Consider the following 115,099-nt stretch of genomic DNA (forward strand, 5'->3'; position numbering starts at 1 on the left):
CGTGCGCGTGGCGATGCTGGGACCGAGCAGTCGGTCCACCAGTCGTAACCCCAATTCCGACCAGGCCATCAGCCCGGCCGTGGTAATCAGGTCCCCATCGTCGACGATGGGTTTGTCGGCGTTGAGCTTGATCTTCGGATAACGTGCAGCAAAGGTCTTGGCCGAGGTCCAGTGGGTCGTGGCGCTGCGCCCATCGAGCAGGCCGCTTTCGGCCAACAGAATCGAACCGACACACACACCACCCAGCACCGTCCCGTCGGCATGCCGCGCTCGCAACCAACTCACCAGCGCCTGCGACACCAGCCCCTCACTGAAACCGGCGATGGACGGTGGAATCAGCAGGGCGACCAGTCTGCCCTGGGGACCCGCGAAACTGTCGAACACCCGGGTCGGTACTTCACCCTCCTGCGCTCGCCAATGACTGACCCGCAGTCGCGGCAGCTGCGCGCTGGCTTGCTCGTCGGCAATCCGCTGCGCCACGGCGAACAGATCGGTCAAGCCATGCACCGCCGCCATCTGCGCGCCGGGGTAGATGAGCACCCCGAGCTCGGCGACTGCCCGTTCCTGCGTCATTAATCCATTCCTCCTCTTTTGTCGTTGCGCCCCATCCAGACAGGCACCCTCCTGATCGCAGGGTGCCATCGGGCCGGCTTTTAAAGCCCCAAAAAAAGTGTAATGATAATACCTATCATTAACACCCACTCCAACGAGCCCGTCATGTCAGCAGCTTCCAGTGGCAATGCTCAACTGCATCAACTCTACCGCGATCACCACGGGTGGCTGCACGCCTGGTTGCGTCGAAAGCTGGGCAACCATGACCACGCGGCGGACATCGCGCAAGATACATTTCTGCGTCTGCTGGTTTCCGGGCGTATCCCCGGGGTAGTGGAAGGGCGCAGTTACCTGACCCAGATCGCCCGTAACCTTGTGATTGATCAGTGGCGTCGGCAGCGAATCGAACGGGCCTATCTGGAAAGTATCGCCCATTTGCCCGAGCCCCAGACGCCTTGCCTGGAGACGCGAGCAATCATCCTGGAAACGCTTCAGAAGATCGACGCGATGCTCGACCGGATGCCCAGCAACGTGCGAACCGCCTTCCTGCTGTCGCAATTCGAGGGCCTTGGCTATGCGCAAATTGCCGAACGTCTGCAAGTCACGGTCAGCTCAGTACAAAAATACATGACCCGCGCCATCCTGGCCTGCTACCAGACGGTCTATGAAGAATGAAACACCGCGCCGAACCACCGGTTTCACCAGCCGTCGTCGAACAGGCCAGCGAGTGGCTGATGCTGCATTGGGGCGGTGAAATGAATGACGCTCAACAGCGAGCGTTTATCCTGTGGCAGCGCGCCGATGCCGAACACGTCAGGGCCTGGCAGCGCTTGCAAGACTTGCAGCGGACCTTGGGCAGCGTTCCTCGCGACTGTGCCCAGGCCGTGCTCAAGGATGCACCGCAGCGGTCGCGGCGCGACATGCTCAAGCTGCTTTCCCTGATGCTGGTCACGGGAGCAACCGGCTATTCGCTGCACAGCCAGAAACCCTGGCGCGCAGGATTGGCCGACCAGCACACGGCAGTGGGCGAAATCCGTCGGCTGACCCTGGAAGACGGCACGCGCCTGGACCTGGATACCGACAGCGCCGTGGACGTACTTTTTTCTGCCAGCCACCGGCGCATTCGTCTGGTCAAGGGGGCTATCCTGCTGGAGTCCGGGCATAAACCCGAGTACCTCCAGCGGCCATTGATCGTGCAGACCGCGGCTGGCGATATCCAAGCGTTGGGCACACGCTTCTGCGTGGCCGAGGCACAGCAAGGCATCCGGGTCGACCTTTACACAGGAATGCTGGAAGTACGGCCTACCGCGGCGGCGGCCCAAAGACTGGTGGAGGGCCAGAGCCTCTGGTTCGATCAGGACCGACTCGGCGTCATCACCGCCACCGATCCAAACGCCAGCGCCTGGAGCGAGGGCCACCTGATCGCCGAACGCCAGCTGCTGGGTCAGTTTCTATCGCAACTGAGCCGCTATCGGCCCGGCATGCTCCGCTGCGATCCGGCCGCCGCACCGTTGCTGATCACCGGTGTATTCCCTCTGACCGACACCGACGCCATCCTGGCTGCGCTGGCTCGCTCGCTGCCGGTGCGCGTCCACCAAACAACGCGGTATTGGGTCACGGTAAAGCGTCTCGCCTGATTTTTCCGTCGGGTGTTGTCGGTTTTTCCTGTTGATACGGGATAGCTCTGAAACCCTTCAATTGCTATCCGCCAGGGAGTATCGCAGTGCCCGTCCAAACCCCTTTCCATTTCTTGCGCAACGGTTTGTTCCTCGGCGCCCTGGCTGCAACGCCAATATTCTGCACAACCGCCCAGGCCGAGCCAGCCAGCATCGATGATGTTCGCCAGTACGATATCGCAGCAGGCCAGCTCGACCAGGCGTTGAACCAATTCGCCACGACAGCCGGTGTGTTGCTGTCGGTGGACGCGCAACTGACCACAGGCAAGAGCACGCAGGGGCTCCACGGGCAATTCAATATTCCCGGGGCGTTGCAGCGTTTATTGGCAGGTTCGGGCTTGCAGGCAGTCAACAGCGGCAACGCCTGGTCCCTGCAACTCGCACCCGACAGCGCAACCTTGCAACTGGACGCCACGCTGATCGGCGCCCGCAGCATCGGCGAAAACCCCTGGGGCCCGGTCGATGGCATCGTCGCCACGCGCAGCGCCACGGGCAGCAAGACCGATAGCGCCCTGGTGGAGGTGCCGCAAACCATTAACGTGGTTACCGCTGACGAGATCAAGGCCCGAGGCGCCCAAAGCGTCACTCAAGCGCTGCGCTACACGCCTGGCATCACTGGCGGCGGCTTCTCTGACCGGGTGAAGATTTTTGATGAGCCTACCTCCCGTGGCATAAGCCCCGTCCCGTTGTATCTGGACGGCTTGCATTTGCCATACGGCGGAGGCAGTACCGGCGGCGCGCTGCAAATCGAACCGTATTCGCTGGAACGCATTGAAGTGCTCAAAGGACCGGCCTCGGTGCTGTACGGTCAGAACCAGCCTGGCGGTATCGTCAACATGGTCAGCAAGCGGCCAACCCTCGAACCCATCCATGAAGTGGCATTGAAGGCGGGCAGTTACGACCAGATGGGGGTTGGCGTGGATGTCGGGGGCCCCTTGGATGAACAAGGCACGCTGCTGTATCGCTTGACCGGGCTGGTCAATGACAGCAATTCGAGCATCGACTATGCCCAGCAAAAACGCCAGTTTCTCGCGCCGAGCCTGACCTGGCTCCCCAACGAAGACACCAGCCTGACCCTGTTCGCCCAGTACCAGCGCGACGACGCGGTACCGGAGGCGCAAGGCTTGCCTGCCCTGGGCACGGTGTTCAACAACCCCAATGGCAAAATTTCGCGGGACCTTTTCCTGGGCGAACCCGGCGTCAATGACTACAAGCGCAACCAATATGCCCTGGGCTATGAGCTGAGCCATCGCCTGAATGATGTCTGGACCTTGAAGCAGAACGCCCGTTATGCCGTGGTGGATGACCATTACACCGCCCCGCTGCATGGTTATCGTTTCGTCAACAACCCCGTCACCGGCGCCAACGACAAACGCTATATGACCCGCTACGGCGTCGACTGGTCGCAGACCAACAAGGTCTTCGGTGTGGATAACATTGCCCAGGCCGAATTCGACAGCGGCCCCCTGAAACACACCCTGATCACCGGCTTGGACTACTACCGGTTCAATTCAAAATTCAAAGGGCTGTACGACTACAACCCACCGATTATCGACATTTTCAACCCGGTCCACGGCCAGCCCCTCAACTTCGGCAATCTGTATCGATGGGACAACACCATCACCCAGACCGGCCTGTACATGCAGGACCAGATCAAGCTTGACCAATGGGTACTGGTGCTCGGTGGCCGCTACGACTGGACCGAAGTGGACAACAAGGAACCGGTCAGCGGTGCCCATAGCAACGTCCGTGACAGTGCCTTCACCGGGCGTGCCGGCCTGGTGTACCTGTTCGACAACGGCCTGGCTCCGTTCATCAGCTATGCCGAGTCATTCCAGCCGGTCAGCGGCCGTGATGCATCCGGCAAACCATTCGAGGCCACCACCGGCAAGCAGTATGAAATAGGTCTCAAATTCCAACCGCCAGGACAGCAGAGCTTTGTGCAGCTATCGGTTTATCAACTGGACCAGGAGAACATGCTGACCACCGATCTGGACAACCCGGGCTTCAACGGCCAGACCGGCGCCGTCCGCTCGACAGGTATCGAACTGGAAGGCAAGGCAAGCCTGAACAAGTCACTGGACATCATCGCGGCCGTCTCGCGCAACGATATTGAATACACCAAGGACAATGATGGTCGTCAAGGCAACCATCTGGCCGGCAGCTCGCCGCTGACCGCCTCCGCCTGGGTCAACTACACGTTCTTGGGCGAGACCCCGCTGGCCGGATTCGGCGCCGGGCTCGGTGTTCGTTATGTGCGCAGCAGTCCCGGAACCGAGTACCCGGGCACAGCCACCGCGCCCTCCTTCGACGTGCCATCCTTTACCGTGTATGACGCTCGCCTGTCCTACGACCTCGGCCAATCACCGCTGGGCCTCAAGGGCGTGAAGGTCGACATGAACGTGGAAAACCTCGACGACAAAAAATACGTTGCGAACTGCACCAGCAATTGGGACTGCTACTACGGCGATGGCCGAACCATGACGACAAGCCTGACGTACAACTGGTGAGACCGAGCCTGACAATGCAGCGTTATCGCTGCGTTGTCAGTTTTCCCTCGCTTATTGTCGTTGCGGCCAATCCTCGATCCGGTGGTAAGCGCCAATACTGGCGCCCTACCCAACCTGATCAAGGAAGCCCTCATGTCCAAGCAAGCACTCATCGCAGTCGATATCCAGAACGACTACTTCCCCCAGGGAAAATGGCCGCTGGTCGGTGTCGATGCCGCCGCCGATAACGCCGTACGGTTGATCGATGCCTTTCGCCAGGCCGGGAACAGCGTGGTGCACATCCGCCACGAATTCACCTCCGATGACGCGCCCTTCTTCACCCCAGGCTCCGAAGGCGCACAGTTGCACCCCAAGGTGCTCAACCACGCCGACGAACCCGTGGTCCTCAAGCACTTCGTCAATTCGTTTCGCGAAACCGAACTGCAAGCCCTCCTCGACCAGCACGGCATCGAGCAACTGGTGATAGTCGGCAGTATGAGCCACATGTGCGTTGACGGCGTCGTGCGGGCTGCGGCGGACTTGGGTTATGGCGTCACGGTGATCCATGATGCCTGCGCCACCCTCGACCTGGAATTCAACGGGGTCGTCGTGCCAGCCGCCCACGTACACGCGGCGTTCATGGCGGCGCTGGGGTTTGCCTACGCGAGTGTGGTGAGCACCGAGCAATTCCTGGCCGGCAATCACTAAACATACCGCACATAAAAACCGCGCTTCGTCGCCCAAGCGCGGTTTTGTCTCGCGTATCAACCGTGTGCCTGGAAGCGATCATGCAACAACCTTGGCATCGTCGCCACGAACCCCATCTGCAGCGCTTCGCGCGCCACCCCTTTCAACTTCTCGCCACGAGCCTGGTCGGCACTGCGCAGCCACTGTTCGGTGTTGCCCGCCAACAGGCAGGTTTCAGCGGCGGCCACGCGAAAGCGCAAGGCGTTGTGGGTCAGGCAGGCCCGGGTCAGTTGGGCCTCACCCCTCGCCAACCCTTCCAGCAGGATCGCTTCGAAACGGCTGGCGCCGAGGCTGCGCGCCAAAGCCAGGGCTCAGGTCAGCTCTTGTTCCGCCAAGGCGTCCTGGCCGCCCGCCACCAGCACCCAGGCGGCAGTGAGCCGCGAGAAAACCTGTGCCCGATGATTGCCCAGCCGGGCGCTGCATTCGATGGCCTCCATGGCATCCTGCAAGGCCAGCTCCGGCTGGCCCAGGTACAACTGCGCCGATCCACGGGCGCTGCGATCGCCTGCTTCCACGTGTGCCAAGCCATTGCGCTCGCACAGGCATAGGCATTGATCAAAAACCTCGTAGGCGGTCTGCATGCGCCCTTGTGCGTAATAGGAGTCGCCAATGCCACTCAAGGCCTTGGCCTCGGTCTCCAAGTCCCGACCGATGCGGGCAAAGGACAGGGCCTCCTCATGAAGGCGGCGACACTCGGCGTAATCGCCCCGTGGAAAATAAATATTCCCGCGCAGGTGATTCAACCGTGCGAGCGCCGTATGGGCCTGCATGGACCGGGCGATGGGCAGCATGTCCTCGATCAGCCGCTCCTCCTCGTCCAGGCAATCAAGGGTATTGAGGACGGCTGCGAGCCCCAACGCGGCCTCGATCTGATCTTGCGGCTGTTCGGCCAGTGTCAACGTCCGCTGAAAATGCACCCGGGCCTCCACGGTCCGGCCCTGTCCCTGGGCACTCGGTACTCCGGCATCAGTTGAAGGGATCGCGAGGTTCCAACGAACACCGGTTCCTACTGGATCAAGACGTTCGATTTCCACGCCAGCAAAGTGCACTACGCACCGATCTGGGCAACCAAGAAAACGGCGCAAGCCTTCGGCATGCCCCTGCTTGGCAACGGCGAATGCCTGCGTTTCGAGTATGACCAACTGATCCTGGGTCAATACACCTACGGCAAATGGGCCGGTCATCAATCGCCCTACCTGGGCCCGGCGCGCCAGCGCGAGCTGCTGACCTACAGCCCGACCGACCTCGAATACCATAACTTTCCCCACGCGTTCTTTTCCCGCTATGGGCGCTTGCCGCTGGTGATCAGCGTCGCTCGCTGGCGGCCTGCGTCGAGGGAAATTCATTTGGCCGATCTGTGGCTGCGGCCCGGCGATGCACTGGTCCTGCCCCCCAAGCATTACCCCGACATTGCCCCCAGTGACGCCCACGACGTCGAAAACTGGCCGGCCGTCGTGGACATGCATGGCAATCGAAACTCGGCGCTGGCCTGCTGGTTCGGGGAGGGTGAGGACTGTTTGCTGACGGAGACGATCCTGGCCAACTCGACCTTGATGAGCTCCCCCCAAGGCAAACCGCACTATCACGAAGAAAAAGCGCCGACGCGGCATGAGTTACCGGCAAATTACCGACCGTGAAGGGACAGCACGGCAGGTGAGCATGACCGCGATAGCCCGGTGTACCCAAGACACGAACCTGGCCTGCGCCCAGCAAAAAGCCCCAAGAGCAGAGCGCTTGGGGCTTTTCGGGAAACTACCTGCGTTATGAGTTCAGGCAGGATCAGAACGGAATATCGTCATCAAAGCTGTCGAAATCCGGAGCCGGTTGCGGCGCGGCCTGTTGCGGAGCCGCTGGGCGCTCACGTTGTGGCTGTGGCGCCGACTGCGGACGCGGCGCCTGCTGACGCGGGGCCGGAGCCGACTGCTGGTAGTTGTTGCCACCTTGCTGCTGGTCACCCTGTGGACGACCGCCCAGCAGTTGCATGGTGCCTTGCATGTCGACCACGATTTCGGTGGTGTAGCGCTTGATGCCGTCTTTTTCCCACTCGCGGGTCTGCAGCTTGCCTTCGATGTACACCTGCGAACCTTTGCGCAGGTATTCACCGGCGATTTCAGCCACCTTGCCGAACATCGACACGCGGTGCCATTCGGTCTTCTCGACCTTCTGGCCTGTCTGCTTGTCGGTCCACTGTTCGCTGGTCGCCAGACTCAGGTTGGTCACGGCGTTGCCATTGGGCAGGTAGCGAACTTCGGGATCCTGGCCGCAAGTACCGACCAATATGACTTTGTTAACCCCACGGGCCATAACGTTCTCCTAGGCTTCGCACGCGGTCGGGGCCGGGTTGTTCACCAGGCGCTCGAGCGTCGCGCGATCCAATAATTCGGTGTCCAGTTTGATATAAACGGCCGCTTCGTCGGCGACCACCACTGCATCGGTTACTCCAACGACGGCCTTAAGGCGCTCGGTCAGGCCTGCTTCGCGGATGGCTTCGGGCGACAACGGCAAGCGCAGGCTCGTCACATACGGAGGTTCGCGCATGGTAACAGCAAAGGCTAGCCAAAGTGCAGCCAGCGCGGCGCATCCCAGGAACACAACCGACAAACCGCCATGCTGGAACAGCCAGCCGCCGAGGATGCCGCCCAACGCCGAGCCGAGGAACTGGCTGGTGGAGTAAACCCCCATCGCCGTGCCCTTGCCGCCCGCGGGTGAAACCTTGCTGATCAGCGACGGCAGCGACGCCTCCAGTAGATTGAACGCGGTGAAGAACACCACTGTGCCAATCACCAGGGCCCGCAGGCTGTCGCCGAACTGCCAGAAGAATAGCTCAGTGAGCATCAGCGTCACGACGGCGCCGAGCAAAACTCGTTTCATTTTGCGTCGCTTCTCGCCATAGATGATGAACGGGATCATCGCGAAAAACGAAATCAGCAGCGCAGTCAGGTAAACCCACCAGTGCTGCTCCTTGGGCAAGCCGGCCTTCTCCACCAGCGCCAGCGGCAAGGCAACGAAGCTGGACATCAACATGGCATGGAGCACGAAGATGCCCAAGTCCAGGCGCAGCAGGTCCGGGTGCTTGAGCGTCGGAATCAGCGCCTGGCGGGCCACACCCGATTCGCGGTGCTGCAACGGCCCGGTGGAACGCGGCACCATGAACGCCACGATCAGGATGCCCACCAGCGCCATGGCCCCCGTGACCAGAAACAGGCCCGACAAGCCAAAGGCGCGGGTCAGCAACGGCCCGACGACCATGGCGACGGCGAATGACAGCCCGATCGTCATGCCGATCATGGCCATGGCCTTGGTCCGATGTTGTTCGCGGGTCAGGTCCGACAGCAAAGCCATGACGGCCGCGGAAATCGCCCCGGCGCCTTGCAGGATGCGTCCGGCGATCACGCCCCAGATCGAATCGGCATTGGCCGCCAGCACACTGCCTAGGGCGAAGACAATCAAGCCCAGATAGATGACGGGACGCCGGCCGATGCGGTCGGAAATGACCCCGAACGGGATCTGGAAAATCGCCTGGGTCAGGCCGTACGCGCCAATCGCCAACCCGATGAGAGCCGGGGTCGCGCCTGCCAGATCCATCCCATAGGTCGCCAGCACCGGCAAACACCATGAACATGCCCAGCATACGGAAGGCGAACACCAGGGCCAGACCGCTTGCCGCGCGGGTCTCGCCGCTGCTCATGCGTTCGCTGTGGGGATCGTGCATGGAAAAACCTCGTGTGAACCGGCGGCGATTCTACCAGTCCCATCGATTGAGGGGGTATATCGCGACCGTTTGCCGCGCAGTCTTCATGTATGACTGTAAACTCACTTTCAATAGTGTGCATCCATCCAGTATTTGCCCGTATACTCCTACGTTTTCGACGCCCGCCGAGCGAGGCCACTTTGGACAAGATCCTGATTCGTGGGGCCCGTACCCACAACCTGAAGAACATCGACCTGACCCTGCCACGGGACAAGCTGATCGTCATCACCGGCCTGTCCGGATCCGGCAAATCATCCCTGGCCTTCGACACCCTGTACGCCGAAGGCCAGCGGCGCTATGTCGAATCGCTGTCGGCCTACGCCCGGCAGTTCCTGTCGATGATGGAAAAACCCGACGTCGACACCATCGAAGGCCTGTCGCCGGCAATTTCCATCGAACAGAAGTCGACTTCCCACAACCCGCGCTCAACCGTCGGCACCATCACCGAGATCTTCTACGACTATCTGCGCCTGCTGTATGCGCGAGTCGGTATTCCCCGGTGTCCCGACCACGACATCCCGCTGGAGGCCCAGACCGTCAGCCAGATGGTCGATCTGGTGCTGGCCCAGCCCGAAGGCAGCAAGTTGATGCTGCTGGCGCCGGTCATCCGCGAGCGCAAGGGCGAACACCTGATGGTCTTCGAAGAATTGCGCGCCCAAGGCTTCGTTCGGGCACGGGTCAACGGCAAACTGTGCGAGCTGGACGAACTGCCGAAGCTGGATAAACAGAAGAAGCATTCGATCGATGTGGTAGTCGACCGTTTCAAGGTCCGGGCCGACCTGCAGCAGCGGCTGGCCGAGTCCTTCGAGACGGCGCTGAAACTGGCCGACGGCATCGCCCTGGTAGCGCCGATGGACGACGAGCCCGGCGAAGAAATCATCTTCTCGGCGCGCTTCGCCTGCCCGATCTGCGGCCACGCCATCAGCGAGCTGGAACCCAAGCTGTTCTCCTTCAACAACCCGGCCGGCGCCTGTCCGACCTGCGATGGCCTGGGGGTCAAGCAGTTCTTTGACACCAAGCGCCTGGTCAATGGCGAACTGACCCTGGCCGAAGGCGCGATTCGCGGCTGGGACCGGCGTAACGTCTACTACTTCCAGATGCTCGGGTCGCTGGCGGCCCATTACAAGTTCAGCCTGGACAAACCCTTCAACGAACTGCCCGCCGACAAGCAGAAATTCATCCTGCACGGCAGCGGTTCGCAAAGTGTCGACTTCAAATACCTGAACGACCGTGGCGATATCGTCAAACGCTCGCACCCGTTCGAAGGCATCGTGCCGAACCTGGAGCGGCGCTATCGCGAGACCGAATCGGCCAGCGTGCGCGAAGAGCTGGCCAAGTTCCTCAGCACCCAGCCCTGCCCCGATTGTCGCGGTACCCGTTTGCGTCGGGAGGCGCGGCATGTGTGGGTCGGTGAGAAAACCCTGCCGGCGGTGACCAACCTGCCGATTGGGGACGCTACCGACTACTTTGGCGGCTTGAAGCTCACCGGGCGCCGGGGCGAAATTGCCGACAAGATCCTCAAGGAAATCCGCGAGCGCCTGCAATTCCTGGTGAACGTCGGCCTGGACTACCTGACCCTCGATCGCAGCGCAGATACCTTGTCCGGCGGCGAAGCCCAGCGTATTCGCCTGGCCAGCCAGATCGGTGCCGGCCTGGTGGGGGTGATGTACATCCTCGATGAACCGTCCATTGGCCTGCACCAGCGGGACAACGACCGATTGCTCGGGACGCTCAAGCACCTGCGGGACATCGGTAACACGGTGATCGTGGTCGAACACGACGAGGACGCGATCCGCCTGGCGGATTACGTCGTGGACATCGGCCCCGGTGCGGGCGTGCATGGTGGACATATCGTCGCCCAGGGCACGGCCGCCGAAGTCATGGCACACCCCGACTCCCTGACCGGCAAATACCTGTCGGGCCGGGTAAAGATCAAGGTCCCAGCCAAACGTACGCCGCGCAACAAGAAGCTGTCGCTGAGCCTCAAGGGCGCCCGTGGCAACAACTTGCGCAACGTCGACCTGGACATCCCGATTGGCCTGCTGACTTGCGTGACCGGCGTGTCCGGCTCCGGCAAATCGACGCTGATCAACAACACCCTGTTCCCCCTCAGCGCCACGGCCCTGAACGGCGCCACTACCCTGGAAGCCGCTGCCCACGACAGCATCAAGGGCCTGGAGCATCTGGACAAGGTCGTCGACATCGACCAGAGCCCCATCGGCCGCACACCGCGTTCCAACCCGGCGACTTATACCGGGCTGTTCACGCCGATCCGCGAACTGTTCGCCGGCGTGCCGGAGTCCCGTTCACGCGGCTATGGCCCGGGGCGCTTCTCGTTCAACGTCAAGGGCGGACGGTGCGAAGCCTGCCAGGGCGACGGTCTGATCAAGGTCGAAATGCACTTCTTGCCGGACATCTATGTGCCGTGCGACGTGTGCAAGAGCAAGCGCTACAACCGCGAAACGCTGGAGATCAAGTACAAGGGCAAGAACATCCACGAAACCCTCGAGATGACCATCGAAGAGGCCCGGGTGTTCTTTGACGCAGTGCCGGCATTGGCGCGCAAGCTGCAGACGCTGATGGATGTAGGGCTGTCGTACATCAAGCTTGGCCAATCGGCGACGACGTTGTCCGGCGGTGAGGCCCAGCGGGTCAAGCTGTCTCGCGAGCTGTCCAAGCGCGATACCGGCAAAACCCTGTATATCCTCGACGAGCCGACCACGGGCCTGCACTTCGCCGATATCCAGCAATTGCTCGACGTCCTGCATCGTCTTCGCGACCACGGCAACACCGTGGTGGTGATCGAGCACAACCTGGATGTGATCAAGACGGCGGACTGGCTGGTAGACCTGGGGCCGGAAGGCGGCTCCAAGGGCGGTCAAATCATCGCGGTGGGTACACCAGAGGAAGTCGCCGAGATGAAGCAGTCGCACACTGGCTACTACCTCAAGCCGTTGCTGGAGCGTGACCGGGATTGATGTAACCGGACACGAAAAAGCCCCTGTCATTTGATTGATGACAGGGGCTTTTTGTTTTTCTGTGGGAGCGAGCTTGCTCCCACAATGACCTCATCAGAACTGCGACTGCAGGTAATTCTCCAACCCGATCAGCTTGATCAAACCCAGCTGCTTCTCGAGCCAGTAGGTATGGTCTTCTTCGGTGTCGGCGAGTTGGATGCGCAGGATCTCGCGGGTCACGTAATCGTTGTGCTGCTCGCAGAGCTCGATGCCCTTGCACAGCGCGGCACGAACTTTATATTCCAGGCGCAGGTCGGCAGCGAGCATGTCTGGCACCGTGGTGCCGATGTCCAGATCATCCGGGCGCATGCGTGGCGTGCCTTCGAGCATCAGGATCCGACGCATCAACGCATCGGCATGCTGTGCCTCTTCTTCCATCTCATGGTTGATACGTTCGTAGAGCTCGGTAAAACCCCAGTCCTCGTACATCCGCGAGTGGATGAAATATTGATCACGGGCTGCCAGTTCACCTGTCAGCAGCGTGTTGAGGTAATCGATTACGTCTGGGTGACCTTGCATCGCCCTACATCTCCACAAGCTTTGAAGGCTCTAGTTTGACCCAAGCTGACCACAAGGTCACTCGCCTATCGCAATAAAAGCGAAGAAAATCCGAGAAAAACCGGTTAAATAACGCAAAAACCGCCCAATTGAGGGCGGTTCTGCTTCTCGTTTAGACTTAGTTAAGCTGTACGCCCAATGCTTTCGCGATGCCTTCACCATAAGCGACATCCGCCTTGAAGAAGTGCTGCAACTGACGATCGACGACATCCGCCGATACGCCGGCCATTGCACCCGCGATGTTGCTGATCAGCAGGGCTTTCTGCGCATCATTCATCAAGCGGAACAGCGCACCGGCGTGACTGTAGTAGTCGGTATCTTCGCGGTGATCGTAACGGTCTGCCGAACCACCGAGCACCAAGGCTGGCTCTGCATAACGCGGAGCCTGCTTAGGGGCCTCGGCGTAGCTGTTTGGCTCGTAGTTTGGGGCGGCACCACCATTGCTGCCGAACGCCATGGCACCGTCGCGCTGGTAAGTGTTGGCCGGGTTGCGCGGCGCGTTGACTGGCAATTGCTGATGATTGGTGCCCACACGGTAGCGGTGCGCATCAGCGTAAGCGAATACACGACCTTGCAGCATGCGATCCGGCGAAAGGCCAACCCCTGGAACCATATTGCTCGGCCCGAATGCCGCCTGCTCAACCTCAGCGAAGTAGTTCAGCGGGTTACGGTTGAGCTCCAGTTCGCCGACCTCAATCAACGGAAACTCTTTCTGCGACCAGGTCTTGGTCACGTCGAAAGGGTTCTCGTAGTGGGCCGCGGCTTGGGCCTCGCTCATGATCTGGATGCAGACGCTCCATTTCGGGAAATCACCACGCTCGATCGCATTGAACAGATCACGCTGAGCGTAATCCGGGTCGGTACCCGCCAGGCGTGCAGCTTCAGCCGGCGCCAGGTTCTTGATCCCTTGCTTGGTCTTGTAGTGCCATTTCACCCAGTGACGCTCACCTTGGGCGCTGATCAGGCTGTAGGTGTGACTGCCAAAGCCGTGCATGTGACGGTAGCCATCGGGGATGCCACGATCAGAGAACAGAATGGTGACCTGGTGCAACGCCTCCGGCGAATGCGACCAGAAATCCCACATCATTTGGGCGCTTTTCAGATTGCTTTGGGGCAGACGCTTCTGGGTGTGGATGAAGTCGGGGAATTTCAGCGGATCGCGGATGAAGAACACTGGGGTGTTGTTACCCACGATGTCCCAGTTACCTTCCTCGGTGTAGAACTTCAGGGCGAAACCACGTGGATCGCGCTCAGTATCAGCAGAGCCACGCTCACCGCCCACGGTGGAAAAGCGCAGGAACGTTGGGGTCTGCTTGCCAACCGACTCAAACAGCTTGGCGCTGGTGTACTGGGTGATATCCCGGGTTACGGTAAATGTGCCGTAAGCGCCCGATCCCTTGGCGTGTACACGGCGCTCGGGAATGTTCTCGCGATTGAAGTGAGCGAGCTTCTCGATAAGGTGGAAGTCGTCGAGCAACAGCGGGCCACGCGGGCCAGCGGAGCGAGAGTTCTGGTTATCGGCGACAGGAGCGCCGCTGGCGGTCGTAAGCGTTTTGGTCTGGCTCATGCTCAATCTTCCTAGGTCGGTCTTCGAACTGCCGGCTAATCGGCTGGAAAGGAGTATTGATCATGATAGTGACAGTATCCAAATTCATTAAATCATGGATATCGATAGTCATTATCTAATGACGCCTGTTGGCAGCGCGAAACCAGGCGAAGCGCACCTTCATTTTTTCGTAAGCGTCCGCCCAACACACCTTGTGTGATTAAACGGGCGCCCACCTGTGCGGCAACAGCTCGGTTATCTCACTCGCACGCTGCGTCGGCAGGCGTGTAAGAACATCCTTCAAGTAAGCATACGGATCATGTCCGTTGAGCCGCGCCGACTGGATCAAACTCATGATCGCCGCCGCACGTTTACCGCTGCGTAACGAGCCCGCGAACAGCCAGTTCGAGCGCCCAAGAGCCCACGGGCGGATTTGATTCTCGCACCAGTTATTATCGATGGGCACAGCACCGTCATCGAGATAGCGCGTCAGCGCTATCCAGCGTTTGAGGCTGTAATCCAGGGCCTTGGCGATGGCCGAACCCTCAGGCACAAGCTGTCTTTGGGCGGTCATCCAGGTATGAAGTGCGTCGGCGATTGGCGCTGCTTTTTCCTGCCGTATTCGCTGTCGATCACCCAGTTCCAGCTCGCGGACTTCTCGTTCAACTTCGTACAAGGCCGCGATGTAGTGCAGCGCTTTTTCGGCGATCTGGCTCTTGTTGGTCGCATGCAAGTCGAAGAACTTTCGGCGGGCATGGGCCATGCAGCCGATCTCCGTGACGCCCAGTTCAAAGCCTGCCTTGTAGCCGGCAAAGTCATCGCAGACCAGCTTGCCGTTCCAACTGCCCAGGAAGGCTCGGGCATGTTCGCCAGCGCGGCTTGGGCTGAAGTCGTAAACGACCGCCGCCAGGTCGGAGAACTGACTGGTGGCATAGGCCCAGACATAAGCGCGATGAGTTTTTTTAGCGCCAGGCGTCAGCATTTGTACCGGCGTCTCGTCGGCGTGAACGATGCCGTGCGTCAGCACGGCTTCGCGCAGCGCATCGACTAGTGGTTGGAGTTGCACGCCGCAGTTGCCCACCCACTGCGCCAAGGTCGAACGGGCGATGGGCAGCCCGGCGCGACCGAAGATTTTTTCCTGACGATACAGCGGCAAATGATCAGCGAACTTGGCCACCATGACATGGGCCAGCAGGCCTGCGGTCGGTATGCCTTTGTCGATGACGTGCGCCGGTACCGGCGCCTGGATTAGCGTTTCGCACTGCTCGCAGGCCCATTTCCCACGGATGTGACGCTCGACGGTGAACACGCCGGGCGTGTAGTCGAGTTTTTCACTGGCCTCTTCGCCGATGCGCTTGAGAGCACAGCCGCACTGGCAATGGCTGTTGTCCGGTTCGTGATGGATCAGCGTGCGAGGAAATTGCGGCGGCAGCGCTGCGCGCTTAGGTTGCTGGCGCACTTTGGCTTCGACGGGTGTCGGTTGCAGCGCCTCAAGCTCGGCTTCGATAGCGGCAATATCAGTATCGATCAAGTCGTCGAGCAAGCTGGCCTGATCTGGACTTAGTTGCTCGCTGCGTTTGGCAAACTTGAAGCGCTTGAGCAGCGCGATCTCGTGGGCCAGCTTCTCGTTGACCGACTTTTGATGATTGATCTGCTTGTCCATCGTCTCGACGCGCTGGATCAACTGCGCCGCCAAAGCACGCAGTTCTTCAGGGTTTAATTGATCGAGATTCGGATGCGAAGTCATGCCGCCGATTTTGCCAGAGAGGGCTATGGGCGGCGATAGACTGATGCGCCAATTGCGCTGGCAAGCAGGCCATGGCAGGCGAGTTAGAGCACCGTGATGGCTCCTCCGGAACCGACGCGTTGCCAAGGTAAGCCGAGCACCAAGGCTTGAAGTTGCTCTGCATCCAGCTCGACTTCAGAGCCGTGCCGCACGCCAGGCCAAAAGAAACGTCCTTGATTTAAGCGCCGGGCAGCAAGCCAAATCCCCAAGCCATCATGCACCAGCACTTTCATGCGATTGGCACGACGGTTGGCAAACAGATAAGCACAGTGCGGCTTCGCCGCACCGAACACCGCCACGACCCGCGCCAGCGCAGTTTCAGTGCCGGCGCGCATGTCCATGGGCTCGGTGGCGAGCCAGATGGAGTCGATGCGGATCATCGCAGCAGGTCTCGCAGGAAAGCAGAACACGCCGCTGCATTTTCTGCCGGCCAACTCACCACGACTACGCCTTTTGGATGCGGCACTTCGATTCGGATCGTGGCAGGAAGGGCCTGATGCATCGGCACCGGCGGCGATGTCTTGACCGGGATGAAGGCGGTTTGAAGTGTCAGGTTTTTCTGCGCATGCACGCGTATCCATTTATGGACGAGGTTGGCGTTGAGGTTGTGGGTCAACGCGACATTAGCGATCGAGGTGTCAGGCTGCGCGCATTCGGCGATGACCTGGGCCTTGAAGGACTTTGAATAGGAACGGCGTTCTTGTGGCATAGGCGTCCGCTTAAAAAGGCTAAAAATGGTGTCCACTTAAATTTAGGTGGACACCATCGCCTCAAGCGACGGTGTCAGGAAGGTGTGTTGCCCGGACGGTTACATTTTTTCGACCGCACACAAAAAACCGGGCACTAGGCCCGGTTTTTTGTATGTTGCCGTCTTACTCAGCGGATACAGCTTCACCGCTGGTAGCACGATCAACCAACTCGACGTACGCCATAGGCGCGTTGTCGCCAGCGCGGAAACCGCACTTGAGGATGCGCAGGTAGCCACCCTCACGGGTAGCATAACGCTTGCCCAGGTCGTTGAAGAGCTTACCAACGATAGCTTTCGAGCGAGTACGGTCGAAAGCCAGACGGCGGTTAGCCAGGCTGTCTGTCTTGGCCAAAGTGATCAGCGGCTCAGCAACGCGGCGCAGTTCTTTGGCTTTCGGCAGTGTAGTTTTGATCAGCTCGTGCTCGAACAGCGACACCGCCATGTTTTGGAACATGGCCTTGCGGTGCGAGCTGGTGCGGCTCAGGTGACGACCACTTTTACGATGACGCATGGTTCATTCCTTACCAAACACAACGTTCGGTGATTACGACGATCAGGCAGTCGCCTTGTCGTCCTTCTTAAGACTTGCAGGCGGCCAGTTGTCGAGGCGCATGCCGAGGGACAGACCGCGGGAGGCCAGAACGTCCTTGATTTCAGTCAAGGATTTCTTGCCAAGGTTCGGAGTCTTCAACAGCTCTACTTCGGTGCGCTGAATCAGGTCGCCGATGTAGTAGATGTTTTCCGCCTTAAGGCAGTTAGCCGAACGTACAGTCAGTTCCAGATCGTCAACCGGGCGAAGCAGGATCGGATCGATCTCGTCTTCCTGCTCGACAACCACTGGCTCACTGTCACCCTTGAGGTCGACGAACGCAGCCAACTGCTGTTGCAGGATGGTTGCAGCGCGGCGAATGGCCTCTTCAGGATCCAGGGTACCGTTGGTTTCCAGATCAATAACCAGCTTGTCCAGGTTAGTACGCTGTTCGACACGGGCGTTTTCCACCACGTATGCGATACGGCGAACCGGGCTGAACGAAGAGTCAAGCTGCAAGCGACCGATGCTGCGGCTTTCGTCTTCATCGCTCTGACGCGAGTCTGCCGGTTCATAACCACGACCACGAGCTACGGTGAGCTTCATGTTCAGGGCGCCGTTAGACGCCAGGTTAGCGATTACGTGATCGGGGTTAACGATCTCGACATCATGATCCAGCTGAATATCGGCAGCGGTAACCACCCCCGAACCCTTCTTCGACAAGGTCAGCGTAACTTCGTCACGACCGTGCAGCTTGATAGCCAGGCCTTTAAGGTTCAACAGGATTTCAATTACATCTTCCTGTACACCTTCGATGGCGCTGTACTCATGGAGCACACCGTCAATTTCGGCCTCGACTACTGCACAGCCAGGCATTGAGGACAACAGGATGCGGCGCAGCGCGTTGCCCAGGGTGTGGCCAAAACCACGCTCGAGAGGCTCGAGTGTGATCTTGGCGCGGGTTGGACTGACAACCTGCACATCAATATGGCGGGGTGTCAGGAACTCATTTACCGAAATCTGCATGGATGCACCTATTTTCTAGCCCTTACTTGGAGTAGAGCTCGACAATCAGGCTTTCGTTGATGTCGGCGGACAGATCACTGCGAGCAGGAACGTTCTTGAAAACGCCCGACTTCTTCTCAGTGTCTACTTCTACCCATTCTACGCGGCCACGTTGGGCACACAGATCGAGAGCTTGGACAATGCGAAGTTGGTTCTTTGCTTTCTCGCGAACAGCAACCACGTCACCAGCACGAACCTGGTAGGACGGAACGTTTACGGTCTGACCGTTAACGCTGATCGACTTGTGCGATACCAGCTGACGGGATTCGGCACGAGTAGAACCGAAACCCATACGGTATACAACGTTGTCCAGACGGCATTCGAGCAGTTGCAACAGGTTTTCGCCGGTTGCGCCCTTCTTGCCAGCAGCTTCTTTGTAGTAGCCGCTGAATTGACGCTCGAGAACGCCATAGATACGACGGACCTTCTGCTTTTCACGCAGTTGGGTGCCGTAATCGGACTGGCGGCCGCGGCGTTGGCCGTGGATACCAGGTGCTGCTTCAATGTTGCACTTCGATTCGATCGCGCGCACGCCGCTCTTCAGAAAGAGATCGGTGCCTTCGCGACGAGCGAGTTTGCATTTTGGACCAATGTAACGAGCCATTCTTTACAATCTCCTGGATTACACGCGGCGCTTCTTCGGCGGACGGCACCCGTTGTGCGGGATTGGCGTCACGTCGGTGATGCTGGCGATCTTGTAGCCACAGCCGTTCAAAGCGCGGACTGCGGATTCACGACCTGGACCTGGACCCTTGACGTTAACGTCGAGGTTTTTCAGGCCGTATTCCAGCGCAGCTTGACCAGCACGCTCAGCAGCTACCTGAGCAGCGAACGGGGTGGACTTGCGGGAACCGCGGAAACCCGAACCACCGGAGGTTGCCCAGGAAAGAGCGTTACCTTGACGGTCGGTAATGGTCACGATGGTGTTGTTAAAAGAAGCATGGATGTGGGCGATGCCATCAACCACTGTCTTTTTAACTTTTTTACGAGGACGAGCAGCAGGTTTTGCCATGATTAAATTCCTGTCGATTCGCTGGGGCGATTACTTGCGGATCGGCTTACGCGGACCTTTACGGGTACGCGCGTTGGTCTTGGTACGCTGACCGCGTACTGGAAGACCACGACGATGACGCAGACCGCGATAGCAACCGAGGTCCATCAAGCGCTTGATTTTCATGTTGATTTCGCGACGCAGGTCACCTTCAGTGGTGAACTTCGCCACTTCGCCACGCAGCTGTTCAATCTGCTCGTCGCTCAGATCTTTGATCTTTGCCGCTGGGTTGACCCCAGAGACTGCACAAATTTTCTGTGCAGTAGTGCGACCAACACCATAGATGTAGGTCAGCGAGATAACAGTATGCTTGTTATCTGGAATGTTAACGCCTGCAATACGGGCCATTCAGTGGGACTCCAATTGACAGCTACCTACGCCCCGGAAGCCAAGAAATAGGGCGCGAGATAATATCGCTGTAATAACAAATAATCAACCCGGCAGCGCACTAGCTGCCGGGCTTAAAGCACAATCACACTCAGCCTTGGCGCTGTTTGTGACGCGGTTCCGCGCTGCAAATTACCCGAACAACGCCTTCGCGGCGAATAATCTTGCAGTTACGGCACAGCTTTTTCACCGATGCACGAACTTTCATCACCAACTCCTCGAACCTTATGGACGCTACTCAGCGCAACATGCCGCTGCCGTAGCCCTTCAGGTTGGCTTTCTTCATCAGGGATTCGTACTGGTGCGAAACGAGGTGCGATTGTACTTGGGACATGAAGTCCATCACAACCACGACCACGATCAGCAACGAGGTCCCGCCAAGGTAGAACGGAACGTTTGCCGCAACCACCAGGAACTGGGGAAGCAAGCAGACGGCCGTCATATAGAGAGCACCGAACAAGGTCAAACGAGTCAAAACGCCATCAATGTAGCGCGCCGACTGCTCGCCTGGACGGATACCCGGAATAAAGGCACCGGACTTCTTCAGGTTTTCCGCTACGTCTTTCGGATTGAACATCAACGCCGTATAGAAGAAGCAGAAGAAAATAATCCCTGCACTAAACAGCAGAATATTCAACGGCTGACCAGGAGCGATCGACTGCGAGATGTCCTGCAGCCAGCCCATACCTTCAGACTGACCAAACCAGGCACCCAGCGAAGCCGGGAACAGCAAAATGCTGCTCGCAAAAATAGCCGGGATAACACCGGCCATATTCACCTTCAGCGGCAAGTGGCTAGTCTGCGCAGCAAATACCTTGCGGCCCTGCTGACGCTTGGCGTAGTGAACAGCAATGCGACGCTGACCACGCTCAATGAACACCACGAAACCGATAATCGCTACTGCCAGCAAACCGATAGCAACCAGGGCGAAAATGTTGATGTCACCCTGACGTGCAGACTCGAAAGACTGCCCGATCGCTCTCGGAAGACCGGCGACGATACCTGCGAAAATCAACATCGAGATACCGTTGCCAACACCACGCTCAGTAATCTGCTCACCCAGCCACATCATGAACATCGCACCCGCCACAAACGTGGTTACCGCGACGAAATGGAAGCCAAAGTCACCAGTGAACGCTACGCCCTGCCCCGCCAGACCGATGGACATGCCAACGGCCTGAACAAGAGCAAGGACGACGGTGAGGTAGCGGGTGTACTGGCTGATCTTGCGACGGCCAGCTTCACCTTCCTTCTTCAACTGTTCCAGCTGTGGGCTGACGGCGGTCATCAGTTGCATGATGATCGATGCCGAGATATACGGCATGATCCCCAGTGCAAAGATACTCATCCGCTCCAGCGCACCGCCGGAAAACATGTTGAACAAGCTAAGAATGGTCCCCTCATTCTGTCGAAACAGGTCCGCGAGTCGGTCCGGGTTGATACCTGGAACCGGGATGTGTGCGCCTATTCGGTAGACGATAATCGCCAGGAACAGAAAACGCAGACGAGCCCAGAGTTCAGACATACCGCCTTTGCCGAGCGCAGAGAGAGCACCTTGCTTAGCCATTTATTCCTCGAACTTGCCGCCAGCTGCTTCGATAGCCGCACGCGCACCTTTGGTGGCGCCGATTCCCTTTCCGATGGTGACAGCGCGAGCAACTTCGCCCGACAGCATGATTTTCACACGCTGTACGTTCTGGTTGATCACGTTGGCATCCTTCAGGGACTGCACGGTGACGATATCGCCATCCACTTTAGCCAGCTCGGACAGACGCACTTCTGCGCGGTCCATGGCCTTCAGGGAAACGAAACCGAACTTCGGCAGACGACGATGCAGCGGCTGTTGACCGCCTTCAAAGCCTGGAGCAATGGTGCCACCGGAGCGGGAGGTTTGACCTTTGTGGCCACGGCCACCGGTCTTGCCCAAACCACTACCAATACCACGGCCCGGACGATGCTTTTCGCGACGGGAACCCGGCGCTGGACTCAGATCATTGAGTTTCATCGATTAACCCTCTACACGCAGCATGTAGTAGGCCTTGTTGATCATCCCGCGATTCTCGGGAGTATCCAGGACCTCTACAGTGTGACCGATGCGACGCAGACCCAAACCCTTAACGCACAGTTTGTGGTTAGGGATGCGGCCGGTCATGCTTTTGATCAGCGTAACTTTTACGGTAGCCATGATCAGAAGATCTCCTTGACGCTTTTGCCACGCTTGGCGGCAATGGATTCAGGAGACTGCATTGCTTTCAAACCCTTGAAAGTGGCGTGAACCACGTTTACCGGGTTAGTCGAGCCGTAGCACTTGGCCAGAACGTTCTGAACGCCGGCAACTTCGAGGACAGCACGCATAGCGCCGCCAGCGATGATACCGGTACCTTCAGAAGCAGGCTGCATGTACACCTTCGAAGCGCCATGGGCAGACTTCATTGCGTACTGCAGAGTGGTGCCGTTCAGATCAACCTGGATCATGTTGCGGCGAGCAGCTTCCATTGCCTTCTGGATCGCAGCAGGCACTTCACGCGACTTGCCACGGCCGAAGCCAACACGCCCTTTACCATCACCTACCACGGTCAACGCGGTGAAAGTGAAGATACGGCCGCCTTTAACGGTTTTGGCTACGCGGTTAACTTGAACCAGCTTCTCGATGTAGCCTTCGTCGCGCTTTTGGTCGTTATTTGACATAACTTAGAACTCCAGCCCAGCTTCACGAGCAGCATCAGCCAGCGCCTTGACGCGGCCGTGGTACTTGAAGCCAGAGCGGTCGAAAGCCACCTGCGAGACGCCAGCGGCTTTAGCACGCGTAGCGACCAGCTGGCCAACCTTAGTGGCCGCGTCGATGTTGCCAGTGGCACCATCACGCAGTTCTTTATCCAAAGTCGAGGCACTTGCCAGGACTTTGTTGCCGTCGGCCGAAATGACCTGGGCGTAGATGTGCTGCGACGAGCGGAACACGCAGAGACGCACGACTTCGAGTTCGTGCATTTTCAGGCGTGCTTTGCGAGCGCGACGCAGTCGAGTAACTTTTTTGTCGGTCATTTGCTATGCCCTACTTCTTCTTGGCTTCTTTACGACGGACGACTTCGTCCGCGTAGCGCACACCTTTGCCTTTGTACGGCTCTGGTGGACGGAAGTCGCGGATCTCGGCGGCCACTTGACCTACCAGCTGCTTGTCGATGCCCTTGATCAGGATATCGGTCTGGCTAGGAGTCTCAGCGGTGATGCCTTCCGGCAGTTCATAATCCACTGGGTGCGAGAAGCCAAGAGCCAGGTTCAGCACTGTGCCTTTTGCTTGCGCCTTGTAACCAACACCGACCAGCTGGAGCTTGCGCTCGAAGCCTTGGCTTACGCCTTGGACCATGTTGTTTACCAACGCACGAGTGGTACCAGCCATTGCGCGAGTCTGTTGATCGCCATTGCGAGCAGCGAAACGCAGCTCACCAGCTTCTTCAACGATCTCAACGGACGAATGGATGTTCAGTTGCAGAGTGCCCTTGGCACCCTTCACCGAAAGCTGTTGGCCTGCGAATTTGACTTCGACACCGGCTGGCAGCTTAACGGGGTTCTTAGCGACGCGTGACATGCTTATCCCCCCTTAGAACACAGTGCAAAGAACTTCGCCGCCGACACCGGCAGCGCGCGCAGCACGATCCGTCATCACACCCTTGTTGGTGGAGACGATAGACACACCGAGACCGCCACGAACTTTTGGCAGATCCTCGACGGACTTGTACTGACGCAGGCCTGGACGGCTAACGCGCTTCACTTCCTCGATGACCGGACGGCCTTCGAAGTACTTCAGCTCGATGGACAGCAGTGGCTTGATTTCGCTGCTGATCTGATAACCCGCAATGTAACCTTCGTCCTTCAGGACTTTGGCAACAGCTACCTTCAAAGTAGAAGATGGCATGCTTACGACGGACTTTTCAGCCATCTGGGCATTACGGATACGAGTTAGCATGTCCGCTAACGGGTCCTGCATACTCATGGGCTAGACGCTCCTAATACACAAAAAATTAGCCTTTCGGCTACTACGTGTCGCCGAGCACATCCGCGCGATAAAAGCACGGGCTCAGGCGAGCCGGGTATTCTAGACACACCCCACAAATGAATCAAGCCCCAAAAGGGGCTTGATTCAAGTTCGAGGTCACCGGCGGTCAGGATCTTGCGACTCTGAACACCGAGACTCTGACATTGCTTACCAGCTGGCTTTAACCAGACCTGGAACGTCACCACGCATTGCAGCTTGACGCAGCATGTTACGGCCGAGGCCGAACTTGCGGTAAACGCCGTGCGGACGACCAGTCAGGCGGCAGCGGTTACGCATGCGCGAAGCGCTTGCGTCACGTGGCTGCTTCTGCAGCGCTACGGTAGCTTCCCAACGCGCTTCTGGACTTGCGTTCAGATCAACGATGATAGCTTTCAGCGCTGCACGCTTGGTGGCGTACTTGGCAACGGTGAGCTGACGCTTCAGCTCACGGTTCTTCATGCTCTTCTTGGCCATTTTCCTACTCCAATCAGTTGCGGAACGGGAATTTGAAAGCGCGCAGCAGTGCGCGACCTTCATCATCCGTCCGAGCAGTGGTGGTCAGGGTAATGTCCAGACCGCGGAGAGCATCGATCTTGTCGTAATCGATTTCCGGGAAAATGATCTGCTCTTTTACGCCCATGCTGTAGTTGCCACGACCATCGAAGGACTTGGCATTCAGGCCGCGGAAGTCGCGAACCCGAGGCAGGGAGATCGACAGCAGACGATCCAGGAACTCGTACATACGCTCACGACGCAGGGTCACTTTGACGCCGATCGGCCAACCTTCACGGACTTTAAAGCCAGCGATGGATTTCCGAGCGTAAGTCACAACGACTTTCTGACCGGTGATCTTTTCCAGGTCAGCAACAGCGTGTTCGATGACTTTTTTGTCGCCGATCGCTTCGCCCAGACCCATGTTCAGGGTGATTTTGGTAACGCGCGGAACTTCCATCACGTTCGAAAGCTTAAGTTCTTCCTTAAGCTTCGGTGCGATTTCCTTCCGGTAAATCTCTTTTAGTCGTGCCATGGTCTTCTACCTAGCAGTGTTCAAGCATCAACCGCTTTTTGGGTCGACTTGAAGACACGAATTTTCTTACCGTCTTCTACTTTGAAACCAACGCGGTCAGCCTTGTTGGTTTCGCCGTTGAAAATGGCGACGTTGGAAGCGTGCAGTGGCGCTTCTTTCTCGACGATACCGCCCTGTACGCCCGACATCGGGTTAGGCTTGGTATGACGCTTGACCAGGTTCAGACCACCAACAACCAGACGGTTGTCAGCGAGAACCTTCAGCACCTTACCGCGCTTACCCTTGTCCTTGCCGGCGATCACGATGATCTCGTCGTCACGACGAATCTTTTGCATGTCGGATCTCCTTACAGCACTTCTGGGGCGAGCGAGACGATCTTCATGAACTTCTCAGTACGAAGCTCACGGGTCACTGGCCCAAAGATACGGGTGCCAATTGGCTCTTGCTTGTTGTTCAACAGAACAGCAGCGTTGCCATCAAAGCGGATGATGGAGCCGTCAGCGCGACGAACACCGTGGCGAGTGCGGACTACAACAGCAGTCATCACTTGGCCTTTCTTCACCTTACCGCGAGGAATTGCTTCCTTGACGGTAACTTTGATGATGTCACCAATACCAGCGTAACGACGATGGGAGCCACCCAGCACCTTGATGCACATAACACGGCGAGCGCCGCTGTTATCGGCCACATCGAGCATGGATTGAGTCTGAATCATATAATTTCTCCGACCCCTAGCCCTTAGACTTCCACAGCGCGTTCGAGAACATCAACCAGCGCCCAAGACTTGGTCTTGGCCATCGGACGAGTTTCACGAATAGTGACTTTGTCGCCGATGTGGCACTGATTGGTTTCGTCGTGCGCGTGCAGCTTAGTCGAACGCTTAACGTATTTACCGTAGATCGGGTGCTTAACGCGACGCTCGATCAGAACGGTGATGGTTTTGTCCATCTTGTCGCTGACAACACGGCCAGTCAGCGTACGGACAGTTTTTTCGGCTTCAGCCATGATTACTTACCTGCCTGCTGGTTGAGCACAGTTTTCACGCGAGCGATGTCACGCTTAACTTGCGAGAGCAGATGAGACTGCCCCAACTGGCCAGTTGCTTTCTGCATACGCAGATTGAACTGGTCGCGCAGCAGGCCGAGCAGTTGCTCGTTCAGCTGCTGTGCTGATTTTTCACGAAGTTCATTCGCTTTCATCACATCACCGTCCGTTTAACAAAGGAGGTGGCGAGCGGCAGCTTTGCAGCAGCCAGGGCGAAAGCCTCACGCGCCAGCTCTTCAGAAACACCCTCGATTTCATACAGGACTTTGCCTGGCTGAATCTGGGCAACCCAGTACTCCACGTTACCCTTACCTTTACCCATCCGAACTTCGAGTGGCTTCTTGGTGACAGGCTTGTCCGGGAATACACGGATCCAGATCTTGCCGCCACGTTTTACGTGACGGGTCAGAGCACGACGCGCTGACTCGATCTGACGAGCGGTGAGACGACCACGAGCAACAGACTTCAGCGCGAACTCGCCGAAGCTGACTTTGCTACCGCGCAATGCCAGGCCACGGTTGTGACCGGTCATCTGCTTGCGGAACTTCGTACGCTTTGGTTGCAACATTTGGCGTACCCCTTACTTAGCAGCTTTTTTACGAGGCGCTGGTGCTTGTGGCTTCAGTTCTTCTTGGCGACCACCAATTACTTCGCCTTTGAAGATCCAAACCTTTACACCGATCACACCATAGGTGGTGTGAGCTTCGTAGTTGGCATAGTCGATGTCGGCACGCAGAGTGTGCAGTGGCACACGCCCTTCGCGATACCATTCAGTACGTGCAATTTCAGCACCGCCGAGACGACCGCTCACTTGGATTTTGATGCCTTTGGCACCAATGCGCATTGCGTTCTGTACAGCGCGCTTCATAGCGCGACGGAACATTACGCGACGCTCCAGCTGCTGAGCTACGCTCTGCGCAACCAGCATACCGTCGAGCTCCGGCTTGCGGATCTCTTCGATATTGATGTGCACAGGCACACCCATTTGCTTGGTCAGGTCCTGACGCAGCTTCTCAACATCTTCACCTTTCTTCCCGATAACGATACCTGGACGAGCGGTGTGGATGGTGATGCGTGCAGTCTGCGCCGGACGATGGATATCGATACGGCTTACGGACGCGCTTTTTAGTTTGTCTTGGAGATACTCACGCACCTTCAGATCAGCGAACAAGTAGTCCGCATAAGTCCGACCGTCTGCGTACCAGACGGAGGTGTGCTCCTTGACGATTCCCAGGCGAATGCCAATGGGATGTACTTTCTGACCCATCTCTTCGACTCCGTTACTTGTCAGCAACCTTGACAGTGATATGGCAAGACCGCTTGACGATGCGATCAGCACGGCCTTTGGCACGTGGCATGATGCGCTTCAGCGAACGCCCTTCGTTGACGAAAACGGTGCTGACCTTCAGGTCATCAACGTCTGCGCCTTCGTTATGCTCGGCGTTGGCTACGGCCGACTCCAGCACTTTCTTCATGATCTCGGCGGCTTTCTTACTGCTGAAAGCCAACAGGTTGAGCGCTTCGCCCACCTTCTTCCCGCGGATCTGGTCGGCGACCAAGCGGGCTTTCTGGGCGGAGATTCGAGCGCCCGACAACTTAGCGGCTACTTCCATTTCCTTACCCCTTAACGCTTGGCTTTCTTGTCAGCCACGTGCCCACGGTATGTGCGGGTACCGGCAAACTCGCCCAGTTTGTGGCCGACCATGTCTTCGTTAACGAGAACTGGGACGTGTTGGCGACCGTTGTGTACTGCGATGGTCAGACCGACCATTTGTGGCAGGATCATCGAACGACGCGACCAGGTCTTAACTGGTTTGCGATCGTTCTTTTCCGCCGCCACTTCGATCTTCTTCAGTAGGTGAAGATCAATAAAAGGACCTTTTTTCAGAGAACGTGGCACTGTCGTATCCCTCTATTTACTTGCGACGACGGACGATCATTTTGTCGGTACGCTTATTACCACGAGTCTTCGCGCCCTTAGTCGGGAAGCCCCATGGCGATACCGGATGACGACCACCAGAGGTACGACCTTCACCACCACCATGTGGGTGGTCAACCGGGTTCATGGCAACACCACGAACGGTTGGGCGAACGCCACGCCAGCGCTTGGCACCAGCTTTACCCAACGAACGCAGGCTGTGCTCGGAGTTCGAGACTTCGCCCAGGGTCGCACGGCACTCAGCCAGTACTTTACGCATCTCACCAGAACGCAGACGCAGGGTCACGTAGACACCTTCACGAGCGATCAGCTGAGCCGAAGCACCAGCGGAACGAGCGATCTGCGCGCCTTTACCTGGCTTCAATTCGATGCCGTGTACGGTGCTACCAACTGGAATGTTACGCAGTTGCAGAGCGTTGCCCGGCTTGATCGGCGCCAAAGCACCTGCGATCAGCTGGTCGCCAGCACTCACGCCTTTAGGGGCGATGATGTAGCGACGCTCGCCATCTGCGTACAACAGCAGAGCGATGTGAGCAGTACGGTTTGGATCGTATTCGATACGCTCGACGGTGGCAGCGATGCCATCCTTGTCGTTACGACGGAAGTCGACCAGACGATAATGCTGCTTATGACCACCACCGATGTGACGAGTGGTAATACGGCCATTGTTGTTACGACCACCAGACTTCGATTTTTTCTCGAGCAGCGGTGCGTGAGGAGCGCCTTTATGCAGCTCCTGGTTGACCACCTTGACCACAAAACGGCGGCCAGGGGAAGTCGGTTTGCATTTAACGATTGCCATGATGCACCCCTTCCTTACTCAGCACTGCTGCTGAAATCGAGATCTTGGCCTGGTTGAAGGGAGATAACTGCCTTCTTCCAGTCATTACGCTTGCCCAGACCGCGAGCAGTACGCTTGCTCTTACCCAGAACGTTCAGGGTAGTAACGCGCTCTACTTTCACGCTGAACAGGCTTTCGACGGCCTTCTTGATTTCCAGCTTGGTTGCGTCAGTAGCAACCTTGAAAACGAACTGGCCTTTCTTGTCTGCCAGAACCGTAGCCTTCTCGGAAACGTGCGGGCCAAGCAGAACTTTAAATACGCGTTCCTGGTTCATCCCAGCAGCTCCTCGAATTTCTTCACGGCCGACACGGTGATCAACACCTTGTCGTATGCGATCAGACTGACCGGATCGGAACCTTGCACGTCACGAACATCAACGTGTGGCAGGTTGCGAGCAGCCAGGTACAGGTTCTGATCAACAGCGTCAGACACGATCAGGACATCAGTCAGGCCCATGCCGTTCAGCTTGTTCAGCAGATCTTTGGTTTTCGGTGCTTCAACAGCGAAGTCCTGAACCACGACCAGACGATCAGTACGCACCAGCTCAGCAAGGATGGAACGCATTGCTGCGCGATACATCTTCTTGTTCAGCTTCTGGGAGTGATCCTGAGGACGAGCTGCAAAAGTGGTACCGCCGCCACGCCAGATTGGGCTACGGATAGTACCGGCACGAGCACGGCCAGTACCTTTCTGACGCCATGGGCGCTTACCGCCACCAGAAACGTCGGAACGGGTCTTTTGCTGCTTGCTACCTTGACGGCCGCCAGCCATGTAGGCCACGACTGCTTGGTGAACCAGCGTCTCGTTGAATTCGCCGCCAAATGTCAGTTCGGAAACTTCGATCGCTTGAGCGTCATTTACATTTAATTGCATGTCAGCTTCCCCTTAACCGCGAGCCTTGGCTGCTGGACGTACAACCAAGTTGCCGCCAGTAGCGCCAGGAACAGCGCCCTTGACCAACAACAGATTGCGTTCAGCGTCCACGCGCACTACTTCGAGGGACTGCACGGTCACGCGCTCAGCGCCCATATGACCGGACATTTTTTTGCCCTTGAATACACGACCAGGAGTCTGGCACTGGCCGATAGAGCCTGGAACGCGGTGGGATACGGAGTTACCGTGGGTATTATCTTGCCCGCGGAAGTTCCAACGCTTGATCGTACCCTGGAAGCCTTTACCCTTGGACTGACCGGTTACATCAACCAGTTGACCAGCAGCGAAGATTTCAGCGTTGATCAGATCGCCGGCCTGGTACTCGCCTTCTTCAAGGCGGAATTCCATTACGGTACGACCAGCGGCAACGTTCGCCTTGGCGAAGTGGCCAGCTTGAGCAGCTGTTACACGCGAAGCACGACGCTCGCCGACAGTGACTTGCACTGCACGATAGCCATCGGTCTCTTCAGTTTTGAACTGGGTGACGCGATTCGGCTCGATCTCAATGACCGTGACCGGAATGGAGACACCTTCTTCGGTGAAAATACGGGTCATACCGCATTTACGACCGACTACACCAATAGTCATGTTGTAAACCTCATGAGTGTACGGGGCTTTCACCCGCTATGGCCGCCCATTTCAGAGCGTTACACGACCAAGACCGAGTCTTAGCCGAGGCTGATCTGCACTTCCACACCGGCCGCAAGATCAAGCTTCATAAGTGCATCAACGGTTTTATCCGTTGGCTGGACGATGTCCAGAACGCGCTTATGAGTACGGATCTCGTACTGGTCACGCGCGTCTTTGTTGACGTGCGGGGAGACCAGAACGGTGAACCGTTCTTTACGGGTAGGCAGTGGAATTGGACCACGCACTTGAGCACCAGTACGTTTCGCGGTTTCCACGATTTCCTGGGTGGATTGGTCGATCAGGCGATGGTCAAAAGCCTTCAACCTGATACGGATTTGCTGATTTTGCATTGGATTTCAGACTCCGGCTGCTATTCCCACCGAGCGCAATACGCCCGTTAAAAGGAGGCGCAATTCTATAGACGACCCATATAGGTGTCAACCCAATAAAAAAGCCCCCGCTAAGCGAGGGCTTTTTCAATTCATCAAAGCTTGCTGAAAAAGAGCTTACTCGATGATTTTGGCTACGACGCCAGCGCCGACGGTACGACCGCCTTCACGGATAGCGAAACGCAGACCGTCTTCCATTGCGATGGTCTTGATCAGGGTGACAACCATTTTGATGTTGTCGCCCGGCATTACCATTTCAACGCCTTCCGGCAGTTCGCAGTTACCGGTCACGTCAGTGGTCCGGAAGTAGAACTGTGGACGGTAGCCTTTGAAGAACGGAGTATGACGGCCGCCTTCTTCCTTGCTCAGAACGTACACTTCAGCTTCGAACTTGGTGTGCGGCTTAACCGAACCTGGCTTAACCAGAACCTGGCCACGCTCAACGTCGTCACGCTTGGTACCACGCAGCAGAACGCCGCAGTTCTCGCCAGCACGACCTTCGTCGAGCAGCTTACGGAACATTTCAACACCGGTGCAGGTGGTGACGGTGGTGTCACGCAGACCAACGATTTCCAGTGGATCCTGAACCTTGACGATACCGCGCTCGATACGACCGGTTACAACAGTACCGCGACCCGAGATCGAGAATACATCTTCGATTGGCATCAGGAACGGCTTGTCGATAACACGGACTGGATCTGGAATGTAGCTGTCCAGAGTCTCAACCAGCTTACGAACGGCAGTGGTGCCCATTTCGTTGTCGTCTTGGCCGTTCAGAGCCATCAGAGCCGAACCGATGATGATCGGAGTGTCATCACCTGGGAAGTCGTAAGTGCTCAGCAGGTCGCGCACTTCCATCTCAACCAGTTCCAGCAGCTCAGCGTCGTCAACCATGTCAGCCTTGTTCAGGAAGACAACGATGTACGGAACGCCTACCTGACGGGACAGCAGGATGTGCTCACGGGTTTGTGGCATCGGACCATCAGCGGCCGAACAAACCAGGATAGCACCGTCCATCTGGGCAGCACCGGTGATCATGTTCTTCACATAGTCAGCGTGACCTGGGCAGTCAACGTGAGCGTAGTGACGGATCAGCGAGTTGTATTCAACGTGCGCGGTGTTGATGGTGATACCACGAGCCTTTTCTTCCGGAGCGCTGTCGATTTTGTCGAAAGCAACAACGGCCGAACCGAAAACTTCGGAGCAGACGCGAGTCAGAGCAGCAGTCAGAGTGGTTTTACCGTGGTCAACGTGACCAATGGTGCCAACGTTGACGTGCGGTAGGGAACGATCAAATTTTTCTTTAGCCACGACAATTAACTCCTTGCCTAAAGGGCTGAATCAGCCTTGCTTTTTGGTAACAGTTTCGACGATATGCGACGGAGCTGTATTGTATTTTTTGAATTCCATAGAGTAGCTTGCGCGACCCTGAGACATGGAACGAACGTCGGTCGCGTAACCGAACATTTCACCCAACGGAACCTCGGCGCGAATAACCTTGCCGGAAACCGTATCTTCCATACCCAGAATCATGCCACGACGACGGTTAAGGTCGCCCATGACATCACCCATGTAGTCTTCAGGCGTAACGACTTCTACCGCCATGATCGGCTCGAGCAACTCACCACCGCCCTTCTGGGCCAGTTGCTTGGTTGCCATGGAAGCAGCCACCTTGAACGCCATCTCGTTGGAGTCGACGTCGTGGTAAGAACCATCAAACACAGTTGCCTTCAGGCCGATCAGCGGATAGCCGGCAACAACGCCGTTCTTCATCTGCTCTTCGATACCCTTCTGGATCGCCGGGATGTATTCCTTAGGAACCACACCACCTACGACTTCGTTCACGAATTGCAGACCTTCCTGACCTTCATCAGCCGGTGCAAAACGGATCCAGCAGTGACCGAACTGACCACGACCACCGGACTGGCGAACGAACTTGCCTTCGATTTCACAGTTCTTCGTGATGCGCTCACGATAGGAAACCTGAGGCTTGCCGATGTTGGCTTCGACGTTGAACTCACGGCGCATCCGGTCAACCAGGATGTCCAGGTGCAACTCGCCCATGCCGGAGATGATCGTTTGACCAGTCTCTTCATCAGTCTTAACGCGGAAAGATGGATCTTCCTGAGCAAGTTTGCCCAGAGCGATACCCATTTTTTCCTGGTCATCCTTGGTCTTAGGCTCAACGGCAACCGAAATAACCGGCTCCGGGAAGTCCATGCGAACCAGGATGATTGGCTTGTCGCCGTTGCACAAAGTCTCACCCGTGGTGACGTCCTTCATGCCGATCAAGGCCGCGATGTCACCAGCGCGCACTTCCTTGATCTCTTCGCGGGCGTTTGCGTGCATTTGCACCATACGACCCACGCGCTCTTTCTTGCCTTTTACCGAGTTGATCACGCCGTCGCCGGAGTTCAACACGCCCGAGTAAACCCGAACAAAGGTCAAGGTACCCACGAATGGGTCGGTAGCGATCTTGAACGCCAGAGCCGAAAACGGCTCATTGTCGTCTGCATGACGCTCCAGCTCGATAGTCTCGTCATCCGGGTCGGTACCCTTGATGGCAGGAATGTCGGTCGGCGCAGGCAGGAAGTCGATAACGGCGTCGAGAACCAGGGGAACACCCTTGTTCTTGAAGGAAGAACCGCAAACAGCCAAGACGATTTCGCCAGCGATGGTGCGCTGACGCAGAGCAGCCTTGATTTCCTCGTTGGTGAGTTCTTCACCCTCGAGGTACTTGTTCATCAGCTCTTCGTTGGCTTCGGCCGCAGCCTCTACCATGTTGCCACGCCACTTCTCGGCTTCTTCCAGCAACTCTGCAGGGATGTCCTTGCGAACAGGAACCATACCCTTGTCAGAATCATTCCAGTAGACAGCTTGCATGTTGATCAGATCAATCTGACCCTGGAAGTTGTCTTCGGAACCGATAGCCAGCTGGATCGGCACCGGAGTGTGACCCAGGCGCTGCTTGATCTGAGCGATCACGCGCAGGAAGTTGGCACCAGCACGGTCCATCTTGTTTACATAAACAAGACGTGGAACGCCGTATTTGTTGGCCTGACGCCATACGGTTTCCGACTGAGGCTCAACACCCGAGGTGCCGCAGAACACAACCACAGCGCCGTCGAGTACACGCAAGGAACGCTCAACTTCAATGGTGAAGTCTACGTGACCCGGGGTGTCGATGACGTTGAAGCGGTGCTCATCCTTGTACTGCTTCTCGGAACCCTTCCAGAAGGCGGTAATGGCAGCAGAAGTAATGGTAATACCACGCTCCTGCTCCTGCACCATCCAGTCGGTGGTCGCGGCGCCATCATGCACCTCGCCCATCTTGTGACTTTTGCCAGTGTAAAAAAGGACGCGCTCAGTGGTGGTGGTTTTACCAGCATCCACGTGGGCAACGATACCGATGTTACGGTAGCGATTAATCGGTGTAGTACGAGCCATAAAGCCCTCGCAAATTGAGTGACGCTAGAATTAGAAGCGGTAGTGCGAGAAAGCCTTGTTGGCTTCAGCCATACGGTGCACGTCTTCACGCTTCTTAACTGCAGCACCTTTACCTTCAGCAGCGTCCAACAGTTCGCCAGCCAAACGCAGAGCCATGGACTTCTCACCGCGCTTGCGGGCGAAGTCTACCAGCCAGCGCATTGCCAGGGCGTTACGACGGGACGGACGAACTTCGACCGGAACCTGGTAAGTAGCACCGCCTACACGGCGCGACTTCACTTCGACCAGCGGAGCGATGGCGTCGAGAGCTTTCTCGAAGATTTCCAGGGGATCGCTGTTCTTGCGTTCCTTAACTTTGTCCAGTGCGCCATAAACAATACGCTCGGCAACGGCTTTCTTGCCGCTTTCCATTACGTGGTTCATGAACTTGGCGAGAATCTGGCTTCCGTACTTCGGATCGTCCAGAATCTCACGTTTGGCTGCTACGCGACGTCTTGGCATTGATAAGCCCTCAAACGGTCTTCAGGTTCGCTCGGAATCGGTGCCCTTGCGGGACGCCTCCGACCTTACTCTTATCGACTCAAAAAATAGAAAATCAGTTTTTACAAAAAGCCGCTACTACTTAGGCTTCTTGGTACCGTACTTCGAACGACCCTGGTTACGACCTTTAACGCCGGAGGTATCCAAGGAACCGCGAACGGTGTGGTAACGAACACCTGGCAAGTCTTTTACACGACCGCCGCGGATCAGTACCACGCTGTGCTCTTGCAGGTTGTGGCCTTCACCACCGATGTACGAGGAAACCTCGAAACCGTTGGTCAGACGCACACGGCATACTTTACGCAGTGCCGAGTTAGGTTTTTTCGGCGTGGTGGTATACACACGGGTGCATACGCCACGACGTTGCGGGCAGTTCTGCAGCGCAGGCACGTCGGATTTCTCGACGATACGCTTACGCGGCTGACGTACCAGCTGGTTGATAGTTGCCATCTACTAGCTCCACTGTTGTCTTGCGACGCTATTGTCTTACAAGAAAAGCAAAATGGCAGGAACGAATTCCCGCCAAATTTAGGGGATCAAGAGTCTAAAGAGGATCTTGTTCCCAGTCAAGGCAAGGCCCCGACCTCCCCGCTCGCCGGATCTCGACAATTTGTCTCGATCCAGCAAGCGGGATGACCAGGGCCAGGCACTTAATTACCGCAGAACTCAGTTACCGCTCGAGTTCAGTGCTTCGGTCAGTGCAGCTTCCACTTCACTGGCGCTTACGCGCAACGGCTTGTCTGCATCACGACGACGCTTGCGCTCGCTGTGATAGGCCAAACCGGTACCAGCCGGGATCAGACGACCCACGACTACGTTTTCTTTCAGGCCACGCAGGTAATCGCGCTTGCCGGTTACCGCCGCTTCGGTCAGTACACGGGTGGTTTCCTGGAAGGAAGCCGCCGAGATGAACGATTCGGTGGACAACGACGCCTTGGTGATACCCAGCAGCACGCGAGTGAACTTGGAGACGAACTTGTCTTCCGTCGCCAGACGCTCGTTTTCTACCAGTACGTGAGTCAGTTCCATCTGGTCGCCCTTGATGAAACTCGAATCGCCGGATTCAGCGATCTCAACTTTACGCAGCATCTGACGCAGGATGGTCTCAATGTGCTTGTCGTTGATCTTCACGCCTTGCAGACGGTAAACGTCCTGAATCTCGTTCACGATGTACTTGGCCAGCGCACTTACGCCCAACAGACGCAGGATGTCGTGTGGATCGCTCGGACCGTCGGAGATAACTTCGCCGCGGTTTACCTGTTCGCCTTCGAAGACGTTCAGGTGACGCCACTTCGGAATCAGCTCTTCGTACGGATCGCTACCGTCGTTCGGAGTGATGACCAGACGGCGCTTGCCCTTGGTCTCTTTACCGAACGCAATGGTGCCGCTGACTTCAGCCAGAATCGAAGCCTCTTTCGGACGACGAGCTTCGAACAAGTCGGCAACACGCGGCAGACCACCGGTGATGTCGCGGGTTTTCGAAGTTTCCTGCGGGATACGGGCGATAACATCACCGATCGCGATCCGCGCACCGTCCGCCACACCGACCAGGGCGTTGGCTGGCAGGAAGTACTGAGCGATAACGTCAGTGCCTGGCAGCAACAGATCCTTGCCGTTGTCGTCGACCATCTTCACGGCCGGACGGATGTCCTTGCCAGCAGCTGGACGATCTTTCGCATCCAGTACTTCAATGTTGGTCATACCGGTCAATTCGTCGGTCTGACGCTTGATCGTGATGCCTTCTTCCATGCCCACGTAGGTCACGGTACCTTTCATTTCGGTCACGATCGGGTGGGTGTGCGGATCCCACTTGGCGACGATGGCGCCAGCATCGACCTTGTCACCTTCTTTAACCGAAATCACAGCACCGTACGGCAGCTTGTAACGCTCGCGCTCACGACCGAAATCGTCAGCGATTGCCAACTCACCGGAACGCGATACAGCCACCAGGTGACCGTCGACGCGCTCTACGTGCTTGAGGTTGTGCAGACGAACAGTACCGCCATTCTTCACCTGGACGCTGTCGGCCGCGGAGGTCCGGCTTGCCGCACCACCGATGTGGAACGTACGCATCGTCAGCTGGGTACCCGGCTCACCGATGGACTGGGCAGCGATAACGCCGACCGCTTCACCGATATTCACCTGGTGACCACGAGCAAGGTCGCGACCGTAGCACTTGGCGCAGATGCCGTAGCGGGTTTCGCAGCTGATCGGCGAACGCACGATCACTTCATCGATGCTGTTGAGCTCGATGAACTCGACCCACTTTTCGTCAACCAGGGTGCCGGCAGGAACGATCACGTCCTCGGTACCTGGCTTGAATACGTCACGGGCAATAACACGACCCAATACGCGCTCACCCAGCGGCTCTACAACGTCACCGCCTTCAATGTGCGGCGTCATCACCAGGCCATGCTCGGTGCCGCAATCGATCTCGGTCACGACCAGATCCTGGGCAACGTCTACCAGACGACGAGTCAGGTAACCGGAGTTCGCCGTTTTCAACGCGGTATCGGCAAGACCCTTACGAGCACCGTGAGTGGAGATGAAGTACTGGAGTACGCTCAAGCCTTCACGGAAGTTCGCAGTAATCGGGGTCTCGATGATGGAACCGTCCGGCTTGGCCATCAGGCCACGCATACCGGCGAGCTGACGGATCTGCGCAGCAGAACCCCGTGCGCCCGAGTCGGCCATCATGTACATCGAGTTGAAGGATTCCTGGTCGACTTCGTTGCCATGACGGTCGATGACTTTCTCTTTCGAGAGGTTGGCCATCATCGCCTTGGATACTTCGTCGTTCGCCTTGGACCAGAGGTCGATCACCTTGTTGTACTTCTCGCCCTGGGTAACCAGGCCGGAGGCGTACTGACTTTCGATCTCTTTCACTTCTTCGGTAGCAGCACCGATGATGCGGGCTTTTTCATCCGGGATAACGAAGTCGTTAACACCGATGGAAACGCCGGAAATGGTCGAATAGGCAAAACCGGTGTACATCAACTGGTCAGCGAAGATCACAGTCTCTTTCAGACCAACCACGCGGTAGCACTGGTTGATCAGCTTGGAGATTGCCTTTTTCTTCATCGGCAAGTTGACGACGTCGTAGGACAGGCCTTTTGGCACAACCTGGAACAACAGGGCACGGCCGACAGTGGTGTCGACGATACGGGTGTTGGTCACGCTGCCACCGTCACGATCATTCACGGTTTCGTTGATCCGCACCTTGACCTTGGCGTGCAGTGCGGCTTCGCCAGCACGGAACACACGGTCAACTTCCTGCAGATCCGCGAACACACGACCTTCGCCCTTGGCGTTGATCGCTTCACGCGTCATGTAGTACAGACCCAATACAACGTCCTGCGACGGAACAATGATTGGCTCACCGTTGGCTGGCGACAGGATGTTGTTGGTCGACATCATCAACGCACGCGCTTCCAACTGGGCTTCCAGCGTCAGCGGTACGTGCACGGCCATTTGGTCGCCGTCGAAGTCGGCGTTGTACGCAGCACAGACCAGCGGGTGCAGCTGGATAGCCTTACCTTCGATCAGTACCGGTTCAAATGCCTGGATACCCAGACGGTGAAGCGTCGGTGCACGGTTGAGCAGCACTGGGTGTTCGCGAATCACTTCGGCGAGAACGTCCCAAACCTCTGGCAGCTCGCGCTCGACCATCTTCTTGGCGGCCTTGATGGTGGTCGCCAGACCACGCATTTCCAGTTTGCCGAAGATGAACGGCTTGAACAGCTCGAGTGCCATTTTCTTAGGCAGACCGCACTGGTGCAGACGCAGGGTCGGACCTACGGTAATTACCGAACGACCGGAGTAGTCAACACGCTTACCGAGCAAGTTCTGACGGAAACGACCCTGTTTACCCTTGATCATGTCAGCCAGGGATTTCAGAGGACGCTTGTTCGAACCCGTAATAGCGCGACCACGACGACCGTTGTCGAGCAGTGCATCGACAGCTTCCTGCAACATACGCTTTTCGTTGCGCACGATGATGTCCGGAGCGGACAGATCAAGCAGGCGCTTCAAGCGGTTGTTACGGTTGATTACCCGACGATACAGATCGTTGAGGTCGGAAGTCGCAAAACGACCGCCATCGAGCGGAACCAGTGGACGCAGGTCTGGCGGCAGAACCGGCAGAACGGTCAGCACCATCCACTCTGGCAGGTTGCCGGAACCCTGGAAGGCTTCCATCAACTTCAGACGCTTGGACAGCTTCTTGATCTTGGTTTCGGAGTTGGTTTGCGGAATTTCTTCACGCAGACGGCCAATCTCGTGCTCCAGGTCGATCGCGTGCAGCAGTTCGCGGACAGCTTCGGCACCCATGCGGGCATCGAAATCGTCGCCAAACTCTTCCAGCGCTTCGAAGTACTGCTCGTCGTTGAGCAACTGCCCTTTTTCAAGGGTGGTCATGCCCGGGTCGATAACGACATAGCTCTCAAAATAGAGAACGCGTTCGATATCACGCAGGGTCATGTCCATCAGCAAGCCGATACGGGACGGCAGCGATTTCAGGAACCAGATGTGGGCAACCGGCGAAGCCAGCTCGATGTGCGCCATGCGCTCACGACGAACTTTGGCCAGCGCGACTTCAACGCCGCACTTCTCGCAGATCACACCACGGTGCTTCAAGCGCTTGTACTTACCGCACAGGCACTCGTAATCCTTTACCGGGCCAAAGATCTTGGCGCAGAACAGGCCGTCACGCTCGGGTTTGAACGTACGGTAGTTGATGGTTTCCGGCTTTTTAACTTCACCGAACGACCACGAACGGATCATCTCAGGCGAGGCCAATCCGATACGGATGGCGTCGAACTCTTCGACTTGACCCTGGTTTTTCAGCAAATTCAGTAGGTCTTTCAAGGCCTTTCCTCCTGGCGGAGCAGAGAGCGGGCAGAACAGCCCCGCTCTCGATTCGCGTCACGTGTTATTCGGTTTCCAGATCGATATCGATGCCGAGGGAACGAATTTCCTTGATCAACACGTTGAAAGACTCGGGCATGCCCGGCTCCATACGGTGATCGCCGTCCACGATGTTTTTGTACATCTTGGTCCGGCCGTTCACATCGTCCGACTTCACTGTGAGCATTTCTTGCAGAGTGTATGCAGCACCGTACGCTTCCAGTGCCCAGACCTCCATCTCCCCGAAACGCTGACCACCGAACTGCGCCTTACCACCCAGCGGCTGCTGGGTAACCAGGCTGTAAGAACCGGTAGAACGAGCGTGCATCTTATCGTCTACCAAGTGGTTCAGCTTCAGCATGTACATGTAGCCAACGGTAACCGGGCGCTCGAACTTGTTGCCGGTACGGCCGTCGAACAGCTGCATCTGGCCGCTTTCTGGAAGGTCTGCCAGTTTCAGCATGGCCTTGATTTCGCTTTCCTTGGCACCGTCGAACACCGGAGTTGCCATTGGAACGCCGCCGCGCAGGTTCTTCGCCAGATCCAGGATTTCCTGGTCGGAGAAAGTATCCAGCTCTTCGTTGCGGCCGCCGATCTCGTTGTAGATCTCGTGCAGGAACTTACGCAGGTCAGCGACCTTGCGCTGCTCTTCGATCATACGGTTGATCTTCTCGCCCAGACCTTTGGCCGCGAGGCCCAGGTGGGTTTCGAGGATCTGACCAACGTTCATACGCGAAGGTACGCCCAACGGGTTGAGGACGACGTCAACCGGGGTGCCATTGGCATCGTGCGGCATGTCTTCAACCGGCATGATCACGGAGACCACACCTTTGTTACCGTGACGACCGGCCATCTTGTCGCCCGGCTGGATGCGACGACGGATTGCCAGGTAAACCTTGACGATTTTCAGCACGCCTGGAGCCAGGTCATCGCCCTGCTGCAGTTTGCGCTTCTTATCTTCGAACTTGTCGTCCAGCAGACGGCGGCGATCAACGATATAGGCCTGGGCCTTCTCGAGCTGCTCGTTCAGAGCATCTTCAGCCATGCGCAGTTTGAACCACTGGCCATGCTCAAGACCGTCGAGAACTTCGTCGGTGATTTCCTGACCTTTCTTCAGGCCGGCGCCGCCTTCGGCTTTGTGGCCGACCAGAGCGGAGCGCAGACGCTCGAAAGTTGCGCCTTCAACGATACGGAACTCTTCGTTCAGGTCCTTGCGGATCTCGTCGAGTTGAGTCTTCTCGATAGACAGTGCACGAGCATCACGCTCTACACCGTCGCGGGTGAAGACCTGTACGTCAATGACGGTACCCTTGGTGCCGGTAGGCACACGCAGAGAGGTGTCTTTAACGTCGCTGGCTTTTTCACCGAAGATGGCACGCAGCAGTTTTTCTTCCGGAGTCAGTTGAGTCTCGCCCTTCGGAGTGACCTTACCAACCAGGATGTCGCCTGCGCCTACTTCAGCACCTACGTAAACGATACCGGCTTCGTCCAGCTTGTTCAGTGCGGCTTCACCCACGTTAGGGATGTCCGCAGTGATTTCCTCTGGGCCAAGCTTGGTGTCACGAGCCACACAGGTCAGTTCCTGAATGTGGATCGTGGTAAAGCGATCTTCCTGAACAACACGCTCGGACAGGCAGATGGAGTCTTCGAAGTTGAAGCCGTTCCATGCCATGAACGCGATGCGCATGTTCTGGCCCAGTGCCAGTTCACCCATATCGGTGGACGGACCGTCCGCCATGATGTCGCTACGCTGAACCCGATCACCCTTGCTCACCAGCGGACGCTGGTTGATGCAGGTGTTCTGGTTGGAGCGGGTGTATTTGGTCAGGTTGTAGATGTCGACACCGGCTTCGCCAGTTTCAACTTCATCATCAGCAACACGAACCACGATACGGCTGGCGTCGACGGAGTCGATCACGCCACCACGACGAGCCACGACGCAAACGCCGGAGTCACGGGCAACGTTACGCTCCATGCCAGTACCTACCAGCGGCTTGTCGGCACGCAGGGTCGGTACAGCTTGACGCTGCATGTTCGAACCCATCAATGCACGGTTGGCGTCGTCGTGCTCAAGGAACGGAATCAGCGACGCCGCCACCGAAACAACCTGCTTGGGCGAAACGTCCATCAAGGTGACGTCTTCCGGCGCCTTGACGGTGAACTCGTTCAGGTGACGAACAGCTACCAGCTCGTCGATCAGCTGACCTTTTTCGTTCATGGTCGCCGAAGCCTGAGCGATCACATGATCGGCTTCTTCGATAGCGGACAGGAACACGATCTCGTCGGTCACCAGGCCTTCTTTCACCACACGGTACGGGCTCTCGAGGAAGCCATACTGGTTGGTGCGGGCATAGGCTGCCAGCGAGTTGATCAGACCGATGTTCGGACCTTCCGGCGTTTCAATCGGGCATACACGACCGTAGTGAGTCGGGTGTACGTCACGAACTTCGAAGCCTGCGCGCTCACGGGTCAGACCGCCCGGGCCGAGTGCAGAGACACGACGCTTGTGGGTAATCTCCGACAGCGGGTTGTTCTGGTCCATGAACTGGGACAGCTGGCTCGATCCGAAGAACTCCTTCACCGCCGCAGCCACTGGCTTGGCGTTGATCAGGTCTTGCGGCATCAGGCCTTCGCTTTCAGCCATCGACAGACGTTCCTTGACCGCGCGCTCTACACGCACCAGGCCAACACGGAACTGGTTCTCGGCCATCTCGCCTACGCAGCGAACACGACGGTTACCCAGGTGGTCGATGTCATCGACGATGCCTTTACCGTTACGGATGTCGACCAAGGTCTTGAGCACCGCAACGATGTCGTCCTTGTTCAGCACGCCCGAACCTTCGATTTCGGTACGACCGATACGACGGTTGAACTTCATCCGGCCGACCGCAGACAGGTCATAGCGCTCAGGGCTGAAGAACAGGTTGTTGAACAGGGTCTCGGCTGCGTCTTTGGTTGGCGGCTCGCCAGGACGCATCATGCGATAGATCTCGACCAGGGCTTCCAGCTGGTTGCCGGTGGAGTCGATCTTCAGCGTGTCGGAGATAAACGGACCGCAGTCGATATCGTTGGTGTACAGAGTTTCAATGCGAACAACCTGGGCCTTGGCGATTTTTGCCAGGATCTCGGTGTTCAGCTCGGTGTTGCACTCTGCCAGGATTTCGCCGGTTGCCGGATGCACGATGACCTTGGCCGTGGTGCGACCCAGGACGTAGTCCAGAGGTACCTGCAGCTCTTTGATCCCGGCTTTTTCCAGCTGGTTGATGTGGCGAGCGGTGATACGACGACCCTGCTCGACAATAACCTTGCCTTTATCATCCTGGATATCGAGGACAGCGATTTCACCGCGCAGACGCTGAGGCACCAGTTCCAGGCTGAGGTTTTCACCTTGCACGTGGAAGACGTTGGTGGTGTAGAACGCGTCCAGCACTTCCTCGGTGGTATAGCCGAGCGCACGCAGCAGTACCGATGCAGGCAGCTTGCGGCGACGGTCGATACGCACGAATACGCAGTCTTTCGGGTCGAACTCAAAGTCCAGCCACGAACCGCGGTAAGGAATGATGCGCGCGGAATAAAGCAGTTTGCCGGAGCTGTGCGTCTTGCCACGGTCGTGGTCGAAGAACACGCCCGGAGAACGGTGCAGCTGGGAAACGATTACACGCTCGGTACCGTTAATTACGAAGGTACCGTTCTCAGTCATCAGGGGGATTTCACCCATGTAGACTTCTTGCTCTTTGATGTCCTTGATCGCTTTGTTCGACGATTCTTTGTCGAAAATGATCAGGCGCACTTTTACCCGCAAAGGTACGGCGTAAGTCACACCGCGCAATACGCATTCTTTGACATCAAATGCCGGTTCGCCCAGGCGATAACCGACGTACTCCAGCGCAGCATTGCCGGAGTAGCTGATGATCGGGAAAACGGATTTGAAGGCCGCATGCAGGCCCACGTCGCGGAACTGATCTTTAGTCGCTCCCGCTTGCAAGAATTCACGATACGAATCCAGCTGGATGGCCAGGAGGTACGGCACATCCATGACGTCCGGCAACTTGCTAAAGTCCTTGCGGATACGTTTTTTCTCAGTATATGAGTAAGCCATCAGCGTTCCCCAGCTTGGTCACCTGCTTGTTTGGCCCCTCCCGACGGGAGCAGCCAGAAAATCGTGCAAACCCCATGGTTTGCGCCACCACATCGGATGGTTACAGCGCGCTATCAGCACCGACCCAGTCGGCTGCCAGTAACGGAAAAAGGCCGGTGGCAAGAGCCACCAGCCATCAGCCTGTCGCTTAACGCTCGGGCTGGAGACGCAAAGTCGATGCTTACTTCAGCTCGACTTTAGCGCCTGCTTCTTCCAGAGTTGCTTTGGCTTTGTCAGCTGCGTCTTTGGCAACAGCTTCCAGAACCATGGCAGGGGCGCCGTCAACTACAGCCTTGGCTTCTTTCAGGCCCAGACCGGTCAGCTCACGTACTGCCTTGATCACGTTAACTTTCTTCTCGCCAGCTTCGGTCAGCATGACGTTGAATTCGGTTTGCTCTTCAACAACGGCAGCAGCAGCAGCTGGACCAGCGGAAGCAGCGGCAGCGGAAACGCCGAATTTTTCTTCAAAAGCTTTGATCAGCTCAACAACCTGCAGAACCGACATTTCAGCTACGGCGTTGAGGATATCTTCTTGGGAGATAGACATTACTGTATTTCCTGAATTGGGGGACGGCCTACGCGGCCATCGAAATAAACAAAAAAGCGCGAGAGAAAATGCTCAGCCTCAGGCTGCAGCAGCTTCTTTTTGCTCGCGAACTGCAGCCAGAATACGAGCCAGCTTGCTGGTAGCGCCTTGAATCACGCTCATCAGCTGCGAAATGGCTTCGTCGCGGGTCGGCAGTGTTGCCAGTACATCGATCTGATTAGCTGCGAGGAACTTGCCCTCGAACGCAGCTGCCTTGATCTCGAACTTGTCCTGACCCTTGGCGAATTCCTTGAACAAACGGGCAGCAGCGCCTGGATGATCTTTGGAGAACGCGATCAGGGTCGGGCCAGTGAACACGTCGTTGAGAACACTGTATTCAGTGTCAGCAACAGCGCGCTTGAGCAGGGTGTTACGTACAACACGTACGTAAACGCCAGCTTCACGAGCCTCTTTACGGAGTCCGGTCATTGCGCCTACTGTTACGCCACGGGCATCAGCCACGACAGCGGACAGAGCGACTTTGGCAGCCTCGTTGACTTCAGCGACGATGGCCTTCTTGTCTTCGAGATTAATTGCCACGGGTTTAACTCCTGCTTGTTACCGTTTCATCCGATCGAAACCGAATGTCGTTTTGGTGTCTGATTCGGTAAGGAACCGGGAGCACCATCTGCGTAGGCTTGTGGTTTAAGACTTTCGTCGCCTACGGTCTTGGACAGCCCCCGCCAGGCAGGGACCCCAATTTTTCGATTGGCGCAATCGCTTGCGCCAATCTGAGTCTTACGCGTCGAGCGAGCTCTGATCGATGACCAGACCTGGGCCCATAGTGGTGCTCAGGGTAACGCGCTTGACGTAAATACCTTTCGAAGAAGCTGGCTTGATACGCTTCAGATCAGCGATCAGGGCTTCTACGTTTTCCTTCAGCTTGACGGCGTCGAAGCCAATCTTGCCAACGGAGGTGTGAATGATGCCGTTCTTGTCGGTGCGATAACGAACCTGACCAGCCTTGGCGTTTTTAACCGCGGTGGCTACGTCTGGCGTTACAGTGCCGACTTTAGGGTTAGGCATCAGACCACGTGGACCGAGGATCTGACCCAACTGACCCACAACGCGCATGGCATCCGGGGATGCGATAACTACGTCATAGTTCAGGTCGCCGCCTTTCATTTCAGCAGCCAGATCGTCCATGCCTACGCGATCAGCACCAGCAGCCAGAGCAGCTTCAGCTGCTGGGCCCTGGGTGAAAACAGCTACACGAACGGTCTTGCCAGTGCCGTGTGGCAGCACGGTAGCGCTACGTACGACCTGGTCGGATTTACGTGGGTCAACACCCAGGTTTACAGCAACGTCGAACGACTCGCTGAACTTGACAGTCGACAGCTCGGCCAGCAGAGCGGCGGCGTCTACAAAGTTGTAGGCCTTGCCTGCTTCGATTTTGCCGGCGATAGCCTTTTGACGCTTGGTCAGCTTAGCCATTACACACCCTCCACGTTAAGGCCCATGCTACGAGCAGAACCGGCGATAGTACGCACGGCTGCATCCATATCAGCTGCGGTCAGATCCGCGTTTTTGGTTTTCGCGATTTCTTCCAGCTGAGCACGGGTAACGGTGCCAACCTTAACGGTGTTTGGACGAGCGGAACCGCTGGTCAAACCTGCAGCCTTCTTCAGCAGAACCGAAGCAGGGGTGCTTTTTGTTTCGAAGGTGAAGCTACGGTCGCTGTAAACAGTGATGATCACTGGAGTCGGCAGACCTGGCTCAAGACCCTGAGTACGGGCGTTGAAAGCCTTGCAGAATTCCATGATGTTCACGCCATGCTGACCCAGGGCAGGACCAACAGGTGGGCTTGGGTTAGCCTGAGCGGCCTTCACTTGCAGCTTGATGTAAGCGGTAATTTTCTTGGCCATGAGGCACTCCAATTACGGGTTCTAGCGCCTCGAAAGGCTCCCCGGTTACTTGCGCGTTTATCCCAGTGACGACAAAACCCCACAGCCTAGGGCTGCGGGGTTGGGATGCCTGTTCAATCAGACCTTTTCGACCTGACTGAACTCTAGCTCTACCGGAGTAGAGCGACCGAAAATGAGCACTGCCACTTGGATCCGGCTCTTTTCGTAGTTAACTTCTTCAACCGTGCCATTGAAATCTGCGAATGGACCGTCAGTGACCCGAACAACTTCACCTGGTTCAAACAGCGTTTTCGGCTTCGGCTTATCGCTACCATCAGCGACACGACGCAGAATCGCTTCTGCCTCTTTATCTGTAATCGGTGCAGGTTTGTCGGCAGTACCGCCAATGAAGCCCATCACCCGAGGGGTATCCTTGACCAAGTGCCAAGTCCCTTCGTTCATATCCATCTGCACCAGCACGTAGCCTGGAAAGAACTTGCGTTCACTTTTGCGCTTCTGGCCATTACGCATCTCAACCACTTCTTCAGTGGGGACCAGAATCTCGCCAAAGCCATCTTCCATGCCAGCCAGCTTTACGCGCTCTACCAGCGAGCGCATGACATGCTTCTCGTAACCCGAGTAAGCATGCACAACGTACCAACGCTTAGCCACGGGACACCCTTAGCCAACAATCAAGGAAACAAGCCAGCCGAGCAGGGAATCAAGCCCCCACAACAGCAACGCCATTACCAGAACAACAGCCACAACGATCAACGTGGTCTGCGTGGTTTCTTGGCGAGTCGGCCATACGACTTTACGAATCTCGGTGCGAGCTTCCTTAGCGAGTACAAAGAAAGACTTGCCCTTAGCCGTTTGCAGCCCTACAAAGGCAGCAACAGCGGCGATAGCAAGCAATGCAAGTACACGGTACAGGATCGGCGAAGCAGAGTAATACTGATTGCCAACAACGCCAACAACCACCAAAGCGACAACCACTAGCCACTTGAGCAGATCGAAGCGAGAGCCTTGAGCTTCAGCTTTAGGAGTCATCTATGAAGATCCTGTGAAAAGAAAGCCAGACACACCAAGTGAATCTGGCAGGTCAGGAGGGAATCGAACCCCCAACCTACGGTTTTGGAGACCGTCGCTCTGCCAATTGAGCTACTGACCTAAAACAAAATCAGGCCGACCATTATGCCGGCCCGAAAAAGACATTACAACTACTTACTCGATGACTTTAGCCACGACGCCGGCGCCGACGGTACGACCGCCTTCACGGATAGCGAAACGCAGACCGTCTTCCATCGCAATGGTCTTGATCAGAGTGACAGTCATCTGGATGTTGTCACCTGGCATTACCATTTCAACGCCTTCTGGCAGCTCGCAGTTACCGGTCACGTCAGTTGTACGGAAGTAGAACTGTGGACGGTAGCCTTTGAAGAACGGAGTATGACGGCCGCCTTCTTCCTTGCTCAGAACGTAAACTTCTGCGGTGAACTTGGTGTGCGGCTTGACGGTACCTGGCTTGACCAGAACCTGGCCACGCTCAACGTCGTCACGCTTGGTGCCACGCAGCAGTACGCCGCAGTTCTCGCCAGCACGACCTTCGTCGAGCAACTTGCGGAACATTTCAACGCCGGTGCAGGTAGTTTTCTGAGTATCGCGCAGACCAACGATCTCAACTTCTTCCTGAATGCGGACGATGCCACGCTCAACACGACCAGTCACAACAGTACCGCGACCGGAGATCGAGAAGACGTCTTCGATTGGCATCAGGAACGGCTTGTCGATAGCACGCTCTGGCTCTGGGATGTAGCTGTCCAGAGTTTCTACCAGACGCTTGACAGCGGTGGTACCCATTTCGTTGTCGTCTTGGCCGTTCAGAGCCATCAGAGCCGAACCGATGATGATTGGAGTGTCATCACCTGGGAAATCGTAAGTGCTCAGCAGATCGCGCACTTCCATCTCAACCAGTTCCAGCAGCTCAGCGTCGTCAACCATGTCAGCCTTGTTCAGGAAGACAACGATGTACGGAACGCCTACCTGACGGGACAGCAGGATGTGCTCACGGGTTTGTGGCATCGGACCATCAGCGGCCGAGCAAACCAGGATCGCGCCATCCATCTGGGCAGCACCGGTGATCATGTTTTTTTACGTAGTCGGCGTGACCTGGGCAGTCAACGTGTGCGTAGTGACGCACGGCCGAATCGTATTCAACGTGAGCGGTGTTGATGGTGATACCGCGAGCTTTTTCTTCCGGGGCGCTGTCGATCTTGTCGAAGTCAACCTTGGCCGAACCGAAGACTTCGGAGCAGACACGGGTCAGAGCAGCGGTCAGCGTGGTTTTACCGTGGTCGACGTGACCGATGGTACCAACGTTGACGTGCGGCTTATTACGTTCGAACTTTTCCTTAGCCATCGAAATCACCCCTAGGAGAAGAATTGAGCAAGTCACACAAACCATTAAAACAAAGGCAGATATTTTCATATCTGCCTTGTTATATGGAGCTCTTGAGCGGATTTGAACCGCTGACCTCACCCTTACCAAGGGTGTGCTCTACCAACTGAGCTACAAGAGCAAAACACTTTGCACAACCTGCAAACTTGGAGCGGGTAGCGGGAATCGAACCCGCATCATCAGCTTGGAAGGCTGAGGTTCTACCACTAAACTATACCCCCGCGGAGCTTGCAGCTCACGCTAAAAATGGTGGAGGGGGAAGGATTCGAACCTTCGAAGTCGTAGACGTCAGATTTACAGTCTGATCCCTTTGGCCGCTCGGGAACCCCTCCTAAGCGAGCCGGCATTCTATATCATGCCAGCCTTCTGTCAAGCATTTTTCTCATTAAAAACCTGAGGTTAGCTGCGTTGACCTTACTTTGTAGCGCTAGCCGATGAAGGCCTTCGCTGCGAAGCGGGCGCCATTCTATGCAAACTACTCTGCGGGTGCAACCCCCTCACAGGGCATTATTTTATGTTTTAACTCATTGAATTCTCTAGAAAGGTTTTGAAGCAGCATTTCATTCACCTTCCCCACGCTATCTGGCGAAACCAGAACCCAAAATCCTCCACCCTCAGGCAAATTCGGGGAGCTTAACGTAGCGGAACGGGCCACGACCCCTAAAGCAGCAAGTCGCTGCTCCAACTGCCGCGCCATTTCCGAGCGCACAAAACCACCCAGATAAACACACGCTCGTTGAGCCCCAGATCTGCCCGAATCCCGCCTTACAAGCGCATCCGCTGTTTCGCTCAAAAGTTGAATATCCTGCTGCGAGCCACGATACAAACTCAACGGAGTCACATCTTTTGCGCGAAGCGGAGCCTCCTGCTGATGCCAGACGTAATAGAAGACATTCAAAACCAGCAACAAGAGAAACAGCCACCGCATAGATACCTCAAGACAAAGGACAGGCCATCGCCAAACCAACAAACACCAGATCAGGCACGACCCTGGCATCAGGGACAACACCGGAAACCAGGTTGGCATCCCCCCCTGTTAGAAACACCACGAAGTCGCCTCCCCAATATTCCGTCGCCAACTCAAGCTGAGTCAGAACAAACCCCCTGAGCATCAGCATGCATCCACGCTCGACCGCCTCGACAGTCGAGCGACCAGGAGCGAGGCTTTCATGGGCTCGCTCAGCCGCCATATCGTCATAACGAATTCTTCGGGTATGGGTACGCAACTGATTACGCATCAAAGGCATGCCAGGACAAATAAACCCGCCCAGATGTTCGCCGTCTGCAGCGACGAAATCCGCCGTAATGGCCGTACCAAAATCGAGCACCAGACAGGCTCCCGCAGCAAGATGGAAACCGCCAAGCAGAGCCAACCATCGATCGAGCCCTAAACGCTCGTAATCGTCATAACCATTCCTGACACCCGCCATCTCCCGAACGGGTACAGCGCGTGATACGGACACTCCAAATGCGTCAACCAACGAAGTAATTAACGAGTCAGTCTCTTCCGGCGTCCTCACGCTAACGAGACGGCATTTCTTGAGCTGGAATTTATCGGCATTATTCAGGCTCGCCAGCAGGTCGTTGTCGGAACCGACCACCCCCCCCTCGAGCGGCGTTACGCCATCGGGATGAAGGACACGCCACTTGATAAAACTATTGCCGCAATCGAGCTCAAGAATCATCACGCAACCTCAAACTGAGCTCACCACCGCTAAAGATTTTTTCCACGCCATCTACCCTTAAACGCAGCGCCCCCTGACGATCAATACCCATCACGACGCCGTCAATTTGGTTGATACCAGCAATCAGCGAAACAGCCCGCCCTTGCCATAGATGGTATCGCTCCCACTCCTCTTGGATCGCGGAAAAACCCGACACCTGGTGGAGCCTCAGATAATGCTGAAACTTCGCCACCAACCGTCCAACCAGCTCATTACGATCAAAATCCTTGGCTGCCTCAAGACACATGGATGTCCATTGCTGATCTACCTCATCGGTCGACCGCATATTCACGTTGATTCCTACACCCAGGACAACGTGACAAACGTCCGCCGGATCCCCTACCAATTCAAGTAAAATGCCAGCTATTTTTTTCTCACCAACCAAGACATCGTTGGGCCACTTCAATCCCGCCCCGGTAATTCCCATATCACGCAAGACGTGCATGACAGCAAGTCCGACGACCAGACTGAGCCCTTCGATCTGGCGCATGCCACCGTCAATGCGCAGCACTAGGCTGTGATAAAGATTGTCGGCAAAGGGGCTAACCCACTTGCGGCCGCGACGACCACGACCTGCGGTCTGCCTCTCAGCCAAAACCAGGAATGGTGCCTGCGCCCCGCCACTTATGGAACGCAGCGCTTCGGCGTTGGTGGAGTCAATGGAATCAAATATGTGAATAGGCCACTCACAAGGTCCTTTCGCACCAATCCCAGCTGCATCCAAAAGCACCAGCGGCTTAGCCAACCGATATCCTTTGCCTCGAACCTTATGAACTGATAACCCTAACTCCGCCTCCAGGTGCTGCAACTGCTTCCATACGGCACTCCGACTGATACCCAGCGCAGTACCCAGCGCCTGACCCGAGTGGAAGCGGCCATCTTTCAGAAGTTTAAGCAACGTGAGCATGCAAACTGCACCTGATAATGAGGCCCGCATGATAGCGATGCGCAAGACTGTTGCATAGAAACACAAAAGGTCTTTCCCGCGGGCAAAACAAAACCCCTACCTGCATCAGCAGATAGGGGTTTCGGAATTTAATCTTGACGATGACCTACTCTCACATGGGGAAACCCCACACTACCATCGGCGATGCATCGTTTCACTGCTGAGTTCGGGATGGGATCAGGTGGTTCCAATGCTCTATGGTCGTCAAGAAATTCGGTAGCCGGTGCGTGCCTTGCGGTCACGTGCCAGCGAATGGGTATGCGATAGATTTGTGTGTTGTGCGAACTTTCGGTTCATAGCGTCTTCACACACCGCAATCTGGTGTCTTTCGCCTTTTGGCTTGGAGGATACAAATTGCTTGGGTGTTATATGGTCAAGCCTCACGGGCAATTAGTATGGGTTAGCTCAACGCCTCACAGCGCTTACACACCCCACCTATCAACGTCGTAGTCTTCGACGGCCCTTCAGGGGACTCAAGGTCCCAGTGAGATCTCATCTTGAGGCAAGTTTCCCGCTTAGATGCTTTCAGCGGTTATCTTTTCCGAACATAGCTACCCGGCAATGCCACTGGCGTGACAACCGGAACACCAGAGGTTCGTCCACTCCGGTCCTCTCGTACTAGGAGCAGCCCCTCTCAAATCTCAAACGTCCACGGCAGATAGGGACCGAACTGTCTCACGACGTTCTAAACCCAGCTCGCGTACCACTTTAAATGGCGAACAGCCATACCCTTGGGACCGGCTTCAGCCCCAGGATGTGATGAGCCGACATCGAGGTGCCAAACACCGCCGTCGATATGAACTCTTGGGCGGTATCAGCCTGTTATCCCCGGAGTACCTTTTATCCGTTGAGCGATGGCCCTTCCATACAGAACCACCGGATCACTAAGACCTACTTTCGTACCTGCTCGACGTGTCTGTCTCGCAGTCAAGCGCGCTTTTGCCTTTATACTCTACGACCGATTTCCGACCGGTCTGAGCGCACCTTCGTACTCCTCCGTTACTCTTTAGGAGGAGACCGCCCCAGTCAAACTACCCACCATACACTGTCCTCGATCCGGATAACGGACCTGAGTTAGAACCTCAAAGTTGCCAGGGTGGTATTTCAAGGTTGGCTCCACGCGAACTGGCGTCCACGCTTCAAAGCCTCCCACCTATCCTACACAAGCAAATTCAAAGTCCAGTGCAAAGCTATAGTAAAGGTTCACGGGGTCTTTCCGTCTAGCCGCGGATACACTGCATCTTCACAGCGATTTCAATTTCACTGAGTCTCGGGTGGAGACAGCGCCGCCATCGTTACGCCATTCGTGCAGGTCGGAACTTACCCGACAAGGAATTTCGCTACCTTAGGACCGTTATAGTTACGGCCGCCGTTTACCGGGGCTTCGATCAAGAGCTTCGCGTTAGCTAACCCCATCAATTAACCTTCCGGCACCGGGCAGGCGTCACACCCTATACGTCCACTTTCGTGTTTGCAGAGTGCTGTGTTTTTAATAAACAGTCGCAGCGGCCTGGTATCTTCGACCGGCGTGGGCTTACGCAGCAAGTGCTTCACCCTCACCGGCGCACCTTCTCCCGAAGTTACGGTGCCATTTTGCCTAGTTCCTTCACCCGAGTTCTCTCAAGCGCCTTGGTATTCTCTACCCAACCACCTGTGTCGGTTTGGGGTACGGTTCCTGGTTACCTGAAGCTTAGAAGCTTTTCTTGGAAGCATGGCATCAACCACTTCGTCACCCAAAGGGTAACTCGTCATCAGCTCTCGGCCTTAGAATCCCGGATTTACCTAAGATTCCAGCCTACCACCTTAAACTTGGACAACCAACGCCAAGCTGGCCTAGCCTTCTCCGTCCCTCCATCGCAATAACCAGAAGTACAGGAATATTAACCTGTTTTCCATCGACTACGCTTTTCAGCCTCGCCTTAGGGACCGACTAACCCTGCGTCGATTAACGTTGCGCAGGAAACCTTGGTCTTTCGGCGTGGGTGTTTTTCACACCCATTGTCGTTACTCATGTCAGCATTCGCACTTCTGATACCTCCAGCAAGCTTCTCAACTCACCTTCACAGGCTTACAGAACGCTCCTCTACCGCATCACCTAAGTGATACCCGTAGCTTCGGTGTATGGTTTGAGCCCCGTTACATCTTCCGCGCAGGCCGACTCGACTAGTGAGCTATTACGCTTTCTTTAAAGGGTGGCTGCTTCTAAGCCAACCTCCTAGCTGTCTAAGCCTTCCCACATCGTTTCCCACTTAACCATAACTTTGGGACCTTAGCTGACGGTCTGGGTTGTTTCCCTTTTCACGACGGACGTTAGCACCCGCCGTGTGTCTCCCATGCTCGGCACTTGTAGGTATTCGGAGTTTGCATCGGTTTGGTAAGTCGGGATGACCCCCTAGCCGAAACAGTGCTCTACCCCCTACAGTGATACATGAGGCGCTACCTAAATAGCTTTCGAGGAGAACCAGCTATCTCCGAGCTTGATTAGCCTTTCACTCCGATCCACAGGTCATCCGCTAACTTTTCAACGGTAGTCGGTTCGGTCCTCCAGTTAGTGTACCCAACCTTCAACCTGCCCATGGATAGATCGCCCGGTTTCGGGTCTATTCCCAGCGACTAGACGCCCTATTAAGACTCGCTTTCGCTACGCCTCCCCTATTCGGTTAAGCTCGCCACTGAAAATAAGTCGCTGACCCATTATACAAAAGGTACGCAGTCACCCAACAAAGTGGGCTCCCACTGCTTGTACGCATACGGTTTCAGGATCTATTTCACTCCCCTCTCCGGGGTTCTTTTCGCCTTTCCCTCACGGTACTAGTTCACTATCGGTCAGTCAGTAGTATTTAGCCTTGGAGGATGGTCCCCCCATATTCAGACAAAGTTTCTCGTGCTCCGTCCTACTCGATTTCATGACTAAGAGATTTTCGCGTACAGGGCTATCACCCACTATGGCCGCCCTTTCCAGAGCGTTCCGCTAATCTCAAAGCCACTTAAGGGCTAGTCCCCGTTCGCTCGCCACTACTAAGGGAATCTCGGTTGATTTCTTTTCCTCAGGGTACTTAGATGTTTCAGTTCCCCTGGTTCGCCTCTTGCACCTATGTATTCAGTACAAGATAACCATCTTATGATGGCTGGGTTCCCCCATTCAGACATCTCCGGATCACAGTCTGTTTGCCGACTCCCCGAAGCTTTTCGCAGGCTACCACGTCTTTCATCGCCTCTGACTGCCAAGGCATCCACCGTATGCGCTTCTTCACTTGACCATATAACCCCAAGCAATCTGGTTATACTGTGAAGACGACATTCGCCGAAAATTCGCATGCTCAAAGAGCACTCACAAATTTTACCTTAGCCTGATCCGTTACCAGTGAAAGTAACGTCCAGTCTATCTTTCTATCACATACCCAAATTTTTAAAGAACGAACTAGTCAAAGACTAGAAATCAACATTCACCATCGAACCGATGGAATGCTCATTTCTAAGCTTTATACAATCGAAGCAGTATGGTGGAGCCAAGCGGGATCGAACCGCTGACCTCCTGCGTGCAAGGCAGGCGCTCTCCCAGCTGAGCTATGGCCCCGTATTTCTACAGGCTTTTCCCACACAAAATTGGTGGGTCTGGGCAGATTCGAACTGCCGACCTCACCCTTATCAGGGGTGCGCTCTAACCAACTGAGCTACAGACCCAATTTCGAGCTAATAAGGCCGACCTCACCCTGCTCTTTACCACAGAGCATGGGGTGCGCTCTAACCAACCAAGCCACAACCCTTTTGGCTGCTTCTTTCGTCTTCTTCAATGAATCAAGCAATTCGTGTGGGAGCTCATGAAGCAGCTGCGGTCGTCGATTAAGGAGGTGATCCAGCCGCAGGTTCCCCTACGGCTACCTTGTTACGACTTCACCCCAGTCATGAATCACACCGTGGTAACCGTCCTCCCGAAGGTTAGACTAGCTACTTCTGGTGCAACCCACTCCCATGGTGTGACGGGCGGTGTGTACAAGGCCCGGGAACGTATTCACCGCGACATTCTGATTCGCGATTACTAGCGATTCCGACTTCACGCAGTCGAGTTGCAGACTGCGATCCGGACTACGATCGGTTTTGTGGGATTAGCTCCACCTCGCGGCTTGGCAACCCTCTGTACCGACCATTGTAGCACGTGTGTAGCCCAGGCCGTAAGGGCCATGATGACTTGACGTCATCCCCACCTTCCTCCGGTTTGTCACCGGCAGTCTCCTTAGAGTGCCCACCATAACGTGCTGGTAACTAAGGACAAGGGTTGCGCTCGTTACGGGACTTAACCCAACATCTCACGACACGAGCTGACGACAGCCATGCAGCACCTGTCTCAATGTTCCCGAAGGCACCCTCCATCTCTGGAAGTTCATTGGATGTCAAGGCCTGGTAAGGTTCTTCGCGTTGCTTCGAATTAAACCACATGCTCCACCGCTTGTGCGGGCCCCCGTCAATTCATTTGAGTTTTAACCTTGCGGCCGTACTCCCCAGGCGGTCAACTTAATGCGTTAGCTGCGCCACTAAGAGCTCAAGGCTCCCAACGGCTAGTTGACATCGTTTACGGCGTGGACTACCAGGGTATCTAATCCTGTTTGCTCCCCACGCTTTCGCACCTCAGTGTCAGTATCAGTCCAGGTGGTCGCCTTCGCCACTGGTGTTCCTTCCTATATCTACGCATTTCACCGCTACACAGGAAATTCCACCACCCTCTACCATACTCTAGCTCGACAGTTTTGAATGCAGTTCCCAGGTTGAGCCCGGGGATTTCACATCCAACTTAACGAACCACCTACGCGCGCTTTACGCCCAGTAATTCCGATTAACGCTTGCACCCTCTGTATTACCGCGGCTGCTGGCACAGAGTTAGCCGGTGCTTATTCTGTCGGTAACGTCAAAACACTAACGTATTAGGTTAATGCCCTTCCTCCCAACTTAAAGTGCTTTACAATCCGAAGACCTTCTTCACACACGCGGCATGGCTGGATCAGGCTTTCGCCCATTGTCCAATATTCCCCACTGCTGCCTCCCGTAGGAGTCTGGACCGTGTCTCAGTTCCAGTGTGACTGATCATCCTCTCAGACCAGTTACGGATCGTCGCCTTGGTGAGCCATTACCTCACCAACTAGCTAATCCGACCTAGGCTCATCTGATAGCGCAAGGCCCGAAGGTCCCCTGCTTTCTCCCGTAGGACGTATGCGGTATTAGCGTCCGTTTCCGAGCGTTATCCCCCACTACCAGGCAGATTCCTAGGCTTTACTCACCCGTCCGCCGCTCTCAAGAGGTGCAAGCACCTCTCTACCGCTCGACTTGCATGTGTTAGGCCTGCCGCCAGCGTTCAATCTGAGCCATGATCAAACTCTTCAGTTCAAACATCTTTGGGTTTTGAGAAAACCCTAAACTTGGCTCAGCAATCGTTGGTTACATCTTTGATTTCTCGCGGAGTAACTTGTGATGCTGATAATCTGTTGACTAGCAGTCTGACTCCACAAGCACCCACACGAATTGCTTGATTCAGTTGTTAAAGAGCGGTGGGTTGAGTCTTTCGTCTCAACCGAGGCGCGCATTCTACAGCGCCCGGTGTATCTGTCAAGCGGTTATTTTTGAAGTTTTCAAAGTTTTGCTTTCCAAAACTTCAGCAACTTCAACCACTTGCGCTTCCGATCTCTCGTTAGCGGGAGGCGAATTCTACAGCGTTACTCGCTGCTGTCAACACCTCTTTTTGACCGCTTTCGATCGAGAAGACCGAATCGTTAACGAAGCCATGCAAGCCGCCCCACTAACTGCTTCCCAGGCTTCGATGACCTGAAGCCCTGCGTTGCCGAAAATCGCTTAACTCATTGAAACTCAAGGAGTTTTCAGTTTCGACTGCGCCGGAAGTGGGGCGAATTATAGACGTCCAGGATTTGCCGTCAAGAACTAATTTAAGCTTTATTCGGATTTCAACACGATACGCGCAAAAGCCTTCTTGCCGGCCTGGCAGACATGGGTAGCACCCAGCTTATATATATAGGTGCGATCCACAACCTCACCATCTATGCGCACCCCTCCCGAACCAAGAAGGTCTCGCGCCGCCGCCGCATTCTTGACCAGGCCCGCTTTATTAAGAACAGCCGCAATCGGCATATCCTCGGCCGCGGTCAATTCGATCTCAGGCAGGTCATCCGGCAATTCGCCATCCTTCATGCGGTTGCCCGCCGCACGATGAGCATTGGCCGCAGCCTCTTCACCATGGAAACGAGCGACGATCTCCTCAGCCAGCTTGATCTTGATGTCCCGAGGATTTGCGCCAGCCTCAACATCCGCACGGAATGCATTGATCTCATCCATGGAACGGAAGCTGAGCAACTCGAAGTAACGCCACATAAGCGCATCAGGAATGGAAACCAGCTTACCGTACATAACGCCTGGCGCTTCCTGGATACCCACATAGTTGCCCAACGACTTGGACATCTTCTTCACACCATCCAACCCTTCCAGCAATGGCATGGTCAGAATGCACTGGGCTTCCTGGCCATAGCCACGCTGAAGCTCACGCCCCATCAGCAGGTTGAACTTCTGATCCGTACCGCCGAGCTCGACGTCGGCACGCAATGCGACCGAGTCATAGCCCTGCACAAGCGGGTAGAGGAATTCATGAATGGCGATCGGCTGGCTGGTTTTATAGCGCTTGTCAAAGTCATCGCGCTCCAGCATACGAGCCACGGTGTACTGGGAAGTCAGGCGAATGAAGTCCGCCGGCCCCATCTGATCCATCCAGGTAGAGTTGAAAGCGACTTCGGTCTTGGCCGGATCAAGAATCTTGAAGACCTGAGTCTTGTAGGTCTCTGCGTTATCGAGAACCTGCTCGCGAGTCAGCGGTGGACGCGTTGCACTCTTGCCGCTCGGATCACCGATCATCCCGGTGAAGTCACCTATAAGGAAGATGACCTGATGCCCCAGGTCCTGGAACTGACGCAGCTTATTAATAAGCACGGTATGCCCCAGGTGCAGATCGGGGGCCGTCGGGTCGAAACCAGCCTTGATGCGCAGCGGCTGGCCGCGCTTGAGCTTTTCAATCAGCTCGGACTCGACCAACAGTTCTTCCGCACCACGTTTGATCAGCGCTAGCTGCTCTTCAACCGACTTCATAACAGACCCGCAAGGCTCAGATTCAAAGGGACCCAACCATACAAGATCGCGCACCAAATACAAGGTTTGCGGGGCGCGCAGACACCAATCCACGACCAGAGCGTCCGCGGGCTTGCTTCGCAGGTGATTTGGTTATATTTTATACAGTTATTTCATCTTCATCATGTCATTCATCTTTTCCAATTCACCTTTTCAAAAGTCAAATTACCTATGACCACAAAACCATCCAAGGCGCCGCCGCTTTACCCCAAGACCCACCTGCTCGCCGCAAGTGGCATCGCCGCCCTTCTTAGCCTGGCGCTCTTGGTATTCCCTTCCAGCGATGTTGAAGCCAAAAAGACGACCCTGAGTCTCGAACTGGAAAGTCCCTCTGAACAACTGACACAAGATCAAGACGCTGCCGAAGCCGTTCAAGCCACAAACGAGGCGACTGCTTCCCCCTTCGCGCAGATCGAAAACAACGCTGAAGACACTGCCGCGTCCGCCCAAGCGGAACCCGCAGCAGAAGAAAAGAAAGACCCGGGCCACCATGAGGTGATTGTTGCCAAAGGCGACACGCTCTCCACCCTCTTCGAAAAGGTTGGTCTGCCGTCGACGCTGGTCCACGAAATCCTGGCCAACGACAAGAAAGCCAAACAGTTCGCTCGACTACAGAGGGGTCAGAAACTCGAGTTCGAACTCAGTCCTGACGGACAACTGACCAGTCTGCACACCAAGCTGAGTGATCTGGAAAGCATCACCCTGACCAAAAACGACAAGGGTTATGCGTTCAACCGCGTCATCACCAAACCAACCGTGCGCTCAGCCTATGCTCATGGCGTCATTAACAGCTCACTGTCGCAATCGGCCGCACGCGCTGGCCTTTCCCACAGCCTGACGATGGACATGGCCAGCGTATTTGGCTACGACATCGACTTCGCTCAGGATATTCGCCAGGGCGATGAGTTCGATGTCATTTATGAACAGAAAATGGTCAACGGAAAAAGCGTCGGCAACGGGCCTATTCTTTCCGCCCGTTTCACCAATCGCGGCAAGACCTACACGGCGGTGCGCTACACCAACAAACAAGGCAACAGCAGCTATTACACTGCCGACGGCAACAGCATGCGTAAGGCATTCATCCGTACGCCGGTTGATTTCGCCCGCATCAGTTCAAGATTCTCCGTAGGCCGCAAACATCCAATCCTGAACAAGATCCGCGCCCATAAGGGCGTCGACTACGCAGCTCCCCGCGGCACGCCAATCAAGGCCGCCGGAGACGGCAAAGTCCTGCTGGCCGGACGTCGGGGTGGCTATGGCAACACCGTGATCATCCAGCACGGCAACACTTACCGTACGCTCTATGGCCATATGCAGGGCTTCGCCAAAGGCGTGAAGACCGGCGGCAGCGTCAAGCAAGGCCAGGTGATTGGCTATATTGGCACTACCGGCTTGTCCACCGGGCCACATTTGCATTATGAATTCCAGGTCAACGGCGTTCACGTTGATCCACTTGGCCAAAAGCTCCCCATGGCCGATCCGATCGCCAAGTCCGAGCGCTCCCGCTTCCTGGCTCAGAGCCAGCCCTTGATGGCTCGCATGGACCAGGAAAAAGCCACCATGCTTGCCTCGAGCAAGCGCTAAGCAATGGCACGCTTTATCGGCGTGATGTCTGGCACCAGTCTGGATGGACTGGATATAGCGCTGATCGAACTGACTCCGGCGATCAAATTGATCGCCACGCACTACATCCCCATGCCCGCCTCCCTGCGCGCCGACATACTTGAGTTGTGCAGCAGCGGGCCTGATGAGATAGCTCGCTCAGCCATTGCCCAACAACACTGGGTAAGGCTGGCTGCGCAGGGCATCCACACGCTGCTCGACGAACAGAAGCTCAAACCTGGAGACATCCGGGCGATCGGTAGCCATGGTCAGACCATACGGCACGAGCCCGCACGGGGCTTTACCGTGCAGATCGGCAACCCCGCATTGTTGAGCGAGTTGACCGGCATTGCCGTCGTCAGCGATTTTCGCAGTCGCGATGTTGCTGCTGGCGGACAAGGCGCCCCGCTGGTTCCTGCGTTTCATGAAGCGCTGTTTGAAGAAGGGGCCGGCAATCGCGCCGTACTGAATATCGGCGGCTTCAGCAATCTCAGCCTGATAGAACCCGAAAAGCCCGTAGCCGGTTTCGATTGCGGCCCTGGCAACGTATTGCTGGACGCCTGGATACATCAGCAACGGGGCGAGCACTTTGATCGCGATGGCCTGTGGGCCGCCAGCGGAAAAATCGAACCGGCTTTGCTGACGGCCCTGCTTGGCGACCCGTTCTTTATCACTCAAGGCCCTAAAAGCACAGGTCGGGAAGTGTTCAACCTGTCCTGGCTGACCCAACATCTATCGCACCTACCGGCCTTCGCCCCTGAAGACGTGCAGGCAACGCTGCTCGAATTGACGGCCCTGACCATCGTCCAATCACTGCAAAATGCCCAAACCAACACTCAAGAGCTGCTGGTTTGCGGCGGCGGTGCACACAACCGCACACTCATGAAGCGACTGGCCGACTTACTGCCACACACCCAAGTCAGCAGCACGGCCGCTTACGGTGTAGACCCGGATTGGGTCGAAGCCATGGCCTTTGCCTGGCTGGCCCATTGCTGCATTGAAGGCATTTCAGCGAATCGCCCAAGTGTCACCGGCGCACGGGGCCTGCGCATACTCGGCGCAATCTATCCCGCCTGAATCCATTTCCCCCGGACAGCAAAACGCCGCAGCGCAGTAAGGCGCTGCGGCGTTCTTATTGAGCCGTCAGATCGAAAACGAAGAACCGCACCCACAGGTCGTGGTGGCGTTAGGGTTCTTGATGACAAAACGCGACCCTTCCAGTCCTTCCTGATAATCCACCTCAGCACCCGCCAGGTACTGAAAGCTCATCGGATCGACCACGAGGCTGACACCTTCGCGCTCGACGATGGTGTCGTCATCAGCCACTTCCTCATCGAAAGTGAAGCCGTATTGAAAACCCGAACAACCGCCGCCCGTCACAAAAACGCGCAGCTTCAAACGATCATTCCCCTCCTCATCGACCAGGCTCTTCACCTTGTGCGCGGCACCGTGGGTGAATTGCAAAGCCATGGGGGTGAAGGTTTCGACGCTCATGCTGAATATCTCCCGGCGCTTACGCCGCCATAATGCGTGATGACGCGCATTATCCGCTTCTCCTAGAAAATCGGTCAACTATTTGAGGGGCAGGCGCAAACTACACGTTTGAGCTGCAAGCCTGTCGCTTCAAGCTTGCAGCCTCAGATTAGAGTTAAGGCAACATGCCGGCGTGGGACAGACCCAGGCGCTCATCCAACCCGAACAGGATGTTCAAGTTCTGCACAGCCTGGCCTGACGCGCCTTTGACCAGATTATCGATGACTGACAACACCACCACCAGATCGCCATCCTGCGGGCGATGCACCGCGATCCGGCAAACGTTCGCGCCGCGCACACTGCGAGTTTCAGGGTGGCTGCCAGCCGGCATTACGTCGACGAACGGTTCGTTGGCGTAACGCTTCTCGAACAACGCTTGCAGGTCCACAGAACGGTCGACAACGGTTGCGTACAGCGTGGAGTGAATGCCCCGAATCATCGGCGTCAGGTGCGGCACGAAAGTCAGGCCGACATCCTTGCCCGCAGCGCGACGCAGCCCCTGGCGGATTTCCGGCAGATGACGGTGACCTTTGACTGCGTATGCCTTCATGCTTTCCGACGTCTCGGAGTACAACGAGCCGACACTGGCGCCCCGGCCAGCACCGCTGACACCGGACTTGCAGTCAGCGATCAGACGCGACGCATCGGCAAGACCTGCCTCGAGCAGTGGCAGGAAACCCAGTTGCGTTGCCGTTGGATAGCAGCCCGGTACAGCAATCAGCCGTGCCTGCCTGATTTTCTCGCGATTGACTTCCGGCAGACCGTAGACCGCCTCGTCCAGCAGATCCGGCGCACCGTGGGGCTGACCGTACCATTTGGCCCACTCCTCGGCGTCCTGCAGGCGGAAATCTGCCGACAGGTCGATGACCTTGGTCCCGGCGGCCAGCAACTCGCCTGCCAAGGCATGAGCAACACCGTGAGGCGTGGCGAAGAACACCACATCACAGGCTCCGAGGGTCTTGACGTCTGGAACACTGAACGCCAGGCCGTCGTAATGGCCCCGCAGATTCGGATACAGGTCAGCGACGGCCAGTCCGGCCTCGGATCGGGAGGTAATGACCACCACCTCAGCCTGCGGATGCTGTGCCAACAGACGCAGCAGTTCGACACCGGTGTAACCCGTGCCGCCGACGATACCGACCTTGACCATATACCTGCCCTCAACGAACCCACTGGAAAGCTGTCGATGATAGGGGCCGCGCGGCGCGGCGACAACCGCCAAGGTGACGTGTGGGCGCTCTAGCCTCTACTATCGGGCTACCGTGAATCTGGGAATAAACCAAAATGCTCTATCTATGGCTCAAAGCACTTCATATCGTCAGCATGGTCTGCTGGTTCGCCGGCTTGTTCTATCTGCCTCGCCTGTTTGTGTATCACGCTCAAAGTGAAGACAGCATCAGTAAAGAACGCTTCAGCGTCATGGAGCGCAAGCTGTATCGCGGCATCATGGGCCCGGCGATGATCGCCACCCTCGTATTCGGCATCTGGCTGCTCAGTCTCAACGCCAGTGCCTACTTCACTCAAGGCGGCTGGATGCACGCCAAGTTGACCCTGGTGGTGCTGCTGATTGGCTATCACCATATGTGCGGTGCGCAATTGAAGCGCTTCGCCCGTGGCGAAAACACCCGCAGCCATGTCTTTTATCGCTGGTTCAATGAAGTGCCGGTTTTGGTATTGCTGGCTATCGTAATTCTGGTCGTGGTTCGGCCGTTCTAACTTTCAATCAGCATCACTTGTCCGGGGTACTTCCGATGTCGCTGCCCGCTCTGCTTGAACAACGTTTGCGCCTGCCGGTCGTGGCAGCGCCGATGTTTCTGATTTCCAATCCACAGCTGGTACTGGCCTGCTGCCGCAACGCGATCGTCGGCAGCTTTCCGGCGCTGAACCAGCGCGAAAGCAGTGGTTTCAAGGCTTGGCTGGAAGAAATCGAAGCGGGCCTGGCGTCAATGGAAAACCCGGCGCCCTATGCCGTTAACCTGATCGTCCATCACAGCAACCCGCGGCTTCAGGCCGACCTGGCCATCTGCATCGAACACAAGGTGCCGATTGTCATCACCAGCCTGGGCGCCGTGAAAGAACTAGTAGATGCGGTTCACAGCTATGGTGGGCTGGTATTCCACGACGTCACCACGCGCCGTCATGCCGAAAAAGCTGCCGAAGCCGGTGTTGATGGCTTGATAGCGGTCGCCGCCGGTGCAGGTGGCCACGCCGGGACCTGGAGCCCTTTCTCACTGGTCGCCGAGATTCGGCAGTTCTTCGATAAAACCCTGCTGCTTGCGGGTTGCCTGAACCACGGCCATCAGATTCTGGCCGCACAACTGCTCGGCGCAGATTTGGCCTACTTCGGCACACGCTTTATCGGCACGACCGAAAGCCATGCGCCTGACGCTTATAAAGAGATGTTGCTCACATCCAGAGCCGCGGACATCGTGCATACTCCTGCGGTGTCCGGGGTGCCGGCCAGCTTCATGCGCCAGAGCCTGGAAAATGCCGGTTTCGACCTGGCCGCCCTGCAGGGCAAAGGCGAGGTGGACTTCGGTTCAAAACTCAAGCCGCTGAACGACGAAGCCAAGGCCTGGAAAACCGTCTGGTCCGCTGGCCAGGGCGTGGGTGAAATCCATGATCTGCCAAGTGTCGATCAGCTAGTGGCACGCCTGGATGAAGAATATCGACAGGCGCTGGCCCGAGCGGCACAACTCGGCGGCCAATGGCCCCGCTGAAATCAACCGGATCAAAACCATTGCTTAACCTTATGAGACAAGGATGCCTGGCATGAGTGAAACCCGTTTCAATATCGTATTCGATGGAGCCCTGCTGCCGGGTGTCGATACCACCACAGCCAAGCTTAACCTGGCTGAACTGTTCAAAAGCGATGTCAGCGCCATTGAGCGGTTGTTCAGCGGGCGCAAGGTGGCGCTTAAAAGCAACCTGTCCCAGGCCGACGCGCAGAAGTACCTGGAGGCTCTCAACAAGAGCGGGATCGATGCCCGAATCGAAGCAGAGCCCTCCCTTGAACTGAACCTGGACGAGGTGCAGCATTCGCCGCCGCAGTCGAGCGGACGCCACCCGGACTCAATCATCGACCCGGTATCGCCTTACGCGCCACCCCGAGCCGAGGTGGGTGAAGCGATGGCCGAGTACAGCACGCTCAAACCCTTCAGCTTCGACGGGCGCATCGGACGGCTGCGGTTCCTGGGCTGGACCATGGTTTTGACTCTGGTCATGCTGTTTGTGGTCGGCACAGCTTTTTCATTGGGCTTGACCTGGTTCCTCGCCTCCAGCTCCACGGCGGCAATGATCGTCGGCGGCCTGCTGGGGCTGATCATCGCATTGGGCTTTGCTTATGTAAGCATCCAGTTCAGCGTCCAGCGCCTGCACGACCTGGGCTGGTCCGGGTGGTTGTGGCTGCTCAACCTGGTGCCGTTCGTGGGCAGTGTCTTTCCCTTTGTACTCATGGCCTTGCCCGGCAACACCGGCGCCAATCGCTATGGCCCCCCGCCGCCGCCCAACAGCACCGCGGTCAAGGTACTTTCATCGCTGTGGATCGTCATGATCGTAGTGGCTTTCCTTGCCGCAATGGCCGGGACATTTAGCGGCATCACAGAGGAATACGACAGCAGTTCCTTGAGCAGCTATGAGAGCAGCGAGCTCATTGATGAAGACTCTGCAGAACCAGCCGCCGAAGCAGCCGAGCCTGCTGCGCCTTCTGTAGACTATGAAGAGGAACAATAAGCGCGCTTCGTGCCGGTGACAGCTCAGTACACTGGCGACGGGCCGTTGCGATGGAGAACTGCATGACCCGTTACGCTCTGATCACTGGCGCCTCCAGTGGCATCGGCCTGGCAATGGCCGAAGCACTCGCCCGCCGCGGTCGCGACCTGATATTGGTAGCTCGACAGCGTGATCGGCTGGAAAGTATTGCAATCGAACTGACTCAGCGTTTTGGCGTGGAGGTGCTGTTCCGGGCTTGTGACCTGGGGGAACCGCTGAGGCTTTCAGGCTTTCTGCTTGAGCTGGAAGAAGGCGAACGACAGATCGAACTGCTGGTCAATTGCGCCGGCATCGGCACCAGCGGGCCGTTCCTGGGCCAGGACTGGATGACCGAGCAGGATCTGATCGAAGTCAACATCCTCGCCTTGACGCGGCTCTGCCACTCGGTGGGCAACAGCATGGCGCTGCAGGGCGGCGGCCAGATCCTGAACGTTGCATCGATCGCCGCGTTCCAGCCAGGGCCCTGGATGAGCACCTATCACGCCAGCAAGGCCTACGTGCTGCACTTCTCCGAAGCCCTGCGGGTCGAACTGAAAAAAAGCGCAATCAAAGTATCGGTGCTTTGCCCCGGCCCGACACGAACCGGTTTTTTCGCCAAGGCACAGCTCAACGAACAGAAATTCATCGACAGCAAAGGGCTGATGAGCCCGGAGGAAGTTGCATTGTATGCCGTGCGCGCACTGGAGAAGAACCGGGCGATCATTATTCCGGGGCGTCGCAATCGCTGGCTGGCTGCGTTACCGCGACTGGGGCCACGATGGCTGGTTCGAACTATCGCCGGCATGAGCAACAAGGCCTGTTGCCCCCGCTGAATGCCTTCACCCATATAAAACCGGGCTCGCCAATCGAGCCTTCAGTACACTCGACCTCGACTAACCCAATGGAGAAACAGCTGTGGATACTCTGTTTACCAAGATCATCAACCGGGAGATTCCAGCCAAGATCATTTACGAAGATGATCAAGTTCTGGCATTCCACGACATCGCCCCGCAAGCACCTGTGCATTTTTTGGTCATCCCGAAGAAACCGATCCGCACGCTTAATGATCTGACCGAGCAAGACAAAGGCCTGGCCGGGCATATCCTGTTCACTGCCCAGCGCCTGGCGCTCGAATTGGGTTGCGAAGAAGGTTTTCGTGTGGTGATGAACTGCAATGAACTTGGGGGACAGACCGTCTATCACATTCATATGCATGTGCTTGGGCAGCGCCAGATGCACTGGCCGCCGGGTTGATATCCTTTGACCCCACGCAAATCCTGAGCGGCCGATTGGGTTAAACTGGCCGCCGTGATTTTTCCCGGAGGTAAGCATGACTACCCAACGTCACTACTCACCGATTGACCGTCTGCTGCTGCAAGCCGATACCGCGATGCGTACGCTGCTGCCCTTCAGTGGTCAGCCCTACCGCCCATCGCCGGGTATCGTGCAGCCGGACGTGCAAATGAGTGACGAGCAAACCCGCCATGTCGCTGGGTTGATGCGCATCAACCACACCGGTGAGGTCTGCGCCCAGGCGCTGTATCAAGGCCAAGCGCTGACGGCGAAGCTGCCCCACGTGCGTGAGGCGATGGAACATGCCGCCGAAGAAGAAATCGACCATCTGGTCTGGTGCGAGCAACGCATTCGCCAACTGGGCAGCCATACCAGCGTTCTGAACCCGTTATTTTACGGGATGTCATTCGGAATCGGCGCAGTGGCCGGGCTGATCAGCGATAAAGTCAGCCTCGGCTTCGTTGCGGCCACTGAACATCAGGTGTGCAAACACTTGAATGAGCACCTGGAGCAATTGCCGGCCGAGGATGAAAAGTCCCGGGCGATTCTGGAGCAGATGCGCGAGGATGAAGAGCACCACGCCGAGAGTGCGCTTGAGGCTGGAGGGTTCCGTTTTCCGGCGCCGGTGAAGTTCGGCATGAGCCTGTTGGCCAAGGTCATGACCAAGAGCACTTATCGAATCTGATCGAGCAAGGGTGGCGAGGGAGTTTATCACCGAGCCACAGCGTTGAAAGCTTTAGGGCCATCCACGTTCTACAGAAACTAAAAAAGGCGACTACCCATGGGTAGTCGCCTTTTTGTACCCGAAACCTTCAGCGCGGCATGTTGCGCGCGTAGAAAATTTCCAGCATCTCGTGCTTCACACGGTCTTCAACCTGATCCCGCTGTTCAGCAGAAAGGTTGCTGGTAGCGTCCCCGAACAGGTAGTTATCAAGCTCGAAGTTCTTGAGCAGCATTTTGGTGTGGAACAGGTTTTCCTGATACACGTTCACGTCGGTCATCTGGTACGCGTCGCGAGTGTCTTCGGAGAGATAATTCTGAATCGAGTTGATCTCGTGATCAATGAAGTGCTTATGGCCTTCAACGTCGCGGGTAAACCCACGCACACGGTAATCCACCGTCACGATGTCCGAGTCGAACTGGTGAATCAGGAAGTTGAGTGCCTTGAGCGGTGAAATGACGCCACAGGTCGACACGTCGATGTCCACGCGGAACGTCGCAATACCATCCACTGGGTGTATTTCCGGGTAGGTATGTACCGTAATGTGGCTCTTGTCGAGGTGGGCCAGGATGATTTCCGGCAACGGGCCCGGGGACTCTTCGATCTGGCTGTCGGTCGGTGTCACCGGCTCTTCCGAGATCAGAATGGTCACGCTGGCGCCTTGGGGTTCATAGTCCTGACTGGCGATGTTCAGGATGTTGGCACCAATGATATCGACAACTTCCGTGAGGATCTGCGTGAGGCGCTTGGCGTTGTACTCTTTATTGATGTACTCAACGTAGGCCTGCTGGTCCTGCGGGGTTTCCGCATAGCAGATGTCATAGATGTTGAAGCTCAAGGTCTTTGTCAGGTTATTGAACCCATGGAGCTTGAGTTTGCTTTTCACCGTTTGAAAACTCTCTATGTATTGCGGCCTGGCCGCGTGATCAAGCATGCCCGTCAGATGCGAACGACGCACCTGCGTAGGACGGTTAACACCTCTTCGCGATGGCGATTTTGGTTGTCTGTCCAGACAAGGGACCGGTCGGGGGACCGATCACTGCCCTGAAAAAAGTGGCGCATTATGCAGAGGTCGGCTTCTGATCGCCAGAGCTTGCACTGCTTTTATGATGGTTGGATGTCGATTCAGCCCAATTCGATGATTTCATAATCGTGGGTGATTTCAACACCGGCGGCGCCGAGCATGATGGAAGCCGAGCAATATTTCTCCGCGGACAGCTCAATGGCGCGTTTGACTTGGGCTTCCTTCAAGGCACGCCCCTTGACCACAAAATGCATATGAATTTTGGTGAACACTTTCGGGTCTTCCGTGGCCCGCTCCGCTTCCAGGAAAGCTTCACAACTTTCGACGGCCTGGCGCGATTTTTTAAGGATGCTGACCACGTCGAAGTTACTGCAGCCGCCCACGCCCAGCAGGAGCATTTCCATCGGCCGTACACCCAGGTTCCGGCCACCGGCTTCGGGTGGACCGTCCATGACGACCACATGACCGCTACCTGACTCACCGAGGAACATGGCTTCGCCAGCCCATTGGATGCGTGCCTTCATCGCCAAGACTCCACTGTCTGAAAAAAGGGTCGCCAGCTTAGCACAGCCCCCTGCCACGACGGCTTCTGCCTCAGGCCCCCTGACGAATGCACGTAGGTAAATTCTCAAATCAATTAGGGATGCCTCTGTTAAGCTGACGCCAATTAGCTGGCGCATGGCCAGCTATAGCGATTGCCATTCGCGCCCCACAAAAAAATCAAATCAATACACCGCGCAGTCTTTCGGGATACAACCATGGTTGCCATTACTCCCACACCCAAGATCAAGAATCTCGACAAACTCTTGATGCATTGCCAGCGTCGTCGCTACCCGGCCAAGCACAACATCATTTGCGCGGGCGATCGTTCCGACACACTGTTTTTCATCATCAAAGGGTCAGTCACTATCCTGATCGAGGATGATGACGGTCGGGAAATGATCATCGCCTATCTCAATTCCGGGGATTTTTTCGGCGAACTCGGATTGTTTGAGCAGGCAGGCAAAGAACAGGAGCGCAGTGCCTGGGTACGGGCCAAGGTCGAATGTGAGGTCGCGGAGATCAGCTACAGCAAGTTCCGGGAACTGTCGGTGCAGGATCCAGAGATTCTTTACGTCCTCAGCGGACAGATCGCACAGCGCCTGCGCAACACTACCCGCAAAGTGGGTGACCTCGCCTTCTTCGACGTAACCGGTCGCGTCGCCCGCTGCCTGCTGGAACTGTGCAAGCAGCCCGATGCCATGACCCACCCGGACGGCATGCAGATCAAGGTGACCCGCCAGGAAATCGGCCGGATTGTTGGCTGCTCGAGGGAGATGGTCGGTCGTGTGCTCAAGGATCTGGAGGAGCGCAACCTGGTCAGCGTCAAAGGCAAGACCATGGTGGTGTTTGGAACGCGTTAGGCGAGCAGCCTGGTCAGCAACTCCCGGTACAGCGCCTCAAGCCGCTGCAGCGCATGAGGCGCCGGGAATTTTTCATGCAGGGCAATATGGCTTTCGGCACGCACTCGCTGCGCCAGGCCACAGGCTTGATTGAAGCGATTGACTGCGGCAACCATCGATTCGCGTTCGTTCTCCAGCAACAGTGCTCCATGCACCAGGCCCACGGGGCGTTGGCCGCCCTTGCTCTGACGCCAGCGCTGAGCGGTGCCGACCATTTTCCGGCCGTCGAGATTGACGTTGAATCGCCCGTCGCAGAACGCGCCCTCGACTTCACCCAGCGAAGCCACCCCACCCAACTCATCCAGCAACTGGCAGATCGGATCACACAACCGGCGATAGCCGGTTTCGATCCGCCCATGATCGCCTTCGCTACGCGGTGGTGCGTAAACCAGGGCGATATTGACGGTAGCGGCAGACTGCGGCACCGGCTCACCACCGGTTTCGCGCAACAACACAGGCCAACCGTGGGCCGCCGAGACTTCACAGGCGTGTTCGAACCCCGGTAAACGACTCAAACGACGAGGCATGACCAGCGCGCGATCGTTGGGTTGCCAGAACAACAAGCCGAACTCAGCGTCGCCTGCGCAGATGCTGGCCAACAAATCCTGTTCGGCTTGCAGACCAGCTTCGACGGTCAGGGAAATCACGGGCGACATTGAGTCAATCCAGCGTCGAACCGCTTATCAGAACGCCGCGTTCAGGGAAGAACAGACGTTGCAACTCGGTACCCGGATTTTCCGCGCGCATGAACGCTTCGCCCACCAGGAACGAATACACATCGCTGACTTCCATCAGCTCGACATCGGCCCGGTTGAGGATCCCGCTCTCTGTGATAACCAAGCGATCACGCGGAATACGCGGCAACAAATCCAGAGTCGTTTCCAGGCTGACTTCGAAAGTATGCAGGTTGCGGTTGTTCACGCCGACCAGCGGAGTATCGAGTGTCTTCAAGGCCCGCTCCAGCTCATCGCCATCGTGGACCTCCACCAGCACATCCAGGCCCACACCTTTGGCAACCGCCGCCAGCTCGGCCATCTTCACGTCGTCCAGGGCGGAAACGATCAACAGCACGCAATCTGCGCCCAGCGCGCGAGCTTCAACGATCTGGTAAGGATCGATCATGAAGTCCTTGCGAATCACCGGCAGCTTGCACGCCTCCCGCGCCTGCTTGAGGTATTCATCGGCCCCCTGAAAAAAGTCAATATCGGTCAGTACCGAAAGGCAAGTCGCACCGCCTTTCTCATAGCTCCTGGCGATGTCGGCGGGAACGAAGTGTTCACGAATCACGCCTTTGCTGGGGGACGCCTTTTTAATTTCGGCAATCACCGCTGGCTGCTTCTTCTTGGCCTGATCGATCAGCGCCTTGGCAAAGCCGCGCGGCGCATCCGCGGCACGCGCCAGGTTCTCCAGCTCCGCCAGACTGACCCGAGCACTGCGCCCTGCCACTTCTTCAGCCTTGCGAGCCAGAATTTTTTCCAGAACCGTTGGCACGCTCATCCTTCGTTCTCCACTTTGAATACGGCGGTAAATGCACCCAACTCTTCGAGTTTTTCCCTGGCAAGGCCGGTGTGCAACGCATCATGGGCCAGTTCCACGCCCTGCTTGAGGCTGCTGGCGTGATCCGCCGCATACAACGCGGCGCCGGCATTGAGTACGATCATCTCGGCGGCCTTCTGGCCATTTTCGGTCTTGCGGCGCCCCAAGGCATCGCGAATCAGTTCCAGCGACTGGGCCGGCCCATCCACCGCCAGCCCATGCAGGCTCTGGCTCTTCATGCCCAGGTCTTCAGGTTCGACCCAATACTCGCTGATCTGATCATTTTTTAATTCAGCCACGTACGTGGGCGCAGCCAGACTGAATTCGTCCAGGCCATCCTTCGAATGGACCACCAGCACGTGCTTGCTACCCAGACGCTGCAAGACCTCGGCCAGGGGCCGGCACAATGCCTGGCTGAACACACCCACCACTTGATGCTTCACACCGGCCGGATTCGTAAGCGGGCCGAGCATGTTGAACATCGTCCGCAGGCCCAGATCACGACGCGGCGCGGCGGCGTACTTCATGGCACGGTGGTGGGTCTGAGCGAACATGAAACCGATGCCGACGTTATCGATACAACGCGCCACCTGCACTGGGGTCAGGTCCAGGTAGATCCCGGCCGCCTCCAGCAGATCGGCGCTGCCACTCTTGCCGGAGACCGCACGATTGCCGTGCTTGGCGACGGTGCAACCGGCCGCGGCGACGACGAAGGCCGAGGCGGTGGAAACGTTGAAGATATTGGCGCCGTCACCGCCGGTACCCACCACGTCCACCACGCCATCCAGAGTCTTGAGCTCGACCTTGTCCGCCAGCTCACGCATGACCGAAACCGCGCCGACGATCTCATCGATGCTCTCGCTCTTCATGCGCATGGCCATCATGAACGCGCCGATCTGCGCATCCGAGCATTGGCCGGTCATGATTTCGCGCATCACGTCGCGCATCTCGTCGGTACTCAGGTCGAGATGGCCGACGATACGGCTCAGGGCTGTCTTGATATCCATAAAAAGTCCTTAGCGCGTGCCGCCGGTTTGTTTGAGGAAGTTGGCGAACAGCTCGTGGCCCTGTTCGGTGAGAATAGACTCGGGGTGAAATTGCACGCCCTCGATATTCAGCGTCTTGTGACGAAGCCCCATGATTTCATCCACCGAGCCGTCCTCAAGCTGGGTCCAGGCGGTCAGCTCCAGGCAGTCAGGCAGGGTTTGACGCTTGACGATCAGGGAGTGGTAGCGGGTGACGGTCAGCGGGTTATTCAAACCCGCGAACACACCCTTGTCCTCGTGGAATACCGGGCTAGTCTTACCGTGCATGACCTGCCGGGCGCGTACCACCTCGCCGCCGAAGGCCTGGCCGATCGACTGATGCCCCAGGCAGACACCCAGGATCGGCAACTTGCCGGCGAAATACTTGATGGCTTCGATGGAAATGCCCGCTTCGGTCGGCGTGCAAGGGCCGGGAGAGACCACGATGCGCTCAGGCTTGAGCGCTTCGATCTCAGCGATGGTCAGTTCGTCGTTGCGCACGACCTTGACCTCGGAACCCAGCTCACCGAGGTACTGCACAACGTTGTAGGTAAAAGAGTCGTAGTTATCGATCATCAGCAACATGGCGTAAGCAACCTATTGAATTCACTGACTTTAAATACAGCCTTCGAAGAGTGACCCGCGCGGCGCTGCGCTTGGCAAGGCGTGTGATGGGCCAGCGAAGCGACTTTCAAGCGGGTAAAGAAGGCAAATCGGTACAGGTCCGGCCAGGCCGGCAGAGAACGTTCAGGCGCGCCAACGCCAACGGGCGTGTGCCTTGATCAATTGATCCGGAAGTTTGCTGACAATCGACACAGAGGAAGTCTCGTTCATACGTTCCGGCACAGTAGCTTAGCTGGACGGAGCACGCAATATGACGATCCCCTGAAGGGCTTTGAAACAATCGCGACGTGCCTGATGGATGGCAAAAAGCCGGAAGTTTTTGGTACTGTCGTTTCGTTTTCTAACAACAATAAGATAAAACGGACTTTCTCATGATAAAAAAAACGTTGTTCGTACCAATGGCCAGCTGTTTGCTGGCGATGGCCTGCGCCCAGGCGAGCGCCGCGCCCAACCCCTATTCCAGCTTCATCGTCTTCGGTGACAGCCTCAACGATGCCGGCCAGTTCGCCGACCCGGACGGGCCGGCCGGCGCCACCCAACGCTTTACCAACCGCACAGGCCCACTCTATCTCGACGGCAGCGGCGAATCCTATTCGCTCAACTCCACCCAACTGCTGGGCGGACGGTTGGGCTTTTCCGACGATGAAACCGCGGCGTCCACCTCGGCGGTTCGTGCCGGCGAAGGCTTGGCCGATGGCAACAACTGGGCCGTGGGCGGATACCGTACCGACCAGATTCTCGATTCGATTACCGGGGTTTCCGACACTGGTGAGCGCAGCCGTGACGGATACCTGCTCTCCAATGGCCTGCGTGCCGACCCGAACGCGCTGTATTACCTTTCCGGCGGTGGTAACGACTTCCTTCAGGGCCTGGTACTGACCCCCGCCCAGGCGACCGCCGCCGCGGACCGTCTAGCCGACAGCGTCCAGGTGCTGCAAACCGCCGGAGCCCGTTATGTGATGGTCTGGCTGCTGCCCGACCTGGGCCTGACCCCTGCGCTCAATGGCACGCCTTTGCAAGACGCCGTTTCGCAGCTCAGCAACCAGTTCAACCAGCAACTGGTCACGCGGCTGCAAGGCATTGATGCCGAAGTCATTCCACTGAACGTTCCGTTATTGCTGCAGGAAAGCTTCGCCGATCCGGCACGATTCGGCCTCGCTACTGGCGAAAACCTCACCGCCACCTGCTTCAGCGGCAACGGCTGCACGGAAAACCCCACCTACGGCATCAACAGCGCGACGCCAGACCCCACCAAGCTGATCTATAACGACTCGGTCCACCCTACCGAGACCGGTCAGCAACTGATCGCCGATTACGCCTTTTCCCTACTCGCCGCGCCCTGGGAACTGACATTGCTGCCGGAAATGGCCCACTCGACCCTACGCGCCCACCAGGATGAATTGCGCAGCCAGTGGCAATCGGACTGGGAGAACTGGCAGTCCGTCGGTCAGTGGCGGGCGATCGTCACAGGCGGCGGCCAGCACCTGGAAATGGACAGCCAGAGCAGTGGCGCCAGCGCCGACGGCAGCGGCTACAGCCTGAACGTCGGCGGTAGCTATCGTCTTAACGAGGCTTGGCGCGTGGGTGTAGCCGCCGGTTTCTACCGCCAGGACATGGAGGCAGGTAGCAACGATTCGGACTACAAGCTAAACAGTTACCTGGCCACCGCTTTCGCCCAGTTCCAGCAGAACCGCTGGTGGGCCGATGCCGCGCTGACCGGCGGCAAGCTCGACTACGACAACCTGGAGCGCAAGTTCGACCTTGGCGTCAACCAGGCGCAAGAGAAAGGTGACACCGACGGCCACCTGTGGGCATTCAGCACGCGCCTGGGCTACGACATCGCCCAGCCAGGCAGTCAGTGGCACCTGTCACCGTTTATCAGCGCCGATTATGCGAAGGTGGAAGTCGACGGGTATTCAGAAAAGAGCAACCGCTCCACCGCCCTGACTTTCGATGATCAGACCCGCGACTCGAAACGCTTGGGCATTGGCTTGCAAGGCAAATACAACTTCACCCGTCAAACCCAGGTGTATGGCGAATATGCCCACGAACGCGAGTATGAAGACGACACCCAAAAGTTGAATATCGCGCTCAACAGTTTGCCGGCCAATGATTTCACGCTTGAAGGTTATACGCCGCAAAGTCATCTGAATCGCCTGAGCCTGGGGGTCAGCCACAAGTTGACCAATGATCTGGCGCTGCGAGGCGGTTATACGCTGCGCAAGGATGATGACTTTACCCAGCAAGGGGTGAGTGTCGGGGTCAGTTTGGATTTCTGATCGAGATAACCCTGTGGGAGTGAGCCTGCTCGCGATGAGGCCGTCATGTTCGACAAATGCATCGCCTGACAGTCCGCCATCGCGAGCAGGCCCGCTCCCACAGCTGATCGGTTTCTATTCAATCGCCTGGGGTCTGCTCGGCCAGCGCCACGGCCCGGAACATTGCCCGACGCTTGTTCAGGGTTTCTTCCCACTCCAGCACCGGCACCGAGTCAGCAACGATCCCACCGCCGGCCTGCACATGCAGTTCTCCGTCCTTGATCACGGCGGTACGGATAGCAATGGCAGTGTCCATGTTGCCGTTCCAGGCAAAATAGCCCACGGCCCCGCCATACACCCCACGCTTGACCGGTTCCAGCTCGTCGATGATTTCCATGGCGCGAATTTTCGGTGCGCCAGACAACGTTCCTGCCGGCAGGATGGCCCGCAGGGCGTCCATCGCCGTCAGCCCAGCTTTCAACTGGCCCGTGACGTTGGAGACGATGTGCATCACGTTGGAATAACGCTCGATGACCATCTTTTCGGTGAGCTTCACCGAACCGACTTCCGAGACACGCCCGGTGTCATTGCGGCCCAGGTCGATCAGCATCAGATGCTCGGCGATTTCCTTGTCATCTGACAGCAGGTCCTCTTCCAGCGCCCGGTCGGCTTCTTCCGTGGTCCCACGGGGACGGGTGCCAGCGATAGGCCGCACGGTGATCAGGTTGTCTTCGACCCGCACCAGCACTTCGGGCGAACTGCCCACGACATGGAAGTCGCCGAAGTTGAAGAAGTACATGTAAGGCGTCGGGTTGAAACAGCGCAGCGCCCGGTACAGGTCGATGGGCGCGGCCTTGAAGTCGATGGACATCCGTTGCGACGGCACCACCTGCATGCAGTCGCCGGCCAGGATGTATTCCTTGATGGTGTCAACGGCTCTTTCGTAATCGTCCTGAGTGAAACTGGAACGGAACACTGGGTCGGCCGCCGACTGCTTGCTGAAATCCAGGCCAGGACGCGGAGTGATCGGCTGCCGGAGTTTTTCCAGAAGCATCTGAAGACTTTTCTGACCTTGCTCGTAGGCGTCTTCCTGGGACGGATCAGCCAGGACAATCGCGTGCATCTTGCCGGCGAGGTTATCGAAGACCACCACTGCGTCAGAGACCATCAGCAAAATGTCCGGCACGCCCAGCGGATCCGGGTTCGGGCAGGTGCCCAGGCGCTTTTCCACATAGCGTACGCAGTCGTAGCCGAAATAACCCACCAGGCCACCATTGAACCGCGGCAGGCCGGGGATGGTGGGCACGTTGTAGCGGGCCTTGAAGGTTTCGACAAAGGCCAGCGGATCTTCGACTTCCAGGCTTTCGATCTCGACACCGTCATGGGTCACGCTGACACGATGGTCATGGACCCGCAGCACCGTGCGGCACGGCAGACCGATGATGGAATAACGCCCCCATTTCTCGCCGCCCTGCACCGACTCGAGCAGGTAGGAGTTGGGCTGGTCGGCCAGCTTGAGGTAGATCGACAGCGGCGTGTCGAAGTCGGCCAGGGTTTCGCAGGCAAGCGGGATACGGTTGTAGCCGGCAGCGGCTAGACGCAAGAATTCTTCGCGGTTCATGGTGTGCCTCGTGGCAGGAGGAGCTGACAGTCAGGTATGCAAACGCGCCGGATAACCGGCCAGGATTACGTCAGGCGCGCCAACGCCAGCGGGCCAGGGCCTTCATGACTTTCATCCAGAGCTTGCGAGTGACCACCACGATGGCGTTTCCAGAAGAGGATTGAACAGCGTCGGGCAACGTTATCTCAGCAGCCGGGTCCAGGCAACCGGGAATTAACAGACGCAAATCGTCGATCACCAGCGTGGGAAGTTCTTCGGCGATCGGCCGGCCATGGTTGTAGCCGTAGCTCAGCGCCACACATTTGACCCCGGCTGCTTTCGCCGCCAGCACATCGCTGCGCGAGTCGCCGACGAACAGCGATTGAGAGGCCGGGATGTTGGCCATTTTCATCACAAAAAATAGCGCAGCCGGGTCCGGCTTTTTCTGTGGCAAGGTGTCCCCGCCGATGATCCAGCGGAAATAACGGCCGATTTTCATCTGATCCAACAACGGAGCGACGAAGCGTTCCGGTTTGTTGGTGATCAGGGCCATTTCCACGCCTTGCTTTTGCAGCCACTTGAGGGTGGAGCGCACGCCGGGATAGACCACCGTCAGTTGATGATTGTCTTCGTAGGCGTCATTGAACAACGCCAGCGCCTGCTCGGCCTCGGCATCATCGACACCTTGGGCATCGATGTGGTTGGCCAGGGCCCGACGCACCAGCATGGGCGCGCCGTTGCCGACCCAGTGGCGCACGGCGTCAATTCCGGCAGCCGGGCGACCGAGCTTGAGCAGCATGTTGTCCACGGCCGCCGCCAGGTCCGGCACCGAGTCGACCAGAGTGCCGTCGAGGTCGAACATCACCAGACGCGGCAAACTGCCGGGGAACAGCTGCTCGAACCCGCTCATGGACGGGCCAGGGCCAGTTCGGCGCGCATCTTTTCAATGACCTCTTTGTAGTCCGGCGCATTGAAGATTGCCGAGCCCGCGACAAAGGTGTCAGCACCGGCCTCTGCGATTTCGCGGATGTTGTTGACGTTCACGCCACCGTCGATCTCCAGGCGGATGTCACGGCCCGATGCCTCGATCAGCGCGCGGGCTTCGCGCAGCTTGTCGAGCGTGCCAGGAATGAACTTCTGCCCGCCGAAGCCCGGGTTGACGCTCATCAGCAGGATCATGTCGACCTTGTCCATCACGTACTTGAGCACGTCCAGGGGCGTCGCCGGATTGAACACCAGGCCAGCCTTGCAACCGCCCTCACGGATCAACTGCAGGGAGCGATCGACGTGCAGCGTGGCTTCGGGGTGGAAGGTGATATAGGTGGCGCCGGCCTCGATGAAGTCACCGACGATGCGATCCACCGGGCTGACCATCAGGTGCGCGTCGATCGGCGCGGTGACGCCGTACTTGCGCAGCGCCGCGCAGACCATCGGGCCGATGGTCAGGTTGGGTACGTAGTGGTTGTCCATGACATCGAAGTGCACGATGTCGGCGCCGGCGGCCAGAACGTTGTCCACTTCCTCGCCCAGGCGGGCGAAGTCGGCGGAGAGAATCGACGGAGCAATAGCGAAGGGCTGCATGACGCACCTGTTTTGAGCGAAATCACGATGGCGCGCATTGTATACCTCAAGATTTTGGCGCGCCCACCGTAGCAGACGATCAATACGCCGCGCGGTAGATCTTCTCGATATCGCTGGCGCTCAGTTTGCGTGGGTTATTGCGCATCAGTCGCTCGATCCCGGCCGCTTCCACCGCCATGGACGGGATCACCTCGTCCGTCACCCCCAGGCTGCTCAAGCCTTGGGGGATTTCCACGGCAGCACACAGCGCAACCATGGCCTCCACGGCTTCGTCGGCGGCTTCAAGGTCACTCAGGTGCGCGGTCTTTATGCCCATGGCCTCGGCGATGTCGCGCATGCGCTCGACGCAAGCCATCTTGTTCCACGCCATGACATACGGCAGCAACAAGGCGTTAGCCACGCCATGGGACACGTGAAAACGCCCACCCAGCGGATACGCCAGCGCATGCACCGCCCCGACCCCGGCATTGCCGAACGCCATGCCGGCCATCAGGCTTGCAGTGGCCATGTCTTCGCGGGCTTGCAAATGAGAAGGATTGGCGTAGGCCTTGGGCAAGGCGCGGGTGATCAGTTTTATTGCGCCGATAGCCAAGGCGTCGGTGATCGGCGAGGCATTGAGCGACAGGTAGGACTCAATGGCGTGCACCAGCGCATCGACGCCACTGGCGGCGGTCACGCTCCGTGGGCAAGTGAGGGTCATCTGCGGGCTGACCAGCGCGACGTCCGGCAACAAATAATCGCTGACAATGCCCCTTTTCAGCTGCGCGGCCTTGTCGGAGAGGATTGCCACATTGGTGACTTCCGAACCGGTACCGGCCGTGGTGGGGATGGCGATCAATGGGGGGCCTTTGCGCGGCACCTGATCGACGCCGAACAAGTCCTGCAGCTCGCCGTGATAACCAGCGTAGGCCGCCACGCTCTTGGCAATGTCGATGGCGCTGCCGCCGCCCAGGCCGATCAAGCCATCATGGCCACCGTCGCGATAAGCCTGCATGCAATCTTCGACGATGGCGATTTCCGGATCGGGCATGACCCGGTCGAACACCTCGTAGTCGCGCCCGCCCAAATGTTGCAACGCCAGTTCCACGGTGCCGGACTTGACCAGCGCAGCGTCGGTGACGATCAGCGGGTTGTCGACATCCAGCCGCGTCAGCTCAGCCGCCAGTTGCTCGATGGCAGCCGCACCGGTGATCAGTTTGTGGGCGATCTTGAATGAAGAAAGACTCATGTGCACGGCCTCTTATTCGAGTATGGGCTGGCACAAGGATAGCTCGGTATTGCGGGTTGTCTGCTATTCAGCTCGTGAATGCGATAAAGGAACCTGTGGATGAGCCAGTGTGGGAGCGAGCCTGCTCGCGATAGCGGATCGACATTCAGCATCTGCTTTGAATGTAACACCGCTATCGCGAGCAGGCTCGCTCCCACACTGGTTTTCCATTGATCCTCAGACTTGGGTGGTGCGCAGTTTCTCGCTACGCCCACGCAACCACTCCAGAGTCAGCAGCAGGATCACCGAGAAGGCGATCAGCAGCGTCGCGGCGGCGGCGATGGTGGGGCTGAGGTTTTCGCGGATGCCGCTGAACATCTGCCTTGGCAGAGTTGCCTGCTCGGGACCTGCCAGGAACAGCGTCACCACCACCTCATCGAACGAGGTCGCGAAAGCGAACAGTGCGCCGGAGATCACACCTGGGGCGATCAAAGGCAGGGTCACCCGACGAAACGCGGTCAAAGGCGAAGCCCCAAGGCTGGCGGCGGCCCGAACCAGGTTGTAGTTAAAACCCTGCAGGGTCGCCGACACCGTGATGATGACGAACGGCACGCCCAGCACCGCATGGACCACGATCAGCGAGAAGAAGCTGTTGCCCATCCCCAGCGGTGCGAAGAACAGGTAGCTGGCCACCCCGATGATCACCACCGGCACCACCATCGGCGAGATGACCAGGGCCATCACCAGCGCCTTGCCCGGAAAGTCGCCACGGGTCAGGCCAATAGCCGCCAGGGTGCCGAAGACCATCGCCAGTACCGTCGCCGCCGGGGCCACGATGACACTGTTCCTCAGCGCCCGCATCCACTCCGCCGAGGCGAAGAAATCGTGGTACCACTGCAACGAAAAGCCTTGCAGTGGGTACACCAGGAAGCTGCCGGAGTTGAACGACAACGGAATGATCACCAGCACCGGCAAGATCAGGAACAACAGGAGCAGCCCGCAGAATATGCGCAAGCTGTAGAACCACACCCGCTCGACGGGGGACATGTAAGGACTCAGCATTTCAATCTCCCCTCAGCTCAGGCGCAGGCGACTGGCGCCCACCAGCCAGTTGTAAATCAGATAGAGCACGACGGTTGCCAGCAACAACAACCCGCCGAGCGCCGTGGCCATACCCCAGTTGATGCTGGTGTTGGTGTAGAACGCGACAAAATAGCTGACCATCTGATCGCTCGGGCTGCCCAGCAGCGCCGGGGTGATGTAGTAGCCGATGGCGAGGATGAACACCAACAGGCAACCGGCGCCGACACCGGCATAGGTCTGCGGGAAGTACACGCGCCAGAAACTGGCAAACGGATGGCAACCCAGGGAAATCGCCGCACGCATGTAAGTCGGTGAGATGCCTTTCATCACGCTGTAAATCGGCAGGATCATGAACGGCAGCAGGATATGGACCATGGAGATGTAGACGCCGGCGCGGTTGAACACCAGCTCCAGCGGCTTATCGATGATACCCATGGCCATCAGGCCACTGTTGATCAGTCCGCCCGATTGCAACAGCACGATCCAAGCTGCCACCCGCACCAGGATCGACGTCCAGAACGGCAACAGCACCAAAATCATCAGCAGGTTGCTCTGGCGCGACGGCAGGTTCGCCAGCAGGTAGGCCAATGGATAGGCCAGCACCAGACAGATCGCGGTAATCACCAGGCCCATCCAGAACGTACGGGCAAAAATATCCAGGTAGATCGCCTGATCGGGGGTGGCCGGGGCCAGTTCACCGAGGTCATCGATGCGATGATCGACAGCCGCCAGCAGGTAATACGGGGTGACATCACTGGTGTTGCGGCGGATCACCTGCCAATACGCCGGGTCGCCCCAGCGTTCGTCGAGGCTCTCCATCGCTTCTTTATAGGAGGCCGGTTCAGTGGCGAACGGCAGCGCACGGGCGGTCTTGGTCATCAGGCTGCGGTAGCCAGCCAGTTCCATGTTCAGACGCTTGGACAAATCGCCCAGTGTCTGATTCTTGCGGGCCTCGGCCAGGTCTTCGCTGGCGGCCTTGTATACCGGCTCGCCTGGCAACCCACGTCCGTCCCAGGCAGCGACCGCAGCGACGGTACGCGGCATGCCGTTGACCACTTCCGGGTTGCTGACACTTTTGAACAGCAGCGCCACGATCGGCACCAGGAACACCAGCAACAGAAACAACACCAGCGGCGCGATCAAGGCCTGGGCCTTCCAGCGGTTGACCCGCTCGGCGCGCTTGAGCCGCTGCTTCAGGGTGGGGCTGGTGCCCGCGTTCAGTGGAACGGCGATGGCCATGGCGAACTCCGCAAATCTTTTTGATCGTTACAGAGGCGGCGTACCGCCTCTGTTCTTTTGAAACACCCAAACTGTGGAAGCTGATTCCCCCGTGGGAGCAAAGCTTGCTCGCGATGGCTGCGACACATTCAATATTGATGTGTCTGACAGACCTCTATCGCGAGCAGGCTCGCTCCCACATGGATCTCGTCCAGCTTCAGACCGTCGGGTTACTTCGCCGCCCAGGAGTTGAAGCGCTGCTCCAGTTGCTCACCGTTATCAGCCCAGAAGCTGACGTCGATCTGCACCTGGTTGGCGATGTTTTCCGGGGTGGTCGGCATGTCTTTCAAGACATCCTTGGACAGCAGCGGTACAGCCTGGGTGTTGGCCGGACCGTAGGCGATGTTTTCCGAGTAGGTCTTTTGCTGCTGCGGCGCCACCGAGAAGGCGATGAATTTCTTCGCTGCTTCGGCGCGGGTCTTGTCCAGGCCGCGTGGGATCGCCCAAGCGTCGAAGTCGTAGATACCGCCGTTCCACACCACTTTCAGGTTGCTTTCGTTCTGCACCGCGGCGATCCGGCCGTTGTAGGCCGAGCTCATGACCACGTCACCGGAAGCCAGGTATTGCGGCGGCTGGGCGCCGGCTTCCCACCACTGGATGTTCGGCTTGAGTTCGTCGAGCTTTTTGAAGGCGCGATCCTGGCCATCCTTGCCGGCCAGTACCTTGTAGACGTCTTTAGGCGCGACGCCGTCGGCCATCAAGGCAAATTCCAGGGTGTACTTGGCGCCTTTGCGCAGGCCACGCTTGCCCGGGAATTGCTTGGTGTCCCAGAAATCCGCCCAACTGGTCGGCGCGGTTTTCAGCTTGTCAGCGTTGTAGGCCAGCACGGTCGACCATACGAAGCAGCCCACGCCGCAAGGCTGGATGGCACCCTTGACGTAGTCTTCGGCCTCGCCGAACAGCGCCGGATCCAGTTGCTCGAACATGTCTTCGTCACAACCACGGGACAGCTCTGGGGATTCGACTTCCACCAGGTCCCACGAAACGCTCTTGGTGTCGACCATGGCCTTGACCTTGGCCATTTCGCCGTTGTATTCGCCAGCGATAATCTTACCGTTGCCGGCCGCTTCCCATGGTGCGTAGAAGGCTTTGGCCTGAGCCGCCTTGTTCGCCCCACCGAAAGACACCACAGTCAGGTCCGGGCCCGCCGCCATCGCGCTTGCCGCACCCATCATGCCCAGGGTCAGGGCTGTGAACTTCAGGGATCTCAACATTTATTGTTCTCTCCACGTGCAGGGTTGGTGTTGGTACAGCAGGGGGGCGATCAATTCGCCTCTAGAAGGGGGTCGAGCGCACGCACATGCTCGACTTGCCAGCCAAGCGGAACCACGTCCCCAACGGTGAGCCCGGGATCGAGCTCGGCAATGGGTTGTTTCACGAAGAAGTCATTCTTGCCGCAGACCTCCAGGCGAACCCGGACGTGGTCGCCCAGATAGATGAATTCCGCCACCCTCCCTGAGAAGCGGTTGACACATTGTTCGCTTGCGCCGTTAAGGCTCACCCGTTCCGGGCGGATCGACAGGGTCACCGGCTCGCCGGGTTTGCCGACGTTCACCGCCAGGGCCTCGACCTTTTCGCCACGCCCCAGCTCCACCAGACAGCGGTCGCCAGTGTGACTGTGCAGGCGGCCGTTGAGACGGTTGTTCTCGCCGATGAAGTTGGCGACGAAAGTGTTTTTCGGCTCTTCGTAGAGGGTGCGCGGCGCGGCAATTTGCTGGATTTCGCCCTGGTGGAACACCGCTACGCGGTCGGACATGGTCAAGGCTTCGCCCTGGTCGTGGGTCACGTAGACCACGGTCACACCGAGGCGCTGATGCAGATGCTTGATCTCCATCTGCATGTGTTCACGCAGTTGTTTGTCCAGCGCGCCAAGGGGTTCGTCCATCAGCACCAGTTGCGGTTCGAACACCAGCGCCCGGGCCAGGGCCACGCGCTGTTGCTGGCCGCCGGACAACTGCGCCGGGTAGCGTTGGGCAAACGTGTCCAACTGAACCATGCTCAAGACGCGCTTGACCCGATCACTCACGTCGCTTTTGTTCAAGCCGCGCACGGTCAGCGGGAATGCCAGGTTCTCGGCAACGGTCATGTGTGGGAACAAGGCGTAGTTCTGGAACACCATGCCGATGTCACGCTTGTGGGGCGGCACGTTGTTGATGGAGCGCCCGGCCAGTTGGATCTCGCCGGCGGTCGGTGTTTCAAACCCGGCGAGCATCATCAGGCTGGTGGTTTTGCCGGAACCGGACGGCCCGAGCAGAGTCAGGAATTCGCCTTTGCGAATGTCCAGGTTGAGGTCCTTGACGATCAGGTTCTCGCCGTCGTAGCTCTTTTGCACACCACGAAAGCTGACCAGCACATCACTGGCCCCCGCGCTTGAATCGACCTGGCTCATACCCGCACCTTTTGTATTGATGACTGCTTGTGAATCAAGCCTAGTGGAGCCTGGGGGCCGCGCAAATCGGGACGCAGGAGAGAATAGCCTCAGCCGGATGGAAGAGTCGGTGTAGGGATTTCCCTACAACGATGGCGGGATTGGATAAGGACAGTCGTGAGTTATGAGCTGCAAGCTGCAAGCAGGGGCAAAAGCGATGTCGGGGCGTGTCGCAAATGGATATGCCGGCGCATCTATCCTGTGGGAGCGGGCTTGCTCGCGAAAGCGGTGTGTCAGTCGACAAATGCGTTGAATGTAAGATCGCCTTCGCGAGCAAGCCCGCTCCCACAAGGGAACCGTGTGAGGCTTAGAGCAGCTTGTGCTCCATCGCGTACTTCACCAGCTCCGCCAATGAGGTGATGTTGAGTTTCTGCATCAGCCGCGCTTTGTGAGTGCTGATGGTTTTGCTGCTCAGGGCCAATTGCTGGGCGATGTCATTGACGTTGGCCCCTTGGGCCAGGCGCTCGAATACCGAGAATTCGCGCTCGGACAGCAGCGAGTGCAGCGGTCGGCTGTCGGTCAGGCCAACTTCGAAAACCATGCGGTCGGCCAGCTCCGGGTCGATGTAACGTCCGCCGGCCGCGACCTTGCGGATCGCCATGAGCAGCAAGGCCGGGTCGCTGTCCTTGGTCGCGTAGCCGGCGGCGCCGACCTTCAGCGCCCGCGCCGCCATTTGCGCCTCGTCGTGCATCGACAACACCAGGATGGCCGGCGGATTGTTCAACGCACGGATCCGCGGGATCGCCTCCAGGCCATTGACGCCAGGCATGGAGATATCCAGCAACACCACCTCACAGGGCACATGCCGCAGGGTCTCCAGCAATTGTTCGCCATTGCTCGCCTCCCCCACGACCACCAGGTCCTTCGCCAGGCCAATCAACTGTTTAATGCCTTCGCGGACGATGGTGTGGTCTTCGGCTACCAGTACACGGATCACTCTTTTCTCCAGATTCAGGTTCTCATCGCGAGCAGGCTCGCTACCACAGGGTGGTGTGCGTGTATGTATCTCAATCAATGTGGGAGCGAGCCTGTTCGCGACAGCGTCAGCCAAGCCAACCAAAAACCATCAGGCCTCATTCACCGGCACCCGCACCGCCAGGGTCGTACCCTCCCCCGGCTCACTTTCCAACGATAACTGCCCGCCCATGATCAACACCCGCTCCCGCATGCCGACCAGACCAAAGGAGGTCGGCCGACCCGTGGCGGGAACGAATCCTACACCGTCGTCGCTCACCGTCAGACAGAGCTGGTCGTCTTCCTGCACCAGCGTCAGTTCTACAGTATGCGCCTGGGCATGGCGCATCACATTGGTCAGCGCTTCCTGAAGAATCCGAAACAGACCGATGGCCTTGGCGTCGCTCAAGGGCGGCAGATTGTCCGGTACCTGCACCAGGCATGGGATCTGCGTGCGCGCCTCGAAACGCCGCGCCTGCCATTCGATGGCCGAGGCGATGCCCGCATCGAGAATAGGCGGACGCAATGCCGTCGCCACATCCCGCACCAACTGGAACAACTGGGCAATCAGGCGCTTCATGCTGTTGAGCCGCTCTTGCAGGCCCGGGTCGAGCTGCGCATAGGCCAGTTCGCACATGGACGTTTCCAGCTTCAAGACCGTCAACATCTGACCCAGCTCGTCATGGACCTCCCGAGCTATACGCGCTTTTTCCTCTTCCCGCACGCTCTCCAGATGCGCCGACAATTCGCGCAGTTGTTCCCGGGAGCTGGCCAGCTCGAGTTCGATGCGCTTGCTTTCGGTGATATCCCAGACGATGCCATCCCAGACGTAGGCACCGTCCTCGAGACGACGGGTAATGGCCTTGATCTCGGCCCAGCGCTCCCTACCTTCGCGGGTCAGGATGCGGCCCTGCCACGACCAGTCGCTGTCACTGTCCAGCGCCTGGTCCTGAGTGCGGTGGTAACTAGCCTTGTCCTGAGGGTGTACGAGGCTGCGCAGGCCGGTGTCGCTACGGGCCAGGGTCGCGGGGGAATACCCCACGAGGCTTTCGCTGCCTTCACTGATGTAGGCAAAGTCGATCTGCCCGGTCACTGGGGCCCGTTCCAGGCGAAAGACCAGGCCCGGGACGTTGGCGGCGATCCCCTGCAAGCGCGCCTCGCTTTCGCGTAGCGCCGCCAGCGCTCGACGGCGCTCGGTTACGTCGTTTATGTAGACCACCAGGTATTCGGCATCGCGAAAACGCAGGAAGCTCAAGGAAACGTCGGCTGGAAGGATACTTCCATCGGCCCGCACACATTCGGTTTCGAAACTCTGTGGCCCCTCCTCGCTGGCCCGGGCGCGCTTCCACAGGTTCAGCCAGCGATCCATGTGCAGGCCCGGTTCGAAGTCGATCAAGGGTCGCTCAATGATGGCGCCCGGCGCATAGCCCAGCATGATTTCGGCAGCGCGATTGGCATAGCGTACATGGCTATCCCAATTGACCCAGAGAATGCCGACAGTGCTTTGATCGATGGAAAATTGCGTCAGGCGCAAGGCTTCCTCGCTGGCGGCCCGCTGGGCGATGTCATTTCGCGCGTAGCGAAGGCGCCGTTCCAGCGCCCTTTGCTCGCGGCGCTGCCAGAACACGATGGCCACGCAACTCAAGAACAGGGCCAGCAGCAACAGGGTCAGGTTTTGCCAGAAACCCGGGGAATCGGTCAGCCGCGGATATTGGGGTTTGAGCCAGCGACTGTGCAATTGCTCAAGTTCCTTGGCCGGGATCGCCTGCAAACCGCTCTCGATGATGTCGGCCAACTCCGGCCAATCCCGGCGGGTGGCGACGCGCAACAGCTGCGGCAGCCCGATATCGCCCACGACCACCAGCCCGGAGAATTCAGGCTCGACCATCAGTCGCCCCAATTGCGCCTCATCGACCACGGCGTAACCGGCCTGTTGACTCAACAACAGTTGCAGGGCCTGGCGTTCCAACGGTACGCCTTGAAGATTCAACGTCGGGTAATTGCTGCGCAAATAATCGGCCGTGGTGCTGGGCATGCGCACCGCCACCCGCACTTGAGCATCGAGCTTTTCCAGCTCGACCCCTTCGGCACCTTTCTTCTGGCCGACGATCAATTGCGGCACACGCATGTAGGGGTCGGAAAACCGCCAGAGACGCAGCCCGGCCGGGGTCTGGGTCAGTCCTGGGGCAACGTCCACCTCACCGGAGCGCAACGCCGCTTCCAGTTGCGCCACGTCCTGGAAATTGCGCCAGGTCAGCTCGACATTCAACGCCTTGCCCAACCATTGCATCAGCTCGACATTGGTGCCGGACAGGCGCTGCAAGCGCCGGTCATATTGCGCATACGGCGCCTGCAACACGAGGCCGACGCGCAGTTGCGGATGCTGGAGCAGCCATTGTCGCTGGCCCGCGTCCAGTTGCACTTCATTTACCGACGGTGCAGGCGCGGCCCACGCCATCAAGGGAAGCCATAAACAGCCGATAACCCACAGGCAGCAAAAACGCATCTTCGAAGTCTCACGCACTGACAAATACTGACCAACCCATTAGGCTGCCGGAAATACTTCTGGCCCTGGAATATCCGATGCCCTTTGTTTATCGCCTGGCATTGCCAGCATTGTGCCTGTCGCTGATCCTGCCGAGCGCCTTTTCTGTACAGGCTGAAGAACCGACGCCCGCGGCGGCGGATCAAACCGCCGAGGAAAAACCGGTCGAACGTCCGCCTTTGCTCGAGCGTAGCGAGGAAGAAGCGACGGCACTTGAACGAAATCTCCCTCTTCAGGAGCAACAACAGCTACAGACCGGCAGCGACACTTTCCTGGCTCTCTGGAAGCCGGCCAACACTAGCGAGCCCCAAGGCGCGGTCATCATAGTCCCCGGCGCCGGCGAAACTGCTGACTGGCCTCAAGTGATCGGCCCATTGCGCAAAAAACTACCGGACATTGAGTGGAGTAGCCTGAGTATCACCCTGCCGGACCTGCAAAGCGACGTCATCGCACCGCGCGTCGTGGAAACACCGCCCGAAACCAAACCGGCCGACGTGGCCGGCGCAGCACCGGACGCCACCACCGCAGCGCCGATTGAACAGGTGGCGGGCGGCGAGGCCGACGCTGTGGATCCGGTCGTTGCCCAAACCAGCGAGGAACACCTCCTGGCCGATGCCGAACGTATCTTTGCCCGTATCGATGCGGCACTGGCTTACGCCGAACAGCAGAGCGCCCGCAGCATTGTTTTGCTGGGCCACGGCACCGGCGCCTATTGGGCGGCACGCTACCTGAATGAAAAACAACCTTCGCAGATAGAGCGTTTCGTGATGGTCGCCGCCCAGACCCCGGTCACAGTCAAACCCGCCCTGGCCGAACTGACCCCCACCTTGAAACTGGCGACCGTCGACATCTTCTACATGGACAAACCGCAGGATCGCAATGAAGCACTGGAGCGCCTGCAGGCCAGCAAACGTCTTAAAGGTTCTAGCTTCAGTCAGGTATCGCTCAAAGCAGTGCCCAACTCATCGGCACAGCAGGAACAGCTGTTTCGTCGGGTTCGCGGGTGGTTGAACCCGCAAAAGCCGGGGGAGTGAGGCTTAGGCAACCCCCAAACCAGCCACAGCGGCTATCACCTTCTAGCGAAAATCCCGCCGCTCGCGGATCAACCGATAGGCGTTATGTAACTCTCGGGTTCTGTCGGTAGCGTCACGGACCTGCAATGGCGTCGCCCCACTACCGGCAATCTTGTCCGGGTGGTGACGGCTGAGCAGGCGACGGTAAGCCCGCTTGATCTGCGACGGCTCGCTGGTGGCCGAAACCCCCAGCAAACGCAATGCTTCCTGATAGGTCACACCGTTGTTGGGCAGCGAATGTTTGTGTGGTTCGTAATCCACCGCCAGTGCCTGGACCTGCTGCGGCGTCCAACCCAGCCACTTGCCCCACTGGGCAAGCAACTCACGCTCGCCGGTGCCTGCGCGACCATCGGCCCAGACCATCCGCCAGCAGGCCCGCAGCACGCCTTCCGCCGCATGGGGCTGGGTCGCAAGGCGACGCAAATAACCGCGCAAATGGTCGTTTCCGGTTTTGCCCCGGTTGAATGCGGCGACAGCCCGGCGCTGTGCCGGTTCGCTCAAGTCCAGGGCGCGCATCTCATGGCGAGCCTGTTGGATGTGCCCATCGACCACTCGGCCATCGCTCTTGGCCAGTCGCCCAAGCAGTACAAACAGCAACTCATCGTTGCGCAACGCTGGCCGACCACCCAAACGCTCGCGCACCTGCGCCCAGCCTTGCAGATTAAGTCGCCGATCCAGCGCTTGTCCTAACAACGCACCCAGCATGGCCCCCGGAATGCTGGCTATGGCAAAGCCCGCCCCGGCTCCAATCAGAGTCCCTGGCCACCACATATCAACGGCTCGCTTCTATCAAGGTTTCAACCTGCGCCAAACGTTCATGAGTCCCTACATCCACCCAGTGTCCCTTCAGGTGCTCGCCGCTGACCAGGCCCTCGGCCATGGCCTTGCGTAGCAGCGGTGCGAGTTTGAACGCGCCGTCCGAGCAGCCCTCGAACAACCGCGGATGCAAGACGGCAATGCCGCTGTAGGTCAGTTTGTCGGCAGCGTCCCCGCCATCATGAATCTGTCCGTCGGCCAGGATGAAATCGCCCCCCGGGTGGTGTTCGGGATTATCCACCAGCACCAGGTGCGCCAAGCAGTCCCGAGGTCGGCGCAAGGCGCTGAAATCGTAATCGGTCCAGATGTCGCCATTGATCACCACGAACGCTTCATCGCCCAGCAACGGCAGGGCGCGGAAAATTCCACCGCCGGTCTCCAGCGGCTCACCCTCCGGGGAGAACTGGATGCTCACGCCGAAACGTGAACCGTCTCCCAGATAATCTTCGATTTGCTGACCGAGCCAGGCGTGATTGATCACAATGTCCCTGAACCCGGCCCGAACCAAGGCACGCAGATGGTATTCGATCAAAGGAACGCCGCCGGCGCGAACCAGCGGTTTGGGCGTGGTGAGGGTCAAGGGGCGCATGCGCTCCCCCTTACCCGCCGCCAGGATCATCGCTTTCATGCCGTCGCTCCGGCCGATTGCCGCAGGCTGGAGAGCAACTGATCGAGTTCCGCCAGTTCAGGGCGACGGGCAATGACCGCTTCTATATAAGCAAAGAAGCGCGGCACATCGCCCAGGTAACGCGGCTTGCCGTCGCGGTGGCAAATACGCGCGAAAATCCCGATGACCTTGAGATGGCGCTGCACGCCCATCAGGTCGCTGGCCCGCAGGAAGTCCTCGAAGTCCGGCTGGACCGGGATGCCTAGCGCACCGGCCTGCTGCCAGTAACCCTCGAGCCAGCCGCGCACGCGCTCATCGGGCCAACTGAGAAAAGCGTCCTTGAACAGGCATGTGACGTCATAGGTCACCGGGCCATAGACCGCATCCTGAAAGTCCAGTACGCCGGGGTTCGGTTCGCTGAGCATCAGGTTGCGCGGCATATAGTCGCGATGCACCAGCACTTTCGGCTGAGCCAGCGCGCTGTTGATCAGCAGGTCGCTGGCCTGTTGCCAGAGCGCTTGTTGAGCAGCATCGAATTCGATGCCCAGTTCATGTTTGACGTACCACTCAGGAAACAGCTCCAGCTCCCGGCGCAGCAAAGCGACGTCGTAGCTGGGCAGTGGCGCGACCATCGGCAGTTGTTGAAAAGCCATGAGGGCCTGCAAGGCATCGCGGAATAATTCGTCGGCATTTTCGTCGGTGATCACGTCCAGATAAGTCTGATTGCCCAGGTCATTGAGCAAAAGAAAACCGCGATCGAGGTCTTCGGCATAAATTTTTGGCACGTTGATGCCGGATTTCGCCAGCAAAAAAGCAATGTCCACGAAGGGTTTGCAGTTTTCCTGGGGCGGTGGCGCATCCATCACGATCAAGCTGCGGCCCTCGCCTTCCCAGCGGAAATAACGGCGGAAACTCGCGTCGCTGCTGGCGGCGGTCAACGTGGCCGGGGGGACGGCGCCCCAGCCCTGTTGAACAAAAAGGATCGGCAGCTGTTCATCGAGCCAAACTTTCAGGTGTTGCAAGCGTACATCTTGGTCAGGCATTGCAAGGGTCTCCGACGGCGCTAGCCGTCAAGCGGGTCATGCTTTATTATCCAGCATCTTGTGCGACACGCGTAGCGTGCCTCCAGCTTCGCGATGAGGAGTCATCGTGAAGGGTTCTTGCAAAGGAACCAACAGCCCGGCAGCCAGTCCGGGAAACAAAACCGCCCAAGGAGTCCTTCGCCTAAAAAGACTCGTTGTCGCTGCGGCGCAATAGCGAACCCAAAACCACTTAGCACTCGGAAGCGTGGTTATGGTCCGGATTTCGGACTGGGAGTGCTTACTTCAGTTAATCACATCGGCCTCACGGCCTCACTCTGACGGGAAGAATCCCCGCAGGGGTTCCTCCTTCTGCAAATAGGGGGAACATCACCCAGACAAGCCGTTTTCCTACGGTCCTTGTCCATTTCAACTGGAGACATGAGCGAAAGTTCTGTCTGTCATTGTCCAACTGTTGCAGTCACTGAGCAGTAGCGGACTCGTTGTGCGACCAACGATAGCCTAGGAAGACATGCGTCACTGGTAACGGTGGGGTATGAAGCTCTTCCGACAATGTAGCCCCCGTCAGGGCGTGATCTTGCTGCGAGGCAAGTCATGGATGCTCGGAGCAGTACCGGGTTGAGGCGCTAGGCTGGCTGGCAAGGGCAACGTAAGTGAACTGCTGATAAACGCCGTAAGGATAACCATGCCCAAACTGCTGTCAGGCATGAACCAAAAGGTACGAGGCCAGATATTCCTGTGGGATGTGGGAATACGTCGCTACACAAGCCTCCGGCGAAAAGGCAGGCCCTAAACCAGTCGTGTGACAGTCAGGGAACGTGGTAAGCCCGTATGGCTGCCTTCGGGCAGGTAAACCGCAAGGTGAACTGTTGGCTGTGCGGGTATGGGATCGCAGAGAAAGCGAACGCCGAGCTGTAATGGTTCGGATAGGGATTGGAACATTATCCCACGGGAAACCGGGCAGACTTCTGCGTGGTCTTTCATCGCATGAATGCTGATTGAGCCTGTTTCAATGAACTTCGAGGTCCAGAAATACCGGACCTTCCAATAGTCCAACCCTGACGGGAGCGTCCCTCCCCATCAGGGGATGTGTACGTCTTCTGCTCAGGACCATCTGAAAGGAAGGCAGCATGATAGAACACAGCCAAATAGCCGTGTCTGCGCCTTCCAACGCTCCGCAGCAATGGCACGACATCGACTGGTATCGCGTTCAGCGGAACGTTCGGGCAATGCAGATACGGATTGCGAAGGCTTGTCGGGAAGGCAACTGGCGCAGGGTGAAAGCCTTGCAGCGGATGCTGACCCGCTCACGCTCGGCCAGATACTTGGCCGTACGGCGAGTCACTGAAAACCAGGGCAAGCGCACGGCGGGAGTCGACCGCGTGCTCTGGGATACACCGGATGCCAAATGGAAAGCGGCAGATGGATTGAAGCGCCACGGGTATAAACCTCGGCCGCTACGGCGAGTGTTTATCCCAAAGTCGAATGGAAAGGAGCGCCCTTTGGGCATCCCGACCATGACTGACAGGGCAATGCAGGCGTTGTATTTGCTTGCTCTGGCGCCCATCGCAGAAACCACGGGTGATCCCAATAGCTACGGCTTCAGGATCGAACGCTCGACGGCGGATGCGATGGGGCAGTTGTTCGTTTGCCTGTCCAAGAGGCTATCGGCCAAATGGGTTTTAGAAGCGGACATCAAGGGCTGCTTTGACCATATCAACCACGACTGGCTGATCCACCACGTCCCTACGGACAAAATGGTTCTTCGCAAATGGTTGAAAGCAGGCGTGATCCATAAAGGCCAGCTTCAGGCAACGGATGCCGGTACACCTCAAGGCGGGATTATCTCGCCGACCTTGGCAAACATGGTGCTGGATGGCCTGGAAACACAGCTCAAGCAACATCTGGGCGTGACACGGGCCAAGAAGCTGAAAATCAATGTAGTGCGATATGCGGACGATTTTGTGATCACTGGCGAATCGAAAGAGGTGCTCGATAGCGAAGTCAAACCTTGGGTGGAGCAGTTCCTCGCGGTGCGCGGATTGCAGTTATCCCCTGAGAAAACCCATGTCGTCCATATAGATGAAGGCTTTGACTTTCTGGGTTGGAATTTCCGCAAGTACGGCGGGAAGCTTCTGATCAAGCCGAGCAAGAAAAACGTGAAAGCGTTCTATCGCAAGGCCAAGGAGGTCATCAGCACCAACAAAGCGGTGACGCAAGAGGATCTGATTCGATTGCTGAACCCGATGCTGCGAGGCTGGGCGTCGTATCACCAGCCAGTAGTCGCCAAGAAGGCGTACAGCCGCATGGACTTTCAAATATTTCAAGCGCTATGGCGCTGGGCAAAACGGCGACACCCGAACAAAAGCCTCGACTGGATCAGGAAGAAGTATTTCCAACTCATCGAGGGTCGAAACTGGGTGTTCTGCACCACGTTACTGACAGAGACTGGGGACAAAGAGGAGATAAGGCTATACACCCTTGAGGCTACGCCGATCGAGAGGCACAGAAAAATCAGCGGGGAGTACAACCCGTTCGATCCTTCGATGGAGGAAATGGGCGAGAAACTGCGGATGTCCCGGATGCTCGGGAAGCTGAAATACCGTAAACAAGTATCAAACCTGTTTCAATCGCAAAAAGGTCTGTGTTTACTGTGCAAGAACCCGATAACCAGCGAGACGGGGTGGCATGACCACCACATCATTTATCGCTCACAAGGCGGTGGTGACTCGCTAAGCAACCGGGTACTATTGCATCCCATTTGCCACCAGCAGCTTCATGCTCGTGGGCTAACAGTGAACAAACCGGCTCCCGATTTCGGGGGTTAAGTAGAGACTTGAGCCGTATGCGCTGAAAGGCGCACGTACGGTTTTTAGGGGGGAGCAGGCCAGAAATGGTCTGTTCCTACCCAACTTTCAGACCATCGAGAGGCGTGCGGCCCACACCGCGGGCAGATGGCACGCAGGAAGCCCGGACTAATAAGATGGCATTGAAATCCCCCGCGTTTCGTAAAAAATTTCCGTTGCTGGTCACCGGCAGTCTGCTGGCCCTGCAACCCCTGGCCTCTTCATTCGTCGTCGCGGCGCAGCAGTATGACTGCTCCGTCTCCGCTTCGGGTGCCTGGGACTGTTCGCCCAAGACGCCGGCTGCTGCATTGCCGCCACGTCCGGTGCATGACGGCAGTGCGGTTTCCGCCAGCGGCGAGGCCCCGGCCGACAGCAGTTCGGGCGAGGAAGCCGGCGACAAGCCCGTGCTCGTCACGGAAGCCAAAGGCCGCGGCCTGAAGTCTCGCAGTGCGGACTACAGTCACCTGGACTGGGTTCCACGGGAGAATCTCACCCCTGCCCAATTGGCCGAAACCGGTCCTTATTGCGCCGGTGCCTATATCGAGCCCGTTCGTCCTGGCATGAATGACAAGACGGACAAAAGCGACGCTCCGACCTTCCTCGGTGCCAAGGCGTCGCGCTACCAGCAGGAAGAACAGGTGGCGACGCTTGCCGGCGACGTGGTCATGCGTCAAGGCAGCATGCAGGTCGAGGCCGACGAGGCCAACCTGTACCAGGCTGAAAACCGCGGTGAGTTGAGCGGCAACGTGCGCGTTCGTGACAACGGTGCGCTGATCGTCGGCGACCACGCCGATGTGCAACTGGACACCGGCGAAGCCAAGGTCGACAACGCCGAATACGTGATGCACAAATCGCGCATCCGCGGTAACGCCCTTTACGCCAAGCGTGCCGAAAACGCGATCATCCGCCTCAAGGATGGTACGTACACCACGTGCGAGCCGGGCAGCAACGCCTGGACGCTCAAGGGCAACAACATCACCCTGAACCCGGCCACCGGCTTCGGCACCGCGACCAACGTCACGCTGCGGGTCAAGGACTTCCCGGTCCTGTATACGCCGTACATCTATTTCCCGATCGATGACCGTCGCCAGTCCGGCTTCCTGCCGCCGACTATCGGCACCGGCAGCGATACCGGCTTTTTGCTGGTCACCCCGTATTACTTCAACCTGGCACCCAACTACGATGCCACGTTGTACCCGCGCTACATGAGCAAGCGCGGCCTGTTGATGGAAGGCGAATTCCGCTACCTGACCAAGTCCAGCGAAGGTCAGTTCGGTGCGGCGTACCTCAACGATGAAGACGATGAGCGCAGCGGCCAGTCCGACTACGACAAAACCCGCTACATGTACAACTGGCAGCACAAGGGCGGGCTCGACTCGCGCGTGCTGACGGAAGTCGACTACACCAAGATCAGTGATCCTTATTACTTCCAGGATCTGCAGTCCGACCAGATTGGTGTCGAGTCCAACGACTATGTAAACCAGCAGGGCGCCGTCAGCTATCGCGGTGACAACTACGTTGCGCGGGTGAATGCCCAGGCTTACCAGATGGCAACGATTTCGAAGATCACGCCGTATAACCGCCTGCCGCAGATCACCTTCAATGGCGCACTGCCGCAGCACCCGTATGGTCTGGATTTCGCCTACAAGACGGAGCTGGTGCGCTTTGATCGGGATTTGCGGACCGGCAACTACTCCGATGAGGACGGCAACACCGAGCCGTGGTTGGACACCAACGTTCGCGGCCTGGCACGGGCTAACGGCAATCGCCTGAACCTGGCACCGGTCATGAGCCTGCCGATGGAAGCGACCTACGGCTACATCAAGCCGGCGCTGAAGTATCAGTACACTCAGTACGACCTGGATCTGGACGGCACCGGTAAATCGCAAATCGCCGCACAATCTGCCGAGACTGATCGCCTGCGGGGCACTTACAGTGGCAGCCAGAGCCGCGGCGTTCCAATCGCCAGTATCGACAGCGGTCTGTACTTCGACCGGGACACCCAGTGGTTTGGCACTAGCTATCGTCAAACCCTGGAGCCGCGCCTGTTCTACCTCTATGTTCCAGAGAAAGATCAGAGCGATATCCCGGTTTTCGACACTGGCGAATCCACCTTCAGCTACTCCTCGCTGTTCCGGGACAACCGTTTCTCCGGCTCTGACCGTGTCGGCGACGAGAACAAACTGTCTTTGGGCGTGACCAGCCGCTGGATCCAGGAAAACGGTTTCGAGCGCCAACGCGTCAGCGTCGGCCAGGCCTTTTACTTCAAGGACCGCGAAGTTCAACTGCCAGGCATCGATTTCAACACGCGTGAAGATGCCAAGTCAGACGTATCTCCTTACGCACTGGAGTACGAATTCCGCTGGAACCGCGATTGGCGCACCACGGCTACCTACAACTGGGACCCGGACACCCGCAGCCCTCGCTCGGGCAGCGCGATGTTCCACTACCAGCCTGAAGATAATCCGAACAAGGTCATCAACGCCGGCTACCGCTATCGCAACGACCAGGTCCGCTACGACCAGACTACTGGTCAATGGTCCGTGGGCGGCGGCGACTACGGCACTCCGGGGACTCCGGGCTACGTGAAGGACTACTACAAGATCCAGCAGCACGACTTCTCGGTCATCTGGCCAGTCGTGCCGCAGTGGAACCTCATCAGCCGCTGGCAGTATGACTACAACCGCAACCGTACCCTGGAAGCCTTCGGTGGTTTCGAATACGACAACTGCTGCTGGAAACTGCGCCTGATCAACCGTTACTGGGTCGACTATGAAGAGTTCAGTCAAGCCGCCCCGGAAAACGAGAAGGGCGACCACGGCATCTTCCTCCAAATTGTCCTGAAGGGACTCGGCGGCCTCACCGGCGCCAAGGTAGAGAGCTTCCTCGACAAAGGCATCCAAGGTTATCGTGAACGTGAAGACCAAGCTTTCTGATTGTCTGCGCCCGCTGATGCTGGGCGCGCTGTTCCTGGGTACCGCGGCCAACGCCGCGGTACAACCCCTCGACAAAGTGGTGGCCATCGTCGATAACGACGTGGTCATGCAAAGCCAGCTGGACCAGCGCGTCCACGAAGTGCAGCAGACCATCGCCAAGCGCGGGGGTGGCCTGCCGCCTCCGGGCGTACTGGATCAACAGGTGCTCGAACGCCTGATCGTCGAAAACCTGCAATTGCAGATTTGGCGAACGCTCGGGCATCCGCATCACTGATGAAGAACTGAACCAGGCCGTCGGCACCATTGCCCAGCGCAACAACATGAGCATCGACCAGTTCCGCGCGGCCCTGGCTCGCGACGGCCTCTCTTATGAGGACGCTCGCGATCAGATCCGTCGCGAGATGATCATCAGCCGTGTGCGCCAGCGTCGTGTAGCCGAACGCATCCAGGTGTCCGAGCAGGAAGTGAAAAACTTTCTCGCCTCCGATCTGGGCAAGATGCAGCTTTCCGAGGGAACTGCACCTGGCGAACATCCTGGTTCCTACGCCGGAAAGCGCCAACTCCGAAGCCATCCAGAATGCTTACCGCCAGGCGATGGACATCTACCAGCAGCTCAAGCAAGGCGCCGACTTCGGTCAGGTGGCCATTGCCAAGTCTGCCAGTGACAATGCCCTGGAAGGCGGGGATATGGGCTGGCGCAAGGCCGCCCAACTGCCACCTCCATTCGATCGCGAACTGAGCAGCATGGCCGTGGGTGACATCACCCAGCCAGCCCGCACGCCCGGCGGCTTCATCATTCTCAAACTGTTGGAAAAACGCGGTGGCGGTACTCAGGTGCGTGACGAAGTGCATGTTCGTCATATCCTGATCAAGCCAAGCGAGATCCGCAGCGAAGCCGAGACCAAGCGCCTGGCGGAGAAACTCTACGAGCGCATCGAAGCGGGCGAAGATTTCGCCGAACTGGCCAAGAGCTTCTCGGAAGACCCGGGTTCAGCGCTCAACGGCGGCGACCTGAACTGGGTTGACCCGAACGCACTGGTACCCGAGTTCCGCCAGGTGATGGCCGAAACACCCCAAGGCCAGCTGTCCAAGCCGTTCAAGAGCCCTTATGGCTGGCACGTACTGGAAGTCCTTGGCCGCCGCGCCACGGACAGCACCACCCAGGCTCGTGAACAACAGGCGATGACCGTGCTGCGCAACCGCAAGTACGACGAAGAGCTGCAAACCTGGCTGCGTCAGATCCGCGATGAAGCCTACGTCGAAATCAAACTTCCTGGTGCAGACCAGGCAGCGCAGTGAAACCCAAGCGTTTCGCGCTGACACCCGGCGAGCCTGCCGGCATTGGTCCCGACCTGTGCCTGCTGCTCGCCTCGCAACCCCAGCCACATCCCCTGATAGCCATCACCAGCCGCGACCTGCTCCTCGAGCGGGCCGCGCAGCTGGGGGTGGTCGTCGACCTGCTGCCAGTGACACCCGGAGCCTGGCCGGATATCCCGGCACCCGCCAATAGCCTGTATGTCTGGGATACGCCGCTGGGCGCCCCGGTGGTTACCGGACAGTTGGACAAGACCAACGCGGCATTTGTCCTGCAAACCCTGACCCGCGCTGGTCAGGGCTGCCTGGACGGGAGTTTCGCCGGCATCATCACCGCTCCGGTGCACAAGGGCGTGATCAACGAATCCGGGATTGCCTTTTCCGGGCATACCGAGTTCCTGGCGGACCTGACCCACACCACGCAGGTGGTAATGATGCTCGCCACCCGTGGCCTGCGCGTGGCACTGGTGACCACTCACCTGCCCTTGCGGGACGTCGCCGACGCCATCACCCCGCAACGCCTGGAGCGGGTCACGCGGATATTGCACGCCGACCTGCAGGAAAAGTTCGGCATCGCCCGGCCCCGTATCCTGGTGTGCGGGCTCAATCCCCATGCCGGTGAAGGCGGACATCTGGGCCATGAAGAAATCGACACCATAGAACCCACCTTGGAGCGCTTGCGCAGCGAGGGCATGGACCTGCGTGGCCCGCTGCCTGCCGACACTCTGTTTACCCCCAAATATCTGGAGCACTGCGACGCAGTGCTGGCGATGTACCACGATCAGGGCCTGCCCGTACTGAAGTACAAAGGCTTCGGCGCGGCAGTCAATGTAACCCTGGGCCTGCCGATCATCCGCACGTCGGTGGACCATGGCACCGCCCTGGACCTGGCCGGCAGTGGCAGGATCGACACCGGCAGCCTGCAGGTCGCCCTGGAAACCGCCTACCAGATGGCCGAGACCCATTTATGACCGAGCAATACCAACACCGCGCGCGCAAGCGCTTCGGCCAGAACTTCCTGCATGACGCTGGCGTAATCGATCGCATTCTGCGCTCCATCAATGCCAAACCCGACGATCGCCTGCTGGAAATTGGCCCAGGCCAGGGCGCGCTGACCGAAGGCCTGCTCGGCAGCGGTGCGCAACTGGACGTGGTTGAACTGGACAAGGACCTGATCCCGATCCTCAACCAGCAGTTCGCTGGCATGAGCAATTTCAACCTGCACCAGGGCGACGCGCTGAAGTTCGACTTCAAGAGCCTGGAGGCTGCGCCCAATAGCCTACGGGTGGTGGGGAATCTGCCGTACAACATCTCCACGCCACTGATCTTTCATCTGCTGAGCAACGCTGGCCTGATCCGCGACATGCACTTCATGTTGCAAAAAGAGGTGGTCGAACGGCTTGCGGCAGGCCCTGGCGGCGGTGACTGGGGTCGTCTGTCGATCATGGTTCAGTACCATTGCCGGGTCGAACATCTGTTCAACGTAGGCCCTGGAGCTTTCAACCCGCCCCCCAAAGTCGATTCGGCCATCGTCCGGCTGGTGCCTCATGCCGTCCTGCCGCACCCGGCCAAGGATCATCGCCTGCTGGAGCGCGTCGTACGCGAAGCCTTCAATCAGCGGCGCAAAACCCTGCGCAACACCCTGAAGTTATTGCTCAGCAGCGCCGAAATCGAAGCCGCTGGCGTTGACGGCAGCCTGCGTCCCGAGCAATTGGACCTGGCGGCTTTCGTGCGCCTGGCCGACAAGCTCAGCGAACAGGTAGCAGTGAAAGCCGACGCCAGCTGACAAGCTCATCGCTATCGGGTGGGACGTCTGGTCTACTACCCGATACTTGGCCTAGACTGATCTTCTCAGCTACGCCCGCGTCCCGCTTCGCTTTTAAGGCCTTTTTGCATGTCCGATCTTCGTTATCAGGTCGACGTCAGCGTCGCCACCCGCTTTCTGGCAGAACAGTCGCAACCCGAGCACAACCGTTTCGCCTTCGCCTATACCATCACCGTGAGCAACAACGGCTCATTACCGGCCAGGCTGCTATCACGCCCACTGGGTCATCACCGACGGCGACGGTCATGTCGAGCACGTGCGTGGCGAGGGCGTGGTCGGTCAGCAACCGCTGATCGACGCGGGGAAAAGCCACAGTTACAGCAGCGGGACGGTGATGACCACCAAGGTCGGCACCATGCAGGGCACGTACCAGATGCTGGCGGAGGACGGCAAGCGTTTCGACGCCATCATCAAGCCGTTCCGCCTGGCGGTGCCCGGAGCCTTGCACTGATGGCCACGTATGCGGTCGGCGATCTGCAAGGTTGCCTTGACCCGCTCAAATGCCTGCTGGAACGGGTCGCCTTCGACCCGCAGAAAGATAAGCTGTGGCTGGTGGGCGACCTGGTCAATCGCGGCCCACAATCGCTTGAAACCTTGCGTTTCCTCTACAACATCCGTGATTCGCTGGTCTGCGTGCTCGGCAATCATGACCTGCACCTGCTGGCCGCCTGGCAGAACATCGAGCGCCTGAAAAAATCCGATACCTTGAGCGAGATCCTCGATGCCCCTGATTGCGTCGAGCTGCTGGAATGGTTGCGCCTGCAAAAACTCATGCACTACGACGAGCAGCGTAACCTGGCGCTGGTGCACGCCGGCATCCCGCCCCAGTGGTCCTTGCGCAAGGCGCTCAAGTGCGCCGGCGAAGTCGAACACGCGCTACGCGACGACAACCTGTTCGGCCCCTACCTGGATGGCATGTACGGCAATGAACCGGTCAAATGGGACAACAATCTCACCGGCACCGCTCGTCTGCGAGTCATCACCAATTATTTCACCCGCATGCGCTTCTGCACCCGCGACGGTAAGCTGGACCTCAAGGGCAAGGAAGGCATCGAAACCGCCCCACCTGGCTATGCCCCCTGGTTCAAACACAAAGAGCGCAAGACCCGTAATCTGAAGATCATTTTCGGGCACTGGGCGGCACTGGAAGGCCAATCCGACGAACCTGGGGTTTTCGCTCTCGACACCGGATGCGTATGGGGCAGCGCGATGACGTTGATGAACGTCGACTCAGGCGAGCTGCTGCGTTGCGAGTGTGACGAACAGGGTCACGCCAAACCCCTTCATCATCCGACCACTGCATCAGTAACGGCCGCCACTATCATTTGATCGGTGCCGCGCGTCAGGCTACAGGAGTCCTAAATGACCGCATTTAAACGTATTCCCCCCGAACAGGCCCAGGCCCTGCGCGAAACAGGCGCGGTTGTGGTCGACGTTCGAGATCCGGCTACATTCGCCGCTTTGCATATCAGCGGCTCGACCCATCTGGATAACCACTCCCTATCCGAATTCATCCGCAATGCCGACCTCGACGCCCCCGTGGTGGTGGTCTGTTATCACGGCAACTCCAGCCAGAGCGCAGCCGCTTACCTGGTCAGCCAGGGCTTCTCCGATGTCTATAGCCTGGATGGCGGTTTTGAGCTGTGGCGCACGGTTTATCCTGCAGAAACAGCCCTAGGCAACCCGGAATAATTTTTATGACGCCCAAGCCCACGTGAACCGCGGGTTTGGGTGATGGCGGACGAACGGCCAGCCACAACTTATTACGCATTCAACCTTTACCTCTCCGATTCCGAACTATCCTTAGCCTCAGGCCATCCAAAACAGGGGAGAGCCGGTACACCGGCGCGCGGGTTCATCGGGAGACAGCTTTCAGGAGACGGCATTCCTGACAGCATTCTGGGGGGTAAACGGCAGCTGGGTTCCCAGCGACCGACCAGCATCGACTGATTGATCCGACACCGGCTCCACGTATCGAGCGAGGTGACGTCATGAGCATTTTTAGCCACTTCCAGCAACGTTTCGAGTCCACGCGGCAGGAGGAATACTCGCTGCAGGAATACCTCGATCTCTGCAAGCAGGACCGCAGCGCCTACGCATCGGCTGCGGAGCGTCTGTTGCTGGCAATCGGAGAACCGGAACTGCTGGATACCTCGGCCAATTCGAGGCTTTCGCGGATCTTTTCCAACAAAGTGATTCGCCGCTATCCGACCTTCCAGGACTTCCATGGCATGGAAGAGTGCATCGACCAGATCGTGTCCTATTTCCGCCACGCAGCTCAGGGCCTGGAAGAGAAGAAACAGATCCTGTACCTGCTTGGCCCCGTCGGCGGCGGTAAATCATCCTTGGCCGAGAAGCTCAAGGAACTGATCGAAAAGGTGCCCTTCTATGCCATCAAGGGTTCGCCCGTATTCGAATCCCCCCTGGGGCTGTTCAACGCTACTGAGGATGGCGCGATCCTTGAGGAAGATTTCGGCATTCCGCGTCGCTACCTCAATACCATCATGTCGCCATGGGCCACCAAGCGCCTGGCCGAGTTCGGTGGTGACATCAGCCAGTTCCGGGTGGTCAAGCTCTACCCTTCCATCCTCAACCAGATCGCGGTAGCCAAGACCGAACCTGGGGACGAAAACAACCAGGACATTTCCGCTCTCGTGGGCAAGGTCGATATCCGCAAGCTGGAGGAGTTTCCACAGAACGATGCCGACGCCTACAGCTATTCGGGTGCGCTGTGCCGGGCCAACCAGGGCCTGATGGAATTCGTCGAGATGTTCAAGGCGCCCATCAAAGTGCTGCACCCCCTGCTGACCGCAACCCAGGAAGGCAACTACAACAGCACCGAAGGCCTGGGGGCGATTCCGTTCAGCGGCATCCTGCTGGCGCACTCCAACGAGTCGGAATGGCACACCTTCCGCAACAACAAGAACAACGAGGCCTTCATCGACCGGATCTACATCGTCAAGGTGCCGTACTGCCTGCGAGTCACCGATGAGGTGAAGATCTACGACAAGCTGCTGTTCAACAGCTCGCTGTCCAAGGCCCACTGCGCCCCTGACACGCTGAAGATGCTTGCCCAGTTCACAGTGCTGTCGCGCCTGAAGGAGCCGGAAAACTCCAACATCTATTCGAAGATGCGGGTCTATGACGGTGAGAACCTCAAGGACACTGATCCGAAGGCCAAGTCGATCCAGGAATACCGCGACAACGCGGGGGTCGATGAAGGGATGAATGGCCTGTCCACACGCTTCGCCTTCAAGATCCTGTCCAAAGTATTCAACTTCGATCCACATGAGATCGCCGCCAACCCCGTTCACCTGTTGTATGTGCTGGAACAGCAGATCGAGCAGGAACAGTTCCAGGCGGAAACCCGTGAGCGTTACCTGCGCTTTCTGAAGGAATACCTGGCCCCGCGCTACATCGAGTTCATCGGCAAGGAAATTCAGACCGCGTACCTGGAGTCCTACAGCGAGTACGGCCAGAACATCTTTGACCGCTACGTGCTTTACGCGGATTTCTGGATCCAGGACCAGGAGTACCGCGATCCGGAAACCGGCGAAATTCTCAACCGAGTGGCTCTGAACGAGGAACTGGAAAAAATCGAGAAACCGGCCGGGATCAGCAATCCCAAGGATTTCCGCAACGAAATCGTCAACTTCGTCTTGCGGGCCCGGGCCAACAACAACGGCAAGAACCCAACCTGGCTCAGCTACGAAAAGCTGCGGGTGGTTATCGAGAAGAAAATGTTCTCCAACACCGAAGACCTGCTGCCGGTCATCAGCTTCAACGCCAAGGCCAGCAAGGAGGACCAGCAAAAACACAACGACTTCGTCACACGCATGGTCGAACGTGGCTACACCGACAAACAGGTACGGCTGCTCTCCGAGTGGTACCTGCGGGTCCGGAAATCGCAGTGAAGCAGTGAAGCAGCGGCAAGCTTCAAGCCATGAGCTGCAGGGGCGCTCACCGCCCCTGCGCTTCTGGCTTGCAGCTTGAAGCTGAGAACTTGAAGCTGCCCGGAGGGTTCATATGAGCTATGTGATCGACCGACGCCTTAATGGCAAGAACAAAAGCACGGTGAACCGCCAGCGGTTTCTGCGGCGTTACCGTGACCACATCAAGAAGGCCGTCGAAGAGGCGGTCAGCCGCCGCTCCATTACCGATATGGAACATGGCGAGCAGATCAGCATCCCCGGACGCGACATCGACGAGCCGGTGCTTCACCACGGACGTGGCGGCAAACAGACCGTCGTGCACCCCGGCAACAAGGAATTCACCAGCGGCGAACACATTCCACGTCCGCAAGGCGGAGGTGGAGGGAGAGGTCCGGGCAAGGCCGGCAACTCCGGCGAGGGTATGGATGAGTTTGTGTTCCAGATTACCCAGGAAGAATTCCTGGAGTTCATGTTCGAGGACCTGGAGCTACCCAACCTGGTCAAGCGCAACCTGACCGGCACCGACACCTTCAAGACAGTACGCGCCGGCATCAGCAATGAAGGCAATCCGTCGCGCATCAATATCATCCGCACGCTTCGTTCGGCCCACGCGCGGCGCATCGCGTTGTCGGGTAGCAGCCGGGCAAAATTGCGCGAAGCCAAGGACGAACTGGCCCGCCTTAAGCGCGAAGAACCCGACAATTTTGGCGATATTCAGGAGTTGGAAGCGGAGATCGAAAAACTTAGCGCGCGGATTCACCGTGTGCCATTTCTCGATACTTTCGACCTCAAGTACAACCTGCTGGTGAAACAACCCAACCCCAGCTCCAAGGCCGTGATGTTCTGCCTGATGGACGTGTCGGGCTCCATGACCCAGGCCACCAAGGACATTGCCAAGCGCTTTTTTATCCTCTTGTACCTGTTCCTCAAACGGAACTACGACAAGATTGACGTGGTGTTCATCCGCCACCACACCAGCGCCAGGGAAGTGGACGAAGAGGAGTTCTTCTATTCCCGGGAAACCGGCGGCACGATTGTCTCCAGTGCCCTGAAGCTGATGCAGGAAATCATGGCCGAACGCTATCCTGCCAATGAGTGGAACATCTATGCAGCCCAGGCGTCCGATGGCGATAACTGGAACGATGATTCGCCCATTTGCCGCGACATCCTGATCAACCAGATCATGCCGTTCGTCCAGTACTACACCTATGTGGAAATTACTCCACGGGAACATCAGGCGTTGTGGTACGAATATGAACGCATCGCCGAAGCGTTTTCCGACACATTTGCCCAACAGCAATTGGTCTCGGCCGGGGATATCTACCCGGTCTTCCGTGAACTCTTCCAGCGCAGGTTAGTGACATGACCGCCAAAAAAGAGCAGAAACGCCAGCCCATTTCCACCGGCTCAGAATGGACGTTCGAGCTGATCCAGGCCTACGACCGAGAAATCAGCCGTATCGCGGACCGTTATGCCCTGGACACTTACCCGAACCAGATCGAGGTGATCACCGCCGAGCAAATGATGGACGCCTACGCGTCGGTCGGCATGCCACTGGGCTATCACCACTGGTCCTACGGCAAACACTTCCTCAGCACCGAGAAATCCTACAGTCGCGGCCAAATGGGGTTGGCCTATGAGATCGTGATCAACTCCGACCCCTGCATCGCCTACCTGATGGAAGAAAACACCATCTGCATGCAGGCCTTGGTGGTGGCCCATGCGTGCTACGGCCACAACAGCTTCTTCAAGGGTAACTACCTGTTTCGCACCTGGACCGATGCCAGCTCGATCATCGATTACCTGGTATTTGCCAAGCAATACATCATGCAATGCGAGGAACGTCACGGCATCGACGCCGTGGAAGACCTGCTGGACTCCTGCCACGCGCTGATGAACTACGGCGTGGACCGCTACAAACGACCGTATCCGATCTCCGCCGAAGAGGAACGCCGGCGTCAAAAGGACCGCGAAGAACATCTGCAAAAGCAGATCAACGATTTGTGGCGCACCATTCCCAAAGGCGCCGACAAGTACAGCGAGAAAGACAACGCGCGTTTCCCTGCCGAACCCCAGGAAAACATCCTCTATTTCATCGAAAAACACGCTCCACTACTGGAGCCGTGGCAGCGGGAAATCGTGCGTATCGTGCGCAAGATCGCTCAGTATTTTTATCCACAGCGCCAGACCCAAGTCATGAACGAGGGTTGGGCCACGTTCTGGCATTACACGCTGATGAACGACCTGTATGACGAAGGCCTGGTCACCGACGGTTTCATGATGGAGTTCCTCACATCCCATACCAGCGTGGTGTTCCAGCCCGGTTTCGACAGCCCGTATTACAGCGGCATCAATCCTTACGCACTGGGCTTTGCCATGTACCGCGATATCCGGCGCATGTGCGAAGACCCTACCGAGGAAGACCGGCGCTGGTTCCCGGACATTGCCGGCTCGGACTGGTTGTCCGCCATTAAATTCGCGATGAGCAGCTTCAAGGATGAGAGCTTCATCCTGCAGTACCTCTCGCCCAAGGTCATTCGCGACCTGAAACTGTTCAGCATCCTCGATGACGACCAGAAGGATGACCTGTTGGTGCCCGCCATCCATGATGAAAGCGGTTATCGCACCATCCGCGAGACGCTGGCGGCGCAATACAACCTGGGCAATCGCGAGCCCAACGTTCAGATCTACAGCATCGATCGCCGGGGCGATCGCTCGCTGACGCTGCGCCATCAGGCGCATGATCGCAAACCGCTGGGCGATTCAACCGACGAAGTCCTCAAGCACCTGCACCGCCTCTGGGGGTTCGACATTCACCTGGAAACCTTGCAGGGCGACCAGGTGATGAAAACCCATCACGTGCCGCCCAGAACCGAACAAGCCGAAGGAGACTATGGCCGCCTGGACTTGGCCGTCATTCATCTTTGACCCCGTTTTCACCTCCGAACGTCTGGCGCAAAGGTTATCCTGTCAGACCAACGGAGGTTTTTTATGCAGATCTATAAAGTCGGCGGTGCCGTTCGCGATCGCCTGCTGGGCATCCCTGTCACCGACATCGACCGGGTCGTGGTGGGGGCTAGCGCCGAGGACATGCTCGCCAAGGGCTTTCGCCCGGTGGGGGCGGATTTTCCGGTATTCCTCGACCCCAAGACCGGTGAGGAATACGCCCTCGCCCGCACCGAACGCAAAAGTGGCCGCGGTTATGGCGGCTTCGTGTTCCATGCCAGCCCCGAAGTCACCCTGGAAGAGGACCTGATCCGCAGGGACCTGACGATCAACGCCATGGCCGAAGACGACCATGGCAATCTTACCGACCCGTACAACGGCCAGGGCGACCTCGAAGCCCGCCTGCTTCGCCACGTTTCTCCCGCGTTCGCCGAAGATCCCCTCCGGGTCTTGCGGGTTGCCCGCTTTGCCGCACGCTATGCTCCGTTGGGTTTCAAAGTGGCGGACGAAACCCTTGAGCTGATGCGCCAGCTCAGCGACTCTGGCGAATTGCAAGCCTTGACCGCAGAACGTAGCTGGAAAGAGATTTCCCGCGCCCTCATGGAAAACCAACCGCAGGTGTTTATCCAGGTCCTGCGCGATTGCACAGCCCTCAAAGTCTTGATGCCCGAGGTTGACGCACTGTTTGGCGTGCCACAACCCGAGGCGCATCACCCTGAAATCGACACCGGCGTCCACACCCTGAGCGTGCTGGAGCAGGCGGCACTGCATGCACAGCCACTGACCGTCCGTTGGGCGTGTCTACTACATGATCTGGGCAAAGGTCTGACGCCCGAACACGAATGGCCCCGACACATCGCCCATGAGCACAAGGGCTTGAAGCTGATCAAGGCGGTCAATGAACGTTTCAAGGCCCCACGCGACTGCCAGGAACTGGCGTTATTGGTCGGTCAATACCACACCCATGGTCATCGCGCGCTCGAATTGAAGGCGTCCACGTTGCTTGAGCTGTTGCAAAGTTTTGACGTGTATCGCCGCCCCCAGCGCTTTGAGGAGTTCATCGCAGCGTGCGAGATGGATGCTCGTGGCCGCAAAGGCTTGGAGAAGCGGAGTTATCCACAGGCGGATTACCTGCGGGGAGCGGCAGCGGCAGCACGCGGAGTGGCGGTGCAACCCTTGCTGGAAAAAGGCTTCAAGGGACCTGAACTGGGGGAGGCGATCAAGCGTGAGCGCCTGCGGGTATTGAAAGCGTATAAGGACGCGACGAGCTGACAGAGCTTTGTGTCAGCTTGTATCTCGGGAGCATAGGCCGCCGCCATCGCGAGCAGGCTCGCTCCCACAGGATATCGCAGACCCCTCAGGGTCAATGTGGGAGCGAGCCTGCTCGCGATGACGTCAGGCCTGACAGCAGCTCCAAAGGCGTGAGCGGTACACCCCGCCACTCAAAAGCCACCGGAGCCAGCACCTGGTCAATCTGCGACTCATCCCACAAAGTAGCGAAGCTTTTACCTACGCCAGGATGAATCCGATCGGGCGCAATCAACGACAATGGCCAAAGGACAAAGGCATTCTTGAGGATTTCGGCGCGGGGCAGGATCAAGCCGTCGAAGTTGCCGACCTGCTCGCCATCCAACAACACGTCGATATCCAGCGGCAGCCCCTTGCGGTCCGGCGCATAACGACCATTGTCCGCCTCGATGAACTTGAGGCGGCGGTCCAGCTCCATCAGCGGCAGGTCTGTAAAGGCCGACACGACGAAATTGAAAAACGGCCCGCTCTTGATCCCCACCGGCTGGCTCTCGAACACCGCGGAACAGCGGATGTCCACCAGGAAGCCGGCGAGGGCTTCAAGACCTGCGCACAAATGAGTTTCGCGCTCGATATTGCTGCCGAGCCCGAGAAAAACCTGAGTCAGCGACATCCGCGCTCGATCTCCACACCAACACCACTGGCCGCCGGCACAGCACCAGGCTTGGTCACTTTCAGACGCAGCCAGGTAATCTTGAACTCGTCCATCAGCTCTTGAGCCAGTCGCTCGGCAAAGGTCTCGACCAGCTGGAATTGAGCTTGCTCGGCAAACGCCTGAATGCGCGACGATACACTGGCGTAATCAAGCGCCAAGGTCAGGTCATCGCCGGCGGCGGCGGGCCGGTTATCCCAAGCGAAACTCAGATCAAGCCGCAGACACTGGCGGATGCCTCGCTCCCAGTCGTAGGCACCAATGACCGTGTCGACTTCCAGGCCCTCGATAAACACTCTGTCCAAGCACTCTTCTCCGCAGCACGACAAGGGCGCAATGCGCCGTTAGAATCAGGGCGTCCTCGCCCGGAATAGTTAGCATGTTTTGGTTACTGGCGACTCTCGCCTACCTGCTCGGCTCGCTGTCCTTCGCCATTTTGCTCAGCCGCCTGACCGGTCGCCCGGATCCGCGAATGAGTGGTTCGGGCAATGCCGGCGCCACCAACATGCTGCGCCTGGCCGGCCGCAAACTCGCCATCCTGACCCTGCTTGGCGACCTCTGCAAAGGCCTTGTGCCGGTTCTGATCGCCAGTCTTGCAGGACTTTCGTTGCAGCAACAGGCCTGGATTGGTGTCTGCGCCGTCATCGGTCACTTGTTCCCGCTGTACTTTCGCTTTCGCGGCGGCAAGGGTGTCGCCACCGCCGCCGGCATGCTGCTGGGTCTGTATCCACCCGCTGCCCTGCTGGCCGTCGCTGCCTGGCTGCTGACGTTCTACCTGACCCGTACCAGCTCCCTTGCGGCACTGATCGCCACGCCGCTGATCCTGCCGTTGCTGGCCTGGCAGGAGCCGGCGGTCTTGCTACCGGTGACCGCACTCGTCGCATTGATCGTCTGGCGCCACCGGGGCAATCTACGCGACCTGTTTGCCGGGCGCGAACGGCATTTTTAGTCCGCGCACCTTACAGAGGTGATAACTGCTCCATGGGCCAGCGCGCCTGCACGCTGATTGCCAGGCTTTCGTGCTGGCCGGCTTGCAAACGCTGGCACCCGGCGAAGGCAATCATCGCACCATTATCTGTGCAGAACTCCGGCCTGGCGTAGTAAACGTCGCCGTTCATGCTGCCAAGCATGTTCTCCAGAGATACGCGCAGCGCCTTGTTCGCACTGACTCCGCCAGCGATCACCAAACGCTTGAGTCCGGCTTGTTTCAGGGCACGCTTGCACTTGATGGTCAAAGTCTCCACCACCGCCTGCTGGAACGCTAGCGAGATGTCGCAACGGGCTTGCTCGCCGTCGTCTGCGGCACTGACACATTGCTGCCAGGTGTTCAAGGCGAAGGTTTTCAGGCCACTGAAGCTGAAATCCAGACCGGGGCGGTCACACATCGGCCGCGGAAAGACGAAACGCCCTTCAACCCCTTGAGCCGCCAATCGTGCGATTTCCGGACCGCCCGGGTAATTGAGACCCATCATTTTCGCGGTTTTGTCGAACGCTTCACCGGCAGCGTCGTCCAGGGTTTCCCCCAACAACTCGTATTGGCCGATGCCATCGACCCGGACCAGTTGCGTATGACCGCCAGAGACCAACAAAGCGACGAACGGAAACTCCGGCGGTTGCGGCTCCAGCATCGGCGCCAGCAGATGGCCTTCCATGTGATGCACACCCAGGGCCGGGATACCCCAGGCAAAGGCCAGCGCCTGGGCACAGGAGGCACCCACCAGCAGCGCGCCCACCAGGCCCGGCCCGGCGGTGTAGGCAATGGCATCGATCTCGGTCGGCACACAGTCGGCTTCGGCCAGAACCTGGCGGATCAAGGGCAGCATGCGCTTGACGTGATCACGGGAGGCCAGTTCGGGCACCACACCGCCATAGGCGCGGTGCAGATCGATCTGGCTGAACAGCGCATCGGCCAGCAGGCCGCGTTCACTGTCGTATAGTGCGACACCGGTTTCGTCGCAGGAGGTTTCTAATCCCAGTACTAGCATGGGTTTGCGCCTTGTAGAGGCTGAATTCGAAGGCGCGCATAATAGTCGCCGCGTTGTGCCCCGACCAGCGGTTTTCGATCAGAGGCTTTGCATTCCGAGCGATGAGGGGTTAACATCCGCAACCCTTAAAAACCGACGTCTTCAAGTGCTCTTTTGCCGCGAGGATGTTGACCCCGGTAATGAATGAAGGTAGCTCTGGATGCCAGCCGTCAAAGTAAAAGAGAACGAACCCTTCGACGTAGCACTGCGTCGTTTCAAGCGCTCCTGCGAAAAAGCCGGTGTTCTGGCTGAAGTTCGTAGCCGCGAATTCTACGAGAAGCCGACTTCCGAGCGTAAGCGCAAAGCAGCAGCCGCTGTTAAGCGTCACGCTAAGAAAGTTCAGCGCGAACAGCGCCGCGCCGTACGTCTGTACTAATACACAGACGTCCGTAGCAAGCTTCTGCCAAGCCCGGCCTTCAAGCCGGGCTTATGGCATTTGCGGAAAACGCTTGATGCTTCACTGTCAAAGTCGCGCATGCGACCGAGACAACCTGCTTTACAACGTCAGACCTGGCTCTTTTGCCAGCGGTGCACGTCTCTTCTGACGAGCCTTCCAAGGCTACTGACGAGCACACCCCTGATTCCTCTAACGACGATCAGCCCAAGGCACCTGCTTGCGTGCCCGCCTGATGATCCGAGGCCCGACCGGCCGTAACCGGACTCAGCGCAACATATTCAAACAGTCGAAAACTGATTAGTCATTAACGTCAGTGGATTATCGGCAGATACACTTCCCGACAGCGATGATGCAGACGACCCGGTCGAGCCACCGTTTTACCGTGCCTCAAGACCAAGAGTCGGTTACGCCCGCTGATTTCGGGCCCATATTTCGCGCAGTGATGATGAGAACGCCATGGCCGGGCTGATTCCCCAGAGCTTTATTGACGACCTCCTGAACCGCACCGACATCGTCGATGTGGTCAGCTCTCGCCTGCAAATGAAAAAAGCCGGCAAGAACTACACGGCCTGCTGCCCATTCCATAAGGAAAAGACCCCGTCCTTCAGTGTCAGCCCCGACAAACAGTTTTATTACTGCTTCGGCTGTGGCGCTGGTGGCAATGCCCTCGGCTTCATCATGGACCACGACAACCTGGATTTTCCCCAGGCTGTCGAGGAACTGGCCAAAGCCGCCGGCATGGAAATTCCTCGCGAGGAAAGCGGTCGAGCGCACAAGCCGCGCCAACCGACCGACTCGCCGCTCTATCCACTGCTGACCGCGGCGGCGGATTTTTATCGCCAGGCCCTCAAAAGCCATCCGGCCCGCAAAGCGGCAGTGGATTATCTCAAGGGCCGCGGCCTGACCGGAGAAATCGCCCGGGACTTCGGCCTCGGCTTTGCCCCGCCCGGCTGGGACAATCTGTACAAGCATTTAAGCAGCGACACCTTGCAGCAGCGCGCCATGATCGACGCCGGCCTACTGATCGAAAATGCCGAAACCGGCAAGCGCTATGACCGTTTCCGCGACCGGGTAATGTTCCCGATCCGTGACACGCGCGGGCGGATCATCGCGTTTGGCGGCAGGGTCCTGGGCGACGACAAGCCCAAGTATCTGAACTCCCCGGAGACCCCGGTATTCCATAAAGGACAGGAACTCTACGGGCTATACGAAGCGCGCAAGAACAACCGCAACCTCGACGAAATCATCGTCGTCGAAGGCTACATGGACGTAATCGCCCTGGCCCAGCAAGGTCTGCGCAATGCCGTTGCAACCTTAGGCACCGCCACCAGCGAAGAGCACATCAAGCGCCTGTTTCGCGTCGTGCCCAGCGTGTTGTTCTGCTTCGACGGCGACCAGGCTGGCCGCAATGCCGCTTGGCGAGCACTCGAAGCCACGTTGCCATGCCTGCAGGACGGGCGGCGAGCGCGCTTTCTGTTTTTACCCGAGGGCGAAGACCCGGATACCCTGGTGCGCTCCGAAGGCACCGACGCATTCCGTGCGCGGATCAACCAGCACGCGCAACCGCTGGCCGATTATTTTTTTCAGCAACTGACCGAAGAAGCCGATCCACGCTCCCTCGAAGGCAAGGCTCATATGGCCACCCTTGCGGCACCGCTGATCGACAAGGTGCCCGGCGCCAACCTGCGCACATTGATGCGCCAGCGCCTGACCGAAATCACCGGACTGAACAGCGAAGCGGTCAATCAGCTGGTCCACAGCGCCCCCCAGGAAGCGCCGCCGGCTTACGACCCGGGTATTGATTACGACGCGATGCCGGATTTCGCCGACTATCATCAACCTCAGCAGGACTACGCGCCTGCGCAGGAATGGACGCCCAAGAAACCGGGCAGCGGCGGCAAGAAATGGGACAAAAAAACCTGGGACAAGAACGGTAAGCGCGGCGATCGCGACCAGCCACGTGCCCCGCGCGTGCCGGCCGCCGTCGAACCACCAACACTGGCCGCCCTGCGGACTTTGCTGCACCACCCGCAACTGGCTGAAAAAGTCGAGGACGCGGGGAACTTCGCCGCCGAGGACCACAGCAATACGCAATTGCTGATCGCACTCCTTGAAGCCGTGCAGAAGAACCCCAAACTAAACTCTTTCCAGTTGATCGCCCGGTGGCACGGCACCGAACAAGGGCGTCTGTTGAAGGCCCTGGCCGAGAAGGAATGGCTGATTGATGGAGACAACCTTGAACAACAGTTTTTCGACACCATTACTAGCTTGTCCGCCCGCCAACGCGAGCGAAATCTGGAACAACTTCTGCGAAAAGCTCGCCAGAGCGAGTTGACCAGCGAAGAGAAAAACCAATTGCGCGACTTACTCAGCCGCAATGTTTGCGCATCAAACCCGACCTCAACTGGCGCGTGAGGTCACAGCTCAGGTATAATCCTCGGCTTGTTTTTTGCCCGCCAAGACCTTCAGTGGATAGGGTGTTATGTCCGGAAAAGCGCAACAGCAGTCTCGTATCAAAGAGTTGATCCTATTGGGTCGTGAGCAGGGCTACCTGACTTACGCGGAGGTCAACGACCACCTGCCGGAGGATATTTCAGATCCGGAACAGGTGGAAGACATCATCCGCATGATCAACGACATGGGGATCAACGTATTCGAGGTTGCTCCAGATAAGGATGCCCTTATGCTGGCCGACGCCGATACCGACGAGGCGGCCGCTGAAGAAGCGGCTGCAGCGTTGGCAGCGGTCGAGACCGACATTGGTCGCACCACCGATCCCGTGCGCATGTACATGCGTGAAATGGGCACGGTAGAGCTCCTCACGCGTGAAGGCGAAATCGAAATCGCCAAGCGTATTGAAGAAGGCATCCGCGAAGTGATGGGCGCAATCGCGCACTTCCCTGGCACGGTTGACCATATTCTCTCCGAGTACACCCGCGTCACCACCGAAGGTGGTCGCCTGTCCGACGTCCTGAGCGGTTACATCGACCCGGACGACGGCATCGCGCCGCCTGCAGCCGAAGTGCCGCCGCCGATCGACGCGAAAGCCGCCAAGGCCGACGACGACACCGATGACGACGACGCCGACGCCAGCGACGACGAAGAAGAAGCCGAAAGTGGTCCGGATCCGGTCATCGCCGCACAGCGTTTTGGCGCGGTGTCCGACCAGATGGAGATCACTCGCAAGGCGCTGAAGAAGCACGGCCGCAGCAATAAGCAGGCAATTGCCGAGCTGTTGGCACTGGCCGAGCTGTTCATGCCGATCAAACTGGTGCCAAAGCAGTTCGAAGGCCTGGTAGAGCGTGTTCGTGGCGCTCTGGATCGTCTGCGTCAGCAAGAGCGCGCGATCATGCAACTTTGTGTGCGTGATGCCCGCATGCCACGTGCCGATTT

108 protein-coding genes, 6 tRNA genes, 3 rRNA genes and 4 pseudogenes (2 of these 121 only partly in view) are annotated in these 115,099 nt (G+C 57.8%); 33 read left to right on the forward strand and 88 right to left on the reverse strand.

All coding sequences use genetic code 11. From position 1 onward, the window contains the following. On the reverse strand, positions 1-573 hold the 5' portion of the coding sequence (locus tag PSH57_RS25710; protein WP_305416211.1) for a GlxA family transcriptional regulator. The gene continues 420 nt to the left of window position 1, outside the view; the window shows 573 of its 993 coding nt (coding positions 1-573); its start codon is at positions 571-573; its stop codon lies beyond the left edge, outside the window. 144 nt (positions 574-717) lie between these two features. Here PSH57_RS25710 and PSH57_RS25715 point away from each other — a divergent pair, with 144 nt between their 5' ends. The 4 genes from PSH57_RS25715 to PSH57_RS25730 all read left to right on the forward strand — a co-directional run bounded on the left by PSH57_RS25715 (position 718) and on the right by PSH57_RS25730 (position 5,425). Continuing rightward, positions 718-1,227, forward strand: a complete 510-nt coding sequence (locus PSH57_RS25715) for a sigma-70 family RNA polymerase sigma factor (protein ID WP_305386144.1) — start codon at positions 718-720, stop codon at positions 1,225-1,227. Beyond that, complete coding sequence (locus PSH57_RS25720) at positions 1,224-2,189, forward strand: FecR domain-containing protein (protein WP_305386145.1); 966 nt, start codon at positions 1,224-1,226, stop codon at positions 2,187-2,189. Before PSH57_RS25715 ends, PSH57_RS25720 begins: the two co-directional genes overlap by 4 nt. Positions 2,190-2,275: 86 nt before the next feature. Then, positions 2,276-4,738, forward strand: coding sequence for a TonB-dependent siderophore receptor (locus PSH57_RS25725; RefSeq protein WP_422766060.1), 2,463 nt, complete (start codon positions 2,276-2,278; stop codon positions 4,736-4,738). Positions 4,739-4,870: 132 nt separating this feature from the next. Continuing rightward, the gene (locus PSH57_RS25730) at positions 4,871-5,425 is read left to right on the forward strand and encodes a cysteine hydrolase family protein (RefSeq protein ID WP_305386147.1); all 555 of its coding nucleotides are present in this window, start codon (positions 4,871-4,873) and stop codon (positions 5,423-5,425) included. Between the two features lie 56 nt (positions 5,426-5,481). On the opposite strand, the gene PSH57_RS25735 is transcribed toward PSH57_RS25730, so the two are convergent. Next, positions 5,482-5,766 carry a hypothetical protein gene (locus tag PSH57_RS25735; RefSeq protein WP_305386149.1) on the reverse strand — a complete coding sequence of 95 codons (285 nt, stop codon included), beginning with the start codon at positions 5,764-5,766 and terminating at the stop codon, positions 5,482-5,484. Between the two features lie 9 nt (positions 5,767-5,775). Continuing rightward, a complete protein-coding gene (locus PSH57_RS25740) occupies positions 5,776-6,381 on the reverse strand; it encodes a tetratricopeptide repeat protein (RefSeq protein ID WP_305386151.1) in 606 nt (201 codons plus the stop codon). 126 nt (positions 6,382-6,507) lie between these two features. On the opposite strand from PSH57_RS25740, the gene PSH57_RS25745 reads away from it, so the two are divergent. Then, positions 6,508-7,101 carry a hypothetical protein gene (locus PSH57_RS25745; RefSeq protein WP_305416213.1) on the forward strand — a complete coding sequence of 198 codons (594 nt, stop codon included), beginning with the start codon at positions 6,508-6,510 and terminating at the stop codon, positions 7,099-7,101. 142 nt (positions 7,102-7,243) lie between these two features. On the opposite strand, the gene PSH57_RS25750 is transcribed toward PSH57_RS25745, so the two are convergent. Next, the gene (locus PSH57_RS25750; protein ID WP_186614519.1) at positions 7,244-7,768 is read right to left on the reverse strand and encodes a single-stranded DNA-binding protein; all 525 of its coding nucleotides are present in this window, start codon (positions 7,766-7,768) and stop codon (positions 7,244-7,246) included. A gap of 9 nt (positions 7,769-7,777) precedes the next feature. After that, positions 7,778-9,176: pseudogene (locus tag PSH57_RS25755) on the reverse strand (MFS transporter). 179 nt (positions 9,177-9,355) lie between these two features. On the opposite strand from PSH57_RS25755, the gene uvrA reads away from it, so the two are divergent. Then, on the forward strand, positions 9,356-12,193 hold the full coding sequence (gene uvrA, locus PSH57_RS25760; RefSeq protein ID WP_305444788.1) for an excinuclease ABC subunit UvrA: 2,838 nt from the start codon (positions 9,356-9,358) through the stop codon (positions 12,191-12,193). 93 nt (positions 12,194-12,286) lie between these two features. On the opposite strand, the gene bfr is transcribed toward uvrA, so the two are convergent. The 59 genes and pseudogenes from bfr to tyrS form a co-directional block, all read right to left on the reverse strand. Further along, positions 12,287-12,751, reverse strand: a complete 465-nt coding sequence (bfr, locus tag PSH57_RS25765) for a bacterioferritin (protein ID WP_305386159.1) — start codon at positions 12,749-12,751, stop codon at positions 12,287-12,289. Positions 12,752-12,908: 157 nt separating this feature from the next. Further along, positions 12,909-14,357 (reverse strand): catalase, encoded by a 1,449-nt coding sequence (locus PSH57_RS25770; RefSeq protein WP_305386161.1) that lies wholly within the window; start codon positions 14,355-14,357, stop codon positions 12,909-12,911. A 199-nt stretch (positions 14,358-14,556) separates the two neighbouring features. Further along, positions 14,557-16,083 carry an IS66 family transposase gene (gene tnpC, locus PSH57_RS25775; RefSeq protein WP_305389529.1) on the reverse strand — a complete coding sequence of 509 codons (1,527 nt, stop codon included), beginning with the start codon at positions 16,081-16,083 and terminating at the stop codon, positions 14,557-14,559. A gap of 83 nt (positions 16,084-16,166) precedes the next feature. Continuing rightward, entirely contained in the window at positions 16,167-16,502 is a 336-nt protein-coding gene (gene tnpB, locus PSH57_RS25780; RefSeq protein ID WP_017279403.1) for an IS66 family insertion sequence element accessory protein TnpB, read from the reverse strand. Further along, positions 16,499-16,831 carry an IS66-like element accessory protein TnpA gene (gene tnpA / locus PSH57_RS25785; protein ID WP_130208237.1) on the reverse strand — a complete coding sequence of 111 codons (333 nt, stop codon included), beginning with the start codon at positions 16,829-16,831 and terminating at the stop codon, positions 16,499-16,501. The genes tnpB and tnpA overlap by 4 nt, the downstream gene beginning before the upstream one ends. 163 nt (positions 16,832-16,994) lie before the next feature. Further along, the gene (gene rplQ / locus PSH57_RS25790; protein ID WP_003186009.1) at positions 16,995-17,381 is read right to left on the reverse strand and encodes a 50S ribosomal protein L17; all 387 of its coding nucleotides are present in this window, start codon (positions 17,379-17,381) and stop codon (positions 16,995-16,997) included. Between the two features lie 42 nt (positions 17,382-17,423). Beyond that, positions 17,424-18,425 (reverse strand): DNA-directed RNA polymerase subunit alpha, encoded by a 1,002-nt coding sequence (locus tag PSH57_RS25795; protein WP_003186012.1) that lies wholly within the window; start codon positions 18,423-18,425, stop codon positions 17,424-17,426. A 22-nt stretch (positions 18,426-18,447) separates the two neighbouring features. Further along, entirely contained in the window at positions 18,448-19,068 is a 621-nt protein-coding gene (gene rpsD / locus PSH57_RS25800) for a 30S ribosomal protein S4 (protein ID WP_003176404.1), read from the reverse strand. Positions 19,069-19,086: 18 nt separating this feature from the next. After that, entirely contained in the window at positions 19,087-19,476 is a 390-nt protein-coding gene (gene rpsK / locus PSH57_RS25805) for a 30S ribosomal protein S11 (protein WP_002555466.1), read from the reverse strand. A 30-nt stretch (positions 19,477-19,506) separates the two neighbouring features. Next, positions 19,507-19,863, reverse strand: a complete 357-nt coding sequence (gene rpsM / locus PSH57_RS25810; protein WP_047229770.1) for a 30S ribosomal protein S13 — start codon at positions 19,861-19,863, stop codon at positions 19,507-19,509. Between the two features lie 130 nt (positions 19,864-19,993). Then, positions 19,994-20,110, reverse strand: a complete 117-nt coding sequence (gene rpmJ / locus PSH57_RS25815; RefSeq protein ID WP_002555468.1) for a 50S ribosomal protein L36 — start codon at positions 20,108-20,110, stop codon at positions 19,994-19,996. Between the two features lie 30 nt (positions 20,111-20,140). After that, entirely contained in the window at positions 20,141-21,469 is a 1,329-nt protein-coding gene (secY, locus tag PSH57_RS25820; RefSeq protein WP_047229771.1) for a preprotein translocase subunit SecY, read from the reverse strand. After that, entirely contained in the window at positions 21,470-21,907 is a 438-nt protein-coding gene (gene rplO, locus PSH57_RS25825; RefSeq protein WP_003186032.1) for a 50S ribosomal protein L15, read from the reverse strand. Positions 21,908-21,910: 3 nt separating this feature from the next. Continuing rightward, the gene (gene rpmD, locus PSH57_RS25830; protein WP_003186033.1) at positions 21,911-22,087 is read right to left on the reverse strand and encodes a 50S ribosomal protein L30; all 177 of its coding nucleotides are present in this window, start codon (positions 22,085-22,087) and stop codon (positions 21,911-21,913) included. A gap of 2 nt (positions 22,088-22,089) precedes the next feature. Continuing rightward, a complete protein-coding gene (rpsE, locus tag PSH57_RS25835; protein WP_003186035.1) occupies positions 22,090-22,590 on the reverse strand; it encodes a 30S ribosomal protein S5 in 501 nt (166 codons plus the stop codon). 3 nt (positions 22,591-22,593) lie between these two features. Further along, positions 22,594-22,944: a 50S ribosomal protein L18 gene (rplR, locus tag PSH57_RS25840; RefSeq protein ID WP_003186037.1), complete on the reverse strand. Its 351-nt coding sequence runs from the start codon at positions 22,942-22,944 to the stop codon at positions 22,594-22,596. A 10-nt stretch (positions 22,945-22,954) separates the two neighbouring features. Next, positions 22,955-23,488, reverse strand: coding sequence for a 50S ribosomal protein L6 (gene rplF, locus PSH57_RS25845; protein WP_003186039.1), 534 nt, complete (start codon positions 23,486-23,488; stop codon positions 22,955-22,957). Positions 23,489-23,500: 12 nt separating this feature from the next. Continuing rightward, positions 23,501-23,893 carry a 30S ribosomal protein S8 gene (gene rpsH, locus PSH57_RS25850; protein ID WP_017848802.1) on the reverse strand — a complete coding sequence of 131 codons (393 nt, stop codon included), beginning with the start codon at positions 23,891-23,893 and terminating at the stop codon, positions 23,501-23,503. Between the two features lie 210 nt (positions 23,894-24,103). Then, entirely contained in the window at positions 24,104-24,409 is a 306-nt protein-coding gene (gene rpsN / locus PSH57_RS25855; protein WP_003186042.1) for a 30S ribosomal protein S14, read from the reverse strand. A gap of 13 nt (positions 24,410-24,422) precedes the next feature. Further along, positions 24,423-24,962, reverse strand: a complete 540-nt coding sequence (rplE, locus tag PSH57_RS25860) for a 50S ribosomal protein L5 (protein WP_003186044.1) — start codon at positions 24,960-24,962, stop codon at positions 24,423-24,425. A gap of 20 nt (positions 24,963-24,982) precedes the next feature. Continuing rightward, positions 24,983-25,297, reverse strand: coding sequence for a 50S ribosomal protein L24 (rplX, locus tag PSH57_RS25865; protein ID WP_003186046.1), 315 nt, complete (start codon positions 25,295-25,297; stop codon positions 24,983-24,985). An 11-nt stretch (positions 25,298-25,308) separates the two neighbouring features. Next, the gene (gene rplN / locus PSH57_RS25870; RefSeq protein WP_002555479.1) at positions 25,309-25,677 is read right to left on the reverse strand and encodes a 50S ribosomal protein L14; all 369 of its coding nucleotides are present in this window, start codon (positions 25,675-25,677) and stop codon (positions 25,309-25,311) included. 23 nt (positions 25,678-25,700) lie between these two features. Next, a complete protein-coding gene (gene rpsQ / locus PSH57_RS25875) occupies positions 25,701-25,967 on the reverse strand; it encodes a 30S ribosomal protein S17 (RefSeq protein WP_003194644.1) in 267 nt (88 codons plus the stop codon). A 2-nt stretch (positions 25,968-25,969) separates the two neighbouring features. Beyond that, complete coding sequence (rpmC, locus tag PSH57_RS25880) at positions 25,970-26,161, reverse strand: 50S ribosomal protein L29 (RefSeq protein ID WP_002555481.1); 192 nt, start codon at positions 26,159-26,161, stop codon at positions 25,970-25,972. After that, a complete protein-coding gene (gene rplP / locus PSH57_RS25885; protein ID WP_003186052.1) occupies positions 26,161-26,574 on the reverse strand; it encodes a 50S ribosomal protein L16 in 414 nt (137 codons plus the stop codon). Before rplP ends, rpmC begins: the two co-directional genes overlap by 1 nt. 12 nt (positions 26,575-26,586) lie before the next feature. Further along, positions 26,587-27,273: a 30S ribosomal protein S3 gene (rpsC, locus tag PSH57_RS25890; protein ID WP_003176422.1), complete on the reverse strand. Its 687-nt coding sequence runs from the start codon at positions 27,271-27,273 to the stop codon at positions 26,587-26,589. Positions 27,274-27,286: 13 nt separating this feature from the next. Further along, entirely contained in the window at positions 27,287-27,619 is a 333-nt protein-coding gene (gene rplV, locus PSH57_RS25895) for a 50S ribosomal protein L22 (RefSeq protein WP_003103908.1), read from the reverse strand. Positions 27,620-27,630: 11 nt separating this feature from the next. Beyond that, positions 27,631-27,906, reverse strand: a complete 276-nt coding sequence (rpsS, locus tag PSH57_RS25900; RefSeq protein ID WP_002555486.1) for a 30S ribosomal protein S19 — start codon at positions 27,904-27,906, stop codon at positions 27,631-27,633. Positions 27,907-27,922: 16 nt separating this feature from the next. Further along, complete coding sequence (gene rplB, locus PSH57_RS25905) at positions 27,923-28,747, reverse strand: 50S ribosomal protein L2 (protein WP_003186055.1); 825 nt, start codon at positions 28,745-28,747, stop codon at positions 27,923-27,925. 14 nt (positions 28,748-28,761) lie between these two features. Then, entirely contained in the window at positions 28,762-29,061 is a 300-nt protein-coding gene (gene rplW, locus PSH57_RS25910) for a 50S ribosomal protein L23 (RefSeq protein ID WP_002555488.1), read from the reverse strand. Next, a complete protein-coding gene (gene rplD / locus PSH57_RS25915) occupies positions 29,058-29,660 on the reverse strand; it encodes a 50S ribosomal protein L4 (RefSeq protein ID WP_003186057.1) in 603 nt (200 codons plus the stop codon). Before rplD ends, rplW begins: the two co-directional genes overlap by 4 nt. A gap of 12 nt (positions 29,661-29,672) precedes the next feature. After that, complete coding sequence (gene rplC, locus PSH57_RS25920; RefSeq protein WP_003186059.1) at positions 29,673-30,308, reverse strand: 50S ribosomal protein L3; 636 nt, start codon at positions 30,306-30,308, stop codon at positions 29,673-29,675. Between the two features lie 80 nt (positions 30,309-30,388). Further along, positions 30,389-30,700, reverse strand: coding sequence for a 30S ribosomal protein S10 (rpsJ, locus tag PSH57_RS25925; protein ID WP_003186070.1), 312 nt, complete (start codon positions 30,698-30,700; stop codon positions 30,389-30,391). Between the two features lie 156 nt (positions 30,701-30,856). Next, on the reverse strand, positions 30,857-32,050 hold the full coding sequence (tuf, locus tag PSH57_RS25930) for an elongation factor Tu (protein WP_052909674.1): 1,194 nt from the start codon (positions 32,048-32,050) through the stop codon (positions 30,857-30,859). 30 nt (positions 32,051-32,080) lie between these two features. After that, positions 32,081-34,186 (reverse strand): elongation factor G, encoded by a 2,106-nt coding sequence (gene fusA, locus PSH57_RS25935; protein WP_256233423.1) that lies wholly within the window; start codon positions 34,184-34,186, stop codon positions 32,081-32,083. Between the two features lie 30 nt (positions 34,187-34,216). Beyond that, a complete protein-coding gene (rpsG, locus tag PSH57_RS25940; RefSeq protein WP_003186074.1) occupies positions 34,217-34,687 on the reverse strand; it encodes a 30S ribosomal protein S7 in 471 nt (156 codons plus the stop codon). Between the two features lie 117 nt (positions 34,688-34,804). Beyond that, positions 34,805-35,176: a 30S ribosomal protein S12 gene (gene rpsL / locus PSH57_RS25945; RefSeq protein WP_002555494.1), complete on the reverse strand. Its 372-nt coding sequence runs from the start codon at positions 35,174-35,176 to the stop codon at positions 34,805-34,807. A 216-nt stretch (positions 35,177-35,392) separates the two neighbouring features. After that, the gene (gene rpoC, locus PSH57_RS25950; RefSeq protein ID WP_305386175.1) at positions 35,393-39,592 is read right to left on the reverse strand and encodes a DNA-directed RNA polymerase subunit beta'; all 4,200 of its coding nucleotides are present in this window, start codon (positions 39,590-39,592) and stop codon (positions 35,393-35,395) included. A 64-nt stretch (positions 39,593-39,656) separates the two neighbouring features. Then, positions 39,657-43,730: a DNA-directed RNA polymerase subunit beta gene (rpoB, locus tag PSH57_RS25955; protein ID WP_092403439.1), complete on the reverse strand. Its 4,074-nt coding sequence runs from the start codon at positions 43,728-43,730 to the stop codon at positions 39,657-39,659. A 220-nt stretch (positions 43,731-43,950) separates the two neighbouring features. After that, the gene (rplL, locus tag PSH57_RS25960) at positions 43,951-44,316 is read right to left on the reverse strand and encodes a 50S ribosomal protein L7/L12 (RefSeq protein WP_212797811.1); all 366 of its coding nucleotides are present in this window, start codon (positions 44,314-44,316) and stop codon (positions 43,951-43,953) included. Between the two features lie 78 nt (positions 44,317-44,394). Continuing rightward, complete coding sequence (gene rplJ, locus PSH57_RS25965) at positions 44,395-44,895, reverse strand: 50S ribosomal protein L10 (protein WP_256233420.1); 501 nt, start codon at positions 44,893-44,895, stop codon at positions 44,395-44,397. A 198-nt stretch (positions 44,896-45,093) separates the two neighbouring features. Next, the gene (gene rplA / locus PSH57_RS25970) at positions 45,094-45,789 is read right to left on the reverse strand and encodes a 50S ribosomal protein L1 (protein WP_003186095.1); all 696 of its coding nucleotides are present in this window, start codon (positions 45,787-45,789) and stop codon (positions 45,094-45,096) included. Then, positions 45,789-46,220, reverse strand: coding sequence for a 50S ribosomal protein L11 (gene rplK / locus PSH57_RS25975; RefSeq protein WP_003176435.1), 432 nt, complete (start codon positions 46,218-46,220; stop codon positions 45,789-45,791). Before rplK ends, rplA begins: the two co-directional genes overlap by 1 nt. Positions 46,221-46,337: 117 nt before the next feature. After that, entirely contained in the window at positions 46,338-46,871 is a 534-nt protein-coding gene (gene nusG, locus PSH57_RS25980) for a transcription termination/antitermination protein NusG (protein WP_003186097.1), read from the reverse strand. A gap of 9 nt (positions 46,872-46,880) precedes the next feature. Continuing rightward, complete coding sequence (gene secE, locus PSH57_RS25985; protein WP_003186101.1) at positions 46,881-47,249, reverse strand: preprotein translocase subunit SecE; 369 nt, start codon at positions 47,247-47,249, stop codon at positions 46,881-46,883. Between the two features lie 45 nt (positions 47,250-47,294). Then, positions 47,295-47,370 (reverse strand) — tRNA-Trp (locus tag PSH57_RS25990). Positions 47,371-47,423: 53 nt separating this feature from the next. Next, a pseudogene (tuf, locus tag PSH57_RS25995) lies at positions 47,424-48,618 on the reverse strand (elongation factor Tu). Positions 48,619-48,702: 84 nt separating this feature from the next. Further along, positions 48,703-48,778: transfer RNA gene (locus PSH57_RS26000), tRNA-Thr, on the reverse strand. Positions 48,779-48,804: 26 nt separating this feature from the next. Further along, a tRNA-Gly gene (locus PSH57_RS26005) sits at positions 48,805-48,878 on the reverse strand. Between the two features lie 26 nt (positions 48,879-48,904). Continuing rightward, positions 48,905-48,989 (reverse strand) — tRNA-Tyr (locus PSH57_RS26010). A 143-nt stretch (positions 48,990-49,132) separates the two neighbouring features. Beyond that, entirely contained in the window at positions 49,133-49,585 is a 453-nt protein-coding gene (locus PSH57_RS26015) for a hypothetical protein (protein ID WP_305386183.1), read from the reverse strand. A gap of 7 nt (positions 49,586-49,592) precedes the next feature. Next, complete coding sequence (locus PSH57_RS26020; RefSeq protein WP_305386185.1) at positions 49,593-50,342, reverse strand: pantothenate kinase; 750 nt, start codon at positions 50,340-50,342, stop codon at positions 49,593-49,595. Then, positions 50,332-51,288, reverse strand: coding sequence for a bifunctional biotin--[acetyl-CoA-carboxylase] ligase/biotin operon repressor BirA (birA, locus tag PSH57_RS26025; protein WP_305386187.1), 957 nt, complete (start codon positions 51,286-51,288; stop codon positions 50,332-50,334). Before birA ends, PSH57_RS26020 begins: the two co-directional genes overlap by 11 nt. 132 nt (positions 51,289-51,420) lie before the next feature. Next, positions 51,421-51,536 (reverse strand): 5S ribosomal RNA (rrf, locus tag PSH57_RS26030). A gap of 160 nt (positions 51,537-51,696) precedes the next feature. Next, positions 51,697-54,587, reverse strand: a 23S ribosomal RNA gene (locus PSH57_RS26035). Positions 54,588-54,828: 241 nt separating this feature from the next. Then, positions 54,829-54,904: transfer RNA gene (locus tag PSH57_RS26040), tRNA-Ala, on the reverse strand. A gap of 30 nt (positions 54,905-54,934) precedes the next feature. Beyond that, a tRNA-Ile gene (locus tag PSH57_RS26045) sits at positions 54,935-55,011 on the reverse strand. Positions 55,012-55,171: 160 nt separating this feature from the next. After that, positions 55,172-56,706: ribosomal RNA gene (locus PSH57_RS26050) — 16S ribosomal RNA — on the reverse strand. The 16S, 23S and 5S rRNA genes sit together here with 2 tRNA genes alongside, the layout of an rRNA operon. Before the next feature lie 561 nt (positions 56,707-57,267). Beyond that, on the reverse strand, positions 57,268-58,467 hold the full coding sequence (gene tyrS / locus PSH57_RS26055; protein WP_305390480.1) for a tyrosine--tRNA ligase: 1,200 nt from the start codon (positions 58,465-58,467) through the stop codon (positions 57,268-57,270). Positions 58,468-58,677: 210 nt separating this feature from the next. On the opposite strand from tyrS, the gene PSH57_RS26060 reads away from it, so the two are divergent. Together PSH57_RS26060 and PSH57_RS26065 are read left to right on the forward strand one after the other, a co-directional pair. Next, on the forward strand, positions 58,678-60,090 hold the full coding sequence (locus PSH57_RS26060) for a peptidoglycan DD-metalloendopeptidase family protein (protein WP_305390482.1): 1,413 nt from the start codon (positions 58,678-58,680) through the stop codon (positions 60,088-60,090). 3 nt (positions 60,091-60,093) lie between these two features. After that, positions 60,094-61,185 carry an anhydro-N-acetylmuramic acid kinase gene (locus PSH57_RS26065; protein WP_305386188.1) on the forward strand — a complete coding sequence of 364 codons (1,092 nt, stop codon included), beginning with the start codon at positions 60,094-60,096 and terminating at the stop codon, positions 61,183-61,185. A 66-nt stretch (positions 61,186-61,251) separates the two neighbouring features. Here the strand turns inward: PSH57_RS26065 and erpA are convergent, their stop codons facing one another. Both erpA and argC read right to left on the reverse strand, forming a co-directional pair. Further along, the gene (erpA, locus tag PSH57_RS26070; RefSeq protein ID WP_123343855.1) at positions 61,252-61,602 is read right to left on the reverse strand and encodes an iron-sulfur cluster insertion protein ErpA; all 351 of its coding nucleotides are present in this window, start codon (positions 61,600-61,602) and stop codon (positions 61,252-61,254) included. A gap of 154 nt (positions 61,603-61,756) precedes the next feature. Then, positions 61,757-62,791, reverse strand: a complete 1,035-nt coding sequence (gene argC, locus PSH57_RS26075) for an N-acetyl-gamma-glutamyl-phosphate reductase (protein ID WP_305386191.1) — start codon at positions 62,789-62,791, stop codon at positions 61,757-61,759. Positions 62,792-62,925: 134 nt separating this feature from the next. On the opposite strand from argC, the gene hemJ reads away from it, so the two are divergent. The 6 genes from hemJ (at position 62,926) to coq7 (ending at position 67,369) form a co-directional block, all read left to right on the forward strand. After that, positions 62,926-63,357 carry a protoporphyrinogen oxidase HemJ gene (gene hemJ / locus PSH57_RS26080; RefSeq protein WP_305386193.1) on the forward strand — a complete coding sequence of 144 codons (432 nt, stop codon included), beginning with the start codon at positions 62,926-62,928 and terminating at the stop codon, positions 63,355-63,357. Positions 63,358-63,392: 35 nt separating this feature from the next. Further along, the gene (locus tag PSH57_RS26085; RefSeq protein WP_305386194.1) at positions 63,393-64,361 is read left to right on the forward strand and encodes an NAD(P)H-dependent flavin oxidoreductase; all 969 of its coding nucleotides are present in this window, start codon (positions 63,393-63,395) and stop codon (positions 64,359-64,361) included. A gap of 52 nt (positions 64,362-64,413) precedes the next feature. Beyond that, entirely contained in the window at positions 64,414-65,373 is a 960-nt protein-coding gene (locus PSH57_RS26090) for a DUF805 domain-containing protein (RefSeq protein ID WP_305386196.1), read from the forward strand. Between the two features lie 62 nt (positions 65,374-65,435). Further along, on the forward strand, positions 65,436-66,224 hold the full coding sequence (locus tag PSH57_RS26095; RefSeq protein ID WP_305386197.1) for an SDR family NAD(P)-dependent oxidoreductase: 789 nt from the start codon (positions 65,436-65,438) through the stop codon (positions 66,222-66,224). An 82-nt stretch (positions 66,225-66,306) separates the two neighbouring features. After that, positions 66,307-66,645, forward strand: a complete 339-nt coding sequence (locus tag PSH57_RS26100; RefSeq protein ID WP_256231103.1) for a histidine triad nucleotide-binding protein — start codon at positions 66,307-66,309, stop codon at positions 66,643-66,645. Between the two features lie 76 nt (positions 66,646-66,721). Beyond that, positions 66,722-67,369 carry a 2-polyprenyl-3-methyl-6-methoxy-1,4-benzoquinone monooxygenase gene (gene coq7 / locus PSH57_RS26105; RefSeq protein ID WP_305386201.1) on the forward strand — a complete coding sequence of 216 codons (648 nt, stop codon included), beginning with the start codon at positions 66,722-66,724 and terminating at the stop codon, positions 67,367-67,369. Positions 67,370-67,496: 127 nt separating this feature from the next. Here the strand turns inward: coq7 and speD are convergent, their stop codons facing one another. Further along, positions 67,497-68,291 carry an adenosylmethionine decarboxylase gene (gene speD / locus PSH57_RS26110; RefSeq protein ID WP_047228048.1) on the reverse strand — a complete coding sequence of 265 codons (795 nt, stop codon included), beginning with the start codon at positions 68,289-68,291 and terminating at the stop codon, positions 67,497-67,499. A 239-nt stretch (positions 68,292-68,530) separates the two neighbouring features. Then, positions 68,531-68,953 carry an OsmC family protein gene (locus PSH57_RS26115; protein WP_003206127.1) on the reverse strand — a complete coding sequence of 141 codons (423 nt, stop codon included), beginning with the start codon at positions 68,951-68,953 and terminating at the stop codon, positions 68,531-68,533. Between the two features lie 234 nt (positions 68,954-69,187). Between PSH57_RS26115 and crp the strand changes: the two genes are divergently transcribed. Beyond that, on the forward strand, positions 69,188-69,832 hold the full coding sequence (gene crp, locus PSH57_RS26120) for a cAMP-activated global transcriptional regulator CRP (RefSeq protein ID WP_305386203.1): 645 nt from the start codon (positions 69,188-69,190) through the stop codon (positions 69,830-69,832). Here crp and PSH57_RS26125 read toward each other — a convergent pair. Genes PSH57_RS26125 through PSH57_RS26140 form a run of 4 tightly spaced genes read right to left on the reverse strand, consistent with a single transcriptional unit; the run spans position 69,829 to position 73,017 of the window. Next, positions 69,829-70,527 carry a lipoate--protein ligase family protein gene (locus PSH57_RS26125; RefSeq protein WP_305386205.1) on the reverse strand — a complete coding sequence of 233 codons (699 nt, stop codon included), beginning with the start codon at positions 70,525-70,527 and terminating at the stop codon, positions 69,829-69,831. The genes crp and PSH57_RS26125 overlap by 4 nt on opposite strands. 4 nt (positions 70,528-70,531) lie before the next feature. After that, entirely contained in the window at positions 70,532-71,368 is an 837-nt protein-coding gene (gene trpC, locus PSH57_RS26130) for an indole-3-glycerol phosphate synthase TrpC (RefSeq protein ID WP_305386206.1), read from the reverse strand. Continuing rightward, positions 71,365-72,414, reverse strand: a complete 1,050-nt coding sequence (gene trpD, locus PSH57_RS26135; protein WP_305386208.1) for an anthranilate phosphoribosyltransferase — start codon at positions 72,412-72,414, stop codon at positions 71,365-71,367. The genes trpC and trpD overlap by 4 nt, the downstream gene beginning before the upstream one ends. A 9-nt stretch (positions 72,415-72,423) precedes the next feature. After that, a complete protein-coding gene (locus PSH57_RS26140; RefSeq protein WP_305386210.1) occupies positions 72,424-73,017 on the reverse strand; it encodes an aminodeoxychorismate/anthranilate synthase component II in 594 nt (197 codons plus the stop codon). A gap of 410 nt (positions 73,018-73,427) precedes the next feature. Between PSH57_RS26140 and estP the strand changes: the two genes are divergently transcribed. Then, the gene (gene estP / locus PSH57_RS26145; RefSeq protein WP_305386213.1) at positions 73,428-75,335 is read left to right on the forward strand and encodes an esterase EstP; all 1,908 of its coding nucleotides are present in this window, start codon (positions 73,428-73,430) and stop codon (positions 75,333-75,335) included. Positions 75,336-75,453: 118 nt separating this feature from the next. On the opposite strand, the gene trpE is transcribed toward estP, so the two are convergent. The 10 genes from trpE to PSH57_RS26195 all read right to left on the reverse strand — a co-directional run bounded on the left by trpE (position 75,454) and on the right by PSH57_RS26195 (position 87,951). Further along, positions 75,454-76,935 carry an anthranilate synthase component I gene (gene trpE / locus PSH57_RS26150; protein ID WP_305386215.1) on the reverse strand — a complete coding sequence of 494 codons (1,482 nt, stop codon included), beginning with the start codon at positions 76,933-76,935 and terminating at the stop codon, positions 75,454-75,456. A gap of 70 nt (positions 76,936-77,005) precedes the next feature. Continuing rightward, positions 77,006-77,824: a phosphoglycolate phosphatase gene (locus tag PSH57_RS26155; RefSeq protein ID WP_305386218.1), complete on the reverse strand. Its 819-nt coding sequence runs from the start codon at positions 77,822-77,824 to the stop codon at positions 77,006-77,008. Then, the gene (rpe, locus tag PSH57_RS26160; protein WP_305386220.1) at positions 77,821-78,495 is read right to left on the reverse strand and encodes a ribulose-phosphate 3-epimerase; all 675 of its coding nucleotides are present in this window, start codon (positions 78,493-78,495) and stop codon (positions 77,821-77,823) included. The genes PSH57_RS26155 and rpe overlap by 4 nt, the downstream gene beginning before the upstream one ends. Positions 78,496-78,574: 79 nt before the next feature. Beyond that, positions 78,575-79,723 carry an iron-containing alcohol dehydrogenase gene (locus tag PSH57_RS26165; protein WP_305386222.1) on the reverse strand — a complete coding sequence of 383 codons (1,149 nt, stop codon included), beginning with the start codon at positions 79,721-79,723 and terminating at the stop codon, positions 78,575-78,577. A 216-nt stretch (positions 79,724-79,939) separates the two neighbouring features. Continuing rightward, positions 79,940-80,764 (reverse strand): ABC transporter permease, encoded by an 825-nt coding sequence (locus PSH57_RS26170; RefSeq protein ID WP_305386224.1) that lies wholly within the window; start codon positions 80,762-80,764, stop codon positions 79,940-79,942. A 12-nt stretch (positions 80,765-80,776) separates the two neighbouring features. Continuing rightward, complete coding sequence (locus PSH57_RS26175) at positions 80,777-82,024, reverse strand: ABC transporter permease (RefSeq protein ID WP_305386226.1); 1,248 nt, start codon at positions 82,022-82,024, stop codon at positions 80,777-80,779. A gap of 209 nt (positions 82,025-82,233) precedes the next feature. Then, the gene (locus tag PSH57_RS26180) at positions 82,234-83,277 is read right to left on the reverse strand and encodes an ABC transporter substrate-binding protein (RefSeq protein WP_305444790.1); all 1,044 of its coding nucleotides are present in this window, start codon (positions 83,275-83,277) and stop codon (positions 82,234-82,236) included. Positions 83,278-83,327: 50 nt separating this feature from the next. Beyond that, positions 83,328-84,452, reverse strand: a complete 1,125-nt coding sequence (locus PSH57_RS26185) for an ABC transporter ATP-binding protein (protein WP_305386231.1) — start codon at positions 84,450-84,452, stop codon at positions 83,328-83,330. Positions 84,453-84,798: 346 nt separating this feature from the next. Continuing rightward, the gene (locus PSH57_RS26190; RefSeq protein ID WP_076383435.1) at positions 84,799-85,428 is read right to left on the reverse strand and encodes a response regulator; all 630 of its coding nucleotides are present in this window, start codon (positions 85,426-85,428) and stop codon (positions 84,799-84,801) included. A 129-nt stretch (positions 85,429-85,557) separates the two neighbouring features. Next, positions 85,558-87,951 (reverse strand): PAS domain-containing sensor histidine kinase, encoded by a 2,394-nt coding sequence (locus tag PSH57_RS26195; RefSeq protein WP_305386235.1) that lies wholly within the window; start codon positions 87,949-87,951, stop codon positions 85,558-85,560. 77 nt (positions 87,952-88,028) lie between these two features. Between PSH57_RS26195 and PSH57_RS26200 the strand changes: the two genes are divergently transcribed. Continuing rightward, positions 88,029-89,024: an alpha/beta hydrolase family protein gene (locus PSH57_RS26200; RefSeq protein ID WP_305386236.1), complete on the forward strand. Its 996-nt coding sequence runs from the start codon at positions 88,029-88,031 to the stop codon at positions 89,022-89,024. Positions 89,025-89,066: 42 nt separating this feature from the next. On the opposite strand, the gene PSH57_RS26205 is transcribed toward PSH57_RS26200, so the two are convergent. Genes PSH57_RS26205 through PSH57_RS26215 form a run of 3 tightly spaced genes read right to left on the reverse strand, consistent with a single transcriptional unit; the run spans position 89,067 to position 91,529 of the window. Then, a complete protein-coding gene (locus tag PSH57_RS26205; protein ID WP_305386239.1) occupies positions 89,067-89,834 on the reverse strand; it encodes a TerB family tellurite resistance protein in 768 nt (255 codons plus the stop codon). Position 89,835: 1 nt separating this feature from the next. After that, complete coding sequence (gene murU, locus PSH57_RS26210) at positions 89,836-90,507, reverse strand: N-acetylmuramate alpha-1-phosphate uridylyltransferase MurU (RefSeq protein WP_305386240.1); 672 nt, start codon at positions 90,505-90,507, stop codon at positions 89,836-89,838. Further along, positions 90,504-91,529 (reverse strand): aminoglycoside phosphotransferase family protein, encoded by a 1,026-nt coding sequence (locus tag PSH57_RS26215; RefSeq protein WP_305386242.1) that lies wholly within the window; start codon positions 91,527-91,529, stop codon positions 90,504-90,506. Before PSH57_RS26215 ends, murU begins: the two co-directional genes overlap by 4 nt. Positions 91,530-92,656: 1,127 nt before the next feature. Between PSH57_RS26215 and ltrA the strand changes: the two genes are divergently transcribed. The 12 genes and pseudogenes from ltrA (at position 92,657) to PSH57_RS26275 (ending at position 108,597) form a co-directional block, all read left to right on the forward strand. Beyond that, complete coding sequence (gene ltrA, locus PSH57_RS26220; RefSeq protein WP_305386245.1) at positions 92,657-94,354, forward strand: group II intron reverse transcriptase/maturase; 1,698 nt, start codon at positions 92,657-92,659, stop codon at positions 94,352-94,354. Positions 94,355-94,509: 155 nt separating this feature from the next. Beyond that, on the forward strand, positions 94,510-97,308 hold the full coding sequence (locus PSH57_RS26225) for an LPS-assembly protein LptD (RefSeq protein ID WP_305386247.1): 2,799 nt from the start codon (positions 94,510-94,512) through the stop codon (positions 97,306-97,308). Then, a pseudogene (gene surA, locus PSH57_RS26230) lies at positions 97,289-98,607 on the forward strand (peptidylprolyl isomerase SurA). Before PSH57_RS26225 ends, surA begins: the two are co-directional and overlap by 20 nt. Then, the gene (gene pdxA, locus PSH57_RS26235) at positions 98,604-99,593 is read left to right on the forward strand and encodes a 4-hydroxythreonine-4-phosphate dehydrogenase PdxA (protein WP_305444792.1); all 990 of its coding nucleotides are present in this window, start codon (positions 98,604-98,606) and stop codon (positions 99,591-99,593) included. Before surA ends, pdxA begins: the two are co-directional and overlap by 4 nt. Next, positions 99,590-100,408, forward strand: a complete 819-nt coding sequence (gene rsmA, locus PSH57_RS26240; RefSeq protein WP_305386253.1) for a 16S rRNA (adenine(1518)-N(6)/adenine(1519)-N(6))-dimethyltransferase RsmA — start codon at positions 99,590-99,592, stop codon at positions 100,406-100,408. The genes pdxA and rsmA overlap by 4 nt, the downstream gene beginning before the upstream one ends. Positions 100,409-100,516: 108 nt before the next feature. Further along, positions 100,517-100,898 (forward strand): annotated as a pseudogene (gene apaG, locus PSH57_RS26245) (Co2+/Mg2+ efflux protein ApaG). Then, the gene (locus PSH57_RS26250) at positions 100,898-101,776 is read left to right on the forward strand and encodes a symmetrical bis(5'-nucleosyl)-tetraphosphatase (protein WP_305386259.1); all 879 of its coding nucleotides are present in this window, start codon (positions 100,898-100,900) and stop codon (positions 101,774-101,776) included. Before apaG ends, PSH57_RS26250 begins: the two are co-directional and overlap by 1 nt. A gap of 33 nt (positions 101,777-101,809) precedes the next feature. Next, positions 101,810-102,139 (forward strand): thiosulfate sulfurtransferase GlpE, encoded by a 330-nt coding sequence (glpE, locus tag PSH57_RS26255; protein ID WP_305386261.1) that lies wholly within the window; start codon positions 101,810-101,812, stop codon positions 102,137-102,139. Positions 102,140-102,438: 299 nt separating this feature from the next. Further along, on the forward strand, positions 102,439-104,361 hold the full coding sequence (locus tag PSH57_RS26260) for a PrkA family serine protein kinase (RefSeq protein ID WP_047228075.1): 1,923 nt from the start codon (positions 102,439-102,441) through the stop codon (positions 104,359-104,361). Between the two features lie 112 nt (positions 104,362-104,473). Then, positions 104,474-105,745: a YeaH/YhbH family protein gene (locus PSH57_RS26265; RefSeq protein ID WP_256231076.1), complete on the forward strand. Its 1,272-nt coding sequence runs from the start codon at positions 104,474-104,476 to the stop codon at positions 105,743-105,745. Further along, the gene (locus PSH57_RS26270) at positions 105,742-107,307 is read left to right on the forward strand and encodes a SpoVR family protein (RefSeq protein WP_305386265.1); all 1,566 of its coding nucleotides are present in this window, start codon (positions 105,742-105,744) and stop codon (positions 107,305-107,307) included. The genes PSH57_RS26265 and PSH57_RS26270 overlap by 4 nt, the downstream gene beginning before the upstream one ends. A 63-nt stretch (positions 107,308-107,370) precedes the next feature. Next, on the forward strand, positions 107,371-108,597 hold the full coding sequence (locus PSH57_RS26275) for a multifunctional CCA addition/repair protein (protein WP_305386267.1): 1,227 nt from the start codon (positions 107,371-107,373) through the stop codon (positions 108,595-108,597). 91 nt (positions 108,598-108,688) lie between these two features. On the opposite strand, the gene folK is transcribed toward PSH57_RS26275, so the two are convergent. Both folK and folB read right to left on the reverse strand, forming a co-directional pair. Continuing rightward, complete coding sequence (folK, locus tag PSH57_RS26280; protein WP_305444794.1) at positions 108,689-109,246, reverse strand: 2-amino-4-hydroxy-6-hydroxymethyldihydropteridine diphosphokinase; 558 nt, start codon at positions 109,244-109,246, stop codon at positions 108,689-108,691. After that, a complete protein-coding gene (gene folB, locus PSH57_RS26285) occupies positions 109,237-109,590 on the reverse strand; it encodes a dihydroneopterin aldolase (protein WP_039590767.1) in 354 nt (117 codons plus the stop codon). The genes folK and folB overlap by 10 nt, the downstream gene beginning before the upstream one ends. A 74-nt stretch (positions 109,591-109,664) precedes the next feature. Here folB and plsY point away from each other — a divergent pair, with 74 nt between their 5' ends. Next, the gene (gene plsY, locus PSH57_RS26290; protein WP_305386271.1) at positions 109,665-110,234 is read left to right on the forward strand and encodes a glycerol-3-phosphate 1-O-acyltransferase PlsY; all 570 of its coding nucleotides are present in this window, start codon (positions 109,665-109,667) and stop codon (positions 110,232-110,234) included. A gap of 10 nt (positions 110,235-110,244) precedes the next feature. Here the strand turns inward: plsY and tsaD are convergent, their stop codons facing one another. Continuing rightward, positions 110,245-111,270: a tRNA (adenosine(37)-N6)-threonylcarbamoyltransferase complex transferase subunit TsaD gene (tsaD, locus tag PSH57_RS26295; RefSeq protein WP_305386272.1), complete on the reverse strand. Its 1,026-nt coding sequence runs from the start codon at positions 111,268-111,270 to the stop codon at positions 110,245-110,247. Positions 111,271-111,469: 199 nt separating this feature from the next. On the opposite strand from tsaD, the gene rpsU reads away from it, so the two are divergent. From rpsU to rpoD, 3 genes are all read left to right on the forward strand, one after another. Beyond that, positions 111,470-111,685, forward strand: a complete 216-nt coding sequence (gene rpsU, locus PSH57_RS26300; protein ID WP_002551877.1) for a 30S ribosomal protein S21 — start codon at positions 111,470-111,472, stop codon at positions 111,683-111,685. Between the two features lie 477 nt (positions 111,686-112,162). Beyond that, positions 112,163-114,121 carry a DNA primase gene (gene dnaG, locus PSH57_RS26305; RefSeq protein ID WP_305386275.1) on the forward strand — a complete coding sequence of 653 codons (1,959 nt, stop codon included), beginning with the start codon at positions 112,163-112,165 and terminating at the stop codon, positions 114,119-114,121. Positions 114,122-114,188: 67 nt separating this feature from the next. After that, positions 114,189-115,099: the start of an RNA polymerase sigma factor RpoD gene (gene rpoD, locus PSH57_RS26310; RefSeq protein WP_305386277.1), read on the forward strand. 937 nt of this gene lie beyond the right edge of the window; only the first 911 of its 1,848 coding nucleotides appear in the window; the start codon lies at positions 114,189-114,191; its stop codon lies beyond the right edge, outside the window.

It is taken from the genome of Pseudomonas hefeiensis (assembly GCF_030687835.1).
In the GTDB taxonomy this organism is placed as follows: Bacteria; Pseudomonadota; Gammaproteobacteria; order Pseudomonadales; family Pseudomonadaceae; genus Aquipseudomonas; species Aquipseudomonas hefeiensis.

Bases quoted from the DNA above. Each gene is read 5' to 3' on its own strand.
- PSH57_RS26020 (WP_305386185.1), bottom strand. From the start codon at position 50,342: ATGATTCTTGAGCTCGATTGCGGCAATAGTTTTATCAAGTGGCGTGTC.
- PSH57_RS25770 (WP_305386161.1), bottom strand. From the start codon at position 14,357: ATGAGCCAGACCAAAACGCTTACGACCGCCAGCGGCGCTCCTGTCGCC.
- PSH57_RS26060 (WP_305390482.1), top strand. From the start codon at position 58,678: ATGACCACAAAACCATCCAAGGCGCCGCCGCTTTACCCCAAGACCCAC.
- PSH57_RS26155 (WP_305386218.1), bottom strand. From the start codon at position 77,824: ATGAGCGGGTTCGAGCAGCTGTTCCCCGGCAGTTTGCCGCGTCTGGTG.
- PSH57_RS26180 (WP_305444790.1), bottom strand. From the start codon at position 83,277: ATGTTGAGATCCCTGAAGTTCACAGCCCTGACCCTGGGCATGATGGGT.
- tnpA (WP_130208237.1), bottom strand. From the start codon at position 16,831: ATGCCACAAGAACGCCGTTCCTATTCAAAGTCCTTCAAGGCCCAGGTC.
- estP (WP_305386213.1), top strand. From the start codon at position 73,428: ATGATAAAAAAAACGTTGTTCGTACCAATGGCCAGCTGTTTGCTGGCG.
- secE (WP_003186101.1), bottom strand. From the start codon at position 47,249: ATGACTCCTAAAGCTGAAGCTCAAGGCTCTCGCTTCGATCTGCTCAAG.
- rpsN (WP_003186042.1), bottom strand. From the start codon at position 24,409: ATGGCCAAGAAGAGCATGAAGAACCGTGAGCTGAAGCGTCAGCTCACC.
- PSH57_RS25720 (WP_305386145.1), top strand. From the start codon at position 1,224: ATGAAACACCGCGCCGAACCACCGGTTTCACCAGCCGTCGTCGAACAG.
- rpmD (WP_003186033.1), bottom strand. From the start codon at position 22,087: ATGGCTACCGTAAAAGTTACGCTGATCAAAAGCATGACCGGCCGCATC.
- rsmA (WP_305386253.1), top strand. From the start codon at position 99,590: ATGACCGAGCAATACCAACACCGCGCGCGCAAGCGCTTCGGCCAGAAC.
- dnaG (WP_305386275.1), top strand. From the start codon at position 112,163: ATGGCCGGGCTGATTCCCCAGAGCTTTATTGACGACCTCCTGAACCGC.
- PSH57_RS25795 (WP_003186012.1), bottom strand. From the start codon at position 18,425: ATGCAGATTTCGGTAAATGAGTTCCTGACACCCCGCCATATTGATGTG.
- rplP (WP_003186052.1), bottom strand. From the start codon at position 26,574: ATGTTGCAACCAAAGCGTACGAAGTTCCGCAAGCAGATGACCGGTCAC.
- tnpC (WP_305389529.1), bottom strand. From the start codon at position 16,083: ATGACTTCGCATCCGAATCTCGATCAATTAAACCCTGAAGAACTGCGT.
- tyrS (WP_305390480.1), bottom strand. From the start codon at position 58,467: ATGAAGTCGGTTGAAGAGCAGCTAGCGCTGATCAAACGTGGTGCGGAA.
- PSH57_RS26140 (WP_305386210.1), bottom strand. From the start codon at position 73,017: ATGTTGCTGATGATCGATAACTACGACTCTTTTACCTACAACGTTGTG.
- tnpB (WP_017279403.1), bottom strand. From the start codon at position 16,502: ATGATCCGCATCGACTCCATCTGGCTCGCCACCGAGCCCATGGACATG.
- bfr (WP_305386159.1), bottom strand. From the start codon at position 12,751: ATGCAAGGTCACCCAGACGTAATCGATTACCTCAACACGCTGCTGACA.
- rpsD (WP_003176404.1), bottom strand. From the start codon at position 19,068: ATGGCTCGTTACATTGGTCCAAAATGCAAACTCGCTCGTCGCGAAGGC.
- plsY (WP_305386271.1), top strand. From the start codon at position 109,665: ATGTTTTGGTTACTGGCGACTCTCGCCTACCTGCTCGGCTCGCTGTCC.
- crp (WP_305386203.1), top strand. From the start codon at position 69,188: ATGGTTGCCATTACTCCCACACCCAAGATCAAGAATCTCGACAAACTC.
- PSH57_RS26265 (WP_256231076.1), top strand. From the start codon at position 104,474: ATGAGCTATGTGATCGACCGACGCCTTAATGGCAAGAACAAAAGCACG.
- murU (WP_305386240.1), bottom strand. From the start codon at position 90,507: ATGAAAGCGATGATCCTGGCGGCGGGTAAGGGGGAGCGCATGCGCCCC.
- PSH57_RS26095 (WP_305386197.1), top strand. From the start codon at position 65,436: ATGACCCGTTACGCTCTGATCACTGGCGCCTCCAGTGGCATCGGCCTG.
- rplQ (WP_003186009.1), bottom strand. From the start codon at position 17,381: ATGCGTCATCGTAAAAGTGGTCGTCACCTGAGCCGCACCAGCTCGCAC.
- folK (WP_305444794.1), bottom strand. From the start codon at position 109,246: ATGTCGCTGACTCAGGTTTTTCTCGGGCTCGGCAGCAATATCGAGCGC.
- rpsG (WP_003186074.1), bottom strand. From the start codon at position 34,687: ATGCCAAGACGTCGCGTAGCAGCCAAACGTGAGATTCTGGACGATCCG.
- PSH57_RS26205 (WP_305386239.1), bottom strand. From the start codon at position 89,834: ATGTGGTGGCCAGGGACTCTGATTGGAGCCGGGGCGGGCTTTGCCATA.
- trpC (WP_305386206.1), bottom strand. From the start codon at position 71,368: ATGAGCGTGCCAACGGTTCTGGAAAAAATTCTGGCTCGCAAGGCTGAA.
- PSH57_RS26015 (WP_305386183.1), bottom strand. From the start codon at position 49,585: ATGCGGTGGCTGTTTCTCTTGTTGCTGGTTTTGAATGTCTTCTATTAC.
- PSH57_RS26275 (WP_305386267.1), top strand. From the start codon at position 107,371: ATGCAGATCTATAAAGTCGGCGGTGCCGTTCGCGATCGCCTGCTGGGC.
- coq7 (WP_305386201.1), top strand. From the start codon at position 66,722: ATGACTACCCAACGTCACTACTCACCGATTGACCGTCTGCTGCTGCAA.
- birA (WP_305386187.1), bottom strand. From the start codon at position 51,288: ATGCTCACGTTGCTTAAACTTCTGAAAGATGGCCGCTTCCACTCGGGT.
- rpsM (WP_047229770.1), bottom strand. From the start codon at position 19,863: ATGGCCCGTATTGCAGGCGTTAACATTCCAGATAACAAGCATACTGTT.
- PSH57_RS26200 (WP_305386236.1), top strand. From the start codon at position 88,029: ATGCCCTTTGTTTATCGCCTGGCATTGCCAGCATTGTGCCTGTCGCTG.
- rplV (WP_003103908.1), bottom strand. From the start codon at position 27,619: ATGGAAGTAGCCGCTAAGTTGTCGGGCGCTCGAATCTCCGCCCAGAAA.
- rplW (WP_002555488.1), bottom strand. From the start codon at position 29,061: ATGAACCAGGAACGCGTATTTAAAGTTCTGCTTGGCCCGCACGTTTCC.
- PSH57_RS26175 (WP_305386226.1), bottom strand. From the start codon at position 82,024: ATGGCCATCGCCGTTCCACTGAACGCGGGCACCAGCCCCACCCTGAAG.
- trpE (WP_305386215.1), bottom strand. From the start codon at position 76,935: ATGAACCGCGAAGAATTCTTGCGTCTAGCCGCTGCCGGCTACAACCGT.
- rplE (WP_003186044.1), bottom strand. From the start codon at position 24,962: ATGGCACGACTAAAAGAGATTTACCGGAAGGAAATCGCACCGAAGCTT.
- rplK (WP_003176435.1), bottom strand. From the start codon at position 46,220: ATGGCCAAGAAAATTACCGCTTACATCAAGCTGCAAGTGAAGGCCGCT.
- rpsU (WP_002551877.1), top strand. From the start codon at position 111,470: ATGCCAGCCGTCAAAGTAAAAGAGAACGAACCCTTCGACGTAGCACTG.
- PSH57_RS26260 (WP_047228075.1), top strand. From the start codon at position 102,439: ATGAGCATTTTTAGCCACTTCCAGCAACGTTTCGAGTCCACGCGGCAG.
- rplD (WP_003186057.1), bottom strand. From the start codon at position 29,660: ATGCAATTAAATGTAAATGACGCTCAAGCGATCGAAGTTTCCGAACTG.
- PSH57_RS26270 (WP_305386265.1), top strand. From the start codon at position 105,742: ATGACCGCCAAAAAAGAGCAGAAACGCCAGCCCATTTCCACCGGCTCA.
- erpA (WP_123343855.1), bottom strand. From the start codon at position 61,602: ATGAGCGTCGAAACCTTCACCCCCATGGCTTTGCAATTCACCCACGGT.
- hemJ (WP_305386193.1), top strand. From the start codon at position 62,926: ATGCTCTATCTATGGCTCAAAGCACTTCATATCGTCAGCATGGTCTGC.
- PSH57_RS26225 (WP_305386247.1), top strand. From the start codon at position 94,510: ATGGCATTGAAATCCCCCGCGTTTCGTAAAAAATTTCCGTTGCTGGTC.
- rplF (WP_003186039.1), bottom strand. From the start codon at position 23,488: ATGTCACGCGTCGCTAAGAACCCCGTTAAGCTGCCAGCCGGTGTCGAA.
- rplO (WP_003186032.1), bottom strand. From the start codon at position 21,907: ATGAAACTCAATGATCTGAGTCCAGCGCCGGGTTCCCGTCGCGAAAAG.
- rpoB (WP_092403439.1), bottom strand. From the start codon at position 43,730: ATGGCTTACTCATATACTGAGAAAAAACGTATCCGCAAGGACTTTAGC.
- rpe (WP_305386220.1), bottom strand. From the start codon at position 78,495: ATGCAGCCCTTCGCTATTGCTCCGTCGATTCTCTCCGCCGACTTCGCC.
- PSH57_RS26215 (WP_305386242.1), bottom strand. From the start codon at position 91,529: ATGCCTGACCAAGATGTACGCTTGCAACACCTGAAAGTTTGGCTCGAT.
- rplC (WP_003186059.1), bottom strand. From the start codon at position 30,308: ATGACTATTGGTGTAGTCGGTCGTAAATGCGGTATGACCCGTATTTTC.
- PSH57_RS25750 (WP_186614519.1), bottom strand. From the start codon at position 7,768: ATGGCCCGTGGGGTTAACAAAGTCATATTGGTCGGTACTTGCGGCCAG.
- rplL (WP_212797811.1), bottom strand. From the start codon at position 44,316: ATGTCTATCTCCCAAGAAGATATCCTCAACGCCGTAGCTGAAATGTCG.
- rpmC (WP_002555481.1), bottom strand. From the start codon at position 26,161: ATGAAAGCGAATGAACTTCGTGAAAAATCAGCACAGCAGCTGAACGAG.
- PSH57_RS26165 (WP_305386222.1), bottom strand. From the start codon at position 79,723: ATGAGTCTTTCTTCATTCAAGATCGCCCACAAACTGATCACCGGTGCG.
- PSH57_RS26125 (WP_305386205.1), bottom strand. From the start codon at position 70,527: ATGTCGCCCGTGATTTCCCTGACCGTCGAAGCTGGTCTGCAAGCCGAA.
- fusA (WP_256233423.1), bottom strand. From the start codon at position 34,186: ATGGCTCGTACTACACCGATTAATCGCTACCGTAACATCGGTATCGTT.
- PSH57_RS26115 (WP_003206127.1), bottom strand. From the start codon at position 68,953: ATGAAGGCACGCATCCAATGGGCTGGCGAAGCCATGTTCCTCGGTGAG.
- rplX (WP_003186046.1), bottom strand. From the start codon at position 25,297: ATGCAAAAGATTCGTCGTGACGACGAGATCATCGTGATCGCCGGCAAG.
- argC (WP_305386191.1), bottom strand. From the start codon at position 62,791: ATGGTCAAGGTCGGTATCGTCGGCGGCACGGGTTACACCGGTGTCGAA.
- rpsH (WP_017848802.1), bottom strand. From the start codon at position 23,893: ATGAGTATGCAGGACCCGTTAGCGGACATGCTAACTCGTATCCGTAAT.
- PSH57_RS26090 (WP_305386196.1), top strand. From the start codon at position 64,414: ATGAGTGAAACCCGTTTCAATATCGTATTCGATGGAGCCCTGCTGCCG.
- rplN (WP_002555479.1), bottom strand. From the start codon at position 25,677: ATGATTCAGACTCAATCCATGCTCGATGTGGCCGATAACAGCGGCGCT.
- PSH57_RS25715 (WP_305386144.1), top strand. From the start codon at position 718: ATGTCAGCAGCTTCCAGTGGCAATGCTCAACTGCATCAACTCTACCGC.
- rpsE (WP_003186035.1), bottom strand. From the start codon at position 22,590: ATGTCAAATAACGACCAAAAGCGCGACGAAGGCTACATCGAGAAGCTG.
- rpmJ (WP_002555468.1), bottom strand. From the start codon at position 20,110: ATGAAAGTTCGTGCATCGGTGAAAAAGCTGTGCCGTAACTGCAAGATT.
- glpE (WP_305386261.1), top strand. From the start codon at position 101,810: ATGACCGCATTTAAACGTATTCCCCCCGAACAGGCCCAGGCCCTGCGC.
- trpD (WP_305386208.1), bottom strand. From the start codon at position 72,414: ATGGATATCAAGACAGCCCTGAGCCGTATCGTCGGCCATCTCGACCTG.
- tsaD (WP_305386272.1), bottom strand. From the start codon at position 111,270: ATGCTAGTACTGGGATTAGAAACCTCCTGCGACGAAACCGGTGTCGCA.
- PSH57_RS26185 (WP_305386231.1), bottom strand. From the start codon at position 84,452: ATGAGCCAGGTCGATTCAAGCGCGGGGGCCAGTGATGTGCTGGTCAGC.
- PSH57_RS26170 (WP_305386224.1), bottom strand. From the start codon at position 80,764: ATGCTGAGTCCTTACATGTCCCCCGTCGAGCGGGTGTGGTTCTACAGC.
- PSH57_RS26250 (WP_305386259.1), top strand. From the start codon at position 100,898: ATGGCCACGTATGCGGTCGGCGATCTGCAAGGTTGCCTTGACCCGCTC.
- rpsQ (WP_003194644.1), bottom strand. From the start codon at position 25,967: ATGGCTGAAGCCGAAAAAACTGTCCGTACGCTGACTGGCCGTGTTGTC.
- rpsJ (WP_003186070.1), bottom strand. From the start codon at position 30,700: ATGCAAAATCAGCAAATCCGTATCAGGTTGAAGGCTTTTGACCATCGC.
- rplA (WP_003186095.1), bottom strand. From the start codon at position 45,789: ATGGCTAAGCTGACCAAGCGTCAAAAGGCTATCGCCGGCAAAATCGAA.
- rplB (WP_003186055.1), bottom strand. From the start codon at position 28,747: ATGGCAATCGTTAAATGCAAACCGACTTCCCCTGGCCGCCGTTTTGTG.
- rplR (WP_003186037.1), bottom strand. From the start codon at position 22,944: ATGACCGACAAAAAAGTTACTCGACTGCGTCGCGCTCGCAAAGCACGC.
- secY (WP_047229771.1), bottom strand. From the start codon at position 21,469: ATGGCTAAGCAAGGTGCTCTCTCTGCGCTCGGCAAAGGCGGTATGTCT.
- PSH57_RS26085 (WP_305386194.1), top strand. From the start codon at position 63,393: ATGTCGCTGCCCGCTCTGCTTGAACAACGTTTGCGCCTGCCGGTCGTG.
- ltrA (WP_305386245.1), top strand. From the start codon at position 92,657: ATGATAGAACACAGCCAAATAGCCGTGTCTGCGCCTTCCAACGCTCCG.
- rpsL (WP_002555494.1), bottom strand. From the start codon at position 35,176: ATGGCAACTATCAACCAGCTGGTACGTCAGCCGCGTAAGCGTATCGTC.
- PSH57_RS25730 (WP_305386147.1), top strand. From the start codon at position 4,871: ATGTCCAAGCAAGCACTCATCGCAGTCGATATCCAGAACGACTACTTC.
- rpsK (WP_002555466.1), bottom strand. From the start codon at position 19,476: ATGGCAAAACCTGCTGCTCGTCCTCGTAAAAAAGTTAAAAAGACAGTG.
- rpsC (WP_003176422.1), bottom strand. From the start codon at position 27,273: ATGGGTCAGAAAGTACATCCCATTGGCATTCGCCTGGGAATCGTCAAG.
- PSH57_RS26195 (WP_305386235.1), bottom strand. From the start codon at position 87,951: ATGCGTTTTTGCTGCCTGTGGGTTATCGGCTGTTTATGGCTTCCCTTG.
- PSH57_RS26065 (WP_305386188.1), top strand. From the start codon at position 60,094: ATGGCACGCTTTATCGGCGTGATGTCTGGCACCAGTCTGGATGGACTG.